The organism is Escherichia sp. WS3227_2, from assembly GCF_046486495.1.
GTDB lineage: Bacteria > Pseudomonadota > Gammaproteobacteria > Enterobacterales > Enterobacteriaceae > Escherichia > Escherichia coli.
This window is the reverse complement of record NZ_JBJQLG010000009.1, coordinates 54461-167379: the sequence shown is the minus strand read 5'-3', so window position 1 is coordinate 167379 and position 112919 is coordinate 54461. Positions and strand designations below refer to the sequence as shown.

The window sequence follows — 112919 nt, the reverse complement described above, 5'->3', positions numbered from 1 at the left end:
AGTTAAAGCAAATAAATGACACCCTCGGTCATCAGGAGGGGGATTTAGCGATTACGTTATTAGCTCAGGCGATTAAACAGTCGATTCGTAAAAGTGATTATGCTATCCGACTCGGTGGCGATGAATTCTGCATCATTCTTGTCGATTCGACGCCGCAAATTGCAGCACAACTGCCTGAACGTATCGAAAAACGTCTGCAACATATCGCGCCGCAGAAAGAGATCGGCTTCTCTTCCGGTATTTACGCGATGAAAGAAAACGATACGTTACATGATGCGTATAAAGCTTCCGATGAGCGTTTATATGTCAATAAGCAGAACAAAAACAGCCGTTCATGATAACCTTCTGTGGTTGTTTGCTTGTAATCTCAGGAGCATGAAATGACTGAAATGGCTAAAGGAAGCGTGACGCATCAGCGGTTAATCGCTTTATTATCACAAGAAGGTGCTGACTTCCGCGTCGTTACCCATGAAGCGGTAGGTAAATGTGAAGCGGTGTCAGAAATTCGTGGCACCGCTTTAGGCCAGGGGGCTAAGGCACTGGTATGTAAAGTCAAAGGCAATGGTGTAAATCAACATGTTCTGGCGATCCTCGCGGCCGATCAACAGGCCGATCTGAGCCAACTCGCCAGCCATATAGGCGGATTACGCGCTTCGTTGGCCAGCCCGGCGGAAGTCGATGAACTCACAGGCTGTGTCTTCGGCGCGATCCCCCCTTTCAGCTTCCATCCAAAACTCAAACTGGTTGCCGATCCCCTACTCTTCGAACGATTTGATGAAATCGCCTTCAATGCAGGCATGCTGGATAAATCCGTTATTTTGAAAACCGCGGATTATTTGCGCATTGCGCAACCAGAACTGGTCAATTTCCGCCGCACTGCGTAACTAGCCTGTCCGTTCGATAAGAAGAACGGACAAAACCAGCACAACAGCAATGGCAAAAAACGATGACGTGATAATCAGTGTCTCGACGAACATTTGATCGTTCATAGTATGCCCCCGGGAGATAGCTGTTTTCACGTTATTGTTAGCGTGCACAAATTGCAGTTTGATGACAGTTCGCCTGATTTTTTATGCAAAAAACGTAAAGATTTTCTACTTCCTTCCTGCAGCAAGCGTAAAGTAAGCAGGCTTATTATTTTTTGGCAAGGAAACCACGATGTTTGATGTCACTTTGCTGATCCTGCTCGGGTTAGCTGCGCTGGGCTTTATCAGTCATAACACCACTGTCGCCGTTTCAATTCTGGTGTTAATCATTGTCCGCGTCACACCGTTAAGCACCTTTTTCCCGTGGATTGAAAAACAGGGGCTAAGTATCGGGATAATCATTCTGACGATTGGCGTTATGGCCCCCATCGCCAGCGGGACGCTACCGCCCTCAACCCTGATTCACTCGTTTCTGAACTGGAAATCGCTGGTGGCAATTGCAGTAGGCGTTATTGTCTCCTGGCTAGGTGGGCGCGGCGTGACGTTAATGGGCAGCCAGCCGCAACTGGTCGCCGGGCTGCTGGTGGGCACTGTTTTGGGCGTGGCGCTGTTTCGCGGCGTACCGGTTGGCCCGCTTATTGCCGCGGGTCTGGTTTCGCTGATTGTGGGGAAACAGTAGTTAATCCCGCAATATATCGGCCTGGCGTTTGCCCCAGGCCTTTCTTAAACATAGTAATAAAGGCCGTTGTTGAATCATACCCCAGCGTATGAGCAACTTTCTGTACAGTATCGCCTTTCACTAATCCCTGAAGCGCCATAATCAGCTGTAACTGCTGACGCCACTGGCGAAAACTCAACCCCGTCTCTTTCACTATCAGTCGGGCAAGATTGCGTTCACTCATCGCAAAAAAGCGAGCCCATTGCCCCAATGACCCCCACTCGACGGGCTCTTTCGCCATCATCTCCACCATCGCGCGAATTTTAGGATGAGAAGAAACGGGTAGGTGCAGCTGTTGTTGTGGCTGCTGAGGGAGTTCATCAAACAGGACCTGAATTAATCTGCGGGTCATCGGCTCAGCACGCTGAGTCGACGTCCTGTTTGCCAGGGTTAAAATTAATTCCCGGCATAAGGGCGATATTTTCAATGTGCAACAGGTTGTCGGCATTGTCACTGCGCTGGGTTCGATAAACAGAAAACAGAGTTCAGCGTTAGCTGTCACTTGATTGCTATGTTCCACCCCTCCCGGTATCCAAACCGCATATTGCGGTGGCACCATCCACAAAGCATTTTCCACCGTACAGGTAATTGCACCATGTAGCGCCAGTATCAGCTGTCCTTTGCGGTGCTGATGTACAGGACTGGTTAACTCATCCGTTCCGGCGTGAATACAAAATGCGACCGCGGCTTCATGGTGTCGGTCGGGTTCATAGCCATTGAGATTCAACCTGTGCATCATTTTGTCCGAATTTAGCGATAATTTGTCATTTTAGCTTGATTCAACATAACAATAAAAACGGTAAGGTACAGCCTCGTTTGTAACAATGAGAAGCATATGACCTGTTCAACTTCATTAAGCGGCAAAAACAGGATTGTCCTTATCGCTGGCATTTTAATGATTGCCACAACATTACGCGTCACCTTTACCGGCGCAGCACCGTTACTGGATACGATTCGTTCCGCTTACTCGCTGACGACGGCGCAAACCGGCTTATTGACCACCCTGCCATTATTAGCCTTTGCGCTAATCTCACCTCTGGCTGCCCCGGTGGCGCGACGTTTTGGTATGGAACGTAGCCTGTTTGCCGCGTTACTTTTGATCTGTGCTGGCATCGCAATTCGCTCTCTCCCTTCGCCTTACTTCTTATTTGGCGGTACAGCGGTCATTGGCGGTGGGATTGCATTAGGCAATGTCTTACTGCCAGGATTAATTAAACGCGATTTCCCTCATTCCGTCGCCAGACTTACCGGCGCATATTCCCTGACAATGGGAGCTGCAGCGGCACTGGGATCGGCTATGGTCGTGCCGCTGGCTTTGAACGGTTTTGGCTGGCAAGGCGCGTTGCTCATGCTGATGTGTTTTCCTCTGCTGGCTCTTTTTTTATGGCTGCCACAGTGGCGAAGTCAACAACATGCAAATTTGAGTACCTCACGCGCCTTACATACTCGGGGTATCTGGCGTTCTCCGCTTGCCTGGCAGGTAACATTGTTTCTTGGGATCAACTCACTGGTCTATTACGTGATTATTGGCTGGCTTCCGGCGATCCTCATCAGTCACGGCTATAGCGAAGCACAGGCGGGTTCACTGCATGGTTTGCTGCAACTAGCCACAGCAGCTCCCGGTTTGCTGATCCCACTTTTCTTACATCATGTGAAAGATCAGCGTGGTATTGCAGCGTTCGTTGCCTTGATGTGCGCAGTGGGCGCGGTTGGGCTCTGCTTTATGCCAGCGCACGCGATCACCTGGACTCTGCTTTTCGGTTTTGGTTCCGGCGCAACAATGATACTGGGGTTGACGTTCATTGGTCTTCGGGCAAGTTCTGCGCATCAGGCGGCGGCACTCTCGGGGATGGCACAATCCGTCGGGTATTTGCTGGCAGCCTGTGGGCCGCCGCTGATGGGTAAAATACACGATACTAACGGTGACTGGTCCATACCACTGATGGGTGTTGCCATACTTTCACTACTGATGGCGATTTTCGGACTTTGCGCCGGGAGAGACAAAGAAATTCGCTAATATCCGGTGCTATAGTGACGTTACCAATCATGCGTGGAAGGGAGAACAAACACGATGAATATTCAGTGCAAACGCGTTTATGATCCGGCAGAACAGAGCGATGGTTATCGCGTACTGGTCGACCGCCTCTGGCCGCGTGGTATCAAAAAAACCGATTTAGCCCTTGATGAGTGGGATAAAGAAATCACGCCGTCAACGGAACTGCGCAAAGCCTTTCACGGCGAAGTCGTCGATTTTGCAACCTTTCGCGAGCAATATCTTGCAGAACTGGCGCAACACGAGCAAGAAGGAAAGCGGCTGGCGGACATCGCCAAAAAACAGCCGCTGACCCTGCTCTACTCAGCAAAAAACACCACGCAGAACCATGCGCTGGTGCTGGCCGACTGGCTACGTAGCTTGTGATTTTAGTACGGCATCCGGCGGTTATTTTTCACCAGCCGGATGGTCCCGTCGCCACAATGCCCATTCATCAATCGTTTCACCGCCCGGTAATTTGCAATTGTTGCTGACCCCTTGCGCTGTCTGCACTGGAATGAGCGTCCCGCCCTTCTGCTGGCAATAGACCGACGCCGGATTTGCCATACCAATCTGCGGCGGTTTGGGTGCTTCTGGCTGAGAAGGGGTTGAACAACCAGCCAGGACCAGCAAGCAAGGCAGAACAAAACTGATAATTTTCATTTATTGATCTCACATATTTATCCAGACTTAGAGTATCGCGGTATCGTTTTGTTTTGCAGCACTATTTTTATTACATTCACTCAAATCATATTACGCCTTGTTTCATCTTTGTTGATGATGTTTTATCATGCCTGCAAAGATTAAATAATCAGCATTTACCCGCCGTATCCTGGAGTTGTTTCGTGTCAGATCAGATTATCGCCCGCGTCTCGCAATCCCTTGCCAAAGAACAGTCACTGGAAAGTCTGGTCCGACAGCTTCTGGAGATGCTGGAAATGGTCACTGATATGGAATCAACCTACCTGACCAAAGTGGATGTCGAAGCGCGCCTGCAGCATATAATGTTTGCCCGTAACAGCCAGAAAATGCACATCCCGGAGAATTTTACCGTCTCGTGGGATTACTCGTTATGCAAACGCGCCATTGATGAAAACTGCTTTTTCAGCGATGAAGTCCCCGACCGTTGGGGCGACTGTATTGCGGCACGCAATCTTGGCATCACCACATTTCTGAGCACGCCAATTCACTTACCGGATGGATCATTCTATGGCACGCTTTGCGCCGCCAGCAGTGAGAAGCGCCAGTGGAGTGAACGCGCGGAACAGGTTTTGCAGTTATTCGCCGGACTGATTGCACAATATATTCAAAAAGAAGCACTGGTTGAACAGCTGCGCGAAGCCAATGCTGCGCTGATTGCGCAATCGTATACCGACTCGTTAACCGGGCTACCGAATCGGCGGGCGATTTTTGAAAACCTGACGACGCTGTTTTCTCTCGCCCGACATCTTAACCATAAGATAATGATCGCGTTTATCGATCTGGATAACTTCAAATTAATCAACGATCGTTTTGGTCATAATAGTGGTGATTTGTTCCTCATTCAGGTTGGCGAGCGCCTTAATACGCTCCAGCAAAATGGCGAAGTTATTGGTCGTCTCGGCGGTGATGAGTTTTTGGTTGTTTCACTGAACAACGAGAATGCGGATATTTCGTCTCTGCGAGAACGTATTCAGCAGCAAATACGTGGAGAATATCACTTAGGTGATGTTGATTTGTATTATCCCGGTGCCAGTCTTGGCATAGTAGAAGTCGATCCTGAAACGACCGATGCAGACAGTGCCCTGCATGCTGCCGATATCGCGATGTATCAGGAGAAAAAACACAAACAGAAAACACCTTTTGTCGCGCATCCAGCGCTACATTCCTGAGGCGTATTCACATCCTTTTGATTGGTGATAACATGCGAATCGGTATTATTTTTCCGGTTGTAATCTTTATTACAGCGGTCGTATTTTTAGCATGGTTTTTTATTGGCGGCTATGCTGCCCCGGGAGCATAAAGATGAAAAAAACAACGATTATTATGATGGGTGTGGCGATTATTGTCGTACTCGGCACTGAGCTGGGATGGTGGTAACGTCACATCTAGAAAATAGCAAAGGCTGCCTGTGTGCAGCCTTTGTGCAATTTACGCGTTAACTTTTAATCTTTCTGTAGATAAACAGCACGACAATCGCGCCAATAACGGCAACCACGAAGCTGCCAAAATTGAAGCCATCGACTTTACCAAAGCCAAACAGCGTGCTGATCCATCCGCCGACTACGGCACCGACTATCCCCAGCAGGATAGTCATAAAGAATCCACCACCATCTTTACCTGGCATGATCCACTTCGCCAGAATACCGGCAATAAGCCCAAAAATAATCCATGACAGAATGCCCATTGTTTCCTCACTTATCTGTTTTGCATTAGCGGGTTAGTCGCTGATAAAAAGCATAGCACAACATCGGGAGGGCAAGATTTGTGACGAGCATCACGGACGATTTTTTTGCGATGGCGCAGAAATTGCGCCATCAACGATCAGAGATAATTACCAACCACAAACATCATGTTCGTTTTCCGTGTCATAAGAACGCACGGTATTCACCAGATCTTTTATCACTTCAGCCGCCACTTCTGGCACCAGCAAAGTCATCGGCGTCTCTGTTTCATAATCGACAGAAACGCCATTACTGTTATTGGTGACGGTCACGGTATACGTTGCTTTGCCCATGATTCATTTCCCGTTATGAATGACTTTCCGTTGTTGCGCGCCTTCCATCAGGACTTCAGGAGCAACGAAGAAGTCAATGTTGAAATAAGTATCGTCAGTCATGGCTTCAATGTTGTGCCACTTTTCTGGAGGGAACACCGCAAACTGCCCCGCTTCGATAAGGATCACCTGATCAGGCTCTGCACTGTGTTCATCAGGGTAGCCGAGATATTTGACCGCCCCATGCATAACGGAAAGGCGTGGGTAAACTCCCGGGCGCGTTCCTTTATCAAGATGACGTTCGAATATTCCGGCAGGCGCAGTTTGTTTATTCCAGAAAGGCGTTGAGCGCGTATGAATATAATTCTGTGGGATTTGCAGCATCCTTTTCCCTCCTTCGGTGAATGCGCTGAAAATGGTTTATTCCAGCCGTTTCAGGGTACGCCTGATAATTTGCATTTTAAATACCATTTATTGGTTACTTTTTAGCACCGTATCAGAGAAGAATCAGGGAGGATTACAGGTGGGAAGCCCGCGACAACGCGGGCTGAATGCATCAGGACTGGAGCGTCGCCAGTCGGGCGGCGAAACCCACAAACATCAAACCAATCAGTGAGTTGCCCACTTTAGCCAGTTTCTTTTTGGTACGTATATACTGCGTGACAAAAGCACCAGAAATAATCAGGAAGCTCAAATAGCAGAAACTCACCAGTTCCAGCGTCGTCGCCAGAATAAAGAATGAAATTCCCGTATGTGGGGCATTAACATCGATAAACTGTACGAAAAACGACACATAGAACAAAATGGCTTTCGGATTAGTCAGGCTCAAAATTAACGCGCGTTTAAAAATGGCACCGTATTGGGGCTCATCGGATTTGGCCTCGTTATTTTTACCCTTCAGGGTCGCGTAGAGAATTTTACTCCCCAGATAGAGCAAATAAAATGCACCAAGATAACGTACAATGTTGAATAATATCGGGGTGGTCTTAATTAATGTCGCCACTCCAGCCCATGCCAGAAACATCAATACCGCATCGCCAATAAATACACCACAGGCAGCAAGATAACCGCCTTTCATACCGCTACTGACGCTATTTTTGAGCACAAACAGGGTATTTGGCCCTGGCACCAACACAATAAAAATGGCCCCAACCAGATAGGTCCAGTAATTCAGAACCCCGTATTCAGCGAACACATTAACCTCTTTAATTATCTTTCGATCATGCGCGATTAAAGGTGAATATGCTAACCAATCTGTAGCGGCTTAGAAAGGAGAAAATCAGGTTTTAACCCGATATCAACCCGATAATTGAATCATTAATCAGGCATGCTCCAGTGAAAAATTCGGGTAGTGCTCGGCAAAATACTGGCGTAAAAATTCTACCGTTATCCGTACTTTCGCTGACGTCGCCAGCCTTGAAACATAAACGGCCCAGACGTTCGCTGGCTGGTAATATTCCGGTAGCACTTGTACTAAATGACCACTGGCAATGTTTTCGCTAACATCCCACCAGGAGCGCAGAGCAATCCCCTGCCCATCGAGACACCACTGATGGACAATTTCTCCATGATTAGACGACAGTGGGCCGGTAACTTTAATCGCATGGTGGCCTTCTTTATTGCGTAATTGCCAGACACCAAAAGGATGATCGCGCTCTTTAATGACCAGGCACGGCAATGCAGAAAGATCGGTTAAATGTTTCGGCGCGCCATGTTGCGCAATAAATTCCGGCGACGCGCAGAGAATGCGATAATTGGTCGCCAGTTTGCGGGCGATTAAATTAGGGGCGATGTCATCGCCAATGCGAATATCGAGATCGACACCTTCATTGACCAAATCGACCAACCGGTCTTCCACATCAAAACGTAATTCCAGTTGCGGATACGCTTTCGCCAGCGCTGATAACGCCGGAGCCACCACCTGTCGTCCAAAACCAAAGCTGCTGATAATACGCAGCATCCCCTGTGGCACCTGACGCACGTCAGAAAGTTCGTCCATCATCTGACCGACATCCTGCAAAATCCGCTGCGCCCATTCATAAATCCGCTCTCCTTCTTCGGTAATGGTGACGCGGCGGGTGGTGCGGTGTAACAACACCACGTTTAGCGTTTGCTCCAGCAAGGCGATGCGCTTGCTGACGAACGCCGGAGAAACGCCCAGTTCTTCCGCCACGGCGGCAAAACCAGCCCGGCGAGCCACCAGCATAAAGACGCGCAAATCGTTCAGCAGCGGTAAATTATTCATGATTCGTGTTTTATGTTTCATCAGTTACAGGGATTAATTCCTTTTCAGTCAATTATAGGATGAGGGTATTGTCAATTTTGATGGTCAGGAAGTGAGAACCCAATGATGAAAACGATGCGTATTGCTGCGATCCCGGGAGACGGGATTGGCAAAGAAGTCCTTCCTGAAGGGATTCGCGTGTTACAGGCTGCCGCTGAGCGCTGGGGCTTCGCCTTGAGTTTTGAGCAAATGGAGTGGGCGAGCTGCGAGTATTACAGCCATCACGGTAAAATGATGCCGGACGACTGGCATGAGCAACTTAGCCGTTTCGACGCCATCTATTTTGGTGCCGTCGGCTGGCCGGACACCGTTCCGGACCATATTTCGTTGTGGGGTTCGCTGCTGAAATTTCGTCGTGAATTCGACCAGTACGTCAACCTGCGCCCGGTTCGTCTCTTTCCTGGCGTTCCCTGCCCGCTGGCGGGAAAACAGCCTGGCGACATCGATTTTTACGTGGTCAGGGAAAACACCGAAGGCGAATATTCCTCGCTCGGCGGCAGAGTGAATGAAGGTACAGAGCATGAAGTCGTCATTCAGGAATCGGTATTTACGCGTCGTGGTGTCGATCGCATTTTGCGTTATGCCTTCGAACTTGCGCAAAGCCGCCCACGTAAGACGCTAACTTCTGCCACTAAATCGAACGGTTTAGCCATCAGCATGCCGTACTGGGATGAGCGAGTGGAAGCAATGGCTGAGAATTACCCGGAGATCCGCTGGGACAAGCAGCATATTGACATTCTCTGCGCACGTTTTGTGATGCAGCCGGAACGCTTCGATGTGGTAGTGGCGTCTAATTTGTTTGGCGATATCCTTTCCGATCTTGGCCCGGCCTGCACCGGCACCATTGGCATTGCCCCATCCGCCAACCTGAATCCGGAACGCACTTTCCCGTCGCTCTTCGAGCCAGTCCACGGTTCCGCGCCGGATATCTACGGGAAAAACATTGCTAACCCTATCGCCACAATTTGGGCCGGTGCAATGATGCTCGATTTTCTCGGCAATGGCGATGAGCGTTTCCAGCAAGCGCATAACGGTATTCTGGCCGCGATTGAAGAAGTGATTGCTCACGGGCCGAAAACACCTGATATGAAAGGCAGTGCCACCACGCCACAGGTTGCCGACGCGATTTGCAAAATTATTTTGCGTTAAGGTCAAACCAGTTTATTTGAACCGCGTCACTGACGCGGTTTTTTTATTCGTTCTTTGCAGTAAATAACCTGCGTCATTTCACCTTTTATTGTTTCCGTTTCGTGTTTTATGGCTTTCCGTATTCTCAATTGTTTAATTTATGTAACATGCAAATAATCAATTTGTTAAACACAACATACAACTCATTACCCTGCAAATAATTACAACTGGCAAAAGCCAGAGACGGGCTTTTATGCCCAGGAGATGACTCATGATGAGCAATGTTAAGAAAAAAGATGTGCCGCTGATAAGCATCAGCCTGGTGGCCATTCTTTTCATCGCAGCTGCATTAAGCCTTTTCCCACAACAATCGGCCGACGCGGCCAACGCAATATACACTTTTGTTACGCGTACGTTAGGTTCCGCCGTACAGGTATTGGTTTTGCTGGCAATGGGGCTGGTGATTTATTTAGCCACCAGTAAATACGGCAATATTCGTCTTGGCGAAGGAAAACCGGAATACAGCACGCTCTCCTGGCTGTTTATGTTTATTTGTGCCGGTTTAGGTTCTTCTACGCTTTATTGGGGGGTTGCTGAATGGGCCTATTATTATCAAACGCCTGGATTAAATATCGCACCGCGTTCACAACAGGCACTCGAATTTAGCGTTCCCTACTCCTTCTTCCACTGGGGCATCAGCGCCTGGGCAACTTATACGCTGGCCTCATTAATCATGGCTTATCACTTTCATGTGCGGAAAAACAAAGGGCTGAGCCTTTCCGGCATTATTGCTGCTATTACCGGCGTTCGCCCGCAAGGCCCGTGGGGGAAACTGGTCGATTTGATGTTCCTGATCGCCACTGTCGGCGCACTGACCATTTCCCTTGTTGTTACCGCAGCAACCTTTACCCGTGGGCTTTCCGCGCTGACCGGTTTACCCGATAACTTTACCGTACAGGCATTTGTGATCCTGCTTTCCGGCGGCATTTTTTGCCTAAGCTCGTGGATTGGTATCAACAACGGTTTGCAACGTCTAAGCAAAATGGTTGGCTGGGGCGCGTTCCTGCTGCCATTACTGGTGCTGATTGTCGGTCCAACCGAATTTATTACCAACAGCATCATCAATGCCATCGGCCTGACCACGCAAAACTTCCTGCAAATGAGCTTATTCACCGATCCGCTTGGCGATGGATCATTTACCCGCAACTGGACCGTTTTCTACTGGCTGTGGTGGATCTCATACACGCCTGGCGTAGCAATGTTTGTCACCCGCGTTTCCCGCGGTCGTAAGATTAAAGAAGTTATCTGGGGACTGATCCTCGGCAGCACCGTCGGTTGCTGGTTCTTCTTCGGCGTAATGGAAAGCTATGCCATTCACCAGTTTATCAATGGCGTAATCAACGTCCCACAGGTGCTGGAAACACTGGGCGGCGAGACAGCTGTGCAGCAAGTTCTGATGTCGTTGCCAGCCGGTAAATTGTTCCTCGCCGCATACCTGGGCGTGATGATTATTTTCCTTGCCTCGCATATGGATGCGGTGGCCTACACCATGGCGGCAACCAGTACGCGTAATCTCCAGGAAGGTGACGATCCTGACCGTGGGCTGCGTCTTTTCTGGTGCGTGGTAATTACCCTGATCCCGCTTTCAATTCTTTTCACTGGCGCGTCGCTGGAAACGATGAAAACCACCGTCGTACTCACAGCCCTTCCGTTCCTCGTCATTTTACTGGTGAAAGTCGGCGGATTTATTCGCTGGCTGAAACAGGATTACGCCGACATTCCGGCTCATCAAGTTGAACATTATCTCCCGCAGACACCGGTTGAAGTCCTGGAAAAAACGCCAGTGCTCCCTGCGGGAACCGTATTCAAAGGCGACAACTGAGCGCCGTCATCCTAACGATAAAGGTATCCCTATGAGCAATCTGAGCCCTGACTTTGTACTACCCGAAAATTTTTGCGCTAACCCGCAAGAGGCGTGGACCATTCCTGCCCGTTTTTATACCGATCAGAACGCCTTTGAACACGAAAAAGAGAACGTCTTCGCCAAAAGCTGGATTTGCGTCGCTCATAGCAGCGAACTGGCGAATGCCAATGATTATGTGACGCGTGAGATCATTGGCGAAAGCATCGTGCTGGTACGTGGTCGTGATAAGGTTTTGCGCGCGTTCTATAACGTGTGTCCGCACCGTGGTCATCAGTTGTTGAGCGGTGAAGGAAAAGCAAAAAATGTGATTACATGCCCGTATCACGCATGGGCATTCAAACTCGATGGCAACCTGGCCCATGCGCGTAACTGCGAAAACGTCGCCAATTTCGATAGCGACAAAGCGCAACTGGTTCCGGTGCGTCTGGAAGAATATGCCGGATTCGTCTTCATCAACATGGACCCCAACGCCACCAGCGTAGAAGATCAGTTACCAGGTCTGGGCGCAAAAGTGCTGGAAGCCTGCCCGGAAGTCCACGATCTGAAACTGGCGGCCCGCTTTACCACCCTCACGCCTGCCAACTGGAAGAACATTGTCGATAACTATCTCGAGTGCTATCACTGTGGTCCGGCGCATCCAGGTTTCTCCGACTCCGTTCAGGTTGATCGTTACTGGCACACCATGCACGGTAACTGGACGCTGCAATACGGTTTCGCCAAACCGTCCGAACAGTCTTTCAAATTCGAAGAGGGCACGGATGCGGCATTCCACGGTTTCTGGCTGTGGCCGTGCACGATGCTGAACGTCACCCCGATCAAAGGGATGATGACGGTCATTTATGAATTCCCGGTGGATTCTGAAACTACCCTGCAAAACTACGATATTTACTTCACCAATGAAGAGTTAACCGACGAGCAAAAATCGCTGATTGAGTGGTATCGCGATGTGTTCCGTCCGGAAGATTTACGTCTGGTTGAAAGCGTACAGAAAGGGCTGAAATCGCGTGGCTATCGTGGTCAAGGGCGCATCATGGCCGACAGTAGCGGTAGCGGAATTTCCGAACATGGTATCGCCCACTTCCATAATCTGCTGGCGCAGGTGTTTAAGGACTAATGACATCGGCGGCGGTATTTTCCGCCGCTGGGCTGATTTTTGATGGAGTACAGCAATGTCAGACTATCAAATGTTTGAAGTACAGGTGAGCCAGGTTGAACCGCTTACCGAACAGGTGAAACGCTTCATGCTGGTGGCAACCGATGGCAAACCATTACCTGCGTTTACCGGAGGAAGTCACGTCATTGTGCAGATGAGCGATGGTGATAACGAGTACAGCAATGCGTATTCACTACTGAGTTCGCCGCATGACACCTCTTGTTATCAGATTGCCGTTCGACTGGAGGAAAACTCGCGCGGCGGTTCCCGCTTTTTGCATCAGCAGGTAAAAGTGGGCGATCGGTTAACGATTTCAACGCCTAATAACCTGTTTGCGCTAATTCCCTCGGCCAGAAAGCATCTGTTTATCGCGGGCGGCATTGGTATCACCCCTTTCCTGTCGCACATGGCAGAGTTGCAACACAGCGACGTCGACTGGCAGCTACATTACTGCACGCGAAATCCAGAAAGTTGCGCATTTCGTGATGAGCTAGTCCAGCATCCGCAGGCTGAGAAAGTTCACTTGCATCACTCATCAACCGGAACACGACTGGAATTAGCGCGATTATTGGCGGATACCGAACCTGGCACACATGTTTATACCTGTGGCCCCGAGGCGCTAATTGAAGCGGTAAGAAGTGAAGCTGCGCGTCTGGACATCGCCGCCGATACGCTGCACTTTGAGCAATTTGCGATTGAAGACAAAACCGGCGATGCATTTACCCTGGTGCTTGCCCGTTCCGGTAAAGAGTTTGTGGTGCCGGAAGAGATGACTATTTTGCAGGTTATTGAAAATAATAAAGCCGCGAAAGTGGAATGTTTATGTCGTGAAGGGGTATGCGGAACCTGCGAAACGGCAATACTGGAAGGTGAAGCTGACCATCGGGATCAGTATTTTAGCGATGAAGAGCGTGCCAGCCAGCAAAGTATGTTGATCTGTTGTTCGCGTGCGAAGGGTAAACGCCTGGTGTTGGATTTGTAGTTTGCCGAAGCCGGACTGAGCGCGCCCAGTCCGGCTTCGGAAGATTTTACTGCGGATATTCCTGCAATAAATTGTGTAATGCTTCCGCCATCAGCTCACCACGCCAGCCGGAAATCAGCTCCGGCAAATTGTTCTGCGGTTTCAGTTTCCAGTGCCAGTTCAGCAGTTGGTTGATTTGCCGACGCGATGCCAGCAATTCGGCGCTGATCTTGTGCGTTTCGCTCACGTCAGTAATCAGCGACTTAATCGCTTTAAACGCTTTACGATAACCCGGCATGTCCATCAGGTTAAGCATCGGCTGCGGTAAGGCCTCTTCCGGCAATGTCTGCGCTTTTTCCACCAGCGCCAGCAGCGTTTTACCGTGAAAGCGGATTTCGCTACCGGATAAGCCCAGGCTGTCCAGTTCGCCTAAACTTCCCGGCATATAACGCGCTACCGACCACAAATGCTCTTCACGCACGACAAAGTTCACCGCCAGATCGCGCTCCCGCGCCTTGCGCAGTCGCCAGTCGGCTAACAGTTGCAGACAGGCCAGTTGGCGTGTGCGTAACTGCCAGGCATTGGTGATATCACGCCAGGCATCTTCCGGTGCAACGACTTCCTGACGACGCATTTGCATCAGGCGGCATTCATCCAGCGCCGCAGGTAGCCAGCCGGAGGCCTCCGTTTCTACCATAAGCTTTGCGGTGATCGGTAACAGATACCAGACATCCGCCGCTGCGTATTCACACTGACGTTCGGTCAGCGGTCTGGCCAGCCAGTCGGTGCGCGATTCACTCTTGTCCAGCGTAACGCCGGAATACTCTTCCACCATGGAAGCGAAACCCCATGACATCGGGCGTCCGCAGAAGGCAGCAAGGATTTGCGTGTCAATCAAGGATTGTGGTAATTCGCCAAAGACATTGAGGAACACTTCCAGATCTTCACTGCCCGCATGGAGAAATTTTGTGATGGACGGATCGCGCAGGATCGCTTTCAGCGGTGACCAGTCGGTTATCCCGAGTGGATCGATTAGCGCCAGATGCTCGCCATCGAAAAGTTGAATCAACCCCAGCTGCGGGTAATAAGTGCGCGTACGAACAAATTCAGTATCCAGGGCTATCGCCGGAAAGGCACGGACGGCTTCACACAAAGAAGCCAGCGCATCGTCCGTGGTAATCATTTGGTAATTCAAATTGTATTCTCTTTAGTGGGCGTCAAAAAAAACGCCGGATTAACCGGCGTCTGACGACTGACTTAACGCTCAGGCTTTATTGTCCACTTTGCCGCGCGCTTCGTCACGTAATTCTCGTCGCAAAATTTTTCCGACGTTAGATTTCGGTAACTCATCACGAAACTCCACCAGCTTCGGTACTTTGTAGCCCGTGAGCTGACGGCGGCAAAAGGTCACCAGTGACTCTTCGGTAAGCGATGGATCTTTTTTCACTACGAAGATTTTCACCGCTTCACCACTGGAGCCAGAAGGTACGCCAACAGCCGCGACTTCCTGTACGCCAGGATGCTGCATGACGACATCTTCAATCTCGTTGGGATAGACGTTAAAACCGGAAACCAGAATCATGTCTTTTTTGCGATCGACAATACGCAGGAATCCTTCTTCATCCATCACCGCGATGTCGCCGGTGTGTAACCAGCCATTTTTGATGATTTCATCGGTAGCATCCGGACGCTGCCAGTAACCCAGCATCACCTGCGGTCCTTTGACACAAAGCTCACCCGGTAGACCCGGTGGTACTTCGTTGTCGTCGTCATCCACCAGTTTGGCTTCCGTCGATGGCACCGGCAAACCGATGCTACCACTATGATAATCAATATCATACGGGTTAACGCTGACCAGCGGCGCACACTCGGTCAGGCCATAACCTTCCAGCAGATACTGTCCGGTCAGTTTCACCCAACGTTCTGCCACCACTTGCTGAACAGGCATCCCTCCGCCTGCGGAAAGATGCAGACTGGAGAAATCCAGCTGCTGGAACTCTTTATTGTTCAGCAACGCATTGAACAAGGTGTTAACGCCAGTGATAGCGGTAAACGGATATTTCGCTAACTCTTTTACCAACCCTGGAATATCGCGCGGGTTAGTGATAAGCAGGTTCTGCCCACCCAGTTCGATAAACAGCAGGCAGTTAATGGTCAGTGCAAAAATGTGATACAGCGGCAGCGCCGTCACCACCAGCTCTTTGCCCGGATGCAACAGCGGACCATAGGTCGCGTTAACCTGTTCCAGGTTCGCCAGCATATTGCGGTGAGTCAGCATCGCGCCTTTCGCCACACCAGTGGTACCGCCGGTGTATTGCAGGAAAGCTAAATCTTCCGGCACCAGTTCGGGTTTGACGTACTGCATCCGGTAGCCGTTGTGCAGGGCGCTACGAAATGAAATGGCATCTGGCAGATGGTATTTCGGCACCAGACGCTTGATGTATTTAACAACGAAATTGACTACCGTGCCTTTTGCCGTAGATAGCTGATCGCCCATACGGGTCAGAATTACGTGCTGAACGGCGGTTTTATCAACCACTTTTTCCAGAGTGTGGGCAAAGTTAGACACGATAACAATCGCCGATGCGCCGCTATCGTTAAGCTGATGCTCAAGTTCACGCGGGGTATACAACGGGTTAACGTTTACGACAATCATCCCGGCACGCAAAATGCCAAACAGCGCCACCGGATATTGCAATAAATTAGGCATCATCAACGCAACGCGATCGCCTTTCTTCAGTCCCAACCCTTGTTGCAAATAAGCGGCAAACGCGCGACTGCGTTCTTCCAGTTTGCGGAAGGTCATCACCTCCCCCATATTCACAAACGCGGGTTGATCGGCGTAGCGCGCGACCGACTGCTCAAACATATCTACCAGAGATTGATAACGGTCAGGGTTGATCTCCGTCGGAACGTCCGCGGGATAACGGTTAAGCCAAACCTTCTTCAATTCTTCACCTCTAAAATGCGTGTTCGTCGTCATCGCAACCCCAAATGATATACATGCCGTTAACATAATATTAACTCATCATACCAGCTTGATAATTACCCAACGAAAAGGTTGCGAAGCGCGTCACTATTTATTTTTATCTTTACCGTAAGAATGCAGAAACAGCGGACCAGCCGCTGTTTCTTTTTCTTTAAAAACAAGCAATTATTCAGTTACAACTGTTTGTACTCTCGCGGGGCCGGGATTATACCAACCCCATCCACCGTAGCCATAGGGCCAGCCACGACCACCATAAAACCATGGATCAATCGGCTGAGGCGGCATAATCACCTGCTGGGTTAAATGCCAACGTTTGTAACCCGTTACCTGCATCACCATAAATTTATAGGGCGTGTTGCCGATTTTGCCGTCAACCGCACCGGTAATTGGCCCGACTACCGTAACCAGTTGTCCACGAAAATCTACCGGGTCCAGAAAACCGTTCACATCGGCATAAATGCGCCCGCGTGAAGGTTCTCCCAGCGTCGGTCTGGCTCCGCTGTCCAGCGGTACGGTAGCAATTTCCAGGCGGGTTTTCCCTTGCTGGTTTTGTACCGCAACCACTTTGCCACCAAAGCGTGCCTCCTGACCAACGTACAGCTGCGGCGCACTCATCACCCGAACTAAATCTTGTTGCGGCGTGGGACTGCTGCCTTTAATGGCGTCCGGCACAGTAACACAACCGCTGAGCATTAGCGCAAACGTACCTGCCAGTATGCCTTTGATAACATTCTTTTGAACCGCCATGATGCGACTCCTTTTTTCTCAGGGCATACTCTTAAGATTCATTCTTTGCCAGGAAGTTTCTTCCACGCGACGTTGTTACGTAAATAAACCGGTTCGGCATGTTCCACCGCCACCGTTTTACCCTCGGCAAACATCTGACACGCAATCGGAAGCATATCTTCCGCCGCTGGCAGTAAAACTTCTCCGTCGCGCAAAACCAGTCCGCTCTCTTTACCGAGATCCGGCCAGGCTTGCCAGCCCGTACCCACGGTTACCCATTCGCCGGAAAGCTGTTGCAACCGTTCATGAACGAGTTCTGGTTTCAGTACGGCTTCTGTTTCTTCGCCGTGCCAGAAGCCGTTTTCATCGCGCTGATATTCGGCCCAGTAAACTTCGCCCATTCGCGCGTCAATGGCTGCCAGCACGCGGGTTGCGCCGTTTTTGCGCCACGCCCCTTGCGCCATTGTCATTAGCGTGGAGACGCCAATCATCGGCAGCTCTGCGCCAAGTGCCAGCCCTTGCGCAATGCCAATACCAATGCGCACGCCGGTAAAGCTACCGGGGCCGCGCCCGTAAGCCAGAGCGTTTATGTCAGTCAGGGAAGTTCCGCTGGTGGTCAGGATATCCTGCACCATCGGTAAAATTCGTTGAGTATGTTCACGAGGGCAAAGCTCAAAATGAGCGTTGACAGTACCGTCGTTCCACAGGGCGACAGAGCAGGCCTCTGTCGCGGTATCGATAGCCAGAATTCGCATGGGTCTTCGTGCTTAGATCAATAAAAAGGCGCGCATCATACCATACTCCATCACAAATTACCTGGAGGATGGTATCGCAAGGAAGCGAACCGCACGGGCAATGTCACGGGTGCGCGGCGCGGGCGGCAGACTGGCGAGAAACGTCGCGCCGTAAGGGCGCATCACCAGCCGATTATCGCAAATCACCAAAACCCCTCGATCGTCGGCGTCGCGAATCAATCGCCCTACTCCCTGCTTGAGAGTAATGACCGCATCCGGCAGCTGTACTTCATCGAACGGGTCACCACCACGCAAACGGCAATCTTCCATGCGCGCTTTTAACAGTGGATCATCCGGCGAGGTAAACGGCAACTTGTCGATAATCACCAATGACAATGTATCGCCACGCACATCCACCCCTTCCCAGAAGCTGCTGGTTGCCACAAGAAGCGCGTTACCGGCGCTGACAAATTGCTGCAACAGTTGCCCTTTGCTGGTTTCCCCCTGCAACAAAACGGGAAGCGTCATGGTAGCGCGGAACTGCTCGGCCAGATCGCGCATCATGGCGTGCGAGGTACAAAGCATAAAACAACGACCGTTGTTAGCCTCGATGATCGGTCGCAGCATTGCCGCCAGTTGCCGTGCACAACCCGGTTGATTGGTTTGCGGCAGGTTGCGCGGCACACAGAGTAACGCCTGGCGGCTGTAATCAAACGGGCTGGGTAACAGCAACGACTCTGCCTGTTCAATGCCAAGCCGCGAGGTGAAATGATGCAGATCGTCATTCACCGACAGCGTTGCTGAGGTAAAGATCCAGCTACCTGGTTTTTGCGCCATTAACTCTTTGAATTTATCCGCCACGCTGAGCGGCGTGAGCGCCAGAGTAAAATGGCGCGAAGTGCATTCGTACCAGTAGCTGTAGCCCGGCTGATTGATCTCTTTTAGCCGTTTCAGCCGCGTGCGATACAACGTGGCGCGCTCAAATGCTGCATCCAGCAAGGCGGAACGTCCCAGCGACAGTTTCGCCACGTCATAACAAAGTTCCAGGGTGTCATCGAGCAGTAAAAACGCCCGCTGAATTTGCGGATTAGCTAACAGTTCGCGCAGGTTGCCACGATAACCTGGCTCACCTAATTGCAGGCGAAAATCCTGCGCGCTCTGGGCAAGGCGGTCGGCGCACTTTTGTAACTGCTGAGTATCTTTTAATTCGGTGCGATAGGCGATGGTGATGTCTTTTGCCAGGTCGAGCAGTTGTCGACTGGAGAGTGACTGACCAAAATACTGGCTGGCAATGTCGGGCAGTTGGTGGGCTTCGTCGAAGATCATGACGTCAGCTTCCGGGATCAGTTCGCCAAATCCACTCTCTTTCACCACCATATCCGCCAGAAAGAGATGATGGTTTACCACCACCACATCGGCGTCCATCGCTTTTTTGCGTGCTTTGACCACAAAGCAATCTTTATACATCGGGCAGTCGCTGCCAAGACAGTTGTCGTTGGTGCTGGTGACCAGCGGCCACGCCTGTGAATCTTCCGCCACGCTGACGCAGGTGCTGATATCACCATCGACTGTTTGATTAGACCAGGAGCGCAGCAGGATCACATCGCTTAAGATTTGTACCGGCAGATCGCCCCCTGCCAGCGCCTGCTGTTCGAGACGTTCGAGGCAGAGGTAGTTTGAGCGCCCTTTCAGCAACGCCACGTTGCCCGTATATTTCAACGCCTTTGAAACCGTTGGCAAATCGCGGCTGTAGAGCTGATCCTGCAACGCTTTTGAACCGGTCGAGATAATGACTTTCTTTTTCGCCCGCAGCGCAGGGGCCAGGTAAGCGTAGGTTTTGCCCGTACCGGTTCCGGCTTCCACCACCAGCGGCTGGCCTTTTTCTATCGCCTGGGTGACGGCTACCGCCATCTGTCGCTGTGGTTCTCGCGGCTTAAAGCCTGGTATCGCTTTCGCCAACTGACCGTCTGGTGCAAAATCGTCCGTCACACTACCCCCTGTTGATTTGAACAGGGATTATGTCAGGATGAGGGAGCTTTCGCCAGTTGAAGTGGTGACGGCGACCTCACATTGTGGCAGTCTTTGCAGCACGAAAATGGAAGGATAATGAGGACAAAATGATGACTATCGTTCGTATCGATGCTGAAGCCCGCTGGTCTGATGTGGTGATCCACAACAACACGCTCTACTACACTGGTGTACCGGAAAACCTCGACGCCGATGCTTTTGAGCAAACCGCCAACACGCTGGCGCAGATTGACGCCGTGCTGGAAAAACAGGGCAGCAATAAATCGAGCATTCTGGATGCCACCATTTTCCTGGCTGATAAAAACGACTTCGCGGCGATGAATAAAGCGTGGGATGCCTGGGTTGTCGCGGGTCATGCGCCGGTGCGCTGCACGGTGCAAGCGGGGCTGATGAACCCGAAGTATAAAGTTGAAATTAAGATTGTGGCTGCGGTGTAAGCTTTATCGAAGCAAAATAAGTCAGACGATAATTTATCGATAATACTGGTCGGTTTTACATAAATCGACCAGAGATTAAGATATTACTGTTGATGCTCCTGCTAATTCATTATTTATTTTTATAATTTCAATCTTAGCTATAAAGCTAACTATATAAATAAACATAACCATGCCGTTGTGTTCGCCCTTCGATTAGCAACTCTGGTTTTCTTTCTTAGCTGAACAATTTGGTTATAGCGTGAGAACTGACCATTAATTTTCTCCCTCTTACTGGATAACACACCATGAGCTGCTACCTTTAAAACACCTGAATGTCAACAGGTTAACTCGTGCCATATCGTTATAATCCCTTTGATATTAGATGCAAATTAAGGTCATATATAGCCTTATCGATAACATGGTTAATTTTAAGGATAAGAATATGCCTGCTGTAATAGATAAAGCCCTGGATTTCATTGGTGCCATGGATGTATCAGCACCAACACCAAGTTCGATGAATGAAAGCACGGCGAAGGGAATCTTTAAATATTTAAAAGAACTGGGAGTACCCGCGAGCGCCGCCGATATTACGGCGCGAGCTGACCAGGAAGGCTGGAACCCGGGGTTCACGGAAAAAATGGTTGGATGGGCAAAAAAAATGGAGTCTGGTGAACGCATTGTGATTAAAAATCCTGAATACTTTTCAACATATATGCAGGAAGAACTAAAAGCACTGGTCTGAGTAAAATTTACATCAGCATAAATGGGTCAGGACGCTTTTAATCACATATGAAAAGCGTCCTTTTTCTCACAATCAAATAATCATCGGCTTCTATAACGAAAGCGATACGGATTAGTGTGTTACTCGTCTTCATCCTCAAAACGCGCCACGATTCGCTCGCCGGAATGGTTGGCACGCAGCTCTTCTGCCACCAGCGCGATTGCCTGGCCGCTGCTCATCCCTTGTGCCATCAGTTCCTGGATCCGCTCGACGGCTTTTTGCTGCTGTTCATGGGTGAGTGAAGGTAAACCTGCAAACATTGTTAACTCCTGCTAAATTGTTGGCGCTAATTATTTCATGCTACCCGGCACATAGCCAGTAGAGTCAGGACTGATGAAGACGTTATCTCCCGCTGTGATTACTTTACCCTGGCGTCAGGACGCCGCTGAATTTTATTTCTCCCGCTTAAGCCACCTGCCGTGGGCGATGCTTTTACACTCCGGCTATGCCGATCATCCATATAGCCGCTTTGATATTGTGGTCGCCGAGCCGATTTGCACTTTAACCACTTTTGGTAAAGAAACCGTTGTTAGTGAAAGCGAAAAACGCACAACGACCACTGATGACCCGCTACAGGTGCTCCAGCAGGTGCTGGATCGCGCAGACATTCGCCCAGCGCATAACGAAGATTTGCCATTTCAGGGCGGCGCGCTGGGGTTGTTTGGCTACGATCTGGGCCGCCGTTTTGAGTCACTGCCAGAAATTGCGCAGCAAGATATCGTTCTGCCGGATATGGCTGTAGGTATCTACGACTGGGCGCTGGTTGTCGACCACCAGCGTCAAACAGTTTCTTTGCTGAGTCATAATGATGTCAATGCCCGTTGGGCCTGGCTGGAAAGCCAGCAATTCTCGCCGCAGGAAGATTTCACGCTCACTTCCGACTGGCAATCCAATATGACCCGCGAGCAGTACGGCGAAAAATTTCGCCAGGTACAGGAATATCTGCACAGCGGTGATTGCTATCAGGTGAATCTCGCCCAGCGTTTTCATGCGACCTATTCTGGCGATGAATGGCAGGCATTCCTTCAGCTTAATCAGGCCAACCGCGCGCCGTTTAGCGCTTTTTTACGCCTTGAACAGGGCACGATTTTAAGCCTTTCGCCAGAGCGGTTTATTCTTTGTGATAATAGTGAAATCCAGACCCGCCCGATTAAAGGCACGCTACCACGCCTGCCCGATCCCCAAGAAGATAGCAATCAAGCAGAAAAACTGGCGAACTCAGCGAAAGATCGCGCTGAAAATCTGATGATTGTTGATTTAATGCGTAATGATATCGGTCGCGTTGCCGTAGCCGGTTCGGTAAAAGTACCAGAGCTGTTCGTGGTCGAACCCTTCCCTGCCGTGCATCATCTGGTCAGCACCATAACGGCGCGGCTACCAGAACAGTTACACACCAGCGATCTGCTGCGCGCAGCTTTTCCTGGTGGCTCAATAACTGGGGCTCCGAAAGTACGGGCTATGGAAATTATCGACGAACTGGAACCGCAGCGACGCAATGCCTGGTGCGGCAGCATTGGCTATTTGAGCTTTTGCGGCAACATGGATACCAGCATTACTATCCGCACTCTGACTGCCATTAACGGACAAATATACTGCTCTGCGGGCGGTGGAATTGTCGCCGATAGCCAGGAAGAAGCGGAATATCAGGAAACTTTTGATAAAGTTAATAAGATATTACGCCAACTGGAGAAGTAAGACGTGGAATACCGTACCCTGACGCTTGATGATTTTTTATCGCGCTTTCAACTTTTGCGCCCGCAAATTAACCGGGAAACCCTAAATCATCGTCAGGCTGCCGTGTTAATCCCCATCGTCCGTCGACCGCAACCGGGGTTGTTGCTGACTCAGCGTTCAATTCATCTGCGTAAACACGCTGGACAAGTGGCATTCCCTGGAGGCGCAGTCGATGACACGGATGCATCAGTTATCGCCGCCGCGCTGCGCGAAGCTGAAGAAGAGGTCGCTATACCGCCTTCCGCCGTTGAAGTTATCGGCGTGCTGCCGCCCGTCGATAGCGTAACTGGCTACCAGGTAACCCCAGTGGTCGGCATTATCCCGCCCGATCTGCCGTATCGCGCCAGTGAAGATGAAGTCTCGGCGGTGTTTGAAATGCCGCTCGCCCAGGCATTACATCTGGGTCGTTATCACCCTTTAGATATCTACCGCCGTGGCGATTCACATCGGGTATGGCTGTCCTGGTACGAACAGTATTTTGTATGGGGAATGACCGCAGGCATTATTCGTGAACTGGCGCTGCAAATTGGTGTGAAACCCTGACTATACTTATCTTTACATCTACAAAACACTACTTGAGACAATCATCGCAATATTAGTTAAATCGCGGTTTTTGATTAGTTTAATTCATGTGAATAGTTAAGCTAGTCGCCGCGTTCCCTCTTACACTATGCGCTGTTATTAGTTCGTTACTGGAAGTCCAGTCACCTTGTCAGGAGTATTATCGTGATTAGTCTATTCGACATGTTTAAGGTGGGGATTGGTCCCTCATCTTCCCATACCGTAGGGCCTATGAAGGCGGGTAAACAGTTCGTCGATGATCTGGTCGAAAAAGGCTTACTGGATAGCGTTACTCGCGTTGCCGTGGACGTTTATGGTTCACTGTCGCTGACGGGTAAAGGCCACCACACCGATATCGCCATTATTATGGGTCTTGCAGGTAACGAACCTGCCACCGTGGATATCGACAGTATTCCCGGTTTTATTCGCGACGTAGAAGAGCGCGAACGTCTGCTGCTGGCACAGGGACGGCATGAAGTGGATTTCCCGCGCGACAACGGGATGCGTTTTCATAACGGCAACCTGCCGCTGCATGAAAACGGTATGCAAATCCACGCCTATAACGGCGATGAAGTCATCTACAGCAAAACTTATTATTCCATCGGCGGCGGTTTTATCGTCGATGAAGAACACTTTGGTCAGGATGCTGCCAACGAAGTGAGCGTGCCGTATCCGTTCAAATCTGCCACCGAACTGCTCGCGTACTGTAATGAAACCGGCTATTCGCTGTCTGGTCTCGCTATGCAGAACGAACTGGCGCTGCACAGCAAGAAAGAGATCGACGAGTATTTCGCTCATGTCTGGCAAACCATGCAGGCATGTATCGATCGCGGGATGAATACCGAAGGCGTACTGCCAGGCCCGCTGCGCGTGCCGCGTCGTGCGTCGGCCCTGCGCCGGATGTTAGTTTCCAGCGATAAACTGTCTAACGATCCGATGAATGTCATTGACTGGGTAAACATGTTTGCGCTGGCAGTTAACGAAGAAAACGCCGCCGGTGGTCGTGTGGTAACTGCGCCAACCAACGGTGCCTGCGGTATCGTTCCGGCAGTGCTGGCTTACTATGACCACTTTATTGAATCGGTCAGCCCGGACATCTATACCCGTTACTTTATGGCAGCGGGCGCGATTGGTGCATTGTATAAAATGAACGCCTCTATTTCCGGTGCGGAAGTTGGTTGCCAGGGCGAAGTGGGTGTTGCCTGTTCAATGGCTGCTGCGGGTCTTGCAGAACTGCTGGGCGGTAGCCCGGAACAGGTTTGCGTGGCGGCGGAAATTGGCATGGAACACAACCTTGGTTTAACCTGCGACCCGGTTGCAGGGCAGGTTCAGGTGCCGTGCATTGAGCGTAATGCCATTGCCTCTGTGAAGGCGATTAACGCCGCACGGATGGCTCTGCGCCGCACCAGTGCACCGCGCGTCTCGCTGGATAAGGTCATCGAAACGATGTACGAAACCGGTAAGGACATGAACGCCAAATACCGCGAAACCTCACGCGGTGGTCTGGCAATCAAAGTCCAGTGTGACTAATACTTCTTACTCGCCCATCTGCAACGGATGGGCGAATTTATCCCCGCTTTCTCGTCTGCTGTAATATTCCCCACTACACTTCCACTGTTGCGTCAGGCGTTTGTCGCCATACGCTTACAGGGTGGCCCGCATGCAAAAAGCACAACGGATCATTAAAACCTATCGCCGTAATCGAATGATTGTTTGTACGATTTGCGCACTCGTTACGCTCGCTTCGACCCTGAGCGTGCGATTTATTTCACAGCGTAACTTAAATCAACAACGGGTAGTACAATTCGCCAATCACGCTGTAGAGGAATTAGATAAAGTACTGCTTCCCCTACAGGCAGGTAGCGAAGTCTTGCTTCCGCTGATTGGTCTGCCCTGCTCTGTCGCCCATTTGCCATTACGTAAACAGGCGGCAAAACTCCAAACTGTGCGATCCATTGGCCTGGTGCAAGACGGCACACTTTATTGCTCCAGCATTTTTGGTTATCGCAATGTGCCCGTCGTGGACATTCTGGCTGAACTTCCTGCACCGCAACCACTTTTACGCCTGACGATCGACCGTGCCCTGAATAAAGGCAGTCCGGTTTTGATTCAATGGACACCTGCAGCGGGCAGTAGCAATGCTGGGGTCATGGAGATGATTAACATCGACTTACTGACGGCAATGCTCCTTGAGCCACAACTGCCGCAAATCAGTAGCGCCAGCCTGACGGTGGACAAACGGCATTTGCTCTATGGTAATGGGCTGGTAGATTCCCTTCCGCAACCTGAAGACAATGAAAACTATCAGGTTTCTTCGCAACGCTTTCCTTTTACCATTAACGTTAATGGTCCGGGGGCTACGGCGCTGGCATGGCACTATCTTCCAACACAATTACCGCTGGCGGTGCTGCTAAGTTTACTGGTGGGCTATATCGCCTGGCTGGCGACCGCTTACCGGATGAGTTTTTCCCGCGAAATCAATCTGGGCCTGGCGCAACATGAGTTCGAATTGTTCTGCCAGCCTTTGCTTAATGCGCGCAGCCAGCAATGTATTGGTGTAGAGATTTTGCTGCGCTGGAACAATCCACGTCAGGGCTGGATTTCACCGGATGTGTTTATTCCTATCGCGGAAGAACATCATTTAATTGTGCCACTGACCCGCTATGTGATGGCAGAAACCATCCGTCAGCGGCATGTTTTCCCAATGAGTAGTCAGTTTCATATTGGCATTAACGTCGCACCCAGTCATTTTCGCCGTGGTGTGCTGATAAAAGATCTCAATCAGTACTGGTTTAGCGCTCACCCGATTCAGCAACTGATCCTCGAAATCACCGAACGCGATGCCTTACTGGATGTTGATTATCGGATTGCCCGCGAGCTGCATCGTAAAAACGTCAAACTGGCGATTGATGACTTCGGCACCGGCAACAGTTCGTTTTCCTGGCTTGAAACATTACGTCCTGACGTGCTGAAAATTGATAAGTCATTTACCGCAGCTATAGGTTCTGACGCGGTTAACTCGACGGTGACCGATATCATCATCGCACTGGGGCAAAGACTGAATATTGAACTGGTGGCGGAGGGTGTGGAAACACAAGAACAGGCGAAGTATTTGCGCCGTCATGGCGTGCATATTTTGCAAGGGTATTTGTACGCACAGCCGATGCCGCTACGTGATTTTCCCAAATGGCTGGCGGGCAGCCAACCGCCGCCCGCCCGGCATAATGGACATATTACGCCCGTTATGCCGTTACGTTAACGCTTACTCATCTTCATCGTGCGCCGGTTGCTCTTTAACAATGCGAACCAGATCAACTCGATAATCATTGGCTTCAATGATGGTGATATGCAGTGGACCTACATCAATCACATCGCCCACACGGGGAATGTGACCATTTGCCGAGATCACGAGGCCCGCGACCGTCGCGATATCATCGTCATCGGCAAGATGCTCAACATCAAGCGCCTGCTGCAAGGCATGCAAATCTGTACCGCCTTTTACCAGCCAGCCGTCACCATCGGTAATGATTTCCGGCGTTTCGTCTGCGTCCGGGAATTCACCCGCAATGGCTTCCAGCACATCCAGCGGCGTGACCAAGCCTTGTACCACACCAAACTCGTTGGTCACGATAACAAAGCTCCCGCGAGCACGACGCAGCACGCCCAGCAGGTTGATCGGGTCAAGGGTTTCCGGAACGATAATTGCCGGAGACGCCGAAGCTATCGCCGCCACATCAACGCCTTCTTCGAGCGCCACCAGCAGTTCTTTAGCACGTACGATACCGATGATTTCATCCAGTTCACCGCGACATACCGGGAACAGACTGTGCGGTGAGGAGAGCAGCTGCTCACGGATTTCATCGACCCCGAGATTAGCGTCAACCCAGCTTATTTCACCGCGCGGCGTCATGATCCCGCGCAGAGAACGCGACGCCAGCGTCAATACGCCGTTAATCATGTAACGTTCTTCTTCGGCAAACGCACCTTCCGGGATCGGCATCGGCATCGGGTTATCGGCATCGTGCTGAACATTGGCCTGACGTTTCCCGCCCATCAAACGCAGGATGGCATCGGCAGTACGCGCTCGCAGCGGCAAAGTCGACTGGTGACGAATAAAGTTGCGACGCGCAATTTGGTTAAACACTTCGATGATGATCGAGAAGCCAATCGCGGCATACAGGTAACCTTTCGGAATGTGGAAACCGAAACCTTCTGCCACCAGACTCAGACCTATCATTAACAGGAAGCTCAGACAGAGCACCACCACCGTTGGATGCTGGTTAACAAATCGCGTCAGCGGTTTCGATGCCAGCAGCATAACCGCCATCGCAATCACTACCGCCGCCATCATCACCGGCAGATGGTTAACCATCCCTACTGCCGTAATTACCGCATCCAACGAGAAGACGGCGTCAAGGATGACGATCTGTGTGACGACCACCCAGAAACTGGCGTAGCCTTTACCGTGGCCGGAATCATGATCGCGGTTTTCCAGCCGTTCATGCAGTTCGGTTGTTGCTTTGAACAGCAAGAATATCCCCCCGAACAACATAATCAGGTCGCGTCCGGAGAAGGAAAAATCCATAACGGTAAATAGCGGTTTGGTCAGCGTGACCATCCATGAAATCAGCGACAGCAGCCCCAGACGCATAATCAGCGCCAGTGATAATCCCAGCAAACGCGCTTTATCGCGTTGTTTTGGCGGCAGTTTGTCAGCAAGAATGGCGATGAAGACCAGGTTATCGATACCCAGCACAATTTCGAGAACAACAAGCGTGAGTAGCCCCGCCCAAATTGAGGGGTCCATTAAGAATTCCATGACAAGCTCCTGCTTAAGGAATAGCTATTCGACGCCAGAAATAATGCAGGCGTAACGACAAAATGCAAACGAAAGGTGCGGCATAGAGTGCCAGAAAGACAGGCGTTAAAAGGCCTGATGCTGAAATGACGTCGGTGACGATCCATACTGCGGGCTACTGCCCTATACTCCATGGTTGTTAAACGGGAGTTAAACATATCAGAGACGCCTCTGATTTGGCAAAGATTTACCTTCCTTTGCAAACGAATGTGACAAGGATATTTTACCTTTCGAAATTTCTGCTAATCGAAAGTTAAATTACGGATCTTCATCACATAAAATAATTTTTTCGATATCTAAAATAAATCGCGAAACGCAGGGGTTTTTGGTTGTAGCCCTTATCTGAATCGATTCGATTGTGGACGACGATTCAAAAATACATCTGGCACGTTGAGGTGTTAACGATAATAAAGGAGGTAGCAAGTGACCATTGCTATTGTTATAGGCACACATGGTTGGGCTGCAGAGCAGTTGCTTAAAACCGCAGAAATGCTGTTAGGCGAGCAGGAAAACGTCGGCTGGATCGATTTCGTTCCAGGTGAAAATGCCGAAACGCTGATTGAAAAGTACAACGCTCAGTTGGCAAAACTCGACACCACTAAAGGCGTGCTGTTTCTCGTTGATACATGGGGAGGCAGCCCGTTCAATGCTGCCAGCCGCATTGTCGTCGACAAAGAGCATTATGAAGTCATTGCAGGCGTTAACATTCCAATGCTCGTGGAAACGTTAATGGCCCGTGATGATGACCCAAGCTTTGATGAACTGGTGGCGCTGGCAGTAGAAACAGGCCGTGAAGGCGTGAAAGCACTGAAAGCCAAACCGGTTGAAAAAGCCGCGCCAGCACCCGCTGCCGCAGCACCAAAAGCGACTCCAACTCCGGCAAAACCAATGGGACCAAACGACTACATGGTTATTGGCCTTGCGCGTATCGACGACCGTCTGATTCACGGTCAGGTCGCCACCCGCTGGACCAAAGAAACCAATGTCTCCCGTATTATTGTTGTTAGTGATGAAGTGGCTGCGGATACCGTTCGTAAGACACTGCTCACCCAGGTTGCACCTCCGGGCGTAACAGCACACGTAGTTGATGTTGCCAAAATGATTCGCGTCTACAACAACCCGAAATATGCTGGCGAACGCGTAATGCTGTTATTTACCAACCCAACAGATGTAGAGCGTCTCGTTGAAGGCGGCGTGAAAATCACCTCTGTTAACGTCGGTGGTATGGCATTCCGTCAGGGTAAAACCCAGGTGAATAACGCGGTTTCGGTTGATGAAAAAGATATCGAGGCGTTCAAGAAACTGAATGCGCGCGGTATTGAGCTGGAAGTCCGTAAGGTTTCCACCGATCCGAAACTGAAAATGATGGATCTGATCAGCAAAATCGATAAGTAACGTATTGTGTTGATTATCACTCAGTTTTCACACTTAAGTCTTACGTAAACAGGAGAAGTACAATGGAGATTACCACTCTTCAAATTGTGCTGGTATTTATCGTAGCCTGTATCGCAGGTATGGGATCAATCCTCGATGAATTTCAGTTTCACCGTCCGCTAATCGCGTGTACCCTGGTGGGTATCGTTCTTGGCGATATGAAAACCGGTATTATTATCGGTGGTACGCTGGAAATGATCGCGCTGGGCTGGATGAACATCGGTGCTGCAGTTGCGCCTGACGCCGCTCTGGCTTCCATCATTTCTACTATTCTGGTTATCGCAGGTCATCAGAGCATTGGTGCAGGTATCGCACTGGCAATCCCTCTGGCCGCTGCGGGCCAGGTACTGACCATCATCGTTCGTACTATTACCGTTGCTTTCCAGCACGCTGCGGATAAGGCTGCTGATAACGGCAACCTGACAGCGATTTCCTGGATCCACGTTTCTTCTCTGTTCCTGCAAGCAATGCGTGTGGCTATTCCGGCCGTCATCGTTGCGCTGTCTGTTGGTACCAGCGAAGTACAGAACATGCTGAACGCGATTCCGGAAGTGGTGACCAATGGTCTGAATATCGCCGGTGGCATGATCGTGGTGGTTGGTTATGCGATGGTTATCAACATGATGCGTGCTGGCTACCTGATGCCGTTCTTCTACCTCGGCTTCGTAACCGCAGCATTCACCAACTTTAACCTGGTTGCTCTGGGTGTGATTGGTACTGTTATGGCAGTGCTCTACATCCAACTTAGCCCGAAATACAACCGCGTAGCCGGTGCGCCTGCTCAGGCAGCTGGTAACAACGATCTCGATAACGAACTGGACTAACAGGTGAGCGAAATGGTTGATACAACTCAAACTACCACCGAGAAAAAACTCACTCAAAGTGATATTCGTGGCGTCTTCCTGCGTTCTAACCTCTTCCAGGGTTCATGGAACTTCGAACGTATGCAGGCACTGGGTTTCTGCTTCTCTATGGTACCGGCAATTCGTCGCCTCTACCCTGAGAACAACGAAGCTCGTAAACAAGCTATTCGCCGTCACCTGGAGTTCTTTAACACCCAGCCGTTCGTGGCTGCGCCGATTCTCGGCGTAACCCTGGCGCTGGAAGAACAGCGTGCTAATGGCGCAGAGATCGATGACGGTGCTATCAACGGTATCAAAGTCGGTTTGATGGGGCCGCTGGCTGGTGTAGGCGACCCGATCTTCTGGGGAACCGTACGTCCGGTATTTGCAGCGCTGGGTGCCGGTATCGCAATGAGCGGCAGCCTGTTAGGTCCGCTGCTGTTCTTCATCTTGTTTAACCTGGTGCGTCTGGCAACCCGTTACTACGGCGTAGCGTATGGTTACTCCAAAGGTATCGATATCGTTAAAGATATGGGTGGTGGCTTCCTGCAAAAACTGACGGAAGGGGCGTCTATCCTCGGCCTGTTTGTCATGGGGGCATTAGTTAACAAGTGGACGCATGTCAACATCCCGCTGGTTGTCTCTCGCATTACTGACCAGACGGGCAAAGAACACGTTACCACTGTCCAGACTATTCTGGACCAGTTAATGCCAGGCCTGGTACCACTGCTGCTGACCTTTGCTTGTATGTGGCTACTGCGCAAAAAAGTTAACCCGCTGTGGATCATCGTTGGCTTCTTCGTCATCGGTATCGCTGGTTACGCTTGCGGCCTGCTGGGACTGTAAGACTGTTGTACACTACCGGGGCCTTTTGGCCCCGTTTTTTTATCTGGAGGATTAATGACAATCACGGACCTGGTACTGATTCTTTTCATCGCCGCACTCCTGGCCTTCGCGATCTACGATCAGTTCATCATGCCCCGCCGTAACGGCCCCACCCTGCTGGCAATTCCTTTGCTCCGGCGTGGTCGCATCGATAGCGTTATCTTCGTCGGATTGATTGTCATTCTTATCTATAACAACGTCACGAATCATGGCGCGCTAATAACAACATGGTTATTAAGTGCACTGGCTCTGATGGGTTTTTATATATTCTGGATCCGCGTTCCGAAGATCATCTTTAAACAAAAAGGTTTTTTCTTCGCCAATGTCTGGATTGAATATAGCCGAATCAAAGCGATGAACTTGTCGGAAGATGGCGTGTTGGTGATGCAATTAGAACAGCGTCGGCTGTTAATCCGCGTTCGAAATATCGACGATCTGGAAAAAATTTATAAGCTTCTCGTTTCAACTCAATAAGTTATGAATTTAGCCAAAGCTATGTTTAGTGTATTTTTAATAATCAGACATAGCTAAGGCTATATTACCTCTTCCCTTATTTGTTATTTATTTTAACGTTTCATTGATATATAAATCTAAATGAAAATCGTTATCAATAAAGCAATGAAATAATATATTCCAACAGTTGTTTTATATTCTCAAAATATGTTAAGGTTGCGCCCTCATTTGGGGAGTAGCCGATTTCCAGATTCCGGAAATGTACGTGTCAACATACTCGTTGCAAAACGTGGCACGTACGGACTGAACACTTTCAGTCAGGCGAGACCATATGCACATCAATCGCTATGCCTGCATGAACGCGAAAACCATCGCGGTTTGTCGTTCATGTATGCATGTTTGCTGGGGGCGATGATGTGTTTTATGGATACCCCGGTCAGGACGTTGTCATGAATATCACTGCTACTGTTCTTCTTGCGTTTGGTATGTCGATGGATGCATTTGCTGCATCAATCGGTAAAGGTGCCACCCTCCATAAACCGAAATTTTCTGAAGCGTTGCGAACCGGCCTTATTTTTGGTGCCGTCGAAACCCTGACGCCGCTGATCGGCTGGGGAATGGGCATGTTAGCCAGCCGGTTTGTCCTTGAATGGAACCACTGGATTGCGTTTGTGCTGCTGATATTCCTCGGCGGGCGAATGATTATTGAGGGTTTTCGTGGCGCAGATGATGAAGATGAAGAACCGCGCCGTCGGCACGGTTTCTGGCTACTGGTAACCACCGCGATTGCCACCAGCCTGGATGCCATGGCTGTGGGTGTTGGTCTTGCTTTCCTTCAGGTCAACATTATCGCGACCGCATTGGCCATTGGTTGTGCAACCTTGATTATGTCGACATTAGGGATGATGGTTGGTCGCTTTATCGGCTCAATTATTGGGAAAAAAGCGGAAATTCTCGGCGGGCTGGTGCTGATCGGCATCGGCGTCCAGATCCTCTGGACGCACTTCCACGGTTAATAAGAACGCTGCCAGAGGTGAATATTAAAGTCCGTCTGGCAGTCGAACACTTCTTTTGCTGCCAGTGTTTGCCAGACTTCTGGCTTCGCACGCCAGGCAAACGGCGTCATCTGCAATAATGCGACGGCTTCATCACCGCGAAGACGCATCGGATAACACAACTCATCACTCTGCTGTAATGTAAAACCTTCCAGTTGTTCTGCATGTGGTGCATGAAGATGTACTTCATTGTAAATCAGCCCCTTCAGCTCCATCAAATGTCGCGGTCCCGGCGTGGCAGTAATGACCCAACCGCCAGGCTTCACTACTCGCGCTAATTCTTCTGCTTTACACGGCGCGTAAATACGTATTATGGCGTCCATACTGGTATCGGAAAACGGCAAACGGTGGCTGGAAGCAACACAAAAAGTGACCTGCGGATAGCGTTTCGCCGCCGCTTTTATCGCTACCTTCGAGACATCCAGGCCAAACGTGGTGATTTCGGGCAGCGCATCGGCAAATGCGTGTGTGTAATACCCTTCACCACAGCCAATATCCAGCACCGCTGTGGCCTTTTCATCAAGCCGTTCCCGCAGTTGAGCGACAATTGCATCACGCAGCGGCTGATAATGTCCGGCATCTAAGAATGCGCGGCGTGCTTGCATCATTTCCGCGCTGTCGCCCGGATCACGAGACCGTTTATGCTGAACGGGCAGCAGATTGACATACCCTTCTTTCGCCATATCAAACTGATGTCGCTGGGGACAGATATAGCTGTTTTTTTCACGCGAAAGAGGCTGATGGCAAAGTGGACAGGAAAACGACATGACAACTCCGGCAGGATACTAAAGGCCGCAAGTGTAACGCGAATCACGCGGCGGGCAAATATCCGAACGACTGGAGCGAAGATAAAGCAAAGTAAAAAGCCTCGCATTCGACGAGGCTTTATAGCGAGATTGAAGCGTATTCACACTTCAGATCAGTGGATTCGATCAGATAGCTGTTACGTTAACAGCTGCCGGACCTTTCTGACCGTCCTGAATTTCGAACTCAACGTTCTGACCTTCAGCCAGAGTTTTGAAACCATTACCCTGGATAGCAGAGAAGTGTACGAACACGTCTTTGCTGCCATCAGCCGGAGTAATGAAGCCAAAACCTTTAGACTCGTTGAACCACTTAACCTGACCTTTAATCTTTGCCATTTGAAAAATTCCTTAGATTGTTTTCTTCGCCCGCAGGCATAACATAGATAAAACTGACACATTACTGCATGAGGCACCAATATAAGGCTCGGCAGAGAAGCGGTATTCAACGTCAACGTGTTTACTCAGGACTTCTTTACTGAAAATGCCACACATAAACAGAACTGTACCTCGTTTAACCCGAAATCTGTTATCACATACAACGTTAATTATGGCAAGCCATTTTTAAACATGTCTCGATCAGACGCACAAATCTCGATACGTCTTCCACTTTTTTTGCACACTTATGCAACGGAATACGCGCCGATATATCATTGTGCTTAACCTTGCCAGTTCAGGCAGATACTTAAACTGACGTATTTTCTAACATAGTTCAATAAGTTCAGTTGTTCCAGGCCAGTGGGAGAAGTTATTACATAGTGCGTGCAATATCACATTTTCTGCTATGCAATGAATAAAAAGTTATATCACTTTTTCTCATAAAACAGTCAGTTAACGGCCACCAATTACCCCAAAGAGAAGTCAATCCCCAATGGTATTGTAAATTTAAAATAAGAAAAATTGATGAATGCGCAAAAAAATCAAGAGAGAAACGTTTCGCTAATAAATAATACCACGCTTAATCACAAATCCGATGTAAACATCCTAATAAATTAATGGGCTAAATATCTTTTTCTGATATCCCGTTACGCAAATAAATAATATGATAATTATTTGAAGTCAGACCAGAGTTTTAATTTGAAGCAGTTGCACCATGACAGTGCGTATAATCAGGATGAATTGAGTAACCCTTCAACGACGGGGTTACTCAAGATTGAGGAAGGATTATCGTTCGGCGACCAGACGAATAATATCTTCGTCTTCAACCGATTTTTGACTCTCAACGGTCTTTTTATCTGCTTTCTCAGGTTCGTTTGCTTCGCACAAACGACGTAACAGAGCATTTTGACGTTTTTGCTGATCCAGCAACGCCTCAAGCAGTTCAATCTGTTCGTTAGTCCGTGAACTGGCACGATTGATAAAAAACCACAAGATAAGCCCGATAAAAAGAACCACCACCGATACAACCAAAGACGCAATGTTCATCACGCCTGAATTTACAACTTCGTTCATTTCACCACCTCTGAGTAGAGGCGCTATTCTACCACTGCTGGAGAGGAAGAAAATCTAGTGCTGAAAAAATGATATCACCACGGGATAAACTGGTTAATGGCACAAATTCCGCTGAAAAATTGTACATCCTGATCGCACATCATGTTGAATACCTGCGCCCAAAGCAGCAAGCAAGCCAACACCACGACAACCAGAACGACCCATCGAAACTTTTTCACTCCAATCTCCGTTTCACCTACCTTATGTCATTAAACTAGCATGCGTTAGTTAAACAGCGCCTAACTATGTCGATATTCGTGCTTTTTCAGAATGAGTCGCTTGCTTCAGCGCATATTGCCGCTACGATTAAGCGAACATAAAAAGAGAAGAGGTTGTAATGCGATTCATCATTCGCACAGTTATGCTGATAGCACTGGTATGGATAGGATTATTACTCAGCGGATATGGCGTTTTGATTGGAAGCAAAGAGAATGCCGCGGGATTAGGTTTGCAATGTACCTATCTGACCGCCAGAGGCACCAGCACGGTACAATACCTGCACACTAAAAGTGGTTTTCTGGGGATAACAGATTGCCCGTTGTTACGTAAAAGCAATATTGTGGTCGATAATGGTTAAGGGTAATAAATAACCAGATTCTTACTCATGAGTAAAATATTCTTACCGCAAGCGCGTTTAATATAACGCCTCCTTTAACTTTATTTTTCTCATTCTAAATAAAGAACCTGTCTGTTTGATATTCAGACAGGTTCTTACTCTCATCAGAACGGATAGTCGTGATAACCCATTTGGGCAGAAATTTTGCGCGCCGCGGTATGCAACATTGCGACATATTCCTGTAAACGCTCTTCAGAGAAACGCAACGTCGGGAAGGAGATGCTCAGACCGGCAATGACCACGCCAAAGCGATCAAATACCGGAACCGCAATGCAACGCAGTCCTTCTTCCTGCTCTTCGTTATCTTCGCCATACCCCTGCTCGCGCACCTGGTCCAGAACGGGTAATAACGCTTCTGTACTGATGATGGTCCGTTCGGTACTGCGTTTATACTCCACGCCCTCAAGAATTTGCTTCACTTCATCGCGATCGCGCCATGCCAGCAGTACCTTACCAATCGCGGTGCTGTACAGTGGATTACGACGCCCAATCCGTGAATACATGCGCAAATTGTACATAGAGTCAATTTTGTGGATGTAAACAATACTGTCTTCGTCCAGTGCGCCGAGGTGGATAGTTTCTTTCGTCAGGCGGGAGATCTCACGCATCTGGATATCTGCGCTACGAATTAAATCGACGTTTTGTAACGCGCGAGCGCCCAGTTCAAACAATTTCAGGGTCAGCGAATATTTCTCCGACTCCCCTTCCTGCGCCACATAACCCAGGGTTTTCATGGTCTGTAAAAAGCGATAAACGGTGCTTTTTGACATCATGACGCGCTGCGACAGCTCGGTTATCCCTATTTCGCGCTCTTCACCCAGCGCCTGCAAAATGCCAAAAACTTTCAGCACGGAAGATACAGAATCAGGCTGTTTATCCAGATCTGCGTTAGCCATTTATCACCTCATTGCGAGTGTTTTATAAAAATCAGAACTGTTTTTTATTATAATTTCGCACCTGGGTGGTCGCAATCCATCTTTTGCCGGTTAGTTACAATTCTGCGACATCCACCGTGAATATCAGTGCTAGAATCTTACCCCTGTTGATTATTCACCAAAGATATAAAATTCCTATGCCAAAAGTTCAGGCCGACGGCCTGCCGTTGCCCCAGCGATACGGTGCGATATTAACCATTGTGATTGGTATTTCGATGGCTGTCCTTGACGGCGCAATCGCCAACGTCGCCTTGCCAACAATCGCCACAGACCTTCATGCCACACCGGCCAGTTCCATCTGGGTAGTGAACGCCTATCAAATCGCCATTGTCATCTCCCTGCTCTCGTTTTCGTTTCTGGGCGATATGTTTGGCTATCGACGTATTTATAAATGCGGTCTGGTCGTTTTTCTGTTGTCTTCACTGTTCTGCGCCCTTTCTGATTCGCTACAAATGCTCACCCTTGCGCGTGTCATACAAGGTTTCGGCGGTGCAGCGTTGATGAGCGTTAATACCGCACTTATCCGCCTGATCTATCCACAACGTTTTCTGGGTAGAGGGATGGGCGTAAACTCGTTTATTGTTGCCGTCTCTTCTGCTGCCGGGCCGACAATTGCTGCAGCAATCCTCTCCATCGCATCCTGGAAATGGTTATTTTTAATCAACGTACCGTTGGGTATTATCGCCCTGCTTCTGGCCATGCGTTTTCTGCCACCCAATGGCTCTCGTGCCAGTAAACCCCGTTTCGACCTGCCCAGCGCCGTGATGAACGCGTTAACCTTCGGCCTGCTTATTACTGCATTGAGTGGTTTCGCTCAGGGGCAATCGCTGACGTTGATTGGCGCGGAACTGGTGGTAATGGTTGTCGTTGGTATTTTCTTTATTCGCCGCCAGCTTTCTCTTCCCGTACCGCTGCTACCGGTGGATTTACTTCGTATCCCGCTGTTTTCACTTTCTATTTGCACATCTGTTTGCTCTTTCTGCGCACAAATGCTGGCAATGGTTTCCCTGCCCTTTTACCTGCAAACCGTGCTCGGGCGTAGTGAAGTCGAAACAGGTTTACTTCTGACACCGTGGCCGTTAGCAACAATGGTGATGGCTCCGCTGGCAGGCTATTTGATTGAACGCGTACATGCAGGATTGCTGGGTGCTTTAGGGTTGTTCATCATGGCTGCGGGGCTTTTTTCCCTGGTTCTGCTGCCCGCGTCACCTGCGGATATCAATATTATCTGGCCGATGATCTTATGTGGCGCTGGATTTGGCTTATTCCAGTCACCCAATAACCACACCATTATAACCTCCGCTCCGCGCGAACGTAGCGGTGGGGCCAGTGGCATGTTAGGGACGGCTCGTCTACTGGGTCAGAGTAGCGGCGCGGCACTGGTGGCGCTGATGCTAAATCAGTTTGGTGATAATGGTACGCACGTCTCGCTGATGGCTGCGGCTATTCTGGCAGTGATTGCTGCCTGTGTCAGTGGTTTACGTATCACTCAGCCACGAGCCAGGGCATAAAAAAAGCGCGTCGATCAGGACGCGCTTTTTAGTATTTACTTCATATTACTTCAGGTATTCACCCGTACGCAGAGCTTCAATACGTTTATCCAGCGGCGGGTGAGTCATGAACAACTCACTGAGCGATTTCGACTTACCGTTAATACAGAAAGCCATCATGCTGGTTGCTTCTTGCGGTTCATAGCTGGTTTTCAGGCGCTGCAGCGCGGCAATCATTTTCTCGCGACCAACCAGTTTTGCCGAACCGGCATCAGCGTGGAATTCACGATGACGCGAGAACCACATGGTGATAATGCTCGCCAGAATACCAAACACCAGTTCCAGAACCGTTGCAACCGCAAAGTAGATCAGCGGGTTGCCGTTGCTCTCTTCACCTTCATCACGATTTCCGCCCATAAAACCCGCGGCAAGCTGCGCCAGAATACGGGAAATAAAGATAACGAAGGTGTTCACCACGCCCTGAATCAGCGTCATGGTGACCATATCACCATTGGCGATGTGGCTGATTTCGTGAGCAATTACCGCCTCGGCTTCATCCGGGCTCATGTTCTGCAGCAAACCGGTGCTGACAGCAACCAGAGAGGCATCACGGCGCGCACCGGTTGCAAAAGCGTTGATGTCCGGCGCATGGTAGATAGCCACTTGCGGCATAGCGATCCCCGCCTGACGAGCCTGGGTTGCTACAGTATTGACCAGCCAACGTTCCCTTTCGTTACGCGGTTGCTCGATCACTTCCCCGCCAACAGATCGTAATGCCATCCATTTGGACATCAGAAGCGAAACGAAGGAACCACCAAAACCGAACAGCAAGGCCATGATCATCAGCCCCTGAACGCTGCTCGACTGTATCCCTGTCAGGCTCAGTACCAGCCCGAAAACGACCATTACGGCCAGGTTCGTTAGCAGGAAGAGCGCGATTCGCATCATAATTTTCTTTTTACCTCAGTTTAACAAAACGCAATATGCGATACCCACATCGTATGGGTTACGCGACTATTTTCAAGTCTGGATAGTGCGTAAGTCACCAGAAAGACACAACTTTACATTTTGTAGCATCTGATTTACGGCATCTTGCCGCTGTTAAAAAATCAGGCACAATTTCTTGTGCCTGATTGATATTACTTGACGGGAGCGGGTTGTTCCGCGGGTCTGGCTTTTTCAAGCTTTGCCAGATCGAGTGCGATATTCACCGTCTCATCCAGATAAGGATCCGGCTCCTGGTAATCTTTCGGTAGATCATCCAGTTTCTTCAACTCCGGTTTACCTTCGCGTTTAAAACGTTCGTTCAAACGCGCCAGACGCGTCGCATCATCTTCATTATTCTCTTTCTCACGCACAGCGTAATTCAGAGAAACGATATTGCGCTTGTCCTTCATGGCGTTGAAGCGCGCGATATCCTTCATGATGTTCTGGAACTCAGGATCTTTCGCGATACGCGCATTATGTTCCTTCAGCAGCTCCGGTCCAAAGGCCGTTAAATCGCCTGATTTCACATAGGTCGCGGCATCGATGCTATCCCACGGCAGCGCGTTATCTTCGAATTTCTCACCGGTTTCCGTTTCTTCATTACCCGTCGGCATGATGATGTCTGGCGTTACGCCTTTACGTTGCGTACTGCCGCCGTTAACGCGATAGAATTTCTGGATCGTGTACTGCACAGAACCCAGCGCTGGCCATTCAGGACGTAACATCTGATCGTAAATACGGTTCAATGAACGGTATTGCTGAACGGTGCCTTTACCAAACGTCGGTTCACCCACAACCAGCGCACGACCGTAATCCTGCATTGCCGCGGCAAAGATTTCTGAAGCCGAAGCACTGAAGCGGTCAACCAGCACCACCAGCGGGCCTTTATAGAAAACCTGCCCATCAGTATCGCTGTCTTCACGAACTTTACCGTTGTTATCACGGACCTGAACAATCGGACCGGATGGAATGAACAGACCGGAGAGCGATACCGCTTCGGTCAACGCCCCACCGCCATTGCTACGCAGGTCGATGATGACACTGCTGACATTCTGTTTTTCCAGTTTCTGCAACTGCACTTTGACATCGTCTGTCAAACCCACATAGAAACCTGGAATATCCAGAACGCCGACTTTCTCTTTACCGACGGTCTTCACCGACATTTTAACCGCACGGTCTTCGAGGCGAATACGTTCACGGGTCAACGTTACAGTACGGGTCTTGGTCCCTTTACCAGCAGGTAAAATTTCCAGACGAACTTTACTGCCCTTCGGCCCTTTAATTAAGGCAACCACATCATCAAGACGCCAGCCAATCACGTCAACCATCGGCTTGCCTGTTTGACCAACACCGACAATTTTGTCACCAACGCTGATAGCTTTACTCTTCGCTGCCGGACCACCTGCCACCATCGAATTGATAACGGTGTAGTCATCATCCATTTGCAGAACTGCGCCAATACCTTCCAGCGACAAACTCATTTCAGTGTTGAACTGTTCGGTATTACGCGGGGAAAGATAGTTGGTATGCGGGTCGATTTCACGCGCAAACGCCGTCATTGCCAGCGAGAAAACATCTTCGCTGTTGGTTTGCGCCAGACGACGAATGGCAAATTTGTAGCGGCGAGTCAGGGTTTCACGAATTTCTTTATCCGTTTTTCCTGCCAGCTTCAGGCTTAACTCGTCGAATTTGACTTTACTGTCCCACAGCGCGTTCAACTCAGCCTCGTTTTTCGGCCATGGCGCTTTGCTGCGGTCAAGGTTATAAGTGTCGTTGCCGGTAAAATCCATCGGCTTTTCCAGTACCGACAAAGCGTACTGGTAACGCTCAAAACGGCGCTTTTGCGCCAGATTGTAGAGATCGTAGAAAACGTCGAGTTTTCCTGAACGCAGTTCATCACCTAACTCGGTTTTCTTTTTCGCGAACTGTTCAACATCGCTTGCCAGCAGCACGTTGTGGCTGTAATCGAGCAGATTCAGGTAGCGGTCAAAGATTTTGGCCGAAAATGCCTGATCGAGGTCGAACTGGCGATAATGAGAACGGGTGAAGCGCGACGTTACGCGCTCACTTACCGTCGCATGCTGCGTCTCTTCCTTTAATACCGGAATTTGATCAGCACGCGTGATATCTTCTACAGCGAAGGTCTGGCCTGCTATTGCAAGCAGGCCAGCTAACGCGGTAAGCCTAAAAAACATGTTCATGCCTGGCCCGGCCTCCGTTTCAGAACACCAGGTGTTCTGCGCGCACAATCAAAGACATACCCGAATTCAGCTGGACGCGGACGCCGTCTTTGGTGATTTCTAATACGGTGGCATCCATCGCGTTTTGACCCGCTTTCACCTTCAGGGCTTGTCCGACAGTCAGAGCTGAAATGTCAGAAACCGGGGTGTGCTGTTCTTCGCGAGGTGCTTTTACTGTTTTTGGCGCTTTCTCTACCGGCTTTTGCGCACGAGGTTTACGTTCAGCGCCTTCTTTGCGGCGTGGCGTGGTCGGACGTGGCTTGCGTTCGCGTCGCGGTGCGTCTTCTTTCTCACCAGCAGCTGCGGCAGCTTCGCGTTTTTTCGCTTGCTGTTCAGCACGCTGTGCCTGAACACGCGCTTTCGCTTCTTCAAGCTGCTTGCGAGCATGCTCTACATGTTGCTCGTCCAGCTCACCGCATGGGTTGCCGTCAAGATCGACACGCGTTGCGCCGGGTTTAACACCGTAAAGATAACGCCAGCTCGAAGTGTAGAGACGTAAAGCGGATCGTAATTGCGTTTTGCTCAGGTTCATTTCCCCGGCAACACGATCGACCAAATCCTGAAAAATACCGATTTTCAGCGGACGCGCTTCACCTTCCGCACTGAAACAGTGGGGAAAACGTTCGGCCAGAAACGCGATTACTTCTTTACTGCTATTCAACTTAGGTTGATTTTCCATGAAATTTCCTGATTACAACGGACGTAGCCAACAAGCGCAGGCATGAACAGGCGTCATTATAATGACGCTATCAGTAAATGCTACGTTATCCGTTGATTATCCTGCGACGCTCGCAAAGAATTTTTTGTAATCCGTCGTTGCAAGCACCTTTTCAAGCTGTGCCACAAGCTGACGTAAGCCTTGCTCGTCCTCGTCTGTAAAGCGATCGAAGACGGTACTATCGATGTCGAGAACACCAATAATCTGATTTTTCACCACCAGCGGCAGAACAATTTCAGAATTACTTGTCGCATCACAGGCAATATGCCCGTCAAACGCATGAACATCCTCGATACGCTGCACTTGATTGCGGGCAACCGCAGTACCGCACACGCCGCGCCCGACGGGTATCCGGACACAGGCAATTTTGCCCTGAAATGGTCCGAGCACCAGTGTATCGTCCTCAAGCAAATAAAAACCTGCCCAGTTAACGTCACTGAGACGCTCATATAACAACGCACTGGTGTTAGCAAGCGTTGCCAGAAAACTGGTTTCTCCTGCCATCAGCGCGTTAAAGTCGCGATTTAAATCCGCGTAAAATTCTGTTTTGTTCATTATATAATCACTTGGTTGTCTTACCTGGAACTGCCAGCCTATTAAAATAAGCATTAAATGCGTTAATGCTCAAGATCATTCCCATCATGGGTTAAGATTAATGTTAATTCTTATTACATTTGGCACGTCATGGCTCTTAACACACCACAAATTACGCCGACAAAAAAGATAACAGTGAGGGCTATCGGTGAGGAACTGCCGCGTGGTGATTACCAACGTTGCCCGCAATGTGACATGCTGTTTAGCCTGCCCGAGATAAATTCTCATCAAAGTGCCTATTGTCCGCGCTGTCAGGCAAAAATTCGTGACGGGCGCGACTGGTCGCTAACGCGCCTGGCGGCAATGGCCTTCACCATGCTGTTGCTTATGCCGTTTGCCTGGGGCGAACCGCTGTTGCATATCTGGCTGTTAGGCATTCGTATTGACGCCAACGTTATGCAAGGCATCTGGCAAATGACCAAACAGGGCGATGCGATAACGGGGTCGATGGTCTTTTTCTGCGTTATCGGTGCCCCCCTCATTCTGGTGACCTCCATAGCTTATTTATGGTTTGGTAACCGACTGGGAATGAATTTACGTCCGGTACTGCTGATGCTTGAACGACTTAAAGAGTGGGTAATGCTGGATATCTACCTGGTCGGCATTGGCGTTGCTTCTATAAAGGTACAGGATTATGCCCATATCCAGGCGGGTGTCGGCTTGTTCTCTTTTGTGGCGTTGGTGATTTTAACGACGGTGACGTTGTCACATCTTAATGTCGAAGAACTGTGGGAGCGATTTTATCCACAGCACCCCGCTACGCGTAGAGACGAGAAACTCCGTGTTTGTCTTGGGTGCCATTTTACCGGCTATCCTGATCAGCGTGGTCGCTGCCCGCGTTGCCATATCCCGCTACGCCTGCGTCGCCGTCATAGTCTGCAAAAATGCTGGGCGGCGCTGTTAGCATCAATCGTTTTGTTGTTACCTGCCAACCTGTTGCCTATTTCTGTCATTTATCTGAATGGTGGCCGGCAGGAAGATACGATTCTTTCCGGGATTATGTCGCTGGCAAGTAGCAACATTGCGGTCGCAGGAATCGTCTTTATCGCCAGTATTCTGGTGCCGTTTACTAAAGTGATCGTCATGTTCACTTTACTGTTGAGTATTCATTTTAAATGCCAGCAAGGTTTACGCACACGCATTCTGTTACTGCGGATGGTGACCTGGATTGGTCGCTGGTCGATGCTTGACCTGTTTGTCATATCTTTAACCATGTCGCTGATTAATCGCGATCAGATCCTCGCTTTTACTATGGGACCGGCTGCGTTTTATTTCGGCGCAGCGGTAATTTTGACTATTCTTGCTGTGGAATGGCTGGACAGCCGCTTACTTTGGGATGCACATGAGTCAGGAAACGCCCGCTTCGACGACTGAAGCGCAGATTAAAAATAAACGCCGTATCTCACCTTTCTGGCTGCTGCCGTTCATCGCGCTAATGATTGCTGGTTGGCTGATTTGGGACAGTTATCAGGACCGGGGTAATACCGTCACCATCGACTTTATGTCGGCGGATGGTATTGTCCCGGGCCGCACCCCTGTTCGTTATCAGGGCGTTGAAGTCGGAACTGTGCAGGATATCAGCCTGAGCGACGATCTTCGTAAGATTGAAGTCAAGGTCAGCATCAAGTCCGATATGAAAGATGCGCTGCGCGAAGAGACACAGTTCTGGCTGGTGACGCCAAAGGCCTCGCTGGCAGGTGTCTCCGGGCTGGACGCCCTCGTCGGTGGTAACTATATCGGCATGATGCCAGGTAAAGGTAAAGAGCAGGATCACTTTGTCGCACTCGATACCCAACCGAAATATCGGCTGGACAATGGCGATCTGATGATCCACCTGCAAGCCCCCGATCTCGGTTCGCTGAACAGTGGTTCATTGGTCTATTTCCGCAAGATCCCGGTGGGTAAAGTCTACGACTATGCCATCAATCCCAATAAGCAAGGCGTGGTGATTGATGTCCTGATCGAGCGGCGTTTTACCGATCTGGTGAAAAAAGGTAGCCGTTTCTGGAACGTTTCCGGCGTTGATGCCAACGTCAGTATCAGTGGCGCGAAGGTGAAACTGGAAAGTCTGGCGGCACTGGTTAACGGTGCGATTGCCTTCGATTCACCTGAAGAGTCGAAACCTGCCGAGGCGGAAGATACCTTTGGTCTGTATGAAGATCTCGCCCACAGCCAGCGTGGCGTAATAATAAAACTGGAACTGCCGAGTGGGGCCGGATTAACCGCCAACTCGACGCCGTTAATGTATCAGGGGCTGGAAGTCGGACAGCTGACTAAACTGGATTTAAATCCTGGTGGCAAAGTCACCGGAGAAATGACCGTTGATCCCAGCGTCGTTACGCTGTTACGGGAAAATACCCGCATCGAATTACGTAATCCGAAATTATCCCTTAGCGATGCCAATCTCAGTGCCCTGCTGACCGGCAAAACCTTCGAGTTGGTGCCGGGCGACGGTGAGCCACGTAAAGAGTTTATTGTTGTTCCTGGCGAAAAAGCCCTGCTCCATGAGCCAGATGTTCTGACGCTGACCCTGACCGCGCCGGAAAGTTACGGTATTGATGCTGGTCAGCCGCTCATTCTTCACGGCGTGCAGGTAGGCCAGGTTATCGATCGTAAACTCACCAGTAAAGGCGTCACCTTTACCGTCGCCATCGAGCCTCAGCATCGCGAACTGGTAAAAGGCGATAGCAAATTTGTCGTCAACAGCCGTGTCGACGTGAAGGTGGGGCTGGATGGCGTTGAGTTTCTCGGTGCCAGCGCCTCAGAATGGATTAACGGCGGGATACGTATTCTGCCAGGCGATAAAGGCGAGATGAAAGCCAGCTATCCACTGTATGCCAATCTGGAAAAAGCGCTGGAGAATAGCCTTAGCGATTTACCCACCACAACCGTAAGTTTGAGTGCAGAGACGCTGCCGGATGTGCAGGCAGGCTCGGTAGTGCTGTACCGTAAATTTGAAGTTGGTGAAGTTATTACCGTGCGCCCGCGAGCTAACGCGTTTGATATCGATCTGCATATTAAGCCGGAGTATCGCAACCTTCTGACCAGCAATAGCGTGTTCTGGGCAGAAGGCGGGGCGAAAGTTCAGCTGAATGGTAGTGGCCTGACCGTACAGGCATCCCCGCTCTCCAGAGCATTAAAGGGAGCCATTAGCTTCGATAACCTCAGCGGTGCCAGCGCCAGTCAGCGTAAAGGCGATAAGCGTATTCTGTATGCTTCCGAAACAGCGGCCCGTGCGGTTGGCGGGCAGATTACGCTTCACGCTTTCGATGCCGGAAAACTGGCGGTCGGAATGCCAATTCGCTATCTCGGTATTGATATCGGGCAAATCCAGACGCTGGATCTGATTACCGCGCGCAATGAAGTACAGGCAAAGGCGGTGCTCTATCCGGAATATGTCCAGACCTTTGCTCGCGGTGGTACGCGCTTCTCAGTGGTCACACCGCAAATTTCGGCAGCTGGCGTTGAGCATCTAGATACTATCCTCCAGCCGTATATCAACGTCGAACCAGGCCGGGGCAATCCTCGCCGCGACTTTGAATTACAAGAGGCCACCATAACTGATTCGCGTTACCTGGATGGCTTAAGCATTATTGTTGAAGCGCCGGAAGCCGGTTCGTTAGGTATCGGTACACCTGTGTTGTTCCGTGGTCTGGAAGTCGGTACGGTTACCGGAATGACGCTGGGGACATTGTCAGATCGCGTGATGATTGCGATGCGCATCAGTAAACGCTATCAACACCTGGTGCGTAACAATTCCGTCTTCTGGTTGGCATCGGGTTACAGTCTGGACTTTGGTCTGACGGGCGGCGTAGTGAAAACCGGCACCTTTAACCAGTTTATCCGTGGCGGCATCGCCTTCGCCACGCCTCCGGGTACGCCACTGGCACCGAAAGCCCAGGAAGGCAAGCACTTCCTGTTGCAGGAAAGTGAACCGAAAGAGTGGCGTGAATGGGGAACTGCGCTTCCCAAATAATGCCCACTGCTCCGGCGTGCCTGCGCCGGAGCGTTTATGCTAAACTGCGCGCCTGTTTTTTTGCCAGTGGTATATGCTCGTGGCCCAACACACCGTTTATTTCCCGGACGCCTTTCTGACGCAAATGCGCGAAGCAATGCCTTCGACGCTCTCTTTTGATGATTTTCTTGCCGCCTGTCAGCGCCCGTTGCGCCGCAGTATTCGCGTTAATACGCTGAAAATCTCCGTTGCTGATTTCCTGCAATTAACCGCCCCTTATGGCTGGACGCTTACGCCAATTCCGTGGTGTGAAGAAGGTTTCTGGATTGAACGCGACAATGAAGATGCATTGCCATTGGGTAGTACCGCCGAGCATTTAAGTGGCCTGTTTTATATTCAGGAAGCCAGTTCAATGTTGCCCGTCGCCGCCTTGTTTGCTGACGGTAATGCACCACAGCGGGTGATGGATGTCGCTGCTGCGCCAGGCTCCAAAACGACGCAAATTGCCGCGCGGATGAATAACGAAGGGGCTATCCTTGCCAATGAGTTTTCTGCCAGCCGGGTAAAAGTGTTACATGCCAATATCAGCCGCTGTGGTATCAGTAATGTTGCGCTCACACATTTTGATGGCCGCGTGTTTGGTGCGGCATTGCCAGAAATGTTCGATGCCATTTTGCTGGACGCTCCCTGCTCCGGCGAAGGCGTGGTGCGTAAAGATCCCGATGCGCTAAAAAACTGGTCACCAGAAAGCAATCAGGAAATCGCAGCTACCCAACGGGAACTGATCGACAGCGCCTTTCATTCATTACGCCCTGGCGGTACGCTGGTTTACTCGACCTGTACCTTAAACCAGGAAGAAAACGAAGCCGTTTGCCTGTGGCTGAAAGAGACTTACCCCGACGCAGTAGAGTTTTTACCGCTTGGTGATCTCTTCCCTGGTGCAAACAAGGCGCTGACCGAGGAAGGCTTTTTGCATGTTTTCCCACAAATTTACGACTGCGAAGGCTTCTTCGTTGCTCGTCTGCGTAAAACTCAGGCGATTCCCGCCTTACCCGCTCCAAAATACAAAGTGGGCAATTTCCCGTTCAGCCCGGTGAAAGATCGCGAAGCTGGACAAATTCGTCAGGCGGCTGCAGGTGTTGGCTTAAACTGGGATGAAAACCTGCGACTCTGGCAGCGCGACAAAGAAGTGTGGTTGTTTCCGGTAGACATTGAAGCCCTGATCGGTAAAGTCCGATTTTCTCGCCTGGGGATTAAACTTGCCGAAACGCACAACAAAGGTTATCGCTGGCAGCATGAAGCGGTTATTGCCCTTGCCTCCCCCGACAATGTGAACGCTTTTGAACTGACACCGCAGGAAGCGGAAGAGTGGTATCGCGGGCGCGATGTTTACCCGCAAGCCGCGCCAGTAGCGGATGATGTATTGGTTACTTTCCAGCATCAGCCGATTGGTTTAGCCAAACGAATTGGTTCGCGACTGAAAAACAGCTACCCGCGTGAACTGGTGCGAGACGGGAAACTTTTTACCGGTAACGCCTGACAGCGCACAAAAAAAGCGCACTTTTTGACTGGCACATTCGGCTGCCTCAACTAGGCTGAAAAATGGTGCGATCGGACTGGTCGTACCACAATCGGCAGCTAAATGGAGAGCACGAAGATGAAAACCAGTGTGCGCATAGGCGCTTTTGAAATCGACGACGGCGAATTACACGGCGAATCGCCGGGTGATCGAACGTTAACCATTCCTTGTAAATCAGACCCCGATTTATGTATGCAACTGGATGCCTGGGATGCTGAAACCAGTATTCCCGCCCTGCTAAATGGCGAACACTCTGTCCTTTACCGTACCCGTTACGATCAACAATCTGATGCCTGGATTATGCGTCTTGCCTGATCCAAAAAGAACCCGTCGGCATGGCGGGTTATTTGTCCTGGTTATTTCCCCGTTGTAAAATCTCTCCTAAACTTAACGGTACGGCACCACACTTCGGGGATGAAATGTTCGCGCTGGTACTTTTTGTTTGCTACCTGGATGGCGGTTGTGAAGATATTGTTGTGGATGTCTACAACACGGAACAGCAGTGTCTTTATTCTATGAGCGATCAACGGATCCGCCATGGCGGTTGTTTTCCGATTGAGGATTTTATAGATGGTTTCTGGCGACCTGCACAGGAGTACGGTGATTTTTAATTATTGCAATTGCACAAGGGTCAGTTCGCCCCCAAAGACAGCACCGGTATCAATATAATGCAGGTTGCCAATATCCACGCGATGACGCAACGGTGTATGACCAAACCAGAAATGATCAGCACCTGTAATTCCCTTCCCTTTTTGGCCTTCACGTAATCGTGAGCGGCTCCACAAGACCTGATGCAAATCGACGTCCTTTTGCCATTCATAAACATCATCCGGATAATCGGCATGGGCAATAACATGTTTGCCGGTGCGACTGTGTACTTCAAGAATAAAGGGCAAATGCTGACATTTTTCCAGCGCCGTTTTCGCTTGTTTCTGTTGATTATCTGCCAGCGCAATAAACCAGTCGCCGCCATTCATCAACCACAAAGACATCTGCTGGGATGCCAGCGCATCCATCGCCATCTGTTCATGATTGCCTCTTACCGCACGAACCCAATGTTGTTCCAGTAACTGCAGGCAACGTAAACTTTGCGGCCCACGATCGATAACGTCTCCCACTGAGATAAGTAAATCTCGCCACGGATCAAAACCACAATGCCATAATTTGCGGCGCAACTGCTCAAGACAACCGTGTATATCGCCTGAAAGCCAGATATGTCGCCATTGATGACCCGCAATTCTCTGATAAACGGGCGCAGGCTGTTTCATCAATATTTTCCTCCCGCGCTAAAGATCACATAATCTTAACAAAAATGTTAAAAAACGCTGGACTCAGACAGTAGAGTGTGTGTTATGGTTGACTATAAAGTCAGCGAAGGGAATGCTTCTGGCTTTTAACAGATAAAAAGAGACCGAACACGATTCCTGTATTCGGTCCAGGGAAATGGCTCTTGGGAGAGAGCCGTGCGCTAAAAGTTGGCATTAATGCAGGCTTAGTTGCCTTGCCCTTTAAGAATAGATGACGACGCCAGGTTTTCCAGTTTGCGTGCAAAATGGTCAATAAAAAGCGCGGTGGTCATCAGCTTAAATGTTAAAAACCGCCTGTTCTGGTGAAAGAACTGAGGCGGTTTTTTATTGGAAATCAAAAGGCTATTTTAGGTAATTAACAGAGTTTTTCAGCTCGCTCTATAAACGGTGCCAGACTCATTTTTTCACCTGGATTGTTAGGATCATCAATCTGAATCACCGAAATGGGCTGGGCTTTAGTCTTCCCGCTGGCGACTTCTTTTTGTGCAATATCGTTTAACGGATACTGCACGAGAGTACTTGGGTTAATGACATACAAAGCATTACCCGGTCGGCAAGTCAACATCACCTCTTCGCGGTTAAATGCCCATTTGTCTTTACCCACTTCAAAACGACTGACGGTAATCACCTGCGGTGCCGCCAGCACCGCTGCAGAACTGGTGAGTAACAGAAACGCCAGAATACTTTTTTTCATCATTTTCGTAATCCATCAAAAAGGTTCGAGAGTCGCAAGCAGGCTGATGATCACCAGCACTACCGCACCTATCGCCCATTCGAGTTTAGTCATCCACACAAACCAGGGAGCCGCACGATCTTCATCCTGCCTCATGCGCGGTACAAGAACATAACGATTAGCCAGCGCAATGACCACCATAATCATCACCAGGATGGCTTTGAGCAATAAGAGTTGGCCCCAGTAAGTCGTAAGCGTGGGGGGAAATCCGGTAATCAACAATGCATTAAGCACGCCGCTTGCCAGTACGCCGATCACCGCAAAATGCCCGCACCAGGAAAAACGCATCAGCGCCTGAATAGCCTGGTGTCGCCAACGGCCTTTGATGAGTTGCATACACCAGAGCACCGGCAGTAATCCCCCAAACCACGCCGCCGCACAGATCAGGTGAATCGCGTGATTAGTCTGATGGATTTTCGCCGTTACCCCTTCATTCAGCGTCGCATGCCCGACTCCCGCCAGCAGAATAAATTGCGCGGTAGTGAGCATAAACAGCAAACGTGGCATATTCCGCGGTTGCATAAGGGCGACGATCAACGTTACGAGGGCGAGAACAATTTGCCATAACCAGACGCCACCAAACTGCGTTTGCAAAACAGCCTGCCAAATGTTTGGCGAAAATACATCTGTCCATCCCGTTCCCATCAACCCGCCCTGAACGGCGAGCATTGCAGTGGCACTGATCAAACTCCAGACGGCAGCGTGCTGTTGTAAACGCAGAAAACGCTTCGTCAGCAAGCGACGAATCGTTAAGGGGGCCAGCCAGGCACCGTACATTGCGAAGCCAAAAACCAGCATCAGCGAGGTGAAATGGATAAATCGCAGCGCGATCCAGGTAAACGCCAGCATGATTTATTTCACGCTAAAGGTGTAGTGTCCTTTCGTTTTATGCCCGTCCACCGAAACAACATGCCAGTCAACGGTGTAGGTTCCGGGTTTCAGCGAATCGGCCAGTGGAACAATCAGTTGCTTTTGGTCCTGCTCATTCCGCTTCGCCGGTAATGTTTTAATATTTTCGTTTTTTGGCCCCGTGATTTTTGCACCACTGAATCCTGTTTCAACGCCTTCCGAGAAGTTTAAAGTGATTGCCTGCGGGGCAGCTGTCACTTGCGCATTTGCCGCAGGATACTGATGCGTTAAATGCGCATGTGCCCAGACGGAAGGTGTCACCAACGAAGTGGTCAGGATTGCCAGCGCGTAGCGAAGGGAGCGTGCAGTTGAAGCCATATTATCTATTCCTTTTTGTAATAACTTTTTTACAGAGCATAACCTTGTCTAATGTCTGAGTCGAGGATCATCAATTCCGGCTTGCCATCCAGGCTCACTCTTAGTAACTTTTGCCCGCGAATGATGAGGAGATTAAGAATGCTGAAGAATCTGGCTAAACTGGATCAAACAGAAATGGATAAAGTGAATGTCGATTTGGCGGCGGCCGGGGTGGCATTTAAAGAACGCTACAATATGCCGGTGATCGCTGAAGCGGTTGAACGTGAACAGCCTGAACATTTGCGCAGCTGGTTTCGCGAGCGGCTTATCGCCCACCGTTTGGCTTCGGTCAATCTGTCACGTTTACCTTACGAGCCCAAACTTAAATAAAACTTATACAGAGTTACACTTTCTTACATAACGCCTGCTAAATTATGAGTATTTTCTAAACCGCACCCATAATTTGCAGTCATTTTGAAAAGGAAGTCATTATGTCGTTCTGGAAAGTTGCAGCAGCGCAATATGAGCCTCGTAAAACCTCACTCACCGAACAGGTAGCTCATCATCTGGAGTTTGTGAGGGCCGCCGCCAGGCAACAATGTCAGCTGTTAGTTTTTCCATCGCTTTCTTTACTGGGATGTGATTATTCGCGACGTGCCCTTCCTGCCCCACCCGATCTCTCGCTGTTAGACCCGCTTTGTTATGCTGCAACGACCTGGCGAATGACCATCATTGCCGGCCTTCCCGTTGAATATAACGATCGCTTTATTCGTGGAATTGCGGTGTTCGCACCGTGGCGAAAAACACCAGGGATCTACCATCAGAGTCATGGTGCATGTCTGGGCCGTCGTTCCAGAACCATCACGGTGGTCGATGAACAACCGGAAGGTATGGATATGGACCCGACCTGTTCACTGTTTACGACAGGGCAATGTCTGGGGGAACCCGACCTACTGGCGTCGGCCCGTCGCTTACAATTTTTTTCACATCAGTACTCGATTGCTGTGCTGATGGCAAATGCCCGTGGTAACAGTGCACTATGGGATGAACATGGTCGTCTCATCGTTCGCGCCGATCGTGGTTCATTATTGTTAGTCGGTCAGCGTTCATCACAGGGTTGGCAAGGCGATATCATTCCATTACGCTAGGCTTTTTCGGCCTGGAGCATGCCATGTTGCGCATTATCGATACAGAAACCTGCGGTTTGCAGGGAGGGATCGTTGAGATTGCCTCTGTTGATGTCATTGACGGAAAAATCGTCAACCCCATGAGCCACCTGGTGCGCCCCGATCGTCCTATTAGTCCACAAGCGATGGCGATTCATCGCATCACCGAAGCCATGGTCGCCGATAAACCGTGGATTGAAGATGTGATCCCACACTATTACGGTAGTGAATGGTATGTCGCGCACAACGCCAGCTTTGACCGCCGCGTACTGCCTGAGATGCCCGGTGAGTGGATTTGCACTATGAAACTGGCCCGTCGTTTGTGGCCAGGGATCAAGTACAGCAATATGGCGTTATATAAAACACGGAAGCTCAATGTACAGACGCCGCCGGGCCTGCATCATCACCGCGCGTTGTATGACTGTTATATCACCGCCGCGTTGCTTATCGATATTATGAACACCTCCGGCTGGACGGCAGAACAGATGGCCGATATCACCGGACGTCCGTCGTTGATGACGACCTTCACCTTTGGCAAATACCGTGGCAAAGCGGTTTCCGACGTTGCCGAACGCGATCCGGGCTATCTGCGCTGGTTGTTTAATAACCTGGACAGCATGAGCCCGGAGCTGCGTTTAACACTGAAACATTATCTGGAAAATACCTAATCCGCAGGCGTAGCGGGTAATGTTCCCTGCGCCAGCGCGACCAGAAAAGCATATTCCATCGCTACGCCTTCGTACGATTTAAAGCGGCCAGATTTACCGCCATGGCCTGAGTCCATGTCGGTACAGAGCAATAAAAGATGGTTATCGGTTTTCAGCTCGCGCAATTTAGCGACCCATTTTGCCGGTTCCCAATATTGCACCTGAGAATCGTGTAAACCGGTCGTTACCAGTAAATGTGGATAAGCCTGTGCGGTGACGTTGTCATACGGGCTGTAGCTTTTCATATACTCGTAATATTGCGGATCCTGCGGATTCCCCCACTCTTCAAACTCACCAGTGGTAAGAGGAATTGATTCATCAAGCATCGTTGTTACAACATCAACAAACGGTACCTGGGCGATAACGCCGTGGAATAATTCCGGGCGTTGATTAATTGCAACGCCCATCAACATGCCCCCCGCACTCCCGCCCATCGCATAACAAAGCGAAGGAGAGCCATAGCCCAGTTTTAACAATGCATCGCAGGCATCAAGATAATCATTAAACGTATTTTTCTTCTTCAGAAATTTACCGTCTTCGTACCATTGTTGCCCCAGCTCACCGCCGCCGCGAACATGGACAATGGCGTAGACAAATCCACGATCTAATAAACTCAAGCGGCTAAAACTGAAATCGGCATCAATACTTGCGCCGTAAGAACCGTAGCCATACACCAGCAGCGGGTTGTGCCCTTTGCGAAAATGTTTGCGATGGTAGACCAACGAAACCGGAACTTCGACGCCATCACGGGCGACTATCCACAGGTGTTCACTGCGGTAATTCGCCGCATCAAAACCAGGAACTTCCGTTTGTTTTAATACACGACGCTCACCGGTATCCATATCCAGTTCAAACAAAGTGTCTGGTGTGGTCATGGAAGAATAACCATAACGCAATCGCGCGGTTTCAGGTTCTGGATTGTAGGCAATCCAGGTCACATAGGCCGGATCATCAAAGGCAATGCCAATGACTTCCCGGGTCTTGCGGTTAATTTGGCGCAAACTGGTTAACCCGCGCTGACGCTCTTCAACCACCAGCCAGTCGGTAAACAGCGTAAACCCTTCCAGCATGATGTTTTCGCGTGGCGGAATTAACTCTTCCCACTGTTGCTCATCACGCATACGGGTACGGTATAAGCCAAAGTTTTTGCCGTGGCGGTTGGAACGCAGATAAAAACGATGCTGGTAGTGATCAAGGCTGTATTCGTGATCTTTGCGGCGCGGCAGAAAAACAAACGGCTCGGCATCGGCCATTTCCGCGTCCAGCAGGCGAACTTCACTGGTGGTGGCGCTGGCCAGATGAATGACTACATAGTGCTTCGAGGTCGTTTTATGCAGGCTGACGTAATAGGTTTCGTCTTTTTCTTCGTAGATCAGTTTATCCTGCGATGCTGGCGTACCGATGGCGTGACGCCAGACCTGATAAGGAAGCAGCGTCACCGGATGCTTGCGAACATAGTAGAAAGTCCAGGAATCATTTGCCCAGACAAAGCTGGGTTCAACGTTATCCAGCAGTTCCGGATACCAGTTACCTGTTTCCAGATTACGAAAACGAATGCCGTACTGGCGTCGGGAAAGAAAATCTTCTGCCAGTGCCATAATGGTGTTATCGGGCGTAATCGCCATTCCGCCCATCGAATAAAACTCACTGTGCGCCGCGCGCTTATTGGCATCGAGCAATGTTTCCCACTCATCCCACTCTTCACTGAATGCCGATTGACGCTGGTAGATAGCATATTCACAGCCTGGTTCATAAATATGCCGATAGCGGTAGCCATTTTTTATGTAGGGCGCAGAAACTTCTCTTTGCGGAATGCGGTCGATGATTTCCTTTAAGATGCGATCCTGCAAGGCTTGTTGCGAGGCCATCACCCGATGACCGTAACTATTTTCTTGCTGCAGGTAGTCCAGGACTTCCGGCTGAGAACGCGTATCGTCCCGCAGCCAGTAGTAATTATCGATGCGCGTATCGCCATGAAGCGTCATGGCGTGGGGAATGCGGGCGGCTTTTGGTAGCATGTTCTTGTTCTTTCTGGTTGAAACATCTTATAAGGGTGGCAAAACTCACCGGGGATGCAAGCGAAACAGGGTAGTCATTGCTTAGCGAAAAACGCCGTAAACCCTCGCCCAATGCGGGCGGGGATATAAGGCGAAAAGCCCGCAGGGCTTTAAAGATCAATCAGGTGTTGACTGACTCTGAACGTAGGCTCTGAGCGTTTCAATCGTTGCCCCTCCGGTGCTACAGACAAAGTACGATCTCGACCACAAAAGCCCCGTTTTACTCTGCATACGTAAATGCGCGTTCTGCTGGCGTAGCAAACGTGATGATACCGATTTTAAATTATTGACCATCACACTGACCGCCAGTTTTGGCGGGTAGGCAACCAGCAGGTGTACATGGTCTGGCTCCCCGTCCATCTCAATAATTTCGCATTCAAGCTTTGCCGCAGCGGAGCCAAAAGCCTCACGCAACTGAGCGATCATCTGACTGTCGAATAGTTTGCGTCGATACTTTGTCGTAAAAATAAGGTGCACAACCAGCTTACTGACACTGTGTCGTTTGCGGAGAAATCCCGCCAGTAAATCATCATGATTACTCAATTGATATATTCACCTAAAGTGTTAAAATAAAAGCATTATATCAATGAGCGCTGATTATGTTAAGAGCAACAAAAGTACGCCTCTACCCGACACCAGAACAGGCTGAATTCATCAACGCCCAGTTCGGTGCAGTGCGTTTTGCGTACAACAAAGCTCTGCATATCAAGAAACATTCTTACCAGCGGCACCGCGTAAATTTAAACCCGCGTAAAGACCTCAAACCACTGCTTGCAGTGGCGAAGAAATCCCGCCGGTATGGATGGCTTAAAGAATATGATTCTATTGCGTTGCAGCAGGCGGTAATTAACCTCGACGTGGCTTTTTCTAACTTTTTCAATCCGAAACTGAAAGCAGGTAAACCTACCTTTAAAAGTAAACACGGCAGACAATCGAGCTACCATTGTGTTGGCATAAAAGTCCTTGATGCTGCGATAAAAATACCGAAAATCTTGCCGATTGAAGCGCGTTTACATCGTGAAATTACGGGAATGCTGAAAAGTATCACGTTGAGCCGCAGCGCAACCGGGAAATACTACGCGTCGTTACTCTGTGACGACGGGATGGAAGCGCCGGCAAAGCCCGCACTGATATCAAATGTGACAGGGCTGGATATGGGGCTGGCGCATTTTGTCATCAAATCGGACGGCAATAAAATTGCCAGTCCCCGCCACCTAATCAATGCAAGTCGCAACCTGCGCCGGAAGCAGAAAGCACTGTCCCGTAAGAAAAAAGGGAGCGCAAACAGGCGCAAAGTCAGAATACAACTTGCAGCCGTTCACGAACGGGTAGCCAGTGCCCGTGCCGATTTCCAGCACAAGTTATCTCGCGCAATTGTTGACGAAAACCAAGCGGTAATTGTCGAGACATTGAAAACGGCAAATATGATGAAAAATCACCATCTGGCTCGTGCGATAGGCGATGCTGGATGGTCTGGATTCATCACAAAACTGGAATACAAAGCAGCAGAGAAAGGTGTGCATCTGGTGAAACTGGATCAATGGTTCGCCAGTTCGAAGACCTGCCACTGCTGCGGTCACAAAATGTCGGAGATGCCATTACATAAGCGCATCTGGCAGTGTCCAGAGTGTGGAGTTGAACATGACCGCGATATCAACGCGGCGCTCAACATCAAACGCAAGGGCATACTGGAATTACAAGCGGCGGGACTCGTCGTTTCTGCCCATGGAGGCCAGCGTAAATCCGTCACACAGACGGTTGCGGCTTAAGAAGTGGGAAGCCTCGCCCGACAGGGCGGGGAGCAGTCACATGATGACAGGTAATGGCGCGGATATCGAATGTTATGCAGACAGAGAAAATCAGCCTGCTCAAATGGCTGTGCGGTTCTGGATAGCCCGAAATAGTCAACTTCAGGCTATCCAGAGAGCGGAATTATTCCGCCAAAGTACGTTTTTGCTGTTCGAGATCGCGTTCAATGCCGTCACGAACATCCTGGGGGATTTTCAGCGCGTCACCCAGTGCATTCAGGTAACTGCGTTCCATAAAATGGTCAATATCAATAGCCGCGCAGCTCAGGAAATAGATTTCCAGCGCCTCTTCTTCATTGCGGACCCCGGTAGCCAGGCGTTGTGGATCCAGCGGTTGTTCGATTGCCTGCTCAATGAGTACACGCCCCTGTTCTTCCACGCCGGCTTCACGCAATTGCAGGTCGATTGCCGCACGTTCTTTGGCATCAATATGACCATCACTTTTAGCGGCAAAGACCAGCGCAAGGATCAAACGTTCCGTACGCTCATCCAGCGGCGTACTTTGCGCGCCAAACTGCGGTTCGTCCTGATGCGCCGCGCGAATTTTATCTTTGTATTTATTCCACAGCACCGTACCCGCGACCGCTCCGCCGCCAACCAGTAACGCGTTGGTGCCATATTTCGTAAGAAGTTTACGTGCTGATTTATTTGCGACCAGCAGCCCAGCCAGTCCGCCTAATGCGCCTGGCACTAAAAGTTTGCCCAATCCCTGATCCGCAGACGAGGAGGCAGAAGAACTGCTTTGCCCAAGCAAGGATTGCAGTTGATTTAACCAATTAGCCATATTTGCTCCTCAATAACCATTTTTAGTGCCTGTAGCATAGCGGATGAGGATGTCAGAAAATGTATATCGAGACAAAAGATGCGCAAATAAGCGGGTCGGTAGGCCGTTATTCAAAGAAATTCGCGCCAGGTAAGGTGTTCACTGTATATCAGGTGATAAGGGTATTTTAGGTGAAAGTAGTTTGACGTTTTGAGTAGCACTGTTTGATGCTGATTGCCCGATGCGACGCTGTTGCGTCTTCTCAGGCCTACGATTGTGGTGCGTTGTGGGGCGGACAAGGCATTCGCGCCGCATCCGCCAACGGTCAATCGAATTATCAGAAGCCATTAACGCCGCTGATATTCCGCCATTCCCGCTTTGCAGTCCACGCTGACCTGGTAATGAATATCGGCACTTTTACCACGTACGGTTAGCGGTACTGACCATTTATCATCTTTACCCTGAATGTCCTGCAAACTGACCCATGCCACAGGATCGGCCTGACCGACAATTTTTTGATCATCTGCCCAGCGCGCCACGCGATTTTGTTGATAATCACGTTTTACGCTCGCGGCAATTCCGGCAGCATCCAGACCTTCACACTTTGGGAAAGTGACCGACTTGCTGGTTTCATTATTGGCAGCGAAAACTGATGCGCAAGCAGAAACCAACAACAGCCCTAAAAACGCCCCTCTTTTTTTCATGTTTTTCTCCATAGCACAATGATTCAGGAGAAAGCATGGTACAAATTGTCAGGAGCGCAAGTTGCTTCAGGCCGCGTGTGAGGCATCTTCCTCTTCGGATTCAGCACCGACGACCTGTGGGGACGGTAATTTGCCGGTTTTCAGAATGGTGCTAAGCACATCTTTTTGTTCTGCCAGCCATAGCGAAAGGGCTTCACGTTGCTCGTCTTCCATTTGCACTGGAGAATTTGTCAGCCAGGTGTCAAGCAGATCCGCCGTATCAAGCATTTTGTCATAAGCATCGGCTTCCTTTTTGCTGGTAAACGACATTTTCTCTTCGCCCTCACGAATGACTACGTATTTAACTTCAACCGCCATTTGCAGCCTCTCATAATAACTGTGATTTTATACAGTATATTTCTTTTCGGTTGGGAAATCAACATCAGCAATAAAGACACGCGCAAACGTTTTCGTTTATACTGCGCGCGGAATTAATCAGGGGATATTCGTTATGACGTTATTAGGCACTGCGCTGCGTCCGGCAGCAACTCGCGTGATGTTATTAGGCTCCGGTGAACTGGGTAAAGAAGTGGCAATCGAGTGTCAGCGTCTCGGCGTAGAAGTGATTGCCGTTGATCGCTATGCCGACGCACCAGCCATGCATGTCGCGCATCGCTCCCATGTCATTAATATGCTTGATGGTGATGCATTACGCCGTGTGGTTGAACTGGAAAAACCACATTATATCGTGCCGGAGATCGAAGCTATTGCCACCGATATGCTGATCCAACTTGAAGAGGAAGGACTGAATGTTGTCCCCTGCGCGCGCGCAACGAAATTAACGATGAATCGCGAGGGTATCCGTCGCCTGGCGGCAGAAGAGCTGCAGCTGCCCACTTCCACTTATCGTTTTGCCGATAACGAAAACCTTTTCCGCGAGGCGGTTGCTGAAATCGGCTATCCCTGCATTGTTAAACCGGTGATGAGTTCCTCCGGCAAGGGGCAGACGTTTATTCGTTCTGCAGAGCAACTTGCTCATGCATGGGAGTACGCTCAGCAAGGCGGTCGCGCCGGAGCGGGCCGCGTAATTGTTGAAGGCGTCGTTAAGTTTGACTTCGAAATTACCCTGCTAACCGTCAGCGCGGTGGATGGCGTCCATTTCTGTGCACCAGTAGGTCATCGCCAGGAAGATGGCGACTACCGTGAATCCTGGCAACCACAGCAAATGAGCCAGCTTGCCCTTGAACGTGCGCAAGAGATTGCCCGTAAAGTGGTGCTGGCACTGGGCGGTTATGGTCTGTTTGGTGTCGAGCTGTTTGTCTGTGGTGATGAGGTGATTTTCAGTGAGGTCTCCCCTCGTCCACATGATACCGGGATGGTGACGTTAATTTCTCAGGATCTCTCAGAGTTTGCCCTGCATGTACGTGCCTTCCTCGGACTTCCGGTTGGCGGGATCCGTCAGTATGGTCCTGCAGCTTCTGCCGTTATCCTGCCACAACTGACCAGTCAGAATGTCACGTTTGATAATGTGCAGAATGCCGTAGGCGCAGGCCTACAGATTCGTTTATTTGGTAAGCCGGAAATTGATGGCAGCCGTCGTCTGGGGGTGGCACTGGCTACTGCAGAGAGTGTTGATGAAGCGATTGAGCGCGCAAAGCACGCCGCAGCACAGATAAAAGTACAAGCTTAACCCCGGCGAAAAACGCTACAAAAATGCCCGATCCTCGATCGGGCATTTTGACTTTTACAGCTTAGCGCCTTCTACAGCTTCACGCGCCAGCTTAGTAATGCGGTCGTAATCGCCCGCTTCCAGCGCATCTGCCGGAACCAGCCAGGAACCACCGATGCACAGCACGCTTTTCAGCGCCAGGTAGTCACGGTAGTTAGCCGGAGAAATACCACCCGTCGGGCAGAAACGGACCTGGGAGAACGGACCCGCGATCGCCTGCAGGGCTTTCACACCGCCGTTAGCTTCAGCCGGGAAGAATTTGAACTCTTTCAAACCGTAGTCCATACCCAGCATCAGTTCGGAAACAGTGCTGATCCCCGGAATCAGAGGAATAGTCCCTTCGGTAGCAGCCTTCAGCAGCGGCTCGGTCAGCCCCGGGCTAATTGCGAACTGTGCACCCGCTTCGGTGACTTCTGCCAGCTGCTGTGGATTCAGCACCGTACCGGCACCCACAATCGCTTCAGGCACTTCTTTGGCGATAGCACGGATAGCGTCAACTGCACACTCGGTACGCAGAGTCACTTCCAGAACGCGCACCCCACCAGCAACCAACGCTTTTGCCATCGGCACCGCGTGTTCCAGTTTTTTTACCACGATAACCGGTACAACCGGGCCGGTGGTCAGGATTGATTCTGCACTTGTTTTCCAGTTTTTCATCAGAGTTTTCTCTCGCCTGATTACAAATTTGTCGTCTTAAAAAGTGATACAGGTTGCGCCCTGTTCGGCACCGGACAGTTTTTCACGCAAGGCGCTGAATAATTCACGTCCTGTTCCCACGCGTGACGCGCTCAGGTCAGGAATGTGTGGTTCGCGAGCAGCCAGTTCCGCTTCGTCTACCAGCAGCGTCAGTTCGCCTGTCTGTCCATTCACACGAATGATGTCCCCGTCGCGCACTTTTGCCAGCAGCCCGCCATCGTAGGCTTCTGGTGTTACGTGGATAGCTGACGGCACTTTACCTGAAGCGCCGGAGAGTCGTCCATCAGTAACTAACGCAATTTTGAAACACCGGTCCAATAATACACCAAGTGGCGGCATGAGTTTATGTAATTCTGGCATTCCGTTCGCTTTTGGCCCCTGATGACGGACAACAACGACACAATCGCGGTCCAGCAAACCCGCTTCAAAGGCCGGCATAACGTCATGCTGGCTTTCAAAAACAACCGCAGGCGCTTCAATCACCTGGTTCTCAACCGGCACGGCAGAGGTTTTCATAACCGCACGGCCCAGGTTACCGCTTAACACTTTTGTCCCACCATGATGAGAGAAAGGTTGTTCGAAGGAAGCGATCACATTGCTGTCGAGTGATTTTTCCGCCCCTTCCCGCCAGTCCAGTTCACCATTATTCAGCCATGGTTCAAGGGTATAACGAGACAGACCAAAGCCTGCCACCGTATTGACATCTTCATGCAGCAGGCCTGCTTTGAGCAGTTCACGCACCAGAACCGGTACGCCACCTGCCGCCTGGAAGTGGTTAATATCGGCCGGACCGTTCGGGTAGAGACGTGCCATCAGCGGTACAACATCAGAAAGGTCAGAGAAGTCATCCCAGTTAATCTGAATACCGGCCGCGCGCGCCATCGCCACCAGGTGCATGGTGTGGTTAGTGGAACCACCGGTCGCCAGCAGTGCAACGATACCGTTCACCACCACTTTCTCATCTATCATCTTACCGATCGGCATCCATTCATTACCATTACCGGTCATGCGTGTAACCTGACGCGCAGCGGCAGCGGTCAAAGCATCGCGCAGCGGAGAATCCGGATGAACAAAAGAAGAGCCTGGCAACTGCATCCCCATAAACTCCACCACCATCTGGTTGGTGTTGGCAGTACCGTAGAAAGTACATGTTCCCGGCGCATGGTAAGACGCGGCTTCTGACTCCAGTAAGGCCATGCGGTCCACTTTACCTTCGGCATAAAGCTGGCGAATACGCACTTTTTCTTTATTTGGCAAACCGCTTGCCATCGGTCCAGACGGCACAAACACCGCAGGCAAATGACCAAACGACAGGGCTGCCATCGTCAGACCCGGGACAATCTTGTCGCACACCCCGAGGAACAGAGCACCATCAAACATGTTATGGGACAGCCCGACCGCCGCAGACATCGCTATCACTTCGCGGCTTAGCAGCGACAATTCCATTCCATCCTGCCCCTGGGTGACACCATCACACATCGCCGGAACACCGCCCGCAACCTGACCAACCGCATTCGCTTCATGCAGGGCTTTACGAATGATTTCTGGATAGTGTTCATAAGGCTGGTGAGCGGAGAGCATGTCGTTATAGGAGGTGATGATGGCGATATTGTTACGCAACATGCTTTTCAAAGAGGCTTTGTCTTCTGGCTGGCAGGCAGCGAAACCGTGTGCCAGGTTACCGCATGCCAACTGCGAACGATGAACGGTCGACGTTTTCGCTTGTTCTATCCGGGCGAGGTAAGCAGAGCGAGTCTCGCGCGAACGTTCAATGATTCGATTTGTTACGCGTAACAATTGTGGATTCATAAAGGCTCCTGAAATTGAGTTGTCAGAGCAGGATGATTCACAACGCGCTTCATTCAGAGGATTTATGACTGAAACGCCTGTAACCGGAGCTCATAGGGCAAAAACGTTTCAGTCAGTGTAATAAAAAAAGCCTCGTGGGTGAATCCGCACGAGGCCTGAAAGTGTAAAAATTGTTCTACAATCTGTGCAAGATCATGTTACCGGTAAAATAACCATAAAGGATAAGCGCAGATATTACTCAAACTCATTCCAGGAACGACCATCACGGGTAATCATTGCCACCGAGGCAACGGGTCCCCAGGTTCCGGCCTGATACGGTTTCGGCGCATCATTGTCCATCGCCCACGCCTCAGTAATGGAGTCTACCCATTTCCAGGCTTCTTCCACTTCATCACGACGAACAAACAGTGCCTGAATACCACGCATGGTTTCCAGCAGCAGACGTTCATAGGCATCCGCCAGATGCGTCTGATTAAAGGTTTCTGAATAGCTCAGGTCCAGCTTGGTGATTTGCAGGTTATGTTTGTGGTCCAGGCCAGGAACTTTATTCAGTACCTGGATATCCACGCCTTCATCAGGTTGCAGACGGATAGTCAGTTTATTTTGCGGTAGATCCTGCCACGACTCTTTAAACAGATTCAGTTCAGGTGTTTTGAAATAGACCACGACTTCAGAGCATTTGGTCGGCAGACGTTTACCAGTACGCAGGTAGAATGGCACACCGGCCCAGCGCCAGTTATCAATGTCGACGCGGATCGCCACGAAGGTTTCTGTATTGCTGCTCTTGTTCGCGCCCTCTTCTTCCAGATATCCCGGCACTTTTTTGCCCTGGGCGAAGCCCGCAGTATATTGCCCGCGTACGGTTTTTTCGCGCACGTTGGAGCGGTCAATGCGGCGCAGAGACTTCAGTACTTTCACTTTTTCATCGCGGATGCTGTCTGCACTCAGGTCAGACGGCGGAGACATCGCAATCATGCAAAGAATTTGCAGCAGGTGGTTCTGGATCATGTCGCGCATCTGACCGGCTTTATCAAAATAGCCCCAGCGCCCTTCGATCCCCACTTCTTCTGCCACGGTAATCTCAACATGATCAATGGTGCGATTGTCCCAGTTATTCACAAACAGGGAGTTAGCAAAACGCAGCGCCAACAGGTTCAGCACCGTTTCTTTACCAAGATAGTGGTCGATACGGTAAACCTGGCACTCCTCGAAGTATTCGCCAACCTGATCATTGATTTCCTGCGAGGTCGCCAGCGACGTCCCCAGCGGTTTCTCCATGACTACGCGTGCCGGTTTAGCATTCAGTTTTGCCTCGCCAAGCCCTTTGCAAATTGCGCCAAAAGTGCTGGGCGGCATGGCAAAGTAGTTAATGGTGATACGATTTTTTTGATCCAGCATCGCGCCGAGACGGCTGAATGCAGCAGTGTCATTGACATCGAGATTACAAAAATCCAGACGTGCACTCAGGGTGTCCCATAAACCTTCATCAATGGTTTCTTTCATGAAAGTTTCGAGCGCCTCGCGGACAACTTTGGTATAAGCCGCTTTATCCCAGTCAGCACGCCCTACGCCGATAATCCGGGTGTCCGGGTTGAGCTGACCGGCTTTTTCCAGTTGATACAGGGAAGGCAGCAATTTACGACGCGCAAGGTCGCCTTTCGCGCCGAAAATGACCAGGTCACAGGCCTGGGCTGTTTGCGTTACCGCCATGTCATTCTCCTTAAGTTAACTATCCCGGTACTTAAGCCAGGGTATACTTGTAATTTTCTTACGGTGCACTGTACTGCTTTTACGAGCTTGCGAAAACTGTAAACGCTTATCCACCCGTGCGATTACGGTAAAAGCGCGCAAAGTGCGGCATAACTGATAAAAAAATCATCGTTTTCCATTGGGTAAAAATCTGACACTGATCATGTTATGAAAAAAAATAACAACTTTTTTATCTGCTTTTGTCATTAACACAGCACACAGGCGTAATATCTGACAAAACTGCATTTCGATTTCTTTCAGTGCGGAAATCGTCATTACCCGTGAGTCTCTTTACATCATGAATATGCTGGAAAAAATCCAGTCTCAGCTGGAACATTTGAGCAAATCAGAGCGCAAAGTTGCCGAGGTCATTCTGGCTTCGCCCGATAACGCGATCCATTCGAGTATTGCTGCTCTGGCGCTGGAAGCCAATGTTAGCGAACCGACGGTGAATCGTTTCTGTCGCAGCATGGACACACGCGGTTTTCCTGATTTTAAACTTCATCTGGCACAAAGTCTGGCGAATGGCACTCCCTATGTTAATCGCAACGTCAATGAAGATGACAGCGTTGAATCATACACAGGGAAAATATTTGAGTCCGCAATGGCAACGCTCGATCATGTCCGTCATTCACTGGATAAATCTGCCATCAACCGCGCCGTCGACTTGCTCACTCAGGCAAAAAAAATCGCCTTTTTCGGATTAGGCTCTTCAGCCGCCGTTGCCCACGATGCGATGAATAAGTTCTTTCGTTTTAATGTTCCGGTGGTGTACTCCGATGATATCGTGCTGCAACGCATGAGTTGTATGAATTGTAGCGACGGAGACGTGGTGGTGCTGATTTCTCACACTGGAAGAACAAAAAATCTGGTCGAGCTGGCGCAGCTGGCACGCGAAAACGACGCCATGGTAATTGCCCTCACCTCTGCGGGTACCCCGCTCGCCCGGGAAGCAACGCTGGCAATTACCCTCGACGTACCGGAAGATACTGACATTTATATGCCCATGGTTTCTCGACTTGCACAGCTGACCGTGATAGATGTGCTGGCGACAGGATTTACTTTGCGACGCGGTGCAAAATTCAGAGATAACTTGAAGCGGGTCAAGGAAGCGCTGAAGGAATCGCGTTTTGATAAGCAGTTACTTAATTTAAGTGACGATCGCTAAAAACGACTGTCACTGTCCTAATCTTATACGACATCCGAATGAGATTAATTTATCGCCATCGCGGCGTTATTTCATTCGGATTTCATGTTCAAGCAACACCTGGTTGTTTCAGTCAACGGAGTATTACATGTCCAGAAGGCTTCGCAGAACAAAAATCGTTACCACGTTAGGCCCAGCAACAGATCGCGATAATAATCTTGAAAAAGTTATCGCAGCGGGTGCCAACGTTGTACGTATGAACTTTTCTCACGGCTCGCCTGAAGATCACAAAATGCGCGCGGATAAAGTTCGTGAAATTGCCGCAAAACTGGGGCGTCATGTGGCTATTCTGGGTGACCTCCAGGGGCCCAAAATCCGTGTATCCACCTTTAAAGAAGGCAAAGTTTTCCTCAATATTGGGGATAAATTCCTGCTCGACGCCAACCTGGGTAAAGGTGAAGGCGACAAAGAAAAAGTCGGTATCGACTACAAAGGCCTGCCTGCTGACGTCGTGCCTGGTGACATCCTGCTGCTGGACGATGGTCGCGTCCAGTTAAAAGTACTGGAAGTTCAGGGCATGAAAGTGTTCACCGAAGTGACCGTCGGTGGTCCCCTCTCCAACAATAAAGGTATCAACAAACTTGGCGGCGGTTTGTCGGCTGAAGCGCTGACCGAAAAAGACAAAGCAGACATTAAGACTGCAGCGTTAATTGGCGTAGATTACCTGGCTGTATCCTTCCCACGCTGCGGCGAAGATCTGAACTATGCCCGTCGCCTGGCACGCGATGCAGGATGTGATGCGAAAATTGTTGCCAAGGTTGAACGTGCGGAAGCCGTTTGCAGCCAGGATGCAATGGATGACATCATCCTCGCCTCTGACGTGGTAATGGTTGCTCGCGGCGACCTCGGTGTGGAAATTGGCGATCCGGAACTGGTCGGCATTCAGAAAGCGTTGATCCGTCGTGCACGTCAGCTAAACCGCGCGGTAATCACTGCGACCCAGATGATGGAGTCAATGATTACTAACCCGATGCCGACGCGTGCAGAAGTCATGGACGTAGCAAACGCCGTTCTGGATGGTACTGACGCTGTGATGCTGTCTGCAGAAACTGCTGCTGGTCAGTATCCTTCAGAAACTGTTGCAGCCATGGCGCGCGTTTGCCTGGGTGCGGAAAAAATCCCGAGCATCAACGTTTCTAAACACCGTCTGGATGTTCAGTTCGACAATGTGGAAGAAGCTATTGCCATGTCAGCAATGTACGCGGCTAACCACCTGAAAGGCGTTACGGCGATCATCACCATGACCGAATCGGGTCGTACGGCGCTGATGACCTCCCGTATCAGCTCTGGTCTGCCAATTTTCGCCATGTCACGCCATGAACGTACGCTGAACCTGACTGCTCTCTATCGCGGCGTTACGCCGGTGCACTTTGATAGCGCTAATGACGGCGTAGCAGCTGCCAGCGAAGCGGTTAATCTGCTGCGCGATAAAGGTTACTTGATGTCTGGTGACCTGGTGATTGTCACCCAGGGCGACGTGATGAGTACCGTGGGTTCTACTAATACCACGCGTATTTTAACGGTAGAGTAAGTACGTTGCCGGATGCGGCGAAAACGCCTCATCCGGCCTACAGTTCAATGATAGTTCAACAGATTTCGAATCTTCTGAAGCAAACTTGAACTTATCACACGGCGGAAGCCTCTCCTCGCGAGAGGCTTTTTTTATTTGATGGGATAAAGATCTTTGCGCTTATACGGTTGGATTTCGCCCGGTTTGCGAGTTTTCAGCAATTTTAATATCCAGGTGTATTGTTCTGGTCGCGGACCAACAAAAATCTCGACTTCTTCATTCATCCGCCGCGCAATTGTATGATCATCCGCCTCTAACAGATCATCCATCGGTGGGCGCACCTGAATCGTCAGACGATGCGTCTTGCCATCATAAATCGGAAACAGCGGTACAACGCGCGCACGACACACTTTCATCAAACGACCAATCGCGGGCAACGTCGCTTTATAGGTGGCAAAGAAATCAACAAATTCGCTGTGCTCTGGGCCATGATCCTGATCGGGTAAATAATATCCCCAGTAGCCCTGACGTACCGACTGGATGAATGGTTTAATACCATCATTTCTCGCATGCAGACGACCGCCAAAACGACGACGCACCGTGTTCCAGACATAATCAAAAACCGGGTTGCCCTGATTATGGAACATCGCTGCCATTTTCTGCCCTTGCGAGGCCATCAGCATGGCAGGAATATCGACGGCCCAACCGTGCGGCACCAGAAAGATCACTTTCTCGTTATTACGCCGCATCTCTTCGATGATCTCCAGCCCTTGCCAGTCAACGCGCGGCTGAATTTTCTCCGGCCCGCGTATTGCCAACTCAGCCATCATTGCCATCGCTTGCGGCGCAGTGGCAAACATCTCATCAACAATCGCTTCGCGTTCAGCTTCACTACGTTCTGGAAAGCAGAGCGACAGATTGATTAACGCACGACGGCGTGAGCTTTTTCCCAGTCGTCCGGCAAAACGTCCCAGCCGTGCCAGAATGGGATCACGGAACTTTGGCGGCGTTAAAGCGATACCCGCCATCGCTGCTACGCCCAGCCATGCTCCCCAGTAGCGCGGGTGGCGAAAGGATTTATCAAACTCAGGAATGTATTCGCTATTATTTTTTTTCGTTTCCATGCTTTTCCAGTTTCGGATAAGGCAAAAATCAATCTGGTGATAGTGTAGCGGCGCAACTTGCCCCGCACCAAATAAAAAAAGCCGGTACTGACTGCGTACCGGCTGCGAATGGATGTTAATTAATCAAACCGTAGCTGCGGCACAATCTCTTTGGCCTGTGCCAGGAATTCGCGACGATCGGAGCCGGTCAGCCCTTCGGTACGCGGCAGTTTTGCCGTCAGCGGGTTTACGGCCTGCTGGTTTATCCATACTTCATAGTGCAGATGCGGCCCGGTTGAACGTCCGGTATTACCGGAAAGCGCGATACGGTCGCCACGTTTCACCTTCTGTCCCGGTTTCACCAGAATCTTGCGCAAGTGCATATAACGCGTGGTGTAGCTGCGACCATGACGAATAGCCACATAATAACCTGCTGCGCCACTGCGTTTGGCAACCACCACTTCACCGTCACCCACTGAAAGCACCGGCGTACCCTGTGGCATGGCGAAATCAACACCTCTGTGTGGCGCAACACGACCAGTCACCGGATTAGTACGACGCGGGTTAAAGTTAGATGAGATACGGAACTGTTTCGCCGTCGGGAATCGCAAGAATCCTTTCGCCAGACCAGTACCGTTACGATCGTAGAATTTGCCATCTTCAGCGCGGATTGCGTAATAATCTTTACCTTCTGAACGCAAACGTACGCCCAGCAGCTGGCTTTGCTCACGTTTACCATCAAGCATTTCTCGTGACATTAACACCGCAAATTCATCGCCTTTTTTCAGTTTGCGGAAGTCCATTTGCCACTGCATGGCTTTAATCACTGCGCTCACTTCGGCGCTGGTTAAACCGGCGTTTCTGGCGCTGGCAACAAAGCTTCCCCCGACGGTACCTTTCAGCAGATTGTTAACCCACTCTCCTTGCTGCATTTCGCTGGTCATTTTAAAACCGTTAGCGGCAGTACGGTCATAGGTTCGGGTTTCACGACGAGACACTTCCCAGGTGAGGCGCTGCAGTTCGCCGTCCGCGGTTAATGTCCAGGAGAGTTGTTGACCGATTTTCAGGTTACGCAATTCTTTGTCGGCAGCAGCCAGTTGGGTGATATCACCCATATCAATACCATACTGATTGAGAATGCTGCTTAGCGTATCGCCAGTGGAAACAACATATTCATGCACGCCCGCTTCACCGGCGATTTTGTCATCCAGTTCATCCTGGGGAATGGCTTCATCTTCTTGTGCAGCTTGATCAATCGGCTCACTGGCTTCAGGTAAGAGCGAACGAATTTCGTTCTGTTCCAGCTCAATGGTTTTGACAATTGGCGTGGCATCGCGGTGATAAACATAGGGCCGCCAGACAGCGACGGCCAGAGTAAGAACGGTGAGCGACCCCAACATAACGCGGTGTGGTCGCGGTAAATTATTAAACGCCAGGGCGACAGAGCGGGCTATCTGTTGCACGTAATCACTTCCTCATTAATCTCCTTTCAGGCAGCTCGCATACTGGTTGGCTAATTGATTCAGGAATTCTGAATAGCTTGTTTTACCCAGTTTGATATTCGTCCCCAGGGGATCCAACGTTCCCATACGAACGGATGTCCCTCGTGCGACGCTCTCAACGACCGCTGGCCTGAACTGTGGCTCAGCAAAAACGCAGGTTGCTTTTTGCTCAACCAACTGTGTTCTTATTTCATGTAAACGCTGCGCGCCAGGTTGAATCTCAGGGTTAACGGTAAAATGACCAAGCGGTGTCAGTCCGAACTGTTTTTCGAAATAGCCGTAAGCATCGTGAAAAACGAAATAACCTTTCCCCTTGAGCGGCGCGAGCTCGTTACCAACCTGCTTTTCGGTTGAGGCTAATTGTGCCTCAAAATCCTTCAAGTTGGCGTCAAGTTTGGCTCGACTTTGCGGCATAAGTTCCACTAATTTTCCATGGATTGCAACCGCTGTAGCCCGCGCTATCTCTGGGGAAAGCCAAAGATGCATGTTGAAATCGCCGTGATGGTGATCTTCGTCACTTTTTTCCGCGTGGTCGTGATCATCATCATCGCCGTGAATACTTTTCATCAGCAGCGGTTTCACATTCTCTAGCTGCGCAATCGTTACCTGTTTCGCTTCAGGTAATTTACTTACCGGTTTTTGCATGAACGCTTCCATCTCCGGGCCAACCCAAACGACTAAGTCCGCGTTCTGTAAGCGTTTTACATCTGATGGACGCAGTGAATAATCATGTTCTGAAGCGCCGTCAGGTAGTAAAACCTCCGTTTCTGTTACCCCATCAGCAATGGCAGAAGCGATGAACCCAACGGGTTTAAGCGAAGCGACAACGGCAGCATCTGCGGCCTGTGTTGCACCGCCCCAGAGAGCGGCGGATAATGCTGCGAAAAGAAGCGTTTTTTTATGTAACATAATGCGACCAATCATCGTAATGAATATGAGAAGTGTGATATTATAACATTTCATGACTACTGCAAGACTAAAATTAACATGACAAGTCTGGTTTCCCTGGAAAATGTCTCGGTTTCTTTTGGCCAACGCCGCGTCCTCTCTGATGTGTCGCTGGAACTTAAACCTGGAAAAATTTTGACTTTACTTGGGCCAAATGGCGCAGGTAAGTCGACACTGGTACGGGTAGTGCTCGGGCTGGTAACACCCGATGAAGGGGTTATCAAGCGCAACGGAAAACTGCGCATCGGCTATGTACCGCAGAAGCTGTATCTCGACACCACGTTGCCACTGACCGTAAACCGTTTTTTACGCTTACGCCCTGGCACACATAAAGAAGATATTTTGCCTGCACTGAAACGTGTCCAGGCCGGGCATCTGATTAACGCACCGATGCAAAAGCTCTCGGGTGGCGAAACACAGCGTGTATTGTTAGCGCGAGCATTGTTAAATCGACCGCAATTATTAGTGCTGGATGAACCCACTCAGGGCGTGGATGTGAATGGTCAGGTGGCGTTATATGACCTTATTGACCAGTTGCGTCGCGAACTGGATTGTGGCGTTTTAATGGTCTCTCACGATCTGCATCTGGTAATGGCAAAAACCGATGAAGTGCTTTGCCTGAATCACCACATTTGTTGTTCCGGTACACCGGAAGTTGTTTCCCTGCATCCGGAGTTTATTTCTATGTTTGGTCCTCGTGGTGCTGAACAACTGGGTATCTATCGCCATCATCATAATCATCGTCACGATTTACAGGGACGAATTGTTTTGCGTCGGGGAAATGATCGCTCATGATTGAATTATTATTTCCCGGTTGGTTAGCCGGGATCATGCTCGCCTGTGCCGCGGGTCCGCTGGGTTCGTTTGTGGTCTGGCGTCGTATGTCTTATTTCGGTGATACGCTGGCCCATGCCTCATTACTTGGTGTCGCGTTTGGTTTGTTGCTGGACGTGAATCCATTCTATGCGGTGATTGCAGTTACGCTGCTGCTGGCGGGCGGTCTGGTATGGCTGGAGAAGCGTCCACAGCTGGCGATCGACACGTTATTAGGGATTATGGCGCACAGTGCCCTGTCGCTGGGCCTGGTGGTCGTTAGTCTGATGTCTAATATTCGTGTTGATTTGATGGCTTACCTGTTCGGTGATTTGCTGGCAGTGACGCCAGAAGATCTCATCTCTATTGCAATTGGCGTGGTCATCGTGGTGGCGATTTTGTTCTGGCAATGGCGCAATTTGCTGTCGATGACGATTAGCCCGGATCTGGCGTTTGTTGATGGTGTGAAATTACAGCGCGTGAAATTGTTGTTGATGCTGGTGACGGCATTGACGATTGGTGTAGCGATGAAATTTGTCGGCGCGTTGATTATTACTTCGTTGCTGATTATTCCTGCAGCTACTGCGCGTCGCTTTGCCCGCACGCCGGAACAGATGGCTGGTATCGCTGTTTTGGTGGGGATGGTTGCCGTAACGGGCGGTTTAACCTTTTCCGCGTTTTACGATACACCAGCAGGCCCGTCAGTGGTGCTGTGTGCAGCACTACTGTTTATTATCAGTATGATGAAAAAACAGGCCAGTTAATTTAAACCTAAATGTCGGATGCGGTGTGAACGTCTTATCCGACTTACGGTATCGTTATTTCTGGCATGGCCTGATAAAACGCTTACTGCGTCGCATCAGGCACTTTGCACAATTGTCGGATAAGGCTTGAACGCCTTATCCGACCTACGGCATTTCTGGCGGTGTGATGCCGAAGTGCTTCCACGCCCGCACTGTCGCCATACGCCCGCGCGGTGTACGCTGCAAAAAGCCTTGCTGAATCAAATAAGGTTCCAGCACATCCTCAATGGTTTCACGTTCTTCGCCAATGGCAGCCGCCAGGTTATCCAGACCTACCGGCCCACCAAAGAACTTATCGATTACCGCCAGCAACAATTTGCGGTCCATATAATCGAAACCTTCGGCATCGACATTCAGCATATCCAGCGCCTGAGCAGCGATATCAGCCGAGATGGTGCCATCGTGCTTCACTTCGGCGAAGTCACGCACTCGACGCAGCAGACGGTTGGCAATACGTGGCGTACCGCGAGCGCGACGAGCAACTTCCAGCGCGCCGTCATCACTCATCTCAAGCCCCATAAAGCGTGCGCTGCGACTGACGATATATTGCAGATCCGGCACCTGATAAAACTCCAGACGTTGCACAATACCAAAACGGTCGCGCAACGGTGATGTCAGCGAACCTGCGCGCGTGGTTGCGCCAATCAGTGTAAACGGCGGCAAATCAATTTTAATGGAGCGTGCCGCCGGACCTTCACCAATCATGATATCCAGTTGGTAGTCTTCCATTGCCGGGTACAGCACTTCTTCAACAACTGGCGATAGACGGTGGATCTCATCAATAAACAACACGTCATGCGGTTCAAGGTTAGTGAGCATCGCTGCCAGATCGCCGGCCTTTTCCAGCACCGGACCAGAAGTCGTGCGTAAATTAACGCCCATTTCATTGGCGACAATGTTGGCAAGCGTAGTTTTACCCAACCCCGGAGGACCAAAAATCAACAGATGATCGAGGGCATCGCCGCGCAGTTTCGCTGCTTTGATGAAAATCTCCATCTGTGAACGAACCTGCGGCTGACCAACATACTCTTCCAGTAATTTAGGGCGAATGGCGCGATCTGCCACATCTTCCGGCAAAGTGGTACCGGCAGAAATCAGACGGTCTGCTTCAATCATCCTTTACCTCATAACGCGGCGCGTAGGGCTTCGCGAATTAATGTTTCACTGCTGGCGTCAGGGCGAGCGATTTTGCTCACCATGCGGCTTGCTTCTTGTGGTTTATAGCCCAGCGCCACCAGCGCGGCAACCGCTTCCTGTTCAGCATCGTCGGTCGCCGGGCTGGCAGGTGATGTGAGTACCAGGTCGGCGGCTGGCGTAAAGAGATCGCCATGCAAACCTTTAAATCGGTCTTTCATTTCAACAATCAAGCGTTCGGCGGTTTTTTTGCCAATACCCGGCAGTTTCACCAGCGCCCCCACTTCTTCACGCTCAACGGCATTAACGAACTGCTGCGCTGACATTCCGGAGAGGATCGCCAGCGCCAACTTCGGGCCGACGCCGTTGGTTTTGATCAACTCTTTGAACAACGTGCGCTCTTGTTTATTGTTAAAACCGTACAGCAATTGCGCGTCTTCACGCACCACAAAGTGGGTGAAAACGATCGCTTCCTGACCCGCTTCAGGGAGTTCATAAAAACAGGTCATCGGCATATGCACTTCATAGCCTACGCCGCCCACTTCAATTAACACCAGCGGGGGTTGTTTTTCAATGATGATGCCTCTGAGTCTGCCTATCACATGACGCTCCTGCGTAATGAATCAAAGATAATGCTGTATGATAAAAAAATGCTGGATAGATATCCAGCGAAGGATGAAGAAAACTTGCGAGGCGTCCCGATGATCTGAAAAATGGCGCAGTATAATTTATTCTACAGGTTATATTGGAAGCAAATATTTAAATATTACATATTCAGCGAAGAAATGCGTAATAAAAATATACATTGCGACTCCTGAAAAAATAAATTTTTTATGCTATTACGTATATTCGTATCTATTTCAATGGAATGACAACGTGAATATTAATTATCCTGCTGAATATGAAATTGGTGATATCGTCTTTACATGTATAGGTGCTGCCTTATTTGGTCAAGTATCAGCTGCATCAAATTGCTGGAGTAATCACGTCGGGATCATTATCGGTCATAACGGTGAAGACTTCCTGGTTGCAGAAAGCCGGGTTCCCCTTTCAACCATCACCACGCTATCTCGTTTTATTAAACGTTCTTCTAATCAACGCTATGCTATAAAGCGATTAGACGCCGGGCTTACAGAACAACAAAAACAACGAATTGTTGAACAGGTTCCCTCCCGGCTACGCAAACTTTACCACACCGGTTTTAAATACGAATCTTCGCGCCAGTTCTGTTCAAAATTTGTTTTTGATATTTATAAAGAGGCGCTATGTATTCCGGTGGGTGAAATAGAGACGTTTGGAGAATTGTTAAATAGCAATCCGAATGCAAAACTCACTTTCTGGAAATTCTGGTTCCTGGGTTCTATTCCGTGGGAGCGTAAAACCGTCACGCCAGCCAGTTTGTGGCATCATCCGGGTTTGGTGTTGATTCATGCGGAGGGAGTGGAAACGCCTCAGCCGGAACTGACCGAGGCGGTATAACTTAACGCAGTCGCCCTCTCGCCAGGTTCAGCCGCGATTCGCTCATCTGCATCGCATTCTGACTGACGTGACAATGGGTAATCGCGATAGCTAACGCATCGGCGGCGTCCGCTTGTGGATTAGCGGGCAGTTTCAGCAAGGTGCGGACCATATGCTGCACCTGGCTTTTTTCAGCACTACCAATACCTACCACCGTTTGCTTTACCTGACGTGCCGCATATTCAAATACCGGCAATTCCTGATTCACCGCCGCCACAATCGCCACGCCGCGTGCCTGCCCCAGTTTCAGGGCTGAGTCAGCGTTCTTCGCCATAAAGACTTGTTCAATGGCGAAATAATCAGGCTGGAACTGGGTAATGATTTCCGTCACGCCCGCATAGATGAGCTTCAGACGAGACGGTAAATCATCCACTTTGGTGCGTATGCATCCGCTACCCAGGTAGGAGAGTTGCCTGCCTACCTGGCGGATGACGCCATAGCCGGTCACGCGCGAACCCGGGTCAATGCCGAGAATAATAGCCATCACGCGTCTCCGTTTTGCTGTTTAGCAGGCCCCATCAGAGAGTCGCTGCAACCTCATCAGAGATTTCACCGTTATGGTAGACTTCCTGCACGTCGTCGCAATCTTCCAGCATATCGATCAGACGCATCAGTTTCGGTGCGGTTTCTGCATCCATATCAGCTTTGGTGGACGGGATCATGGAAACTTCCGCGCTGTCTGCTTTCAGACCTGCCGCTTCCAGAGCGTCGCGTACTTTGCCCATTTCTTCCCATGCAGTGTAGACATCAATCGCGCCGTCATCATAGGTCACAACGTCTTCAGCACCTGCTTCCAGCGCTGCTTCCATGATGGTGTCTTCATCGCCTTTCTCGAAGGAGATCACGCCTTTTTTGCTGAACAGATAAGCTACGGAACCATCAGTACCGAGGTTACCGCCACATTTACTGAATGCATGGCGCACTTCAGCAACGGTACGGTTGCGGTTGTCAGACAGACATTCAATCATGATTGCCGTGCCGCCAGGACCGTAACCTTCGTAGATGATGGTTTCCATGTTTGCATCATCATCACCGCCCACACCACGTGCAATTGCGCGGTTCAGAGTGTCACGAGTCATGTTGTTAGACAGTGCTTTATCAATTGCTGCACGCAGACGCGGGTTAGCGTCCGGATCGCCACCGCCGAGCTTAGCTGCAGTTACCAGCTCACGAATGATTTTAGTGAAGATTTTACCGCGCTTAGCATCCTGCGCAGCTTTACGATGTCTGGTGTTGGCCCATTTACTATGACCTGCCATAAAAATATCTCCAGATAGCCCTGCCTGTTCAGGCAGCGTTAATTACAAACTGTTCAATCGCCTGCCGGTTGCTCCAGGACTTAGTGAGCGCCGCCGCAGCAGGCGCATCAAGCCACTTGTAGGCCAGATGTTCAGTGAAGACGACCTGGCGTTCGTGCGGGAGCGCAAGACAGAACCATGATTCCGTATTACGCGTCACGCCCGGCGCATAGCGATGACGTAAATGTGAAAAAATTTCAAATTCTACCGTGCGCTGACAGTCAATTAAGGTCAGTTGTTCAGCGACAACATCGATGGTGACCTCTTCCTTTACTTCGCGCATGGCAGCTTGCGGCGCGGTTTCACCCTCTTCCACGCTGCCGGTTACCGACTGCCAGAAATCGGGATCGTCACGCCGCTGCAACATCAGCACCCGTTTCGTATCTTGTGCATAGATGACCACTAAGATCGAAACGGGACGCTTATACACTTTATCCTTCACGCTGCCTCTTCGTTGACTGCCTTCGCTCATCCCATTCACATAGTTATCTATGCTCATGGGAGTTCACTCAGTTGCCGCCTCGATGCAACGCGAATGATTTCGTGTATTTGAGTCATATCAGTTATTCTCTGCCTTCTTCACAACCTGAATGCTCAGCTCAGCCAGTGCAGTCGGGTTAGCAAAGCTCGGTGCTTCAGTCATCAGACATGCTGCCGCCGTGGTTTTCGGGAAGGCGATAACGTCACGGATGTTGTCGGTGCCGGTCAGCAGCATGGTCAGACGGTCAAGACCGAATGCCAGACCTGCGTGCGGCGGAGTACCGTATTTCAGGGCGTCGAGCAGGAAGCCGAATTTCTCGCGCTGTTCCTCTTCGTTGATACCCAGAATACCAAACACCGTCTGCTGCATATCACCATTATGGATACGCACAGAACCACCGCCCACTTCGTAACCATTGATGACCATATCGTAAGCGTTCGCCACCGCATTTTCTGGTGCAGCTTTCAGTTCTGCAGCAGTCATGTCTTTCGGTGAGGTGAACGGATGGTGCATTGCCGTCAGGCCGCCTTCACCGTCGTCTTCAAACATCGGGAAGTCGATAACCCACAGCGGTGCCCATTTGCTTTCGTCGGTCAGACCAAGGTCTTTACCCACTTTCAGGCGCAGTGCGCCCATCGCGTCGGCAACAATTTTCTTGTTGTCGGCACCGAAGAAAATCATATCGCCATCTTGCGCGGCAGTACGATCCAGGATGGCTTCGATGATTTCTGCATTAAGGAACTTAGCTACCGGGCTGTTGATACCTTCCAGACCTTTCGCGCGCTCGTTAACTTTAATGTAAGCCAGACCTTTCGCGCCGTAGATTTTAACGAAGTTACCGTATTCGTCGATCTGTTTACGGGTCAGCGATGCGCCGCCCGGAACGCGCAGAGCCGCTACGCGACCTTTCGGATCGTTCGCCGGACCTGCAAATACTGCAAATTCAACGGATTTCAGCAGATCGGCAACGTCGGTCAGTTCCATCGGGTTACGCAGATCCGGTTTATCAGAACCATAACGGCGTTCTGCTTCTGCAAAGGTCATTACCGGGAAATCGCCCAGATCCACGCCCTTCACTTCCAGCCACAGATGACGCACCAGCGCTTCCATCACTTCACGCACTTGCGGCGCGGTCATGAAAGAAGTTTCCACATCGATCTGAGTAAATTCAGGCTGACGATCAGCGCGCAGGTCTTCGTCACGGAAGCATTTAACGATCTGATAGTAACGGTCAAAGCCGGACATCATCAGCAGCTGTTTGAACAACTGTGGGGATTGCGGCAGTGCGTAGAATTTACCTTTGTGCACACGAGAAGGCACCAGGTAGTCACGCGCGCCTTCCGGCGTGGCTTTGGTCAGCATCGGAGTTTCGATGTCGAGGAAGCCGTGGTCATCCATAAAACGGCGCACCAGGCTGGTGATTTTAGCGCGGGTTTTCAGGCGCTGAGCCATTTCCGGGCGACGCAGGTCGAGGTAGCGGTATTTCAGACGCGCTTCTTCGGTGTTGACGTGGTTAGAGTCAAGCGGCAGAACATCTGCACGGTTGATGATAGTCAGCGAGGACGCCAGTACTTCGATTTCGCCAGTCGCCATATCGCGGTTAATATTTTTTTCGTCACGCGCACGTACGGTGCCCGTGACCTGAATGCAGAACTCATTACGCAGTTCAGAGGCCAGCTTTAACGCGTCCGCACGATCCGGATCGAAAAATACCTGCACGATACCTTCGCGGTCGCGCATATCGATGAAGATCAGGCTACCAAGATCACGACGACGGTTGACCCAACCACACAGAGTCACCTGCTGCCCCACGTGGGACAAACGGAGCTGTCCACAATATTCTGTACGCATGAGATATCCCTTAACTTAGCTGCCGGCGGATGCCCCCTGCTGCGCAGGTGACCAAGTCGCAGCGTTAGCTGTATGTCACAACTGAATGAAAAAAGGCGGCTATTATACTGGAAATTCTGCCGCACCGTAAGAGCCTGGCCCGCGCTGGAACGCCTCGTTACCACTTTATATCGGGCCTGAAATCAGACTCTACGCCAGTTTGCTATAAAGGTGTTGCCCGAACTCATAAAAATTAACAAAATTTGTCGTTCCGCCATCGGCTAATCGCATTAAGGTGAGAGGCACGATTTTGTTTTGTCAGGAGTCATCATGCTTGAACTTAATGCTAAAACCACCGCGCTGGTGGTGATTGATTTACAAGAAGGCATCTTACCTTTTGCCGGTGGCCCGCATACTGCCGATGAGGTGGTTAATCGCGCCGGGAAGCTGGCGGCGAAATTTCGCGCTAGCGGTCAGCCCGTGTTTCTGGTGCGCGTTGGCTGGTCTGCCGATTATGCCGAAGCATTAAAACAGCTGGTTGATGCCCCCTCCCCCGCTAAAGTGTTACCCGAAAACTGGTGGCAACATCCTGCTGCACTAGGTGCAACCGACAGCGATATCGAAATCATCAAACGTCAATGGGGTGCGTTTTACGGTACGGATCTGGAGTTGCAATTACGCCGCCGGGGTATCGATACAATAGTATTATGTGGGATCTCGACCAATATCGGTGTTGAATCCACCGCCCGCAATGCCTGGGAACTCGGTTTTAACCTGGTGATCGCCGAAGACGCCTGCAGCGCCGCCAGCGCCGAGCAGCACAATAACAGCATCAACCATATCTACCCACGCATCGCCCGTGTGCGCAGTGTGGAAGAGATCCTCCACGCGTTATGATTTACATCGGTCTGCCGCAATGGTCGCATCCTAAATGGGTGCGGTTGGGGATCACCAGCCTTGAAGAGTATGCCCGCCACTTTAACTGTGTGGAGGGCAACACCACGCTTTACGCCCTGCCGAAATCCGAGGTTGTCCTGCGCTGGCGTGAGCAGACCACAGATGACTTCCGCTTCTGTTTTAAGTTTCCGGCGACCATTTCGCATCAGGCAGCATTACGGCATTGCGATGATTTAGTGACTGAATTTTTGACCCGCATGTCACCGTTAGCGCCGCGCATTGGGCAATACTGGCTGCAACTGCCTGCCACATTTGGCCCACGGGATCTGCCTGCGCTTTGGCATTTTCTCGATTCTCTTCCCGGCGAATTTAATTATGGTGTGGAAGTCCGCCATCCACAGTTTTTCGCCAAAGGGGAAGAGGAACAAACGCTTAATCGCGGTTTACATCAGCGCGGCGTTAATCGGGTGATTTTAGACAGCCGCCCGGTTCATGCAGCACGTCCACACAGTGAAGCTATTCGCGACGCTCAACGAAAAAAACCTAAAGTTCCGGTACATGCTGTACTGACGGCGACAAATCCGCTGATCCGTTTTATCGGTAGTGATGATATGACGCAAAACCGGGAATTATTTCAGGTCTGGTTACAAAAATTAGCGCAGTGGCATCAGACCACTACGCCTTATCTTTTTTTACATACGCCAGATATTGCCCAGGCCCCGGAACTGGTACATACCCTGTGGGAAGACTTACGTAAAACGCTTCCAGAGATCGGAGCAGTTCCGGCTATTCCACAGCAATCTTCTCTTTTCTGAATTTGCCACCTATCATAGACAGGTGCCATCGGCCATTTTAAAGGGAGTTTGTATGGTAAGCGCGCTATATGCCGTTTTAAGTGCGTTGTTATTAATGAAGTTCTCTTTTGATGTCGTTCGCCTGCGAATGCAGTACCGCGTTGCCTATGGCGACGGCGGTTTTAGCGAACTGCAAAGCGCTATTCGCATTCATGGCAATGCGGTGGAATATATTCCCATCGCGATTGTGCTGATGCTGTTTATGGAAATGAATGGCGCAGAAACCTGGATGGTGCATATTTGCGGCATCGTTTTGCTTGCTGGTCGTCTGATGCATTATTACGGTTTTCATCACCGTCTGTTCCGCTGGCGACGTTCCGGCATGAGCGCCACCTGGTGTGCGCTGTTGCTGATGGTGCTGGCGAATCTTTGGTATATGCCCTGGGAGTTGGTTTTCTCCCTGCGTTAGCGCACAATACGCCACTTTCTTTTTCCCGGATTTTTACGTTATGTCTCACCGCGACACGCTATTTTCTGCCCCTATCGCCAGACTGGGCGACTGGACCTTTGATGAACGGGTAGCTGAAGTCTTCCCGGATATGATCCAGCGTTCCGTTCCCGGCTATTCCAATATTATTTCCATGATTGGTATGTTAGCCGAGCGCTTCGTTCAACCTGGTACGCAGGTTTACGATCTGGGTTGTTCTCTGGGCGCGGCGACGCTCTCGGTGCGTCGCAACATTCATCATGATAATTGTAAAATTATCGCCATCGACAATTCCCCGGCAATGATTGAACGCTGCCGCCGTCATATCGACGCCTATAAAGCGCCTACGCCTGTTGACGTTATTGAAGGTGATATTCGTGATATTGCCATTGAAAACGCGTCGATGGTGGTACTGAATTTTACCCTGCAATTCCTGGAACCTTCCGAGCGTCAGGCGTTACTGGATAAAATTTATCAAGGGCTGAACCCGGGCGGTGCGCTGGTGCTTTCGGAAAAATTCAGTTTCGAAGATGCCAAAGTTGGTGAATTGCTGTTCAACATGCACCACGACTTTAAACGTGCTAACGGTTACAGCGAACTGGAGATCAGCCAGAAGCGCAGCATGCTGGAAAACGTGATGCTAACCGATTCTGTGGAAACCCATAAAGCACGCCTGCATCAAGCTGGTTTTGAGCATAGCGAGCTGTGGTTCCAGTGCTTTAACTTTGGTTCCCTGGTGGCATTAAAAGCAGAGGACGCTGCATGATCGACTTTGGTAACTTTTATTCTCTGATTGCCAAAAATCATCTTTCACACTGGCTGGAAACGCTGCCCGCGCAGATTGCTAACTGGCAGCGCGAGCAGCAGCACGGGCTGTTTAAGCAGTGGTCCAACGCGGTGGAATTTCTGCCTGAAATTAAACCGTATCGTCTGGATTTATTGCATAGCGTAACCGCCGAAAGCGAAGAGCCACTGAGCGCCGGGCAAATTAAACGCATTGAAACGCTGATGCGCAACCTGATGCCGTGGCGCAAAGGGCCGTTCTCACTGTATGGCGTCAACATCGATACCGAATGGCGTTCCGACTGGAAATGGGATCGCGTTCTGCCCCATCTTTCTGATTTAACCGGGCGCACCATTCTTGATGTCGGCTGTGGCAGCGGTTATCACATGTGGCGCATGATTGGCGCAGGCGCGCACCTCGCGGTGGGAATCGACCCTACGCAACTGTTTCTGTGCCAGTTTGAAGCGGTGCGTAAACTACTGGGTAACGATCAGCGCGCACATTTGTTACCGTTAGGTATTGAACAGCTTCCGGCATTGAAAGCCTTTGATACCGTCTTTTCGATGGGCGTGCTTTATCATCGTCGTTCACCGCTGGAGCATCTCTGGCAGTTGAAAGATCAACTGGTCAATGAAGGCGAACTGGTGCTTGAAACGCTGGTTATTGATGGTGATGAGAACACGGTGCTGGTGCCGGGCGATCGTTACGCGCAAATGCGTAATGTCTATTTCATCCCTTCCGCGCTGGCGCTGAAAAACTGGCTGAAGAAGTGTGGTTTTGTTGATATTCGCATTGCGGATGTGAGCGTTACCACCACAGAAGAGCAGCGACGCACCGAATGGATGGTTACTGAATCGCTGGCCGATTTTCTCGACCCGCATGATCCGGGTAAGACGGTAGAAGGTTATCCTGCGCCTAAACGCGCGGTACTGATTGCGCGCAAGCCGTAAAGATTAGCGCCTGTTTCCGGGCGCTTTTCACGTCTTATGCCTGAACAGCTGGCTGATCAAACGCCGTTAACTTCGGTGCATTGCCCGTATATTTTTCGATATACACCAGCGCAGAGTTACCGGCACAGGCATTTGCCAGCTGAGAGCTGGGGATATCCGCCGTTAACACGTTCGCACTGCCGTTTTTACACAAGCCATTTTCCAGATCTGGCCATGCACCTTCATGCACGCATACCACGCCTTTTTTGATCCCGTCAGTCACCACCGCGCCTGTCAGAATCTGACCACGTTTGTTCCAGACACGCACCAGATCGCCATTCGCAATACCAAAGCGAGCAGCATCTTCGGTGTGAATAGTGATCGGTTCACGATCGGCAACCGCATATTTTTTACGCAGTTCCGCATAGTTAAGCTGACTGTGTAAACGGTGTGCCGGATGTGCGGTCAGAAGCTGCAACTGCTTATCGTCGGCGGAACCTTTCCACTCATCAGGCGCAAGCCAGGTTGGGTGTGCCGGGCAATCCTTATAGCCAAATTTTTCCAGCGTTTTGGAGTAAATCTCAATTTTGCCGCTTGGCGTACCCAGCGCATTTTTCACCGGATCGGCGCGGAAATCACCATAACGAACGTACTGTTCGTTCTTCTCGCTGCGGCGCATTTCGATCAGTTTATTTTGCTGCCAGAAAGCATTAAACATCGGCATAGTCACGCGTTGCGCACGCGCACCTTTCTGAGCGGCATCATAGAAAAATTTCAGCCACGCCATTTCATCTCTACCTTCGGTATAGATCTCTTTTCCGCCAGGTTTGAGTAATTCAGCAAGATCGGCAAACACGTCAAAATCGTTACGCGCTTCAAATTGCGCAGCGACAACCTGCTTCATCGGTACAATATGCTGGTTGCTGTAATCACCGGTCATCGTCAAGTCATTGCGCTCAAACGATGTGGTGATCGGTAATACGATATCTGCATGTTTAGCAGCTGCGGTCCAGTAGCATTCAGAAACGACGATCATCTCCGGTTTCTGCCATGCTTTAATCAGACGATTAGTATCCTGGTGATGGGTAAAGTTACCGCCACCCGCCCACCAGATCATTTTGATATTCGGATACGTTTGTTCTTTACCGTTATGCTGATATTTGCCGCCAGGATTTTCCAGCGCATCGACGATACGGGCAACAGGAATCGCCGTCATTCCGCCATCATCAGCGGCCTCACTGGCCTGTCCGGCAATCGCCGCAGACATTTCCGGCAGCACGCCGCCAACACGCGTCGGGTTACCACCGTTTGAGTAATGATAAGAGAAACCAAACCCGCCGCCCGGTGTACCAATCTGCCCTAACATCGCCGCCAGCGTCACCAACATCCAGTGTTTCTGTTCACCATATTGCTGGCGCTGAATTCCCCAGCCAGCCATCAGCATTGTGCGATTCGCCGCCATCAGTTCAGCGAGTTTGACTATCTGCGCTTCCGGTACGCCAGTAATTTCCGCCGCCCAGGCCGCGCTCTTCGGGGTATTATCGCTCTTACCTGTCAGATACTCTTCAAACTGCGGATATCCGGTAGTGTATTTTTCAAGGAACACTTTATCGTGTTTGCTTTGTGTCATCAGGGTATGCGCGATCCCTAACATCAGTGCCACGTCGGTGCCCATATTCGGCGCGATCCAGGTGGCATTATCGCCAAAGAATTCGATGGTTTCGGAGCGAATAGGATCAATGGCAATCACGGGTTTGCCAGATTTTTTCAGCTGATGGAAATATTCCAGCCCTTGCTCATCGGTACTGCTCCAGGCAATTTTTAAGGTATTCAGCGGGTTCATGCCCCACAACACCACCACCTGACTATTTTCCAGAATCAGCGGCCAGGAAGTCTGCTGTTCATAGACCTCCACAGAACCGACAACGTGCGGCATGATCACCTGTGCCGCCCCGGTTGAATAATCGCCGCTATGCCCGGAATAACCGCCCGCCAGGTTCATATAACGTTGCAGTAAGGTTTGCGCTTTATGCAACACGCCAGAAGATCGCCAGCCGTAAGATCCGGCAAAAATGGCCGATGGTCCGTTAGCTTTACGAATACGATCGTGTTGCTCATGAATCAGTTTTAATGCTTGTTCCCAGCTCACCTGTACATAGGTATCTTCGCCACGACCTTTTGCCGGTTGCAGTGGATTATCGAGATAGCTTTTTCTCACCATCGGATGCTGAATACGCGCCGTGGTGTGTACCTGATCCGCCGCCGTAGACTGTAAGGAGTTCGGTATGGTTTTCGCCAACGCGCCTGTCGAAGAAACAATCTTGCCGTCCTTCACTTCTACGTTCATCGCTCCCCAACGGCCCGCGGTGAGGATTTTGCCACCCTTCTCTTCTGCCCATGCGGGTAGCGGTGCAGCCGATGTCACCACCAGCGCCCCAGCGGCAATACCGCTGTGTTTAATAAATTCACGTCTTGTTAATGTCATAACTTCCTCCCTGATCAACGAGGATCACTGTTTCTCGGTAATATCTTTGGCGTTGTACTGGAAGTACCGCGTCAAAATGTCCAGTTCGTTTTCGCTCATGCTGGTTCGCGCACCCATTCCTTTGGCAATGGACGGCCATGCATTGACGGTGTAATGGTCAGCGGCAATAGGGGCATGGCAACCAGCGCAATAGGTATCGTCAAGTTTTTCAGCGTATTGCCATAGAGGTTTACGGTCCGCTAATGCGGGATCGGTAAGCACACCCTGTAAAGACGCCTGACGCCATTGATTACCGTATTCGTCAGCCTGCCATTCCCCGTTTACCGTCAGCGCCTTGATACCTTCTTCACTTAATGTGGCTAGCGCCAGCCGTTGACCTGCCGCCAGGTAGAGCGTGCTTTCACTGCCCTGCATTTGATAACCCTGCAACAGAACGATCGGCTGTTTGCCACTGGCATCAACGACGGTGAGATCGGTACCAGGATTCACAGTGGCCAGTTCGCCTATGCGGGAAGGTTTGAAAGGATAAATATGTGCGCCATTGGTCACAGAAGTGGCAGCCTGACTTTCCAGTTCATGCGCCGCGTTGTCATCCATTTTTATTTCTGGCGGAAAATGGGCAATGCCTTTATGACAATCGATACAGGTTTCGCCGTCCTTTTGCGCTTTGTTATGCATTTTCTGCGCAGATTCACCTTGCGAGGCAATATCCATGGCATCAAAAGAATGGCAACTACGACACGTTGCAGAATCAGTTGCTTTTAATTCTTTCCATACTGTTTCGGCCATTTCCTGACGATGCGTTTCGAATTTATCGTCACTGTCTATTTTGCCGCTAACAAATTCATGATAAATATCTTTAGAAGCTTTTAATTTAGCAAATAAATAATCCATCCCTGACTTTGGAATATGGCAATCGGCACATTCCGCACGTATCCCTTTCTGGTTAGAAAAGTGGACAGTTCCCTGATATTCCTCAAAAGGTTTACTCATCGAGTGGCAGGAAAGGCAAAATGCGGTATCCGACGTTTTATGTAAGGCTTTTTGCGCCAGCAATAACCCGCCACCACCAACCACAACCGCTATCAGCAAAAACAATAACCCAATGCGTTTTTTCCCTCGCATAGATTCCTCTAATTAATTCCAGAACACCGAAATCATTGTATAATTAAATATACAACGAATTGACCGCTTGCATAATTCGGCACAACACTGCCTGAAATAATCGATAAAGAATATGATTTATTACAATGTAATCATTAATTGCTAAGGAATAACCCAGTTGTTATTTAGAATATATATTTGTCAGTTTTAGTAATTTAAATTACATAATTAATATGAATATATAAAAATTTTTAGCACAACGCTATGTGCACTGTCACCCGCTCAACAGATCGCGGTAATCGTTCATTTTTTATACTATTCAGGGATAAAAAAAGGCCCCTGTTGAAATTGCAGGGGCCTGGTACGAGCAAGCATCATATTGGGCGACATGATGCAACGGTAAAAATCATTTGGCCTGATGGCGTTCAATGATTCCTTTCATTTCAGCAACCGCCGCCCCGTCTACGACATAACGCGAATACTCGTCCGCGTGTGCATCTGATGACATGGACAATCCTTGATTACGATAACGCATTGGTGAGGCTTGCCACGCTCCCGCGGAGCTATGGACTTCCAGCACTCCGGCATCGAGGAAGTGGTGCAGGTTTTCTGCACGGACTCCTGCTCCGGCCATAATGATTGGAGCATCACCATGGGCAATAAGTTCCATAATTTTTGATAAACCTTGCAGTGCGTCTGATTTTTGCCCTGATGTCAGTACCCGAGCAACGCCCAATTCCGCAAGATTATTGAGTGTATTTAAAGGGTTAGCGCACATATCGAAGGCGCGATGAAAAGTCACTGCCAGCGGACCGGCAGCAGCCATTATTTTTTCCATTCGTGGCATATCGACATTCCCGTCAACATCGAGAACGCCCGTCACCAGTCCAGGAAAACCTAATTCGCGGACTGTGCGCACATCCTCAAGAATGGCGGCAAATTCACCGTCGCTGTAGCAAAAATCACCACCGCGTGGGCGAATAATAGGATGCACAGGGATCGTCACCCGCTGGCGTACGGATTTCAGTACCCCCAACGACGGCGTTAAGCCCCCCTCTTTTGGGGCTGCGCATAATTCAACTCTGTCTGCGCCGTTTTGCTGCGCCGTTAGCGCGCATTCCATGCTGTAACAGCAAATTTCCAGTAATGCCATTTTTGCTCCTTAATTACGCCGACTGCTCGCTGGCAACAATCTCTTCAATGGACCACGGATGAAATTTAATGGTCGTTTTGCCATCGGTGACCGCCAGCGTCGGATTCGGTAATCGTTCATGCTCACCTTTTGGCGAACTGGTTTTAACTGAGATCCCCGGTAGGCTGAGTCCTTCATCAGAAAGCAATGCCAGCGCACGGGCATTCAGCGTTTCTGGATCACCCGGCAGAACGATTTCAATATGTTCCCAACCTTCGTGCGGGTAACGTTTTTCCCCGGGCCACGGTAGCTCCACTATGGAAAACTGCCAGTGCGCAACCTGTACCGGTTCATGCAATTTAAACAGACAAATCGGCCTGCCATTGATCATATTTTCTGACAAAAGCTCGCCGCACTGTTCAAACCCGCGACGCCAGCGTTCAGCGGTGACGTTTTGATGGCAACGCAAAGAAATGTGATCGGCAGTCAGTGGAGTGATATCCAACCCCAGACGGCGGGAAAGTTCATCTAATGCGTGGGTAAATCGCGGTAAATCCGATGCAATATCCTGCAGCTCGTCGATAGATTGCCAGTTCGCCATAATCACTCTTCGTCTTTCAGTAAAAGCGTTAATTTACCCTGTTGCCCTGCGCCAACCAACCGCTGATTTCACGCCGCTTCTGATGCAATAGTGAAAACGGCAATACGCCACGCGCACGTTGCTGACGAAAACAGCCATTTGCAGTATACTCCCGCCCTAATTTCTTTAACTGGTGCGGGCAATTTTTGCTCGCTTCATCAATGTAAGGTATTCCGGTGAATATTCAGGCTCTTCTCTCAGAAAAAGTCCGTCAGGCCATGATTGCGGCAGGCGCGCCTGCGGATTGCGAACCGCAGGTTCGTCAGTCAGCAAAAGTTCAGTTCGGCGACTATCAGGCTAACGGCATGATGGCAGTTGCTAAAAAACTGGGTATGGCACCGCGACAATTAGCAGAGCAGGTGCTGACTCATCTGGATCTTAACGGTATCGCCAGCAAAGTTGAGATCGCGGGTCCTGGCTTTATCAACATTTTTCTTGATCCAGCCTTCCTGGCTGATCATGTTCAGCAGGCGCTGGCGTCCGATCGTCTCGGTGTTGCTACGCCAGAAAAACAGACCATTGTGGTTGACTACTCCGCTCCGAACGTGGCGAAAGAGATGCACGTCGGTCACCTGCGCTCTACCATTATTGGTGACGCGGCAGTGCGTACTCTGGAGTTCCTCGGTCACAAAGTGATTCGCGCGAACCACGTCGGCGACTGGGGTACTCAGTTCGGTATGCTGATTGCGTGGCTGGAAAAGCAGCAGCAAGAAAACGCCGGTGAAATGGAGCTGGCTGACCTTGAAGGTTTCTACCGCGATGCGAAAAAGCATTACGACGAAGATGAAGAGTTTGCCGAGCGTGCACGTAACTACGTAGTCAAACTGCAAAGCGGTGACGAATATTTCCGCGAGATGTGGCGCAAACTGGTCGACATCACCATGACGCAGAACCAGATCACCTACGATCGTCTCAACGTGACGTTGACCCGCGATGACGTCATGGGTGAAAGTCTCTACAACCCAATGCTGCCGGGTATCGTGGCGGACCTGAAAGCCAAAGGTCTGGCAGTAGAAAGTGAAGGCGCGACCGTCGTATTCCTTGATGAGTTCAAAAACAAGGAAGGCGAACCGATGGGCGTGATCATTCAGAAGAAAGATGGTGGCTATCTCTACACCACCACTGATATCGCCTGTGCGAAATATCGTTATGAAACATTGCATGCCGATCGCGTGCTGTATTACATCGACTCCCGTCAGCATCAACACCTGATGCAGGCGTGGGCTATCGTCCGTAAAGCAGGCTATGTACCGGAATCCGTACCGCTGGAACACCACATGTTCGGCATGATGCTGGGCAAAGACGGCAAACCGTTCAAAACCCGTGCTGGCGGTACGGTGAAACTGGCCGATCTGCTGGATGAAGCCCTGGAACGCGCACGCCGTCTGGTGGCAGAGAAAAACCCGGACATGCCAGCTGACGAGCTGGAAAAACTGGCTAACGCGGTTGGTATTGGTGCGGTGAAATATGCAGATCTCTCCAAAAACCGCACTACCGACTACATCTTCGACTGGGACAACATGCTGGCGTTTGAGGGTAATACCGCGCCATACATGCAGTATGCTTACACGCGTGTATTGTCCGTGTTCCGTAAAGCAGAAATTGACGAAGAGCAACTGGCTGCAGCTCCGGTTATCATCCGTGAAGATCGTGAAGCGCAACTGGCAGCTCGCCTGCTGCAGTTTGAAGAAACCCTCACCGTGGTTGCCCGTGAAGGCACGCCGCATGTGATGTGTGCTTACCTGTACGATCTGGCTGGTCTGTTCTCTGGCTTCTACGAGCACTGCCCGATCCTCAGCGCAGAAAACGAAGAAGTGCGTAACAGCCGTCTGAAACTGGCACAACTGACGGCGAAGACGCTGAAACTGGGTCTGGATACGCTGGGTATTGAGACAGTAGAGCGTATGTAATCGCGTTATACGGCAAAAGCCGATGTCATGGCAGACATCGGCTTTTTTATCATTAACGATAATTCACAATCACTTCATTACGTTGTACTTTCAGCGGCGGAATTAACCGCCCACCGCCAGGCACTTCCCAGATAAATCGCAACGGTTCTATCGCCGGTATACCGGAAAAGGCCACGGTGGTTCCACTCTGCCCTTCTAATTCGACACAACGAGATTGTGAACACAAGCGAACCCGCAGTCCTGCAGGTGTCGGGCCGATAAGCTGATAACGCCACGCCACCAGCGTCATCAATCCTGCAGCAGGTTGTCGAGTAGAAAGAGGCGCTGACGACATCGACTCACCACGGTGATTCAGCGTAACGCCCACACTACTCGCCTGCCACATCCCCTCCCCCGCGGCTTGCACCAGCAGCGGAAACAATAATATTGCTAATAAGGTTCTCATCATTTACCGCCAATTGTCGCCGTCATGCGGATATGTCGGTTATCAGATAGTTCCAGATTCGACAGCACCACTAACTGCGGCAGGCTGCGGCGCAGGAAACGAGACAATAATGGTCGCAGCGCGTGGTTCACCAACAATACAGGCGGCGCACCCAACATCTCCTGACGGGATAGCGCTTCCTGAGTTTGCGCCAGCAAACGATCCGCCAGCCCTGGCTCCAGTCCGCCCCCACCCTGCAACGCCTGTAGTAACAAACGTTCCAGCGGCGTATCAAGGCCAATAACATGGACTTCATCTTTGCCAGGAAACCACTGCTGGGTAATCGCCCGTCCCAACGCCACGCGCACGACGGCGGTTAATTCATGTGGATCGCTCTGGATGGGCGCATGTTCCGCCAGCGTTTCGAGAATGGTGCGCATATCGCGAATCGGTACTTTTTCATCGAGCAGATTTTGCAGCACTTTATGCAGTGTGGTGAGCGTGACGACGCCAGGAACGAGATCTTCCGTCAGCTTTGGCATCTCCTGGGCGACGCGATCCAACAGCTGTTGCGCCTCCTGACGACCAAACAGCTCTGCGGCATGCTGGCTAATGAGGTGGTTAAGATGCGTTGCCACCACCGTGCTGGCCTCAACCACGGTGTACCCCTGAATCTGCGCCTGTTCTTTAAGCGCACTTTCAATCCAGATAGCATTCAGGCCAAATGCCGGATCGACGGTCGCCTCACCAGGTAACGTCCCGGCAGCGGTACCAGGGTTAATCGCCAACCAACGCCCCGGATAAGCATCACCACTGCCTATCTCCACGCCTTTCATCAAAATGCGATAGCGGGCAGGTTGCAGATCCATATTGTCGCGAATGTGCACCACCGGCGGCAGAAACCCCATCTCCTGGGCAAATTTCTTGCGAATACTGCGTATACGGCCCAGCAACTCACCATCCTGCTGGAAATCGACCATCGGGATCAGGCGATAACCCACTTCCATTCCCAGAGAATCTTCCAGTTGTACATCGTTCCACGTCGCTTCGACAACGGCATTATTCTCTGCCATTTTTACCGGTTTTGGTTCGGCAGGCGCTTTTTGTTCACGTCCGCGGATCCACCAGGCCAGCCCCAGCAATCCGGCAGTGAACAGCAAAAATACCAGGTTCGGCATTCCAGGCACCAGGCCGAGTAAACCGAGCACGGCGGCGCTTAACAACATAACGCTTGGGTTACTGAAAAGCTGATTCACCATCTGCTCGCCAACATCCTGATCGGTGCTGACACGCGTAACGATGACCCCCGCGGCGGTAGAAATCACCAACGCCGGAATTTGTGCCACCAGACCGTCGCCAATGGTCAATAGCGTATAACTTTCCGCCGCGTGTCCCATGCTCATGCCATGTTGCAGCACACCGACCAGCAACCCACCGACAACGTTTATGACCATGATAAGGATCCCGGCGATGGCATCGCCGCGAACAAACTTACTAGCCCCGTCCATTGAACCGTAAAAATCGGCTTCCTGAGTCACTTCGGAGCGGCGTTTTTTCGCCTCATCTTCACCAATCAATCCGGCGTTAAGGTCGGCGTCAATCGCCATCTGCTTACCCGGCATACCATCGAGAACAAAGCGCGCGCCCACTTCCGCAATACGCCCGGCACCTTTGGTGATAACCATAAAGTTGATGATCACGAGAATGACGAACACCACGATACCGATAGCGAAATTGCCACCAACGAGGAAGTGACCGAACGCTTCGACCACCTTTCCAGCCGCCGCCGCGCCGGTATGCCCTTCCATCAAAATGATACGGGTTGAAGCCACGTTAAGTGCCAGACGCAACAGCGTGGTAAACAACAGAATGGTCGGAAACGCAGCAAACTCAAGCGTGCGCTGGGTAAACATCGCCACCAGCAACACCATGATCGACAAGGCAATATTGAAGGTAAACAACAGGTCGAGTATGAATGCGGGCAGTGGCAGCACCATCATCGACAAGATCAACAGGATCAAAATCGGTCCGGCAAGGATCTGCCATTGTGTCGATTTCAGGTTTGCGGGCAGGCGCAGCATCGCGGCCAGATTACTCATGGGTCGGTTTCTCGTTAATAAAATCCAGGGCTTCCGGCACCGGAAGATGAGTAGGTTGTACAGGGCGCTGTCCACCAGCCAGACGCCAGCGTTTCAGTTGCCAGACCCAGGCCAGCACTTCCGCCACTGCGGCGTACAGTTGACCCGGGATTTGTTGACCGATCTCCGCATGTCGATACAGCGCTCGCGCCAGCGGCGGCGCTTCAAGCGTCGGGACGTTATTTTCAGCGCCAATTTCACGAATGCGCAGCGCGACCAGCCCTGCACCTTTAGCGACCACTTTCGGTGCGCTCATTTTGTTTTCGTCATACTGCAACGCTACCGAATAGTGGGTCGGGTTATTGACAATGACATCCGCTTTCGGCACATCGGCCATCATCCGACGCCGTGCAGCCGCTCGCTGCATCTGACGTATCCGCCCTTTAACATGGGGGTCGCCTTCGCTTTGTTTGAACTCATCACGAATATCCTGCCGCGACATACGCAGCTTTTTCAGGTGGCTGAAGATTTGGAAAAAGACGTCAAATCCCACCATTGGAATGACACCAAGCACCACCAGCAGTGCGCATAGCCCTACCAGATCCATCGCATTACCCATGGCGGTAATCGGAGACTCTGCCATTAAGCGCATCATCTGCGGCCAGTGATGCCAGAGAAAAAACCCCGTCACGCTGCCAACCAGGATGGTTTTCAAAATTGCTTTAAGTAACTCCGCGCCAGTCTGTGCCGAGAACATCCGTTTAATCCCCGGTAGCGGGTTGAGTTTGGAAAACTTCGGCTGCAAGGATTTGCCGCTAAATACCAGCCCTCCCAGCATGACCGGAGAAATGAGCGCCACCAGCACCACGCCGCTAATCAGCGGCAGCAGCGCCAGCATGGCTTCTCTGATCAGCAGAATAATTTGCCCGAGGATCAGATTCGGGTCATTGATAATACTGTGATCAAAATGCAGCCCAGCGGAGAGCATGCCCGACAATCGACGGGCCAGCGACACACCGCCAAACCAGATAACACTAACGCCCACCAGCAAAATCAGCAGTGAAGTCAGTTCACGGGAACGCGGGATTTGCCCCTCTTCCCGCGCTTTTTCTAGTCGGTGAGGTGTGGGGGCTTCTGTTTTGTCGTCGCTCTCGTCAGACACGTCGCCAATCCTGGAAAGAGTATTAAGCGTAAATGATGCCAGAGCGCAAAGCGTTCAATGGTTTGAGTAAGGGGCAAAACAGGCGGGATTTAGGGCTTTTGCTGCCACACATCAAGCATAGTATGCGTTTGTCGGATGCGGCGTCATCGCCTGATATGACGTGGTCACGCCACATCAGGCAATACAAATCAAAATCCAAGACTATCCAACAAATCGTCCACCTGATCCTGACTGGCTACCACACCGGCTTTGCTGGTATCGACCTGAGGTCCATTAAGCAAACTCTGGTTTTCACGTTTTGGACGCGACTCCTGTTCCGGGATGTTTTCCAACAGCACCATCAACAACTGGCGTTCGATCTCCTGAATGACATCCATCATCCGCTTAATGACCTGTCCGGTGAGATCCTGAAAATCCTGCGCCATCATGATTTCCAGCAGTTGCGCGTTAGTAAAGCTGGTATGCGCGGGGACATCTGCCAGAAATTGCCGCGTATCTGTTACCAGTTCTCGGGCGTCGGCAAGGTCAATCGGATCGGCAAACCAGTCATCCCAACGTTGGGTTAACGCTTTTGCTGATTTCTCCATTTGATCCTGATGCGGTTGTGACGCCTCAACACTGTTCAGCGCCCGCTCAGCAGCCTGGGCGGTCATCTGCACAACATAGTACAAACGATCGCGCGCATCGGGGATGGCTTCCGCCGCTTCGGCAATGGCCTGATCCAGCCCCAGCTCCCGCAAACTGTCGCGCAGCATACGCGTCAGGCTGCCGATGCGCGCAATGATATCGCCAGCTGAATGCTCGTCAGCAGGTTTGATTGATGGTTGCATCATAGTCGCATCCTCACATGCCCAGTTTCTCAAAGATTTTGTTGAGTTTTTCCTCCAGCGTCGCGGCGGTAAATGGCTTCACCACATAGCCACTGGCCCCCGCTTGCGCCGCAGCAATGATGTTCTCTTTCTTCGCTTCTGCAGTCACCATTAACACTGGCAATGCCGACATCGCCCCATCCGCACGAATCGTTTTCAGCAACTCCAGGCCATCCATATTGGGCATGTTCCAGTCGGAGATAACAAATCCATAACCGCCTGCCTGCAACTTATTGAGAGCGTCGACGCCATCTTCCGCTTCCTCAACATTATTGAATCCCAGCTCTTTCAGCAGGTTACGCACTATGCGTCGCATGGTGGAAAAGTCATCCACAACCAAAAATTTAAGTTCTTTATCCGCCATTTCACACTCCTGATTTAAATTCGTATCGCCTGTCCGGCACTAATTTTTGCCAGCATTTGCTGGCTTACCTGGCTAAGATCGACCACTTCGCAAACACCACCCATATTGATGGCCTCGCGCGGCATGCCGAACACCACGCAACTTGCTTCGTTTTGCGCAAGGGTCCATGCCCCCGCCTGACGCATCGCCAACATTCCCGCCGCGCCGTCGTTGCCCATACCGGTCAGGATCACCCCAACCGCATTACGCCCCGCCTGTTTGGCGACAGAATGGAACAACACATCTACCGAAGGCCGATGACGGTTAACCGCCGGGCCGTCGTGAATTTTGATTTGATAATTTGCGCCACTACGCGCCAGCTCCATATGCCGATCGCCCGGCGCAATATAGGCATGCCCCGGCAAGACACGTTCTCCGTCTTCGGCTTCTTTAACCCCGATCTGGCAAAGCTTATTAAGTCTGTCGGCAAAAGAGCGGGTGAAACCGGGCGGCATATGCTGGGTAATTAACAGTGCCGGGCTGGAAAGCGGCAACGGTTGCAGTACGTGACGAATTGCCTCAGTTCCACCCGTTGAAGCACCAATCACAATCAGTTTTTCAGAACTCAACAACGGCCCTGCCTTCAGCGTTGTCGGTGCCGACAATGGCTTATGTGCTGCAAGGCTCGCCTTTGCTGCTGTACGCACCTTTTCAGCAATCATTTCGCTATACGCCAGCATTCCTTCGCGAATACCCAGTTGCGGTTTGGTGACAAAATCTATCGCCCCCAGCTCCAGCGCGCGCAGCGTGACTTCTGACCCTTTGCCGGTCAGGGAAGAAACCATCACTACGGGCATTGGACGCAAACGCATTAATTTTTCGAGGAAATCCAGTCCGTCCATCCGCGGCATTTCAACATCCAGCGTCAGCACATCGGGATTGAATTTCTTAATCAAATCACGCGCGACCAGCGGATCAGGGGCGGTCGCCACCATTTCCATGTCGCTATGGCTGTTGATGATTTCTGTCATGATCTGGCGCATCAGTGCCGAATCATCGACAGATAACACCCTGATTTTGCTCATCGTTAATCCTTACTTAGCGCATACACCGTCTGACCACGCAGCGTGAAGCGGCGCTCAAGGTGGCTAAAGTTTTCAGAGTGACCCGCAAACAGCAATCCGTCGGATTTAAGGAGCGGAACAAAGCGGCGCAAAATCTCCTGCTGGGTAGTTTGATCGAAGTAGATCATGACGTTACGACAGAAGATCGCATCAAACGGCCCCGGCAGGGTGTATTGTTTCGCCAGTAAATTCAGCGGGGCAAAATCAACATAGTTCGCCAGCTCCTGACGCACGCGTACCAGCCCTTCATGCGGTCCCGTCCCTCGCATGAAATACCGTTGCAGTTGCTGCGGCGTCAGGTTTTTCAACTCTTCATGGCGATAGATACCGCTTCTGGCTTTTTCCAGCACTTCGGTGTCGATATCACTGGCAAACACTTTCCAGCGTCCGGGCGCGGTGCCCAATGTGTCAGCCAGCGTCATCGCAATGCTGTACGGCTCTTCGCCGGTCGAAGCCGCCGCGCTCCATACGCGATACTCGCCAGAACGGCGACGTGCGTGATCCGCGAGCAGAGGGAAATGATGTGCCTCACGGAAAAATGCCGTCAGATTCGTGGTCAGCGAATTGATAAACGCCTGCCACTCACCGCTGTGCTGGTTAGATTCCAGCAAGTTCAAGTAATGGCCGAAATCCGTCAGTCCCAGCGAACGCAAACGACGAACCAGTCGGTTGTAAACCATGTCGCGTTTATGATCGGCCAGGACGATCCCGGCTCGTTGATAGATCAATTGACTTATCCGCCGAAAATGCGCGTCGGAAAGCGCCAGGCGCTCGGTCATCTGTAACAATAAAGACGTTTGCCCACAGGGCAGAGATGAAGTCATAGCGCCTTCTCAATCACTTCAGGATACCACTGGCGCAATTTGTAATTGCGCCGACTCATGTCGTGCTACTTCATGTTCTTCAAGGGTAAATACCGCCACACGCGACGAAAGATGGTCAGCCTGGTTCGCCAGTTGTTCCGTTGCCGTCGCCGCTTCTTCTACCAGCGAGGCGTTCTGCTGAGTCACCTGATCCATCTGGCTGACAGCCTGTGCAACCTGCTCAATCCCCCGACGTTGTTCTTCCGACGCCGAAGCAATTTCTCCCATAATGTCGTTCACGCGGGTTACCGAACTGACAATATCGGTCATGGTCGCGGCGGCGTTATTCACCAGTTTCGAACCCTGCTGGACACGATTGACTGACTCTTCGATCAGCCCTTTGATCTCTTTTGCTGCCTGGGCGCTACGGCTGGCAAGATTGCGCACTTCACCTGCCACTACCGCAAAACCACGCCCCTGCTCTCCGGCGCGAGCCGCTTCCACTGCCGCATTCAGGGCCAGAATATTGGTCTGGAAAGCAATGCCGTCGATAACGCTGATAATGTCGCCTATTTTTTGCGAGCTGGTGGCGATCTCCTGCATGGTGTGAGTCATTGTACTGACCTGAACACCGCCCGCCTGCGCCGTTGTCGCGGCATTTTTTGCCAGTTCCGACGCCTGGCGCGCGTTATCGGCGTTTTGCCCTACCGTGGCGGTTAATTGCTCCATACTGGCGGCCGTTTGTGCCAGCGATGCCGCCTGCTGTTCGGTACGACTTGAGAGATCGTTATTGCCTGCGACAATCTCCGCGATACCAATGTGCATCTCCTGGCTTCCCTTACGCACATCACTCACCGTCCCACGCAAAGCCTGCTGCATGGTCTTCAGGCTGGCAAAAATGGCGGTGATCTCATTACGACCATATACCGCAATCGGACGCGCCAGATTACCCGCAGCAATGCTGTCAAAATGGCTACCGATAATGGCCAGTGGTTGAACAATCATCTTGCGCGTCCACCACAGCGCACTGCTGATGTAGATCGCCGCAACAATAATCATGCTGATAAACACCAGCGCCGAAATCTGATAGTTACGCTGGCTTTGCGCACTGGCGGCTTCCAGCACATGGTTGATCTCCAGCTGCCAGGCCTCAAAGTTAACGTCAAACGCATTCTGTGATCCCTGCACCGGCGCAGTGAGGAAATCCGAAAGTTGATTACTTTCAAGCCAGGTCGCCTGATGTTCGAGATCGTTGTGCCAGCGGGCAAAACTTTTCTCCGTCTCTTTTTGCAATGCCCTGACGTGCTCGTTGCCCGCAGTCATCGCCATAAAACTTTTAAACAGCGTGGTGGATTGCGTCAGACTGGCGCGCGCCGTCGTCATCAACGTTTTAATGTCATCCGCCGGATAGCTAAGCGCTGTCAGAGTGCCTGCTTTGTTCAGCGCGGTACTGGCCTGTAACATTACCGCCCGAGTTTGCGCTAATGCCGCACGTTGCTGATTGCTCTGCTCGACCTGATTCAGTCGTTGCAAATCGTCGCGAAATGCCCAAAAAGACATGCCGTTACTGCCAATCTGCAAGATCCCGCAGAGAATCAAAATTAAAAACAGCGTGGTCGAAATTCGAATACGATTAAACATCAACGCTCCCCATCAGGCGGCAATGACCGCGTTAGTAAATACTCGTCAAAATGTTTCCCAGTTTGGATCTTGTTCAGCAATTCGCAGTCGTGGCTGTGCCGGTGGTTGCTCACTGGCAGGACGGGATGGTGTTTGCGGTTTATTGGTGAGTGGGCTGGCTGCCAGACGAAACGCGGAAACCGCTTGCGTTAAACGACTGGCCTGTTCTTCCAGCGCAGCTGCGGCGGCAGCTGATTCCTGCACCAGCGATGCGTTCTGTTGCGTGACGCGATCCATTTCCGAAACCGCCAATGCGACTTGATCGATGCCACGGCTCTGTTCATCCGATGCCGATGCAATCTCGCCCATAATGTCAGTCACGCGAGTGACAGCATTGACGATATTGTTCATTGTTTCCCCGGCGCTTTCGACCAGCACCGAACCGGTATCAACGCGCGAGACGGAGTCTTCAATGAGGGCTTTGATCTCTTTTGCCGCCTGGGCGCTGCGACTGGCAAGATTACGCACTTCGCCCGCCACCACGGCAAAACCACGGCCCTGTTCACCCGCACGCGCGGCTTCAACAGCGGCATTCAACGCGAGGATATTAGTCTGGAAGGCAATACCGTCGATAACGCTAATAATGTCGGCAATTTTCTTCGAACTATCGGCGATCTCATGCATCGTTTTCACTACGCCATCCACTACTTTGCCGCCATGCTGGGCGGTATCGGAGGCACTTTGCGCCAGTTGCGAGGCCTGGCGGGCGTTATCGGCGTTTTGCTTCACTGTCGCGGTGAGCTGCTCCATGCTGGCGGCAGTTTCTTCCAGCGCAGATGCCTGCTGTTCAGTACGGGAGGAAAGATCGGTGTTGCCCGCCGCAATTTCACGGGTACCGGCATAGATGGCATCTGAACCTTCGCGCACATGAGTGACGGTGTCAGTCAAAGAGCGTTGCATATGTGAAACGCTCTGCGCCAGGTCGCCCATTTCACTGCGCCCGTCAATGGTCAGGGTATTCGCCAGGTTACCACCGGCAATTTCGCGAATATGCGCAATAATTTTTGCCAGCGGTGTAAGCAACATACGGCGAATGCCGTACCACGCCACCAGCAGAATCAATATCACCACCAGCGCGATAACCGCCAGTTGCCACTGGGCAAATCGGTAATCATCTGCGTTGTCAGTGACGATATCGCGATACAGTTTTTCACTGCTGAGGGCGTACTGAGCAAACGCTTCGCCCATTGCATTTTGCATTCCCTGGGTTGGCTGAGCGAAATAAGCTCCAGTATTGCCATAATCAAGATAATCAATCAGTTCAGTTAACGCTGTGTGATAGTTTTTATATTTTTCATCAATATTTCGACTGGTAGCGACCATTTCAGGTAACGGTGCCATGCTTTTGAATTTTTTATAATGCGTCGCTGCCTGGGCCAATGTTTTCCTGGCGCTATCGAGCAATTCAACTTTGGCGTTACTTTGTTGATTGGAGGAATCCATCATCATCCGCACCGCTGAACGACTCAGGTTAATGCGCGTTTGCAGCATTAAATCCCAGGTTGACGTCAGCTCGCCCTGCTGTTCCCGTAATTGATTGGAAACCACAAAGCTCTTCTGGCTATGGTGAAGGGAAGAAAAAAACAGACTGCCGGAAATAAGCTGTAACAGTGCGAATACCCCCAGCACCATTACCAACAGCGTGACTACGCGGATACGGTTAATCATAAGGCACCTTCCTGAAAACAAGTTGATCTCGTTATCGGCAAGGAAGGGGGAAACTTTATTGCTGATGCCACCCGCCGCGAAACTGAAATAAAAAACCCGATGCGCAGATCATCGGGTTCATTGCAATTGAGGAAATCGGGAGAATTACGCCACTTCTGACGCCGCGCTATCTAACAGCGCCATCTCTTCGCTGTTCAGCAGTTTTTCGATGTTCACCAGAATCAACATCCGGTCGCCCAGTGCGCCCAGTCCAGTGAGATATTCTGTTGAAAGCGTCACGGCAAATTCCGGTGCCGGACGAATTTGCTCCGCCGTCAATGAAAGCACGTCTGAAACGCCGTCAACCACGATGCCGACCACCCGCTGTCCGAGATTCAGGACGATAACTACCGTGTTGTCGTTATAGTCCACATCCACCTGGCTGAACTTAATTCGTAAGTCGACAATCGGCACAATAACGCCGCGCAGATTCGTGACGCCTTTGATAAACGCTGGCGTGTTCGCAATCCGTGTTACCTGATCGTAGCCACGGATCTCCTGCACTTTCAGGATATCAATACCGTACTCTTCATCACCAAGGGTAAATACCAGAAATTCCTGGCCTGACGGCTCGCTGGCCAGCTTTGTTACATTCGTCATACCGGTCATATTGTTACCTTTTTACTCATTCAGGCGGCGGTGTTCGCCATACGTTGTTCGCGGTTTATCGCCTGCAAGGCGGAGACATCAACAATCAGTGCCACGCTGCCGTCGCCAAGAATGGTCGCAGCAGAAATGCCGGGGACTTTGCGATAGTTACTTTCCAGGTTTTTAACCACAACCTGGTGTTGACCAATTAATTGATCCACCAGCAAGGCGTAGCGGCGACCGCCACTTTGTAAGATCACCACAATTCCCTGGGTAGCTTCGGTTTTCGCGCCCGCGACGTTGAACACTTTCCACAGTTCGACGATGGGCAGATATTCACCCCGCACTTCCAGCACCCGCTCGCCGCCGGCCAGTGGATGCAGATCGGCTTCACGGGGTTGCAGTGATTCCATGACAGCATTCAGCGGCAGAATGAAAACTTCATCCGCAACGCGTACGGACATGCCGTCGAGGATGGCCAGCGTCAGCGGCAGTAAAATGCGGATCGTAGTGCCAGTACCCTGCTTCGACTGGATTTCGACATGACCGCCCATCTCCTGGATATTACGTTTAACGACGTCCATGCCGACGCCGCGCCCGGAGACGTCGGTGACCTGCTCCGCCGTGGAGAAGCCAGGGGCAAATATCAGCATCGCGACTTCGTCGTCGCTCATGTTTTCGCTGACGGTCAGACCTTGCGAGGCCGCTTTTGCCAGAATTCGCTCACGGTTTAGCCCCGCACCATCGTCGGTCACTTCAATGCAAATGTTGCCGCCCTGATGTTCGGCAGAAAGAATTAAATTTCCGACGCTGTTTTTACCTGCGGCGAGCCGTTTTTCTGGCAGTTCAATACCGTGATCGAGGCTATTGCGTACCAGGTGGGTCAGCGGGTCGATAATGCGTTCTATCAGGCTCTTGTCGAGTTCAGTAGAACTGCCCACCAGCGTCAGTTCTACCTGCTTGCCGAGTTTTCCCGCAAGATCACGCACCAGCCGGGGATAACGGCTAAAGACATATTCCATCGGCATCATACGAATCGACATCACTGATTCCTGCAAATCACGAGCGTTACGTTGTAACTGCCCCATGCTGGTAATCAAATCACCATGATTAACTGGGTCCAGTTCACTGGAACGCTGGGCAAGCATGGACTGGGTGATGACCAGCTCGCCGACGAGGTTAATTAATTGATCAACCTTTTCTACCGCTACACGGATGCTGGTGGATTCACTACTGCGCGTCGTTTTTTCCCGCTCCACGCGACCGGTTGGCGCTTGTTCGGCTGCCAGTTTAAGCACTGGTGGGGGGGATATTTTGGGCGAGACTTCTACTGTTTCAAAGGTAATCTGATCGGCTTCAATCACAAAACAGAGTACCGCTGTGATGTCATCTTCGGCGATGTCGCCCGGTAATATTGCCGAGAGAGAATCCGTCCCTTTCACCACGTCAGTTAACGTTGTCAGATGCCCCAGCTCTTCTTCCAGCAGGTCGACTTCCCCGGCCTTCAGGCGCGAAAGGATAATTCGTCGCGGCAACTGATTGCGGCTCTGCTCATCTTGCGGTTCACTTTTGGCAACCACACTTAATCGGGTCACTGCGGATGGCGTTTCGCCTTTCGCTTCTAATGCCAGTTGACGCAAGGCCTGGCAGATATAATCGAAGCTGGCAGCATCCGGCTCTTGCGACTGTTTATAAGCGTCGAGCTGTTCTTGCATGATGTCCTTCGTTTCCAAAAACAGATTGATAATGTCGGTGTTGAGTTGCATCTCACCTCGTCTGGCTTCGTCGAGCAGGTTTTCCATCAGATGCGTGGTTTCCTGCAAAACGCTGAAGCCAAAGGTTCCTGCCCCTCCTTTGATCGAGTGGGCAGCCCGAAAGATGGCATTCAATTGTTCGGCATCTGGCGCTTCCGGCTGCAAAACCAGCAGATGCTGCTCCATGTCAGCCAACAGTTCGTCCGCTTCATCAAAAAATGTCTGATAAAAATCGCTTATATCCATGCTCACGCTGTCACCTCGGTTCGGCTGATGGCATTGTGGGAACACTGACCTGTGGTGCAACCTCAGGTTCTTCCAGGGCGCTTACTGGCTCATTCTGGCTTTCGGCGTTTTCATGCAAAATGGCCTGTTCGGCTTGTTTGTTCAGTACCAGCAGGCTGATGCGACGGTTGACAGCATCATCAGGACCGCGATCGCTTAAGCGCATCGTTGCCGCCATGCCGACGACACGTAACACTTTGCCGCCATTCAACCCGCCAACCATCAGTTCGCGGCGGGATGCATTGGCCCGATCGGCAGAAAGCTCCCAGTTGCTATATCCTTTCTCACCACTGGCGTAAGGGAAATCATCGGTATGACCCGAAAGGCTAATACGGTTGGGAATACCATTCAGAACGGGCGCGATGGCGCGCAGAATGTCGCGCATATAGGGTTCCACATCGGCACTGCCGGTTCTGAACATCGGGCGATTCTGGCTATCGATGATCTGAATACGTAGACCTTCCTGAACCAGATCGATTTTGAGATGTGGGCGTAACGCCCGCAGTTTCGGATCGGATTCAATCAACTGGTCGAGATCACCCCGCAATTTCCGCAATCGACTTTGCTCCATGCGTTTTTTCAGCTCTTCGATGTTCGGCTGCTTATTCACTTCCCCCTGGCTTTGGGTGTAATCATCACCCCCACCGGGAATTGGGCTTTCACTATTAGAAATGCGATCGCCGCCCGTAACCGCAGTCGCCAGTGGAGTCCGGAAGTACTCCGCAATCTGAATCAACTCTTTTGGGCTGGAGATGGAGATCAGCCACATCACCAGAAAAAAGGCCATCATCGCGGTCATAAAGTCGGCATAAGCAATCTTCCACGATCCATGTGCTGCCCCGTGGCTTTTGGCTTTGCGTCGTTTGACGACAATAATCGGATGCGCTTGATTCTTCATGCTTCCTCGGTTGTCGTCTGTTGTTGCGGATTTTTCACCGCACGCACATGCTCTTCCAGTTCAATAAACGACGGACGTTCGCTGGAATAGAGCGTTTTGCGACCAAACTCAACGGCGATAGGCGGTGCGTAACCGTTCAGATTAGAAAGCAGTGTGACTTTGACGCACTGCATCATTTTGCTGGTTTCGGCGCTTTTCTGACGTAAAACACTCGCTAATGGGGAAATAAATCCGTAAGCCAATAAAATACCGAGGAAAGTCCCCACCATCGCATGTGCGATAAGCGCCCCCAGCTCGGCGGCAGGACGATCGGCTGAACCTAACGCGTGAACGACCCCCATCACAGCCGCGACAATACCAAACGCCGGAAGTGAGTCCCCGACCAGCGCCAGACTGTTCGCCGGGACTTCTGCTTCGCTTTCGTGCGTCTCAATCTCTTCATCCATCAGGGCTTCGATTTCGAAGGTGTTCATGTGACCGCTGATAATCAGACGTAGATAATCGACGATAAAATCAAGCATGACGCTATCCGCAAGGATGCGTGGGTAGCTGGCGAAGATCTCGCTCTCACGGGGATTTTCAATATCACGTTCCAGCGAAAACATCCCCATCTGCCGCGATTTCGCCATCAACCGATAAAGCAGAGCCAGCAGATCCATATACATTGCTTTGGTGTATTTTGAGCGACGAAACAGCAACGGCAGCGCCTTCAGCGTGCCTTTAATCGCTTTGCCATTATTGCCGACGATAAATGACCCAATCCCTGCACCGGCAATAATCACCAGTTCAGCGGGTTGATAGAGTGCTCCAAGGCTTCCACCGGTCATCAAATAACCGCCGAAAACTGTACCGAGAACAACCAGGTAACCTAATAAGATAAGCACGACATCATCCTTCCACTGTTGACCATGACAGGATGTTCAGTCGTCAGGCGTTAACGCGCGATTGGGGCAAAAAAAAGCAGCGGTACGTCGTTACCGCTGCTGGAATGTTGCGCCACACCGTATAAGTTAAACAGCCTGTACTCTCTGTTCATCCAGCAGTTGTGGGATAATATCGGCAGGATTCTGGGAAAGTTTACGTCTTTTTACTGCCCGGGATGGCGGCTGACATAAGCTGCAGGCAAAGCTGCCAACAGGCTGGTGAGCGTGGGTAATAAAATTGCCGCCGCAGCAGTTGCAGCTGGAAAGTTGCAGTAATCCACTTTCAACAAACCGCACCAATGTCCAGGCACGGGTTAATGCCAGCAGCGGTCCGTCTTCTGCTTGCGGGCACTGTTCAAGATATAAACGGTAGGCTTTGATCACCGCATCGACGCCATTACACAAACCGGTTTTCAGTAAAAACTGCCATGCGTTACAGAACATCGAAGCATGAACGTTTTGTTCCCAGGTCATAAACCAGTCGGTTGAGAATGGCAGCATGCCTTTCGGCGGTGGGCTTCCGCGCAGTTCTTTATAGAGTTTTATCAGGCGTCCGCGGCTTAACTGTGTTTCGCTTTCCAGCATCTGCAAACGAGCGCCAAGGGTGATCAATTCCATTGCCAGTTGAATATCCCGCGCTTCCTGAACAATGCTTTTTTCACTCATGATCAGGCCCTTTTTTTGCGCAGCGCTTCTTCAGGCTGATTAACATCATTCAGCAAGCGTGTTGAGAGCATGATGCCGGTATGAATTTGCTGGAGATCGTCAACGCGGGAATCTTGCGTCAACTGAGTAATCGTCTGGTGTCTGTCAAAACGGAAGTGACAAACCAGTTGATTGGTTTCTGCCAGCTTAACCATTTGCGGAAGAGTCAGTGCCGCTAACGTTGTCGCCATTTCTTCATTTATGCCGAGACGAAACATTGCGGACGCTTTGTCCTGAACAATCAGACGCTGTGCAAGTAGTAAATATGACAAGTTGATGTCATAAATGTGTTTCAGCAACTCGGAGGTATGCATTATTCCCACCCAGAATAACCAACTTTATTTTTATGCGGTCTCACCGCACCCCGTGATGTCGCCGGGAAGCCCCGGTAAAAAATAATTAGCATTAGAATAGTTGCGATAAGCTGCAACAGGCAGAGCCCCTTTTTGGGATTTAATAAGTCCTTACAAATAGAAGGGGTTCTTTACACTTATCTAAGATTTTTCCTAAATCGACGCAACTTTACTCGTCACTACACTCACATACAACGGAGGGGGGCTGCGATTTTCAATAATGTGTGATGCAGATCACACAAAACGCTCAATTACTTAACATAAATGTATAAGTCATACTTTTGTTTTGGGTGTATTTCAATCTGTTAAAAAGTTTTTCGCGACGCTAGCAAGCAAAAATGAAACAGGAATAATCGAAATGGGATGTTGCGCACAGTTAAAATAACTCACCGTAAATAATCATCTGCTATAAATAATTGCTTTAATGCAATACCAGATAAGCTATTTTTAAACAGACACTTACCGCACAACAAACTAATTAAATACAAAGAAAGGCAACAATCAACTTAATGTTAATAAAATGTTTTACATATATTAACCACTTGTTTAATATGGAGAATCAGTACATTATTTTCTTATAATTACAGTTGAAATCATATGATCACCAAGAGTGATTGATTAATTGTATTTACTAATAATCACACTAATATTTACCTGTTTGACTGAGTTGGGATTGCGTCGATTCTCCATTAGGAGTAAAGCTTTAATGTCACCTGAAGTTCACAGAATAAGGAACAGGTTATGAGCTATAGCAATATTCTTGTCGCCGTTGCGGTTACACCGGAAAGTCAGCAACTGCTGGCAAAAGCGGTATCTATCGCCAGGCCAGTAAAGGGACACATCAGTTTAATTACTCTCGCTTCCGACCCGGAAATGTACAATCAATTAGCCGCGCCGATGCTTGAAGATTTACGCAGCGTGATGCAGGAAGAAACACAAAGCTTTCTTGATAAGTTAATTCAGGATGCGGGGTATCCCGTTGACGAGACGTTTATTGCCTACGGTGAGTTAAGCGAACATATTCTGGAGGTTTGTCGCAAACATCATTTCGATTTGGTGATTTGCGGTAATCACAATCACAGTTTCTTTTCGCGAGCATCCTGCTCGGCGAAAAGAGTGATTGCCTCATGTGAGGTCGATGTGCTGTTAGTTCCACTTACGGGAGATTAACCGCTCCTACGCAAGCTTTGGAAAGGTAGCAACTTTATCGCGCTGCTGGCTTTCCGCGCTTCGCGGAACTATCTGCTTTAGGTCGCTAATGAAGCACTCCTGCCAGTGGTTAATATCGTTTTTCACGATAACGTCCAGCATCTCTGCATGACGGGAAATACGTTCCGCCAGCGACATAGTCAATGCACGATCCAGCGCAGCTGCAACTTCGTCACGATCGTAGGGGTTAACAATTAACGCCGACGTTAACTCGTTTGCCGCTCCCGCAAATTGCGAAAGAACAAGAACGCCCGGGTTGGCTGGGTCCTGAGCGGCAACATACTCTTTTGCTACCAGGTTCATCCCGTCACGCAGTGGCGTCACTAAGCCCACGTCAGAGTAGCGGAATATTTTCATCAGTAATTTACGGTCAAAATGCTGATTCAAATAATAAAGCGGCGTCCAGCCTAATTGCCCGTATTTACCATTAATTCGTCCAGCTTCATTTTCGAGCTGATGACGAATATCCTGATAGGCTTGCACATCACCACGCGACGTTGGTGCAATCTGGGTATAACGAATTTTACCATGATGCTGCGGATATTTTTCCAGCAACGCTTCATAGGCGAGAAAACGCTCCGGCAAACCTTTGGAATAATCCAGCCGTTCGACAGAAAAGATATTTTGTACGTTTTTCAGTTCCGCTTTAAGTTGCGCCAGTTTTGGCGGCAGTGGTCCGGCAGCCTGTTTCGCTATTTCTTTCGGTTCAATGCCGATCGGGTAAACTTCCGTTCGAAACGCTTTGCCCCACGCCGTATGGCTTTTTGCGCTACGCGTCGTGACGCGGGTCAGGTTAGAAAGGCAATCCAGGAACGCCAGACGATCGTTCTCCGTCTGGAAACCCAGCAAATCATAATCACAAAGCTGTTCAAGCAAGGTATCATATGTCGGCAGCGCGTTGAAGATTTCCGGTGTCGGGAAAGGAATATGCAAAAAGAAACCAATGCGATTATTCACCCCACGTTTGCGTAATTCATGCGCAAAGGGCAACAGGTGATAATCGTGGATCCAGATAATGTCATCGTCTTGCAACAGCGGCAGTAATTTATCTGCCAGCAACGCATTTACGCGTAGATAGCCGTCCCAGGCAGGACGCTGAAATTGCACCAGATCGAGCCGATAATGAAAAGCGGGCCAGAGAACGGCATTGGAGAATTGGTTGTAGTATTCGTCAAGGTCCTGTTCGCTGAGGTTAAAAGAGGCCCACGTAATGTTACCCTTTTTCACCTTTTTTAGCGGCTGATCCTCATTCCCTGTTTCGCCACTCCAGCCAAACCACAGTCCACCTGCGGCTTTCAGTGCCCCCAGAATGCCAACGGCAAGGCCACCGGCACTGGCGGCGTGCTCATCTGGTGGTGCAATCCGGTTAGATACTACGACTAAACGACTCATAGTCATCACTCCTGTTATTTTCTCTTTTTTGTTGTAATGCGGTGGTTATCATTTCAAGCCAGCTCCAGACATCCGGTACGCCCGCCAGTCGCCATGATGCCTGAGTTGCGCCTGTGCCAATTTTTACTGACATTCCGCCCAGCCGGTTAACGACTGCGAAGCCAGATTCATCGGTTAAATCATCGCCCAGAAATACCGGCGTTCGCCCGATAAAGGGAGCTTCCTGCATAAAGGCAGCAATCGCCTCACCTTTACTGGTACCTCTCGGTTTGATCTCGACAACACACTTTCCCTGCTGTAACGCCATTTGTGGCCAGATCTGAGTAATACGTTGCGCTAATGTCACTAATGCGTCTTCATGCTGCGAAGCCTGACGATAATGCAGAGCAAAAGCCATCCCTTTCGTCTCCAGCTCCGCACCGGGATACTGGGCGATGACCGTATGCAGTTGCACGCTAATATCACGCGCAATCGCATCCGGCAGATGAACGATATGCGTTTTACCATTGATGTCACGGCGCTCCGCCCCATGCACGCCCGCTAATGGGAAGCGATAAGGTTTTGCCAGTGCATCAAGCTCCACCATTGAGCGCCCTGATATCAATGCCAATGCACCATCACTTGCGGTTGCCAGTAGCTGAAGTCCTTGCAGAATATTGTCAGGCACGACGACCTGATCGGGATGCGGTTTGATTTCCGCCAGCGTTCCATCGAGATCAAAAAACCAGGCATATTTCGCGGATAGTTCAGGGGTTTCGGTTAACGGTTCTGTCACCCGGTTCTCCTCCTTCTCTTTTCTTATTGTGTTGCGCAGAACGCGCTTTACAGACATGTAAGTATAGACAGTGTGACGGGGGTCGCCATTTGTAACGAAGAACAGCCAACCGTTGTGGCGGCTGGCTGTGGTGGGAAAAAACGCTAAATTGTTGTGGAAAAAAGCATCAAACAGTGCGTTTCGCTTTTTGCTTGTAACGGTCGAAGATCACCGCTGCCAGCAGGATTAAGCCGCGAACCACGTACTGGGCGAAAGGAGAAATATTAAGCAGGTTCATGGCGTTTTCCACGGTGCCTAAAATTAAGATACCCGCCACCACATATGAGATTTTTCCGATGCCGCCTTTCAGAGAAACGCCACCTAAAACGCAGGCGGAGATAACAATCAGCTCATAACCAATCGACGTCATTGGCTGCCCACTGGTCATACGTGAAGCCAGAATAATTCCGGCTATCGCTGATACCAGACCAGAGAGAACAAAGATAATAATTTTGGTGCGAACAACCGGTACACCCGCCAGACGCGCAGCCTCTTCGTTCCCACCAATCGCCAGGGTGTTACGCCCAAAGGTGGTTTTATTCAGCAGCAAACCAAAGACAATCAGACACGCGACGGTAAGCCAGATTGGCGCAGGCAGACCGAACCAGTTGGCGTAACCAAGGGCAAAGAAGCTTTCATCTTCGATACCGACCGCTTTACCGTCTGAAATGATGTACGCCAGACCTCGAACAATCTGCATCGTTGCCAGTGTCGTGATCAGGGCATTTATTTTCAGTTTGGCGATAACAAAGCCATTGACCAGGCCACAGAGAACGCCCAGCAACAAACCCGCTGCCACGCCAATCCACAGGCTTTCAGTCAGGTTGATAACCACCGCCGTGGTGACACCCGCACAGGCAATTACGGAGGCGACAGAAAGGTCAAAGTCACCGGAAGCAAGGCAGAACAACATGCCACAAGCCACCATCCCCGACATGGAAATTGCCAGGCCCAACCCTTTCATATTAATGAAGGTGGCAAAGTTCGGGACAAAAATGGCACAGGCGATAAAAAGGACCGCAAACACCACCAGCATGCCGTACTGATCCCAGATACGCCCGAAGCTGAATGACGACTTAGGTGCGCCAGAACCCGATGTAGAAACAGAAGACATCATACTCTCCTTACTCAGGCAACTGCCTGGCTGACTTTAGGCATCGCAAGGCTCAGTGCCTGACGCTCATCTGCCTGCTCGTGTAACAATTCACCGGCGATTTCACCTTCGCGCATCACCACAATCCGGTCGGCAACGCCGAGGACTTCAGGTAAGTCGCTGGAGGCAAATAGCACCGCCACACCCTGCGCCGCCAGCGCATAAATTACGTTATATATTTCGTGCTTAGCGCCAACATCAATGCCGCGCGTAGGTTCATCCAGCAAAATGACCTTCATCTCTTCCGATAACCAGCGGCCCAGAATGGCTTTTTGCTGATTTCCGCCTGAGAGATTCATGATCAGTTGCTCAGCGCCCGGCGTTTTGATGTTAAGCGAACGAATGTGGTGATCGGCATTGTTTTCTTCCCAACCGTTGTTGATTACACAACCGCCGAGCACATGTTTACGTCTGGCACTGATGTTGATATTGTCGCGAACGGAGTGCACAGGAATAATGCCTTCGGCTTTGCGATCTTCCGGGCAGAGCATCATGCCTGCGGCAATGGCGTGGCTCGGTTTACGAATATCGATCGGCTGTTGGTCGATATAAACCTGACCGGCGGTAATTTGCGTCCCGCCAAACATGCCTTTCATTAATTCGCTACGCCCTGCCCCGACCAGACCAAACAGACCGACAATTTCTCCACTGCGAACCGCCAGACTTATTGGCGTACGCACGCCTGGTGCTTTCACAGCATCAAGACGCAGGCGCTCCTCGCCATAACTACGCGGTTGCCAGCCGTAGATATCGCCGATGTCGCGCCCGACCATCGCCTGCACCAGGGCGTCGTGGTCAACCTGCTGCATATCAGTAAAGGTTTTGACATAACGCCCATCTTTAAAGACGGTGATGGCATCGCTGAGGGCAAATATTTCTTCCATACGGTGAGAAACGTATAAGATCACCCGCCCCTCTTTTCGCAGTTCACGAATAACGCGGAAAAGATTGTCGATTTCACGGGCAGAGAGGGAGCTGGTTGGCTCATCAAATGCGATAATTTTGGCATTACGCGCCAGGGCTTTGGCAATTTCAACCATCTGCCACTGACCAATGGAGAGATATTTCAGCGGCGTGTCCGGGTCAATATCCATACCAAGATGTTTAAGTTGTAAACCCGCCTCATAATTCAGCAATGAGCGATTCACAATGCCGCCTTTATGCGGCAGCTGGCCGAGATAGATGTTTTCCGCGACGGTCATTTCCGGCACGAGATGCAGTTCCTGGTAAATAATCGCCACACCCGCGTTAAGTGCTGCGGTCGTGTCGGAAAAGGACATTTCCTGCCCATTAATCACTACAGAACCCGTGGTTGGCGCATAGTTGCCGCTGAGGATTTTTAAGAGAGTTGATTTTCCTGCGCCATTTTCACCCATCAACGCATGAACCTGACCGGCATAGCAATCAAAACTAATATCCGTCAGCGCCTTAACGCCGGGAAACGTTTTACCGATGCCGCGAAATGAGAGATACGGGGTAGACTGTTGCATAACGTCTCCGTGAATCACTGGTCGTTCACACCCCCTCTGCATCATGCAGAGGGGAATTTTTCCGGCAAATTACTTACCGCCTAAACCTTTTTTCTCCAGTTCTTCTTTAAAGTTGTCACGCGTGATCAATACCACGTCGGTAACTTCGGTAAATTTTGGCGGTTCAACGTCTTTTGCTACCCAGTTGTAAAGCATTTCGCTGGATTTATAGCCATGTACGTCCGGGCTTGGCAGCAGGGAACCGTAGAAGCCGGTTGCCTGTGCCTTAGACAGTTCGCTCACCGCATCCACACCGTTAATACCGATACCGATGATATCGGCCGCTTTAAAGCCCTGACCTTCCGTCGCGCGTACGCCGCCAAGTACGGTGCTGTCGTTCATACCGACGATCAGCCAATGTTTAACTTCCGGATGTTGAACCAGCATTGAGTTGGCAGCGTCAAATGCCCCCGGGATGTCGTTAGATTTGGTAGGTACCTGATAAATTTGTTTTTCCGGGAATCCTGCCGCTTTCAGCGCATCCATAGACCCCGTAGTACGGCGACGAGCCGTATCCAGTTCGTTGGCGGTAATCGCCATCACCGCGCTTTCTTTGACATCCCAGCCCCGTTTCTGCATCTCTTTATACAGTTCCTGGCCCTGACGTTCGCCAATTTTGGTCGCAGCCATCATCACCAGCGGAACGGTATCCATTGGCTTACCTTTGGCGTTAACAAAC

At 50.6% G+C, this 112919-nt stretch carries 119 protein-coding genes (2 of these 119 running past the window's edge); 47 read left to right on the top strand and 72 right to left on the bottom strand.

All coding sequences use genetic code 11. The annotated features are described in order from the left end of the window. Both dgcJ and yeaK read left to right on the top strand, forming a co-directional pair. Window positions 1-338, top strand: partial view of a diguanylate cyclase DgcJ gene (gene dgcJ, locus ACJHXB_RS14760; protein ID WP_001322965.1) — the final stretch only. 1153 nt of this gene lie to the left of the window's left edge; only the last 338 of its 1491 coding nucleotides appear in the window; the start codon falls outside the window, past its left edge; the stop codon is at window positions 336-338. Window positions 339-380: 42 nt separating this feature from the next. Next, window positions 381-884 carry a mischarged aminoacyl-tRNA deacylase gene (gene yeaK, locus ACJHXB_RS14755; RefSeq protein WP_000138043.1) on the top strand — a complete coding sequence of 168 codons (504 nt, stop codon included), beginning with the start codon at window positions 381-383 and terminating at the stop codon, window positions 882-884. Here yeaK and yoaI read toward each other — a convergent pair whose 3' ends face one another. Continuing rightward, a complete protein-coding gene (gene yoaI, locus ACJHXB_RS14750; protein WP_000999630.1) occupies window positions 885-989 on the bottom strand; it encodes a small membrane protein YoaI in 105 nt (34 codons plus the stop codon). A 169-nt stretch (window positions 990-1158) separates the two neighbouring features. Between yoaI and ACJHXB_RS14745 the strand changes: the two genes are divergently transcribed. Continuing rightward, window positions 1159-1605, top strand: a complete 447-nt coding sequence (locus ACJHXB_RS14745; protein WP_000460707.1) for a DUF441 domain-containing protein — start codon at window positions 1159-1161, stop codon at window positions 1603-1605. On the opposite strand, the gene nimR is transcribed toward ACJHXB_RS14745, so the two are convergent. Next, window positions 1562-2383 carry a DNA-binding transcriptional regulator NimR gene (gene nimR, locus ACJHXB_RS14740; protein WP_000972237.1) on the bottom strand — a complete coding sequence of 274 codons (822 nt, stop codon included), beginning with the start codon at window positions 2381-2383 and terminating at the stop codon, window positions 1562-1564. The two genes, ACJHXB_RS14745 and nimR, sit on opposite strands and share 44 nt — an antisense overlap. 96 nt (window positions 2384-2479) lie before the next feature. On the opposite strand from nimR, the gene nimT reads away from it, so the two are divergent. Both nimT and ACJHXB_RS14730 read left to right on the top strand, forming a co-directional pair. Then, a complete protein-coding gene (gene nimT / locus ACJHXB_RS14735; RefSeq protein ID WP_000128459.1) occupies window positions 2480-3661 on the top strand; it encodes a 2-nitroimidazole transporter in 1182 nt (393 codons plus the stop codon). A gap of 54 nt (window positions 3662-3715) precedes the next feature. Next, window positions 3716-4063, top strand: coding sequence for a DUF488 domain-containing protein (locus ACJHXB_RS14730; RefSeq protein WP_001025381.1), 348 nt, complete (start codon window positions 3716-3718; stop codon window positions 4061-4063). A 21-nt stretch (window positions 4064-4084) separates the two neighbouring features. Here the strand turns inward: ACJHXB_RS14730 and yoaF are convergent, their stop codons facing one another. Beyond that, the gene (gene yoaF, locus ACJHXB_RS14725) at window positions 4085-4339 is read right to left on the bottom strand and encodes a DUF333 domain-containing lipoprotein YoaF (RefSeq protein ID WP_000691930.1); all 255 of its coding nucleotides are present in this window, start codon (window positions 4337-4339) and stop codon (window positions 4085-4087) included. 182 nt (window positions 4340-4521) lie between these two features. On the opposite strand from yoaF, the gene dgcP reads away from it, so the two are divergent. Genes dgcP through yoaJ form a run of 3 tightly spaced genes read left to right on the top strand, consistent with a single transcriptional unit; the run spans window position 4522 to window position 5755 of the window. Beyond that, a complete protein-coding gene (dgcP, locus tag ACJHXB_RS14720) occupies window positions 4522-5547 on the top strand; it encodes a diguanylate cyclase DgcP (RefSeq protein WP_001306169.1) in 1026 nt (341 codons plus the stop codon). A gap of 32 nt (window positions 5548-5579) precedes the next feature. Further along, window positions 5580-5678: a YoaK family small membrane protein gene (locus tag ACJHXB_RS14715; RefSeq protein ID WP_001219350.1), complete on the top strand. Its 99-nt coding sequence runs from the start codon at window positions 5580-5582 to the stop codon at window positions 5676-5678. A 2-nt stretch (window positions 5679-5680) separates the two neighbouring features. After that, the gene (gene yoaJ / locus ACJHXB_RS14710; protein ID WP_001386836.1) at window positions 5681-5755 is read left to right on the top strand and encodes a protein YoaJ; all 75 of its coding nucleotides are present in this window, start codon (window positions 5681-5683) and stop codon (window positions 5753-5755) included. Window positions 5756-5813: 58 nt separating this feature from the next. On the opposite strand, the gene ACJHXB_RS14705 is transcribed toward yoaJ, so the two are convergent. The 5 genes from ACJHXB_RS14705 to dmlR all read right to left on the bottom strand — a co-directional run bounded on the left by ACJHXB_RS14705 (window position 5814) and on the right by dmlR (window position 8616). Further along, the gene (locus tag ACJHXB_RS14705; RefSeq protein ID WP_000512153.1) at window positions 5814-6062 is read right to left on the bottom strand and encodes a GlsB/YeaQ/YmgE family stress response membrane protein; all 249 of its coding nucleotides are present in this window, start codon (window positions 6060-6062) and stop codon (window positions 5814-5816) included. Window positions 6063-6209: 147 nt separating this feature from the next. Further along, window positions 6210-6392 (bottom strand): DUF1869 domain-containing protein, encoded by a 183-nt coding sequence (locus ACJHXB_RS14700; RefSeq protein WP_000513737.1) that lies wholly within the window; start codon window positions 6390-6392, stop codon window positions 6210-6212. Between the two features lie 3 nt (window positions 6393-6395). Next, on the bottom strand, window positions 6396-6755 hold the full coding sequence (gene yeaR, locus ACJHXB_RS14695; protein WP_000939323.1) for a DUF1971 domain-containing protein YeaR: 360 nt from the start codon (window positions 6753-6755) through the stop codon (window positions 6396-6398). Window positions 6756-6927: 172 nt separating this feature from the next. Then, window positions 6928-7566 carry a leucine efflux protein LeuE gene (gene leuE, locus ACJHXB_RS14690; RefSeq protein WP_000457202.1) on the bottom strand — a complete coding sequence of 213 codons (639 nt, stop codon included), beginning with the start codon at window positions 7564-7566 and terminating at the stop codon, window positions 6928-6930. A gap of 126 nt (window positions 7567-7692) precedes the next feature. Beyond that, the gene (gene dmlR / locus ACJHXB_RS14685) at window positions 7693-8616 is read right to left on the bottom strand and encodes a DNA-binding transcriptional regulator DmlR (RefSeq protein ID WP_001061578.1); all 924 of its coding nucleotides are present in this window, start codon (window positions 8614-8616) and stop codon (window positions 7693-7695) included. 102 nt (window positions 8617-8718) lie between these two features. On the opposite strand from dmlR, the gene dmlA reads away from it, so the two are divergent. The 4 genes from dmlA to yeaX all read left to right on the top strand — a co-directional run bounded on the left by dmlA (window position 8719) and on the right by yeaX (window position 13842). Next, the gene (gene dmlA, locus ACJHXB_RS14680) at window positions 8719-9804 is read left to right on the top strand and encodes a multifunctional D-malate/3-isopropylmalate/tartarate dehydrogenase (RefSeq protein ID WP_000978495.1); all 1086 of its coding nucleotides are present in this window, start codon (window positions 8719-8721) and stop codon (window positions 9802-9804) included. 250 nt (window positions 9805-10054) lie between these two features. Next, a complete protein-coding gene (yeaV, locus tag ACJHXB_RS14675; protein ID WP_001578472.1) occupies window positions 10055-11665 on the top strand; it encodes a BCCT family transporter YeaV in 1611 nt (536 codons plus the stop codon). 31 nt (window positions 11666-11696) lie between these two features. Continuing rightward, window positions 11697-12821 carry a carnitine monooxygenase, oxygenase subunit YeaW gene (gene yeaW / locus ACJHXB_RS14670; RefSeq protein WP_000067814.1) on the top strand — a complete coding sequence of 375 codons (1125 nt, stop codon included), beginning with the start codon at window positions 11697-11699 and terminating at the stop codon, window positions 12819-12821. A gap of 55 nt (window positions 12822-12876) precedes the next feature. Then, the gene (gene yeaX, locus ACJHXB_RS14665) at window positions 12877-13842 is read left to right on the top strand and encodes a carnitine monooxygenase reductase subunit YeaX (RefSeq protein ID WP_001286995.1); all 966 of its coding nucleotides are present in this window, start codon (window positions 12877-12879) and stop codon (window positions 13840-13842) included. Window positions 13843-13888: 46 nt separating this feature from the next. Here the strand turns inward: yeaX and rnd are convergent, their stop codons facing one another. From rnd to ACJHXB_RS14640, 5 genes are all read right to left on the bottom strand, one after another. Continuing rightward, a complete protein-coding gene (gene rnd / locus ACJHXB_RS14660) occupies window positions 13889-15004 on the bottom strand; it encodes a ribonuclease D (RefSeq protein WP_024185221.1) in 1116 nt (371 codons plus the stop codon). An 81-nt stretch (window positions 15005-15085) separates the two neighbouring features. Beyond that, the gene (fadD, locus tag ACJHXB_RS14655; RefSeq protein WP_001469182.1) at window positions 15086-16771 is read right to left on the bottom strand and encodes a long-chain-fatty-acid--CoA ligase FadD; all 1686 of its coding nucleotides are present in this window, start codon (window positions 16769-16771) and stop codon (window positions 15086-15088) included. A 204-nt stretch (window positions 16772-16975) separates the two neighbouring features. After that, window positions 16976-17557, bottom strand: a complete 582-nt coding sequence (yeaY, locus tag ACJHXB_RS14650) for a Slp family lipoprotein YeaY (RefSeq protein WP_000290576.1) — start codon at window positions 17555-17557, stop codon at window positions 16976-16978. Window positions 17558-17595: 38 nt separating this feature from the next. Next, window positions 17596-18291: a tRNA (adenosine(37)-N6)-threonylcarbamoyltransferase complex dimerization subunit type 1 TsaB gene (gene tsaB / locus ACJHXB_RS14645; RefSeq protein ID WP_001220963.1), complete on the bottom strand. Its 696-nt coding sequence runs from the start codon at window positions 18289-18291 to the stop codon at window positions 17596-17598. 57 nt (window positions 18292-18348) lie between these two features. Then, entirely contained in the window at window positions 18349-20259 is a 1911-nt protein-coding gene (locus ACJHXB_RS14640) for an ATP-dependent DNA helicase (RefSeq protein ID WP_000128845.1), read from the bottom strand. A gap of 131 nt (window positions 20260-20390) precedes the next feature. Here ACJHXB_RS14640 and ACJHXB_RS14635 point away from each other — a divergent pair, with 131 nt between their 5' ends. Both ACJHXB_RS14635 and ACJHXB_RS14630 read left to right on the top strand, forming a co-directional pair. Beyond that, on the top strand, window positions 20391-20735 hold the full coding sequence (locus ACJHXB_RS14635; RefSeq protein ID WP_001295493.1) for a RidA family protein: 345 nt from the start codon (window positions 20391-20393) through the stop codon (window positions 20733-20735). A 421-nt stretch (window positions 20736-21156) separates the two neighbouring features. After that, window positions 21157-21456, top strand: coding sequence for a DUF1889 family protein (locus tag ACJHXB_RS14630; RefSeq protein ID WP_001111989.1), 300 nt, complete (start codon window positions 21157-21159; stop codon window positions 21454-21456). 119 nt (window positions 21457-21575) lie between these two features. Here the strand turns inward: ACJHXB_RS14630 and ACJHXB_RS14625 are convergent, their stop codons facing one another. Next, window positions 21576-21755, bottom strand: coding sequence for a YoaH family protein (locus ACJHXB_RS14625; RefSeq protein WP_000457334.1), 180 nt, complete (start codon window positions 21753-21755; stop codon window positions 21576-21578). A gap of 73 nt (window positions 21756-21828) precedes the next feature. On the opposite strand from ACJHXB_RS14625, the gene pabB reads away from it, so the two are divergent. The 4 genes from pabB (at window position 21829) to ACJHXB_RS14605 (ending at window position 27049) form a co-directional block, all read left to right on the top strand. Further along, window positions 21829-23190 carry an aminodeoxychorismate synthase component 1 gene (gene pabB / locus ACJHXB_RS14620; protein WP_000855014.1) on the top strand — a complete coding sequence of 454 codons (1362 nt, stop codon included), beginning with the start codon at window positions 21829-21831 and terminating at the stop codon, window positions 23188-23190. Between the two features lie 3 nt (window positions 23191-23193). Further along, entirely contained in the window at window positions 23194-23772 is a 579-nt protein-coding gene (locus tag ACJHXB_RS14615; protein WP_225392866.1) for a CoA pyrophosphatase, read from the top strand. Window positions 23773-23955: 183 nt separating this feature from the next. Continuing rightward, on the top strand, window positions 23956-25320 hold the full coding sequence (gene sdaA, locus ACJHXB_RS14610) for an L-serine ammonia-lyase (RefSeq protein WP_000624292.1): 1365 nt from the start codon (window positions 23956-23958) through the stop codon (window positions 25318-25320). 130 nt (window positions 25321-25450) lie between these two features. After that, window positions 25451-27049, top strand: coding sequence for an EAL domain-containing protein (locus tag ACJHXB_RS14605; protein ID WP_410233506.1), 1599 nt, complete (start codon window positions 25451-25453; stop codon window positions 27047-27049). A 3-nt stretch (window positions 27050-27052) separates the two neighbouring features. On the opposite strand, the gene yoaE is transcribed toward ACJHXB_RS14605, so the two are convergent. Together yoaE and ACJHXB_RS14595 are read right to left on the bottom strand one after the other, a co-directional pair. Next, window positions 27053-28609: a CNNM family cation transport protein YoaE gene (gene yoaE / locus ACJHXB_RS14600; protein WP_000394983.1), complete on the bottom strand. Its 1557-nt coding sequence runs from the start codon at window positions 28607-28609 to the stop codon at window positions 27053-27055. Beyond that, complete coding sequence (locus ACJHXB_RS14595) at window positions 28597-28755, bottom strand: protein YoaL (protein WP_001327808.1); 159 nt, start codon at window positions 28753-28755, stop codon at window positions 28597-28599. The genes yoaE and ACJHXB_RS14595 overlap by 13 nt, the downstream gene beginning before the upstream one ends. Before the next feature lie 316 nt (window positions 28756-29071). On the opposite strand from ACJHXB_RS14595, the gene manX reads away from it, so the two are divergent. The 5 genes from manX to mntP all read left to right on the top strand — a co-directional run bounded on the left by manX (window position 29072) and on the right by mntP (window position 33278). Beyond that, on the top strand, window positions 29072-30043 hold the full coding sequence (gene manX, locus ACJHXB_RS14590) for a PTS mannose transporter subunit IIAB (RefSeq protein WP_000150545.1): 972 nt from the start codon (window positions 29072-29074) through the stop codon (window positions 30041-30043). Between the two features lie 62 nt (window positions 30044-30105). After that, window positions 30106-30906 (top strand): PTS mannose transporter subunit IIC, encoded by an 801-nt coding sequence (manY, locus tag ACJHXB_RS14585; RefSeq protein ID WP_000406926.1) that lies wholly within the window; start codon window positions 30106-30108, stop codon window positions 30904-30906. Between the two features lie 12 nt (window positions 30907-30918). After that, on the top strand, window positions 30919-31770 hold the full coding sequence (gene manZ, locus ACJHXB_RS14580) for a PTS mannose transporter subunit IID (RefSeq protein WP_000228655.1): 852 nt from the start codon (window positions 30919-30921) through the stop codon (window positions 31768-31770). 54 nt (window positions 31771-31824) lie between these two features. Further along, window positions 31825-32283 (top strand): DUF986 family protein, encoded by a 459-nt coding sequence (locus ACJHXB_RS14575; protein ID WP_000156255.1) that lies wholly within the window; start codon window positions 31825-31827, stop codon window positions 32281-32283. Window positions 32284-32711: 428 nt separating this feature from the next. Beyond that, the gene (gene mntP / locus ACJHXB_RS14570) at window positions 32712-33278 is read left to right on the top strand and encodes a manganese efflux pump MntP (protein WP_001296134.1); all 567 of its coding nucleotides are present in this window, start codon (window positions 32712-32714) and stop codon (window positions 33276-33278) included. On the opposite strand, the gene rlmA is transcribed toward mntP, so the two are convergent. The 5 genes from rlmA to mgrB form a co-directional block, all read right to left on the bottom strand. Then, entirely contained in the window at window positions 33275-34084 is an 810-nt protein-coding gene (rlmA, locus tag ACJHXB_RS14565) for a 23S rRNA (guanine(745)-N(1))-methyltransferase (protein ID WP_000010122.1), read from the bottom strand. The genes mntP and rlmA overlap by 4 nt on opposite strands. 165 nt (window positions 34085-34249) lie before the next feature. Further along, window positions 34250-34459: a transcription antiterminator/RNA stability regulator CspE gene (gene cspE / locus ACJHXB_RS14560; protein ID WP_001062678.1), complete on the bottom strand. Its 210-nt coding sequence runs from the start codon at window positions 34457-34459 to the stop codon at window positions 34250-34252. A 12-nt stretch (window positions 34460-34471) separates the two neighbouring features. Beyond that, a complete protein-coding gene (locus ACJHXB_RS14555; protein WP_001295496.1) occupies window positions 34472-34615 on the bottom strand; it encodes a DUF2627 domain-containing protein in 144 nt (47 codons plus the stop codon). Between the two features lie 669 nt (window positions 34616-35284). Beyond that, window positions 35285-35572 carry a YebO family protein gene (locus tag ACJHXB_RS14550; RefSeq protein WP_001006855.1) on the bottom strand — a complete coding sequence of 96 codons (288 nt, stop codon included), beginning with the start codon at window positions 35570-35572 and terminating at the stop codon, window positions 35285-35287. Window positions 35573-35646: 74 nt separating this feature from the next. Further along, the gene (gene mgrB / locus ACJHXB_RS14545; RefSeq protein WP_000714550.1) at window positions 35647-35790 is read right to left on the bottom strand and encodes a PhoP/PhoQ regulator MgrB; all 144 of its coding nucleotides are present in this window, start codon (window positions 35788-35790) and stop codon (window positions 35647-35649) included. 158 nt (window positions 35791-35948) lie between these two features. Between mgrB and ACJHXB_RS14540 the strand changes: the two genes are divergently transcribed. Further along, the gene (locus ACJHXB_RS14540; protein ID WP_001211011.1) at window positions 35949-36188 is read left to right on the top strand and encodes a YobH family protein; all 240 of its coding nucleotides are present in this window, start codon (window positions 35949-35951) and stop codon (window positions 36186-36188) included. Between the two features lie 143 nt (window positions 36189-36331). On the opposite strand, the gene kdgR is transcribed toward ACJHXB_RS14540, so the two are convergent. Next, window positions 36332-37123: a DNA-binding transcriptional regulator KdgR gene (kdgR, locus tag ACJHXB_RS14535; RefSeq protein ID WP_001262179.1), complete on the bottom strand. Its 792-nt coding sequence runs from the start codon at window positions 37121-37123 to the stop codon at window positions 36332-36334. Window positions 37124-37299: 176 nt separating this feature from the next. Between kdgR and ACJHXB_RS14530 the strand changes: the two genes are divergently transcribed. After that, the gene (locus tag ACJHXB_RS14530) at window positions 37300-38673 is read left to right on the top strand and encodes an MFS transporter (protein ID WP_001308706.1); all 1374 of its coding nucleotides are present in this window, start codon (window positions 37300-37302) and stop codon (window positions 38671-38673) included. Between the two features lie 45 nt (window positions 38674-38718). Here the strand turns inward: ACJHXB_RS14530 and htpX are convergent, their stop codons facing one another. The 4 genes from htpX to msrC all read right to left on the bottom strand — a co-directional run bounded on the left by htpX (window position 38719) and on the right by msrC (window position 43152). Then, the gene (gene htpX / locus ACJHXB_RS14525; RefSeq protein WP_000984517.1) at window positions 38719-39600 is read right to left on the bottom strand and encodes a protease HtpX; all 882 of its coding nucleotides are present in this window, start codon (window positions 39598-39600) and stop codon (window positions 38719-38721) included. Between the two features lie 191 nt (window positions 39601-39791). Further along, window positions 39792-41840: a carboxy terminal-processing peptidase gene (prc, locus tag ACJHXB_RS14520; RefSeq protein ID WP_001055785.1), complete on the bottom strand. Its 2049-nt coding sequence runs from the start codon at window positions 41838-41840 to the stop codon at window positions 39792-39794. 19 nt (window positions 41841-41859) lie between these two features. Further along, window positions 41860-42558 (bottom strand): RNA chaperone ProQ, encoded by a 699-nt coding sequence (gene proQ, locus ACJHXB_RS14515; RefSeq protein WP_000431370.1) that lies wholly within the window; start codon window positions 42556-42558, stop codon window positions 41860-41862. A gap of 96 nt (window positions 42559-42654) precedes the next feature. Beyond that, window positions 42655-43152 carry an L-methionine (R)-S-oxide reductase gene (msrC, locus tag ACJHXB_RS14510; protein WP_001043875.1) on the bottom strand — a complete coding sequence of 166 codons (498 nt, stop codon included), beginning with the start codon at window positions 43150-43152 and terminating at the stop codon, window positions 42655-42657. A 129-nt stretch (window positions 43153-43281) separates the two neighbouring features. Between msrC and yebS the strand changes: the two genes are divergently transcribed. The 5 genes from yebS to ACJHXB_RS14485 all read left to right on the top strand — a co-directional run bounded on the left by yebS (window position 43282) and on the right by ACJHXB_RS14485 (window position 49336). Further along, window positions 43282-44565, top strand: coding sequence for a membrane integrity lipid transport subunit YebS (gene yebS, locus ACJHXB_RS14505; protein ID WP_001469184.1), 1284 nt, complete (start codon window positions 43282-43284; stop codon window positions 44563-44565). Further along, entirely contained in the window at window positions 44534-47167 is a 2634-nt protein-coding gene (gene yebT / locus ACJHXB_RS14500) for a lipid-binding membrane homeostasis protein YebT (protein ID WP_001469185.1), read from the top strand. The genes yebS and yebT overlap by 32 nt, the downstream gene beginning before the upstream one ends. 79 nt (window positions 47168-47246) lie before the next feature. Beyond that, complete coding sequence (gene rsmF / locus ACJHXB_RS14495; protein WP_024186572.1) at window positions 47247-48686, top strand: 16S rRNA (cytosine(1407)-C(5))-methyltransferase RsmF; 1440 nt, start codon at window positions 47247-47249, stop codon at window positions 48684-48686. 117 nt (window positions 48687-48803) lie between these two features. Further along, window positions 48804-49040 (top strand): YebV family protein, encoded by a 237-nt coding sequence (locus ACJHXB_RS14490; RefSeq protein WP_001295499.1) that lies wholly within the window; start codon window positions 48804-48806, stop codon window positions 49038-49040. 104 nt (window positions 49041-49144) lie between these two features. Then, on the top strand, window positions 49145-49336 hold the full coding sequence (locus ACJHXB_RS14485; RefSeq protein WP_001296140.1) for a YebW family protein: 192 nt from the start codon (window positions 49145-49147) through the stop codon (window positions 49334-49336). On the opposite strand, the gene pphA is transcribed toward ACJHXB_RS14485, so the two are convergent. From pphA to yobA, 4 genes are all read right to left on the bottom strand, one after another. Then, complete coding sequence (gene pphA, locus ACJHXB_RS14480; RefSeq protein ID WP_001559255.1) at window positions 49337-49993, bottom strand: protein-serine/threonine phosphatase; 657 nt, start codon at window positions 49991-49993, stop codon at window positions 49337-49339. Window positions 49994-50387: 394 nt separating this feature from the next. Then, on the bottom strand, window positions 50388-50729 hold the full coding sequence (locus tag ACJHXB_RS14475; RefSeq protein WP_000976485.1) for a YebY family protein: 342 nt from the start codon (window positions 50727-50729) through the stop codon (window positions 50388-50390). 12 nt (window positions 50730-50741) lie between these two features. After that, a complete protein-coding gene (copD, locus tag ACJHXB_RS14470) occupies window positions 50742-51614 on the bottom strand; it encodes a copper homeostasis membrane protein CopD (protein WP_000879330.1) in 873 nt (290 codons plus the stop codon). Between the two features lie 3 nt (window positions 51615-51617). Further along, on the bottom strand, window positions 51618-51992 hold the full coding sequence (gene yobA, locus ACJHXB_RS14465; protein ID WP_000168747.1) for a CopC domain-containing protein YobA: 375 nt from the start codon (window positions 51990-51992) through the stop codon (window positions 51618-51620). Between the two features lie 138 nt (window positions 51993-52130). Here yobA and holE point away from each other — a divergent pair, with 138 nt between their 5' ends. From holE to exoX, 3 genes are all read left to right on the top strand, one after another. Continuing rightward, window positions 52131-52361 carry a DNA polymerase III subunit theta gene (gene holE / locus ACJHXB_RS14460; protein ID WP_000916763.1) on the top strand — a complete coding sequence of 77 codons (231 nt, stop codon included), beginning with the start codon at window positions 52131-52133 and terminating at the stop codon, window positions 52359-52361. A 101-nt stretch (window positions 52362-52462) separates the two neighbouring features. Next, window positions 52463-53119, top strand: a complete 657-nt coding sequence (gene yobB / locus ACJHXB_RS14455) for a carbon-nitrogen hydrolase family protein YobB (RefSeq protein WP_000011651.1) — start codon at window positions 52463-52465, stop codon at window positions 53117-53119. Window positions 53120-53142: 23 nt separating this feature from the next. Further along, window positions 53143-53805 (top strand): exodeoxyribonuclease X, encoded by a 663-nt coding sequence (exoX, locus tag ACJHXB_RS14450; protein WP_000944256.1) that lies wholly within the window; start codon window positions 53143-53145, stop codon window positions 53803-53805. Here the strand turns inward: exoX and ptrB are convergent. Beyond that, complete coding sequence (ptrB, locus tag ACJHXB_RS14445) at window positions 53802-55862, bottom strand: oligopeptidase B (protein ID WP_000936960.1); 2061 nt, start codon at window positions 55860-55862, stop codon at window positions 53802-53804. The two genes, exoX and ptrB, sit on opposite strands and share 4 nt — an antisense overlap. A gap of 156 nt (window positions 55863-56018) precedes the next feature. Further along, a complete protein-coding gene (tnpA, locus tag ACJHXB_RS14440; RefSeq protein ID WP_000064874.1) occupies window positions 56019-56444 on the bottom strand; it encodes an IS200/IS605-like element ISEc46 family transposase in 426 nt (141 codons plus the stop codon). A 56-nt stretch (window positions 56445-56500) separates the two neighbouring features. Between tnpA and ACJHXB_RS14435 the strand changes: the two genes are divergently transcribed. Next, entirely contained in the window at window positions 56501-57670 is a 1170-nt protein-coding gene (locus tag ACJHXB_RS14435; protein ID WP_001604616.1) for an RNA-guided endonuclease InsQ/TnpB family protein, read from the top strand. Between the two features lie 163 nt (window positions 57671-57833). On the opposite strand, the gene ACJHXB_RS14430 is transcribed toward ACJHXB_RS14435, so the two are convergent. From ACJHXB_RS14430 to yebG, 3 genes are all read right to left on the bottom strand, one after another. Beyond that, a complete protein-coding gene (locus tag ACJHXB_RS14430) occupies window positions 57834-58493 on the bottom strand; it encodes a tellurite resistance TerB family protein (RefSeq protein ID WP_000024731.1) in 660 nt (219 codons plus the stop codon). A gap of 326 nt (window positions 58494-58819) precedes the next feature. Beyond that, complete coding sequence (yebF, locus tag ACJHXB_RS14425; RefSeq protein ID WP_001295500.1) at window positions 58820-59176, bottom strand: protein YebF; 357 nt, start codon at window positions 59174-59176, stop codon at window positions 58820-58822. 66 nt (window positions 59177-59242) lie between these two features. After that, on the bottom strand, window positions 59243-59533 hold the full coding sequence (gene yebG, locus ACJHXB_RS14420; protein ID WP_000257738.1) for a DNA damage-inducible protein YebG: 291 nt from the start codon (window positions 59531-59533) through the stop codon (window positions 59243-59245). Window positions 59534-59666: 133 nt separating this feature from the next. Here yebG and purT point away from each other — a divergent pair, with 133 nt between their 5' ends. Then, window positions 59667-60845 carry a formate-dependent phosphoribosylglycinamide formyltransferase gene (gene purT, locus ACJHXB_RS14415; RefSeq protein WP_000173460.1) on the top strand — a complete coding sequence of 393 codons (1179 nt, stop codon included), beginning with the start codon at window positions 59667-59669 and terminating at the stop codon, window positions 60843-60845. 54 nt (window positions 60846-60899) lie between these two features. On the opposite strand, the gene kdgA is transcribed toward purT, so the two are convergent. The 3 genes from kdgA to zwf form a co-directional block, all read right to left on the bottom strand. After that, complete coding sequence (gene kdgA, locus ACJHXB_RS14410; RefSeq protein ID WP_000800512.1) at window positions 60900-61541, bottom strand: bifunctional 4-hydroxy-2-oxoglutarate aldolase/2-dehydro-3-deoxy-phosphogluconate aldolase; 642 nt, start codon at window positions 61539-61541, stop codon at window positions 60900-60902. Between the two features lie 36 nt (window positions 61542-61577). Beyond that, window positions 61578-63389 (bottom strand): phosphogluconate dehydratase, encoded by a 1812-nt coding sequence (edd, locus tag ACJHXB_RS14405; RefSeq protein ID WP_001069467.1) that lies wholly within the window; start codon window positions 63387-63389, stop codon window positions 61578-61580. Window positions 63390-63623: 234 nt separating this feature from the next. Continuing rightward, window positions 63624-65099: a glucose-6-phosphate dehydrogenase gene (zwf, locus tag ACJHXB_RS14400; RefSeq protein ID WP_000301727.1), complete on the bottom strand. Its 1476-nt coding sequence runs from the start codon at window positions 65097-65099 to the stop codon at window positions 63624-63626. A 337-nt stretch (window positions 65100-65436) separates the two neighbouring features. Between zwf and hexR the strand changes: the two genes are divergently transcribed. Then, on the top strand, window positions 65437-66306 hold the full coding sequence (hexR, locus tag ACJHXB_RS14395) for a DNA-binding transcriptional regulator HexR (protein ID WP_001056694.1): 870 nt from the start codon (window positions 65437-65439) through the stop codon (window positions 66304-66306). Window positions 66307-66433: 127 nt separating this feature from the next. After that, the gene (pyk, locus tag ACJHXB_RS14390; protein WP_000091148.1) at window positions 66434-67876 is read left to right on the top strand and encodes a pyruvate kinase; all 1443 of its coding nucleotides are present in this window, start codon (window positions 66434-66436) and stop codon (window positions 67874-67876) included. Between the two features lie 131 nt (window positions 67877-68007). Here the strand turns inward: pyk and lpxM are convergent, their stop codons facing one another. The 3 genes from lpxM to znuA all read right to left on the bottom strand — a co-directional run bounded on the left by lpxM (window position 68008) and on the right by znuA (window position 71369). Next, a complete protein-coding gene (gene lpxM / locus ACJHXB_RS14385) occupies window positions 68008-68979 on the bottom strand; it encodes a lauroyl-Kdo(2)-lipid IV(A) myristoyltransferase (protein WP_000448381.1) in 972 nt (323 codons plus the stop codon). Between the two features lie 119 nt (window positions 68980-69098). Further along, window positions 69099-70421 carry a murein DD-endopeptidase MepM gene (gene mepM / locus ACJHXB_RS14380; protein WP_001184045.1) on the bottom strand — a complete coding sequence of 441 codons (1323 nt, stop codon included), beginning with the start codon at window positions 70419-70421 and terminating at the stop codon, window positions 69099-69101. A 15-nt stretch (window positions 70422-70436) separates the two neighbouring features. Next, window positions 70437-71369 carry a zinc ABC transporter substrate-binding protein ZnuA gene (gene znuA / locus ACJHXB_RS14375; protein ID WP_011076428.1) on the bottom strand — a complete coding sequence of 311 codons (933 nt, stop codon included), beginning with the start codon at window positions 71367-71369 and terminating at the stop codon, window positions 70437-70439. Window positions 71370-71447: 78 nt separating this feature from the next. Here znuA and znuC point away from each other — a divergent pair, with 78 nt between their 5' ends. After that, window positions 71448-72203, top strand: coding sequence for a zinc ABC transporter ATP-binding protein ZnuC (znuC, locus tag ACJHXB_RS14370; protein ID WP_000202996.1), 756 nt, complete (start codon window positions 71448-71450; stop codon window positions 72201-72203). Beyond that, window positions 72200-72985 carry a zinc ABC transporter permease subunit ZnuB gene (gene znuB / locus ACJHXB_RS14365; protein ID WP_000571471.1) on the top strand — a complete coding sequence of 262 codons (786 nt, stop codon included), beginning with the start codon at window positions 72200-72202 and terminating at the stop codon, window positions 72983-72985. Before znuC ends, znuB begins: the two co-directional genes overlap by 4 nt. Before the next feature lie 144 nt (window positions 72986-73129). Here the strand turns inward: znuB and ruvB are convergent, their stop codons facing one another. The 3 genes from ruvB to yobI form a co-directional block, all read right to left on the bottom strand. Further along, window positions 73130-74140: a Holliday junction branch migration DNA helicase RuvB gene (gene ruvB, locus ACJHXB_RS14360; RefSeq protein ID WP_000568521.1), complete on the bottom strand. Its 1011-nt coding sequence runs from the start codon at window positions 74138-74140 to the stop codon at window positions 73130-73132. Window positions 74141-74148: 8 nt separating this feature from the next. After that, window positions 74149-74760, bottom strand: a complete 612-nt coding sequence (ruvA, locus tag ACJHXB_RS14355) for a Holliday junction branch migration protein RuvA (RefSeq protein WP_000580323.1) — start codon at window positions 74758-74760, stop codon at window positions 74149-74151. 138 nt (window positions 74761-74898) lie between these two features. Further along, the gene (yobI, locus tag ACJHXB_RS14350) at window positions 74899-74964 is read right to left on the bottom strand and encodes a stress response small protein YobI (protein ID WP_072093883.1); all 66 of its coding nucleotides are present in this window, start codon (window positions 74962-74964) and stop codon (window positions 74899-74901) included. A gap of 70 nt (window positions 74965-75034) precedes the next feature. Between yobI and ACJHXB_RS14345 the strand changes: the two genes are divergently transcribed. Continuing rightward, entirely contained in the window at window positions 75035-75637 is a 603-nt protein-coding gene (locus ACJHXB_RS14345) for a YebB family permuted papain-like enzyme (RefSeq protein WP_001024937.1), read from the top strand. A gap of 1 nt (window position 75638) precedes the next feature. On the opposite strand, the gene ruvC is transcribed toward ACJHXB_RS14345, so the two are convergent. The 4 genes from ruvC to aspS form a co-directional block, all read right to left on the bottom strand. After that, window positions 75639-76160 (bottom strand): crossover junction endodeoxyribonuclease RuvC, encoded by a 522-nt coding sequence (gene ruvC, locus ACJHXB_RS14340; protein ID WP_001295503.1) that lies wholly within the window; start codon window positions 76158-76160, stop codon window positions 75639-75641. A gap of 34 nt (window positions 76161-76194) precedes the next feature. Beyond that, entirely contained in the window at window positions 76195-76935 is a 741-nt protein-coding gene (locus ACJHXB_RS14335; protein ID WP_000907234.1) for a YebC/PmpR family DNA-binding transcriptional regulator, read from the bottom strand. A gap of 28 nt (window positions 76936-76963) precedes the next feature. Next, entirely contained in the window at window positions 76964-77416 is a 453-nt protein-coding gene (gene nudB / locus ACJHXB_RS14330) for a dihydroneopterin triphosphate diphosphatase (RefSeq protein WP_001308712.1), read from the bottom strand. Between the two features lie 117 nt (window positions 77417-77533). Continuing rightward, window positions 77534-79306, bottom strand: a complete 1773-nt coding sequence (aspS, locus tag ACJHXB_RS14325; RefSeq protein WP_001258662.1) for an aspartate--tRNA ligase — start codon at window positions 79304-79306, stop codon at window positions 77534-77536. A 309-nt stretch (window positions 79307-79615) separates the two neighbouring features. Here aspS and ACJHXB_RS14320 point away from each other — a divergent pair, with 309 nt between their 5' ends. The 5 genes from ACJHXB_RS14320 to cmoB are packed head-to-tail and all read left to right on the top strand — an operon-like array spanning window position 79616 to window position 83197. Beyond that, window positions 79616-80182, top strand: coding sequence for a hydrolase (locus ACJHXB_RS14320; protein ID WP_000891612.1), 567 nt, complete (start codon window positions 79616-79618; stop codon window positions 80180-80182). Then, on the top strand, window positions 80179-80997 hold the full coding sequence (locus ACJHXB_RS14315; RefSeq protein ID WP_000639287.1) for a DUF72 domain-containing protein: 819 nt from the start codon (window positions 80179-80181) through the stop codon (window positions 80995-80997). The genes ACJHXB_RS14320 and ACJHXB_RS14315 overlap by 4 nt, the downstream gene beginning before the upstream one ends. Window positions 80998-81049: 52 nt before the next feature. After that, window positions 81050-81445, top strand: a complete 396-nt coding sequence (locus ACJHXB_RS14310; protein WP_000252980.1) for an MAPEG family protein — start codon at window positions 81050-81052, stop codon at window positions 81443-81445. A gap of 40 nt (window positions 81446-81485) precedes the next feature. Next, a complete protein-coding gene (cmoA, locus tag ACJHXB_RS14305; protein WP_000019591.1) occupies window positions 81486-82229 on the top strand; it encodes a carboxy-S-adenosyl-L-methionine synthase CmoA in 744 nt (247 codons plus the stop codon). Next, window positions 82226-83197 carry a tRNA 5-methoxyuridine(34)/uridine 5-oxyacetic acid(34) synthase CmoB gene (cmoB, locus tag ACJHXB_RS14300; RefSeq protein WP_000564725.1) on the top strand — a complete coding sequence of 324 codons (972 nt, stop codon included), beginning with the start codon at window positions 82226-82228 and terminating at the stop codon, window positions 83195-83197. Before cmoA ends, cmoB begins: the two co-directional genes overlap by 4 nt. Before the next feature lie 34 nt (window positions 83198-83231). Here the strand turns inward: cmoB and torZ are convergent, their stop codons facing one another. The 4 genes from torZ to ACJHXB_RS14280 all read right to left on the bottom strand — a co-directional run bounded on the left by torZ (window position 83232) and on the right by ACJHXB_RS14280 (window position 88498). Continuing rightward, a complete protein-coding gene (gene torZ / locus ACJHXB_RS14295) occupies window positions 83232-85661 on the bottom strand; it encodes a trimethylamine N-oxide reductase TorZ (protein WP_000176801.1) in 2430 nt (809 codons plus the stop codon). A gap of 24 nt (window positions 85662-85685) precedes the next feature. Continuing rightward, window positions 85686-86786 carry a NapC/NirT family cytochrome c gene (locus tag ACJHXB_RS14290; RefSeq protein ID WP_001565003.1) on the bottom strand — a complete coding sequence of 367 codons (1101 nt, stop codon included), beginning with the start codon at window positions 86784-86786 and terminating at the stop codon, window positions 85686-85688. Window positions 86787-87171: 385 nt separating this feature from the next. Beyond that, entirely contained in the window at window positions 87172-87918 is a 747-nt protein-coding gene (gene cutC / locus ACJHXB_RS14285) for a copper homeostasis protein CutC (protein ID WP_001185732.1), read from the bottom strand. A 13-nt stretch (window positions 87919-87931) separates the two neighbouring features. Then, on the bottom strand, window positions 87932-88498 hold the full coding sequence (locus ACJHXB_RS14280) for a VOC family protein (RefSeq protein WP_001304291.1): 567 nt from the start codon (window positions 88496-88498) through the stop codon (window positions 87932-87934). Between the two features lie 215 nt (window positions 88499-88713). Here ACJHXB_RS14280 and argS point away from each other — a divergent pair, with 215 nt between their 5' ends. Further along, window positions 88714-90447: an arginine--tRNA ligase gene (argS, locus tag ACJHXB_RS14275; RefSeq protein ID WP_001025308.1), complete on the top strand. Its 1734-nt coding sequence runs from the start codon at window positions 88714-88716 to the stop codon at window positions 90445-90447. Between the two features lie 52 nt (window positions 90448-90499). Here the strand turns inward: argS and flhe are convergent, their stop codons facing one another. The 15 genes from flhe to flhD all read right to left on the bottom strand — a co-directional run bounded on the left by flhe (window position 90500) and on the right by flhD (window position 106104). Further along, on the bottom strand, window positions 90500-90892 hold the full coding sequence (gene flhe, locus ACJHXB_RS14270; RefSeq protein WP_001259590.1) for a flagellar protein FlhE: 393 nt from the start codon (window positions 90890-90892) through the stop codon (window positions 90500-90502). Beyond that, window positions 90892-92970, bottom strand: coding sequence for a flagellar biosynthesis protein FlhA (flhA, locus tag ACJHXB_RS14265; RefSeq protein WP_000066967.1), 2079 nt, complete (start codon window positions 92968-92970; stop codon window positions 90892-90894). The genes flhe and flhA overlap by 1 nt, the downstream gene beginning before the upstream one ends. Then, entirely contained in the window at window positions 92963-94111 is a 1149-nt protein-coding gene (gene flhB, locus ACJHXB_RS14260; RefSeq protein WP_001278954.1) for a flagellar biosynthesis protein FlhB, read from the bottom strand. The genes flhA and flhB overlap by 8 nt, the downstream gene beginning before the upstream one ends. Window positions 94112-94299: 188 nt before the next feature. Further along, window positions 94300-94944 carry a protein phosphatase CheZ gene (gene cheZ, locus ACJHXB_RS14255; RefSeq protein WP_000983609.1) on the bottom strand — a complete coding sequence of 215 codons (645 nt, stop codon included), beginning with the start codon at window positions 94942-94944 and terminating at the stop codon, window positions 94300-94302. Between the two features lie 10 nt (window positions 94945-94954). Continuing rightward, window positions 94955-95344: a chemotaxis response regulator CheY gene (gene cheY, locus ACJHXB_RS14250; protein ID WP_000763867.1), complete on the bottom strand. Its 390-nt coding sequence runs from the start codon at window positions 95342-95344 to the stop codon at window positions 94955-94957. Between the two features lie 14 nt (window positions 95345-95358). Continuing rightward, window positions 95359-96408 (bottom strand): protein-glutamate methylesterase/protein glutamine deamidase, encoded by a 1050-nt coding sequence (cheB, locus tag ACJHXB_RS14245; RefSeq protein WP_000036384.1) that lies wholly within the window; start codon window positions 96406-96408, stop codon window positions 95359-95361. 2 nt (window positions 96409-96410) lie between these two features. Next, window positions 96411-97271: a protein-glutamate O-methyltransferase CheR gene (gene cheR / locus ACJHXB_RS14240; RefSeq protein ID WP_000204333.1), complete on the bottom strand. Its 861-nt coding sequence runs from the start codon at window positions 97269-97271 to the stop codon at window positions 96411-96413. An 18-nt stretch (window positions 97272-97289) separates the two neighbouring features. Further along, window positions 97290-98891: a methyl-accepting chemotaxis protein IV gene (gene tap, locus ACJHXB_RS14235; RefSeq protein ID WP_000483224.1), complete on the bottom strand. Its 1602-nt coding sequence runs from the start codon at window positions 98889-98891 to the stop codon at window positions 97290-97292. A 45-nt stretch (window positions 98892-98936) separates the two neighbouring features. Further along, a complete protein-coding gene (gene tar, locus ACJHXB_RS14230; protein WP_001469466.1) occupies window positions 98937-100598 on the bottom strand; it encodes a methyl-accepting chemotaxis protein II in 1662 nt (553 codons plus the stop codon). A 144-nt stretch (window positions 100599-100742) separates the two neighbouring features. Next, window positions 100743-101246, bottom strand: a complete 504-nt coding sequence (cheW, locus tag ACJHXB_RS14225) for a chemotaxis protein CheW (protein WP_000147302.1) — start codon at window positions 101244-101246, stop codon at window positions 100743-100745. Window positions 101247-101266: 20 nt separating this feature from the next. After that, window positions 101267-103231, bottom strand: coding sequence for a chemotaxis protein CheA (gene cheA, locus ACJHXB_RS14220; protein ID WP_001469465.1), 1965 nt, complete (start codon window positions 103229-103231; stop codon window positions 101267-101269). 4 nt (window positions 103232-103235) lie between these two features. Then, the gene (motB, locus tag ACJHXB_RS14215; RefSeq protein ID WP_000795635.1) at window positions 103236-104162 is read right to left on the bottom strand and encodes a flagellar motor protein MotB; all 927 of its coding nucleotides are present in this window, start codon (window positions 104160-104162) and stop codon (window positions 103236-103238) included. Continuing rightward, complete coding sequence (motA, locus tag ACJHXB_RS14210) at window positions 104159-105046, bottom strand: flagellar motor stator protein MotA (RefSeq protein ID WP_000906336.1); 888 nt, start codon at window positions 105044-105046, stop codon at window positions 104159-104161. The genes motB and motA overlap by 4 nt, the downstream gene beginning before the upstream one ends. A gap of 126 nt (window positions 105047-105172) precedes the next feature. Continuing rightward, a complete protein-coding gene (flhC, locus tag ACJHXB_RS14205) occupies window positions 105173-105751 on the bottom strand; it encodes a flagellar transcriptional regulator FlhC (RefSeq protein WP_001291591.1) in 579 nt (192 codons plus the stop codon). A 2-nt stretch (window positions 105752-105753) separates the two neighbouring features. Next, the gene (gene flhD / locus ACJHXB_RS14200) at window positions 105754-106104 is read right to left on the bottom strand and encodes a flagellar transcriptional regulator FlhD (protein ID WP_001469464.1); all 351 of its coding nucleotides are present in this window, start codon (window positions 106102-106104) and stop codon (window positions 105754-105756) included. A 780-nt stretch (window positions 106105-106884) separates the two neighbouring features. Here flhD and uspC point away from each other — a divergent pair. Further along, on the top strand, window positions 106885-107313 hold the full coding sequence (gene uspC, locus ACJHXB_RS14195) for a universal stress protein UspC (protein WP_000122420.1): 429 nt from the start codon (window positions 106885-106887) through the stop codon (window positions 107311-107313). Window positions 107314-107319: 6 nt separating this feature from the next. Here the strand turns inward: uspC and otsA are convergent, their stop codons facing one another. The 5 genes from otsA to araF all read right to left on the bottom strand — a co-directional run. Then, window positions 107320-108744, bottom strand: coding sequence for an alpha,alpha-trehalose-phosphate synthase (gene otsA, locus ACJHXB_RS14190; RefSeq protein ID WP_001295646.1), 1425 nt, complete (start codon window positions 108742-108744; stop codon window positions 107320-107322). Further along, entirely contained in the window at window positions 108719-109519 is an 801-nt protein-coding gene (gene otsB, locus ACJHXB_RS14185; protein WP_001469461.1) for a trehalose-phosphatase, read from the bottom strand. The genes otsA and otsB overlap by 26 nt, the downstream gene beginning before the upstream one ends. A gap of 166 nt (window positions 109520-109685) precedes the next feature. Then, on the bottom strand, window positions 109686-110672 hold the full coding sequence (gene araH / locus ACJHXB_RS14180) for an arabinose ABC transporter permease AraH (RefSeq protein WP_001306740.1): 987 nt from the start codon (window positions 110670-110672) through the stop codon (window positions 109686-109688). 14 nt (window positions 110673-110686) lie between these two features. Beyond that, on the bottom strand, window positions 110687-112201 hold the full coding sequence (araG, locus tag ACJHXB_RS14175) for an arabinose ABC transporter ATP-binding protein AraG (RefSeq protein WP_001187819.1): 1515 nt from the start codon (window positions 112199-112201) through the stop codon (window positions 110687-110689). Window positions 112202-112270: 69 nt separating this feature from the next. Next, window positions 112271-112919: the 3' portion of an arabinose ABC transporter substrate-binding protein AraF gene (gene araF, locus ACJHXB_RS14170; RefSeq protein WP_000548675.1), read on the bottom strand. Its footprint extends 341 nt past the window's final position; only the last 649 of its 990 coding nucleotides appear in the window; the start codon falls outside the window, past its right edge; the stop codon is at window positions 112271-112273.

What these genes read in the sequence shown, in the direction of transcription:
- yeaK (WP_000138043.1), top strand. Translation starts at nt 381, where the DNA reads ATGACTGAAATGGCTAAAGGAAGCGTGACGCATCAGCGGTTAATCGCT.
- yoaI (WP_000999630.1), bottom strand. Translation starts at nt 989, where the DNA reads ATGAACGATCAAATGTTCGTCGAGACACTGATTATCACGTCATCGTTT.
- ACJHXB_RS14745 (WP_000460707.1), top strand. Translation starts at nt 1,159, where the DNA reads ATGTTTGATGTCACTTTGCTGATCCTGCTCGGGTTAGCTGCGCTGGGC.
- nimR (WP_000972237.1), bottom strand. Translation starts at nt 2,383, where the DNA reads ATGATGCACAGGTTGAATCTCAATGGCTATGAACCCGACCGACACCAT.
- nimT (WP_000128459.1), top strand. Translation starts at nt 2,480, where the DNA reads ATGACCTGTTCAACTTCATTAAGCGGCAAAAACAGGATTGTCCTTATC.
- ACJHXB_RS14730 (WP_001025381.1), top strand. Translation starts at nt 3,716, where the DNA reads ATGAATATTCAGTGCAAACGCGTTTATGATCCGGCAGAACAGAGCGAT.
- yoaF (WP_000691930.1), bottom strand. Translation starts at nt 4,339, where the DNA reads ATGAAAATTATCAGTTTTGTTCTGCCTTGCTTGCTGGTCCTGGCTGGT.
- ACJHXB_RS14715 (WP_001219350.1), top strand. Translation starts at nt 5,580, where the DNA reads ATGCGAATCGGTATTATTTTTCCGGTTGTAATCTTTATTACAGCGGTC.
- ACJHXB_RS14705 (WP_000512153.1), bottom strand. Translation starts at nt 6,062, where the DNA reads ATGGGCATTCTGTCATGGATTATTTTTGGGCTTATTGCCGGTATTCTG.
- ACJHXB_RS14700 (WP_000513737.1), bottom strand. Translation starts at nt 6,392, where the DNA reads ATGGGCAAAGCAACGTATACCGTGACCGTCACCAATAACAGTAATGGC.
- yeaR (WP_000939323.1), bottom strand. Translation starts at nt 6,755, where the DNA reads ATGCTGCAAATCCCACAGAATTATATTCATACGCGCTCAACGCCTTTC.
- dmlR (WP_001061578.1), bottom strand. Translation starts at nt 8,616, where the DNA reads ATGAATAATTTACCGCTGCTGAACGATTTGCGCGTCTTTATGCTGGTG.
- dmlA (WP_000978495.1), top strand. Translation starts at nt 8,719, where the DNA reads ATGATGAAAACGATGCGTATTGCTGCGATCCCGGGAGACGGGATTGGC.
- yeaV (WP_001578472.1), top strand. Translation starts at nt 10,055, where the DNA reads ATGATGAGCAATGTTAAGAAAAAAGATGTGCCGCTGATAAGCATCAGC.
- yeaW (WP_000067814.1), top strand. Translation starts at nt 11,697, where the DNA reads ATGAGCAATCTGAGCCCTGACTTTGTACTACCCGAAAATTTTTGCGCT.
- yeaX (WP_001286995.1), top strand. Translation starts at nt 12,877, where the DNA reads ATGTCAGACTATCAAATGTTTGAAGTACAGGTGAGCCAGGTTGAACCG.
- rnd (WP_024185221.1), bottom strand. Translation starts at nt 15,004, where the DNA reads ATGATTACCACGGACGATGCGCTGGCTTCTTTGTGTGAAGCCGTCCGT.
- yeaY (WP_000290576.1), bottom strand. Translation starts at nt 17,557, where the DNA reads ATGGCGGTTCAAAAGAATGTTATCAAAGGCATACTGGCAGGTACGTTT.
- tsaB (WP_001220963.1), bottom strand. Translation starts at nt 18,291, where the DNA reads ATGCGAATTCTGGCTATCGATACCGCGACAGAGGCCTGCTCTGTCGCC.
- ACJHXB_RS14635 (WP_001295493.1), top strand. Translation starts at nt 20,391, where the DNA reads ATGACTATCGTTCGTATCGATGCTGAAGCCCGCTGGTCTGATGTGGTG.
- ACJHXB_RS14630 (WP_001111989.1), top strand. Translation starts at nt 21,157, where the DNA reads ATGCCTGCTGTAATAGATAAAGCCCTGGATTTCATTGGTGCCATGGAT.
- ACJHXB_RS14625 (WP_000457334.1), bottom strand. Translation starts at nt 21,755, where the DNA reads ATGTTTGCAGGTTTACCTTCACTCACCCATGAACAGCAGCAAAAAGCC.
- pabB (WP_000855014.1), top strand. Translation starts at nt 21,829, where the DNA reads ATGAAGACGTTATCTCCCGCTGTGATTACTTTACCCTGGCGTCAGGAC.
- ACJHXB_RS14605 (WP_410233506.1), top strand. Translation starts at nt 25,451, where the DNA reads ATGCAAAAAGCACAACGGATCATTAAAACCTATCGCCGTAATCGAATG.
- yoaE (WP_000394983.1), bottom strand. Translation starts at nt 28,609, where the DNA reads ATGGAATTCTTAATGGACCCCTCAATTTGGGCGGGGCTACTCACGCTT.
- ACJHXB_RS14595 (WP_001327808.1), bottom strand. Translation starts at nt 28,755, where the DNA reads ATGGATCGTCACCGACGTCATTTCAGCATCAGGCCTTTTAACGCCTGT.
- manY (WP_000406926.1), top strand. Translation starts at nt 30,106, where the DNA reads ATGGAGATTACCACTCTTCAAATTGTGCTGGTATTTATCGTAGCCTGT.
- manZ (WP_000228655.1), top strand. Translation starts at nt 30,919, where the DNA reads ATGGTTGATACAACTCAAACTACCACCGAGAAAAAACTCACTCAAAGT.
- ACJHXB_RS14575 (WP_000156255.1), top strand. Translation starts at nt 31,825, where the DNA reads ATGACAATCACGGACCTGGTACTGATTCTTTTCATCGCCGCACTCCTG.
- mntP (WP_001296134.1), top strand. Translation starts at nt 32,712, where the DNA reads ATGAATATCACTGCTACTGTTCTTCTTGCGTTTGGTATGTCGATGGAT.
- rlmA (WP_000010122.1), bottom strand. Translation starts at nt 34,084, where the DNA reads ATGTCGTTTTCCTGTCCACTTTGCCATCAGCCTCTTTCGCGTGAAAAA.
- cspE (WP_001062678.1), bottom strand. Translation starts at nt 34,459, where the DNA reads ATGGCAAAGATTAAAGGTCAGGTTAAGTGGTTCAACGAGTCTAAAGGT.
- ACJHXB_RS14555 (WP_001295496.1), bottom strand. Translation starts at nt 34,615, where the DNA reads ATGTGTGGCATTTTCAGTAAAGAAGTCCTGAGTAAACACGTTGACGTT.
- ACJHXB_RS14550 (WP_001006855.1), bottom strand. Translation starts at nt 35,572, where the DNA reads ATGAACGAAGTTGTAAATTCAGGCGTGATGAACATTGCGTCTTTGGTT.
- ACJHXB_RS14540 (WP_001211011.1), top strand. Translation starts at nt 35,949, where the DNA reads ATGCGATTCATCATTCGCACAGTTATGCTGATAGCACTGGTATGGATA.
- kdgR (WP_001262179.1), bottom strand. Translation starts at nt 37,123, where the DNA reads ATGGCTAACGCAGATCTGGATAAACAGCCTGATTCTGTATCTTCCGTG.
- ACJHXB_RS14530 (WP_001308706.1), top strand. Translation starts at nt 37,300, where the DNA reads ATGCCAAAAGTTCAGGCCGACGGCCTGCCGTTGCCCCAGCGATACGGT.
- htpX (WP_000984517.1), bottom strand. Translation starts at nt 39,600, where the DNA reads ATGATGCGAATCGCGCTCTTCCTGCTAACGAACCTGGCCGTAATGGTC.
- prc (WP_001055785.1), bottom strand. Translation starts at nt 41,840, where the DNA reads ATGAACATGTTTTTTAGGCTTACCGCGTTAGCTGGCCTGCTTGCAATA.
- proQ (WP_000431370.1), bottom strand. Translation starts at nt 42,558, where the DNA reads ATGGAAAATCAACCTAAGTTGAATAGCAGTAAAGAAGTAATCGCGTTT.
- msrC (WP_001043875.1), bottom strand. Translation starts at nt 43,152, where the DNA reads ATGAACAAAACAGAATTTTACGCGGATTTAAATCGCGACTTTAACGCG.
- yebS (WP_001469184.1), top strand. Translation starts at nt 43,282, where the DNA reads ATGGCTCTTAACACACCACAAATTACGCCGACAAAAAAGATAACAGTG.
- yebT (WP_001469185.1), top strand. Translation starts at nt 44,534, where the DNA reads ATGAGTCAGGAAACGCCCGCTTCGACGACTGAAGCGCAGATTAAAAAT.
- ACJHXB_RS14490 (WP_001295499.1), top strand. Translation starts at nt 48,804, where the DNA reads ATGAAAACCAGTGTGCGCATAGGCGCTTTTGAAATCGACGACGGCGAA.
- ACJHXB_RS14485 (WP_001296140.1), top strand. Translation starts at nt 49,145, where the DNA reads ATGTTCGCGCTGGTACTTTTTGTTTGCTACCTGGATGGCGGTTGTGAA.
- pphA (WP_001559255.1), bottom strand. Translation starts at nt 49,993, where the DNA reads ATGAAACAGCCTGCGCCCGTTTATCAGAGAATTGCGGGTCATCAATGG.
- ACJHXB_RS14475 (WP_000976485.1), bottom strand. Translation starts at nt 50,729, where the DNA reads ATGATGAAAAAAAGTATTCTGGCGTTTCTGTTACTCACCAGTTCTGCA.
- copD (WP_000879330.1), bottom strand. Translation starts at nt 51,614, where the DNA reads ATGCTGGCGTTTACCTGGATCGCGCTGCGATTTATCCATTTCACCTCG.
- yobA (WP_000168747.1), bottom strand. Translation starts at nt 51,992, where the DNA reads ATGGCTTCAACTGCACGCTCCCTTCGCTACGCGCTGGCAATCCTGACC.
- holE (WP_000916763.1), top strand. Translation starts at nt 52,131, where the DNA reads ATGCTGAAGAATCTGGCTAAACTGGATCAAACAGAAATGGATAAAGTG.
- yobB (WP_000011651.1), top strand. Translation starts at nt 52,463, where the DNA reads ATGTCGTTCTGGAAAGTTGCAGCAGCGCAATATGAGCCTCGTAAAACC.
- exoX (WP_000944256.1), top strand. Translation starts at nt 53,143, where the DNA reads ATGTTGCGCATTATCGATACAGAAACCTGCGGTTTGCAGGGAGGGATC.
- ptrB (WP_000936960.1), bottom strand. Translation starts at nt 55,862, where the DNA reads ATGCTACCAAAAGCCGCCCGCATTCCCCACGCCATGACGCTTCATGGC.
- ACJHXB_RS14435 (WP_001604616.1), top strand. Translation starts at nt 56,501, where the DNA reads ATGTTAAGAGCAACAAAAGTACGCCTCTACCCGACACCAGAACAGGCT.
- ACJHXB_RS14430 (WP_000024731.1), bottom strand. Translation starts at nt 58,493, where the DNA reads ATGGCTAATTGGTTAAATCAACTGCAATCCTTGCTTGGGCAAAGCAGT.
- yebF (WP_001295500.1), bottom strand. Translation starts at nt 59,176, where the DNA reads ATGAAAAAAAGAGGGGCGTTTTTAGGGCTGTTGTTGGTTTCTGCTTGC.
- yebG (WP_000257738.1), bottom strand. Translation starts at nt 59,533, where the DNA reads ATGGCGGTTGAAGTTAAATACGTAGTCATTCGTGAGGGCGAAGAGAAA.
- purT (WP_000173460.1), top strand. Translation starts at nt 59,667, where the DNA reads ATGACGTTATTAGGCACTGCGCTGCGTCCGGCAGCAACTCGCGTGATG.
- kdgA (WP_000800512.1), bottom strand. Translation starts at nt 61,541, where the DNA reads ATGAAAAACTGGAAAACAAGTGCAGAATCAATCCTGACCACCGGCCCG.
- edd (WP_001069467.1), bottom strand. Translation starts at nt 63,389, where the DNA reads ATGAATCCACAATTGTTACGCGTAACAAATCGAATCATTGAACGTTCG.
- zwf (WP_000301727.1), bottom strand. Translation starts at nt 65,099, where the DNA reads ATGGCGGTAACGCAAACAGCCCAGGCCTGTGACCTGGTCATTTTCGGC.
- hexR (WP_001056694.1), top strand. Translation starts at nt 65,437, where the DNA reads ATGAATATGCTGGAAAAAATCCAGTCTCAGCTGGAACATTTGAGCAAA.
- pyk (WP_000091148.1), top strand. Translation starts at nt 66,434, where the DNA reads ATGTCCAGAAGGCTTCGCAGAACAAAAATCGTTACCACGTTAGGCCCA.
- lpxM (WP_000448381.1), bottom strand. Translation starts at nt 68,979, where the DNA reads ATGGAAACGAAAAAAAATAATAGCGAATACATTCCTGAGTTTGATAAA.
- znuA (WP_011076428.1), bottom strand. Translation starts at nt 71,369, where the DNA reads ATGTTACATAAAAAAACGCTTCTTTTCGCAGCATTATCCGCCGCTCTC.
- znuC (WP_000202996.1), top strand. Translation starts at nt 71,448, where the DNA reads ATGACAAGTCTGGTTTCCCTGGAAAATGTCTCGGTTTCTTTTGGCCAA.
- znuB (WP_000571471.1), top strand. Translation starts at nt 72,200, where the DNA reads ATGATTGAATTATTATTTCCCGGTTGGTTAGCCGGGATCATGCTCGCC.
- ruvB (WP_000568521.1), bottom strand. Translation starts at nt 74,140, where the DNA reads ATGATTGAAGCAGACCGTCTGATTTCTGCCGGTACCACTTTGCCGGAA.
- ruvC (WP_001295503.1), bottom strand. Translation starts at nt 76,160, where the DNA reads ATGGCTATTATTCTCGGCATTGACCCGGGTTCGCGCGTGACCGGCTAT.
- ACJHXB_RS14335 (WP_000907234.1), bottom strand. Translation starts at nt 76,935, where the DNA reads ATGGCAGGTCATAGTAAATGGGCCAACACCAGACATCGTAAAGCTGCG.
- aspS (WP_001258662.1), bottom strand. Translation starts at nt 79,306, where the DNA reads ATGCGTACAGAATATTGTGGACAGCTCCGTTTGTCCCACGTGGGGCAG.
- ACJHXB_RS14320 (WP_000891612.1), top strand. Translation starts at nt 79,616, where the DNA reads ATGCTTGAACTTAATGCTAAAACCACCGCGCTGGTGGTGATTGATTTA.
- ACJHXB_RS14315 (WP_000639287.1), top strand. Translation starts at nt 80,179, where the DNA reads ATGATTTACATCGGTCTGCCGCAATGGTCGCATCCTAAATGGGTGCGG.
- ACJHXB_RS14310 (WP_000252980.1), top strand. Translation starts at nt 81,050, where the DNA reads ATGGTAAGCGCGCTATATGCCGTTTTAAGTGCGTTGTTATTAATGAAG.
- cmoA (WP_000019591.1), top strand. Translation starts at nt 81,486, where the DNA reads ATGTCTCACCGCGACACGCTATTTTCTGCCCCTATCGCCAGACTGGGC.
- cmoB (WP_000564725.1), top strand. Translation starts at nt 82,226, where the DNA reads ATGATCGACTTTGGTAACTTTTATTCTCTGATTGCCAAAAATCATCTT.
- torZ (WP_000176801.1), bottom strand. Translation starts at nt 85,661, where the DNA reads ATGACATTAACAAGACGTGAATTTATTAAACACAGCGGTATTGCCGCT.
- ACJHXB_RS14290 (WP_001565003.1), bottom strand. Translation starts at nt 86,786, where the DNA reads ATGCGAGGGAAAAAACGCATTGGGTTATTGTTTTTGCTGATAGCGGTT.
- cutC (WP_001185732.1), bottom strand. Translation starts at nt 87,918, where the DNA reads ATGGCATTACTGGAAATTTGCTGTTACAGCATGGAATGCGCGCTAACG.
- ACJHXB_RS14280 (WP_001304291.1), bottom strand. Translation starts at nt 88,498, where the DNA reads ATGGCGAACTGGCAATCTATCGACGAGCTGCAGGATATTGCATCGGAT.
- flhe (WP_001259590.1), bottom strand. Translation starts at nt 90,892, where the DNA reads ATGAGAACCTTATTAGCAATATTATTGTTTCCGCTGCTGGTGCAAGCC.
- flhA (WP_000066967.1), bottom strand. Translation starts at nt 92,970, where the DNA reads ATGAGTAATCTGGCCGCGATGCTGCGCCTGCCCGCAAACCTGAAATCG.
- cheZ (WP_000983609.1), bottom strand. Translation starts at nt 94,944, where the DNA reads ATGATGCAACCATCAATCAAACCTGCTGACGAGCATTCAGCTGGCGAT.
- cheY (WP_000763867.1), bottom strand. Translation starts at nt 95,344, where the DNA reads ATGGCGGATAAAGAACTTAAATTTTTGGTTGTGGATGACTTTTCCACC.
- cheB (WP_000036384.1), bottom strand. Translation starts at nt 96,408, where the DNA reads ATGAGCAAAATCAGGGTGTTATCTGTCGATGATTCGGCACTGATGCGC.
- cheR (WP_000204333.1), bottom strand. Translation starts at nt 97,271, where the DNA reads ATGACTTCATCTCTGCCCTGTGGGCAAACGTCTTTATTGTTACAGATG.
- tap (WP_000483224.1), bottom strand. Translation starts at nt 98,891, where the DNA reads ATGTTTAATCGTATTCGAATTTCGACCACGCTGTTTTTAATTTTGATT.
- tar (WP_001469466.1), bottom strand. Translation starts at nt 100,598, where the DNA reads ATGATTAACCGTATCCGCGTAGTCACGCTGTTGGTAATGGTGCTGGGG.
- cheW (WP_000147302.1), bottom strand. Translation starts at nt 101,246, where the DNA reads ATGACCGGTATGACGAATGTAACAAAGCTGGCCAGCGAGCCGTCAGGC.
- motB (WP_000795635.1), bottom strand. Translation starts at nt 104,162, where the DNA reads ATGAAGAATCAAGCGCATCCGATTATTGTCGTCAAACGACGCAAAGCC.
- flhC (WP_001291591.1), bottom strand. Translation starts at nt 105,751, where the DNA reads ATGAGTGAAAAAAGCATTGTTCAGGAAGCGCGGGATATTCAACTGGCA.
- flhD (WP_001469464.1), bottom strand. Translation starts at nt 106,104, where the DNA reads ATGCATACCTCCGAGTTGCTGAAACACATTTATGACATCAACTTGTCA.
- uspC (WP_000122420.1), top strand. Translation starts at nt 106,885, where the DNA reads ATGAGCTATAGCAATATTCTTGTCGCCGTTGCGGTTACACCGGAAAGT.
- otsA (WP_001295646.1), bottom strand. Translation starts at nt 108,744, where the DNA reads ATGAGTCGTTTAGTCGTAGTATCTAACCGGATTGCACCACCAGATGAG.
- araH (WP_001306740.1), bottom strand. Translation starts at nt 110,672, where the DNA reads ATGTCTTCTGTTTCTACATCGGGTTCTGGCGCACCTAAGTCGTCATTC.
- araG (WP_001187819.1), bottom strand. Translation starts at nt 112,201, where the DNA reads ATGCAACAGTCTACCCCGTATCTCTCATTTCGCGGCATCGGTAAAACG.